Origin of the sequence: Pseudomonas trivialis (assembly GCF_036864995.1) — a bacterium.
Classification (GTDB): domain Bacteria; phylum Pseudomonadota; class Gammaproteobacteria; order Pseudomonadales; family Pseudomonadaceae; genus Aquipseudomonas; species Aquipseudomonas trivialis.
The window spans coordinates 3783412-3898754 of sequence record NZ_CP142151.1; the positions used below are offsets into that span (position 1 = coordinate 3783412).

At 61.4% G+C, this 115343-nt stretch carries 103 protein-coding genes, 2 pseudogenes and 1 riboswitch (1 of these 106 running past the window's edge); of the genes and pseudogenes, 29 read left to right on the forward strand and 76 right to left on the reverse strand.

What is annotated here, in order from left to right:
* Positions 1 to 261 precede the first annotated feature (261 nt).
* The 23 genes and pseudogenes from flhB to fliS form a co-directional block, all read right to left on the reverse strand.
* A complete protein-coding gene (gene flhB, locus VRB54_RS16480; protein ID WP_209983441.1) occupies positions 262 to 1398 on the reverse strand; it encodes a flagellar biosynthesis protein FlhB in 1137 nt (378 codons plus the stop codon).
* A gap of 3 nt (positions 1399 to 1401) precedes the next feature.
* Entirely contained in the window at positions 1402 to 2187 is a 786-nt protein-coding gene (gene fliR / locus VRB54_RS16485) for a flagellar biosynthetic protein FliR (RefSeq protein ID WP_003236874.1), read from the reverse strand.
* Positions 2188 to 2191: 4 nt separating this feature from the next.
* Positions 2192 to 2461 (reverse strand): flagellar biosynthesis protein FliQ, encoded by a 270-nt coding sequence (gene fliQ / locus VRB54_RS16490; protein WP_003214552.1) that lies wholly within the window; start codon positions 2459 to 2461, stop codon positions 2192 to 2194.
* Between the two features lie 4 nt (positions 2462 to 2465).
* Positions 2466 to 3209, reverse strand: coding sequence for a flagellar type III secretion system pore protein FliP (gene fliP / locus VRB54_RS16495; protein ID WP_338478027.1), 744 nt, complete (start codon positions 3207 to 3209; stop codon positions 2466 to 2468).
* A complete protein-coding gene (fliO, locus tag VRB54_RS16500) occupies positions 3209 to 3643 on the reverse strand; it encodes a flagellar biosynthetic protein FliO (protein ID WP_338478028.1) in 435 nt (144 codons plus the stop codon). The genes fliP and fliO overlap by 1 nt, the downstream gene beginning before the upstream one ends.
* Before the next feature lies 1 nt (position 3644).
* Positions 3645 to 4112: a flagellar motor switch protein FliN gene (gene fliN, locus VRB54_RS16505; protein ID WP_057008168.1), complete on the reverse strand. Its 468-nt coding sequence runs from the start codon at positions 4110 to 4112 to the stop codon at positions 3645 to 3647.
* A gap of 42 nt (positions 4113 to 4154) precedes the next feature.
* Entirely contained in the window at positions 4155 to 5123 is a 969-nt protein-coding gene (fliM, locus tag VRB54_RS16510; RefSeq protein ID WP_209983449.1) for a flagellar motor switch protein FliM, read from the reverse strand.
* A gap of 9 nt (positions 5124 to 5132) precedes the next feature.
* Entirely contained in the window at positions 5133 to 5645 is a 513-nt protein-coding gene (fliL, locus tag VRB54_RS16515; protein ID WP_338478029.1) for a flagellar basal body-associated protein FliL, read from the reverse strand.
* A gap of 207 nt (positions 5646 to 5852) precedes the next feature.
* On the reverse strand, positions 5853 to 7202 hold the full coding sequence (locus VRB54_RS16520; protein WP_338478030.1) for a flagellar hook-length control protein FliK: 1350 nt from the start codon (positions 7200 to 7202) through the stop codon (positions 5853 to 5855).
* 1858 nt (positions 7203 to 9060) lie between these two features.
* On the reverse strand, positions 9061 to 9399 hold the full coding sequence (locus tag VRB54_RS16525) for an Hpt domain-containing protein (RefSeq protein ID WP_338478031.1): 339 nt from the start codon (positions 9397 to 9399) through the stop codon (positions 9061 to 9063).
* Between the two features lie 30 nt (positions 9400 to 9429).
* A complete protein-coding gene (locus VRB54_RS16530) occupies positions 9430 to 11148 on the reverse strand; it encodes a fused response regulator/phosphatase (protein ID WP_338478032.1) in 1719 nt (572 codons plus the stop codon).
* Positions 11145 to 11468: an STAS domain-containing protein gene (locus VRB54_RS16535; RefSeq protein WP_338478033.1), complete on the reverse strand. Its 324-nt coding sequence runs from the start codon at positions 11466 to 11468 to the stop codon at positions 11145 to 11147. Before VRB54_RS16535 ends, VRB54_RS16530 begins: the two co-directional genes overlap by 4 nt.
* Before the next feature lie 85 nt (positions 11469 to 11553).
* Positions 11554 to 12003 (reverse strand): flagellar export protein FliJ, encoded by a 450-nt coding sequence (fliJ, locus tag VRB54_RS16540; RefSeq protein ID WP_338478034.1) that lies wholly within the window; start codon positions 12001 to 12003, stop codon positions 11554 to 11556.
* 3 nt (positions 12004 to 12006) lie between these two features.
* Positions 12007 to 13365, reverse strand: coding sequence for a flagellar protein export ATPase FliI (gene fliI, locus VRB54_RS16545; protein ID WP_231421585.1), 1359 nt, complete (start codon positions 13363 to 13365; stop codon positions 12007 to 12009).
* Entirely contained in the window at positions 13355 to 14119 is a 765-nt protein-coding gene (gene fliH, locus VRB54_RS16550; protein ID WP_338478035.1) for a flagellar assembly protein FliH, read from the reverse strand. The genes fliI and fliH overlap by 11 nt, the downstream gene beginning before the upstream one ends.
* Positions 14120 to 14129: 10 nt before the next feature.
* Positions 14130 to 15149 carry a flagellar motor switch protein FliG gene (fliG, locus tag VRB54_RS16555; RefSeq protein WP_003230967.1) on the reverse strand — a complete coding sequence of 340 codons (1020 nt, stop codon included), beginning with the start codon at positions 15147 to 15149 and terminating at the stop codon, positions 14130 to 14132.
* Entirely contained in the window at positions 15142 to 16917 is a 1776-nt protein-coding gene (gene fliF, locus VRB54_RS16560) for a flagellar basal-body MS-ring/collar protein FliF (protein WP_003230965.1), read from the reverse strand. Before fliF ends, fliG begins: the two co-directional genes overlap by 8 nt.
* A gap of 16 nt (positions 16918 to 16933) precedes the next feature.
* Positions 16934 to 17263 (reverse strand): flagellar hook-basal body complex protein FliE, encoded by a 330-nt coding sequence (gene fliE / locus VRB54_RS16565; RefSeq protein ID WP_003230964.1) that lies wholly within the window; start codon positions 17261 to 17263, stop codon positions 16934 to 16936.
* A gap of 317 nt (positions 17264 to 17580) precedes the next feature.
* Entirely contained in the window at positions 17581 to 18957 is a 1377-nt protein-coding gene (locus tag VRB54_RS16570) for a sigma-54 dependent transcriptional regulator (protein ID WP_338478036.1), read from the reverse strand.
* 4 nt (positions 18958 to 18961) lie between these two features.
* Positions 18962 to 20172 (reverse strand): annotated as a pseudogene (locus tag VRB54_RS16575) (sensor histidine kinase).
* A 109-nt stretch (positions 20173 to 20281) separates the two neighbouring features.
* Positions 20282 to 21757, reverse strand: coding sequence for a sigma-54 dependent transcriptional regulator (locus VRB54_RS16580; protein WP_338478037.1), 1476 nt, complete (start codon positions 21755 to 21757; stop codon positions 20282 to 20284).
* A 168-nt stretch (positions 21758 to 21925) separates the two neighbouring features.
* Complete coding sequence (locus VRB54_RS16585; RefSeq protein ID WP_003230955.1) at positions 21926 to 22222, reverse strand: hypothetical protein; 297 nt, start codon at positions 22220 to 22222, stop codon at positions 21926 to 21928.
* A gap of 26 nt (positions 22223 to 22248) precedes the next feature.
* Positions 22249 to 22653, reverse strand: a complete 405-nt coding sequence (fliS, locus tag VRB54_RS16590; RefSeq protein WP_338478038.1) for a flagellar export chaperone FliS — start codon at positions 22651 to 22653, stop codon at positions 22249 to 22251.
* 220 nt (positions 22654 to 22873) lie between these two features.
* Here fliS and VRB54_RS16595 point away from each other — a divergent pair, with 220 nt between their 5' ends.
* Positions 22874 to 23998 carry a DegT/DnrJ/EryC1/StrS family aminotransferase gene (locus tag VRB54_RS16595; RefSeq protein WP_338478039.1) on the forward strand — a complete coding sequence of 375 codons (1125 nt, stop codon included), beginning with the start codon at positions 22874 to 22876 and terminating at the stop codon, positions 23996 to 23998.
* Positions 23999 to 24053: 55 nt separating this feature from the next.
* A complete protein-coding gene (locus VRB54_RS16600) occupies positions 24054 to 28385 on the forward strand; it encodes a glycosyltransferase (protein WP_338478040.1) in 4332 nt (1443 codons plus the stop codon).
* Positions 28386 to 28643: 258 nt separating this feature from the next.
* Here the strand turns inward: VRB54_RS16600 and fliD are convergent, their stop codons facing one another.
* The 12 genes from fliD to VRB54_RS16660 form a co-directional block, all read right to left on the reverse strand.
* A complete protein-coding gene (gene fliD / locus VRB54_RS16605; protein WP_338478041.1) occupies positions 28644 to 30044 on the reverse strand; it encodes a flagellar filament capping protein FliD in 1401 nt (466 codons plus the stop codon).
* 81 nt (positions 30045 to 30125) lie between these two features.
* Positions 30126 to 30476: a flagellar protein FlaG gene (locus VRB54_RS16610; RefSeq protein WP_322214151.1), complete on the reverse strand. Its 351-nt coding sequence runs from the start codon at positions 30474 to 30476 to the stop codon at positions 30126 to 30128.
* 75 nt (positions 30477 to 30551) lie between these two features.
* Positions 30552 to 31973 (reverse strand): flagellin, encoded by a 1422-nt coding sequence (locus VRB54_RS16615; protein WP_338478042.1) that lies wholly within the window; start codon positions 31971 to 31973, stop codon positions 30552 to 30554.
* 265 nt (positions 31974 to 32238) lie between these two features.
* Complete coding sequence (locus VRB54_RS16620; protein WP_231421576.1) at positions 32239 to 33168, reverse strand: ketoacyl-ACP synthase III; 930 nt, start codon at positions 33166 to 33168, stop codon at positions 32239 to 32241.
* A gap of 279 nt (positions 33169 to 33447) precedes the next feature.
* The gene (locus tag VRB54_RS16625) at positions 33448 to 35052 is read right to left on the reverse strand and encodes a flagellar hook-associated protein 3 (protein WP_338478043.1); all 1605 of its coding nucleotides are present in this window, start codon (positions 35050 to 35052) and stop codon (positions 33448 to 33450) included.
* Positions 35053 to 35066: 14 nt separating this feature from the next.
* A complete protein-coding gene (gene flgK / locus VRB54_RS16630; RefSeq protein WP_338478044.1) occupies positions 35067 to 37112 on the reverse strand; it encodes a flagellar hook-associated protein FlgK in 2046 nt (681 codons plus the stop codon).
* A 10-nt stretch (positions 37113 to 37122) separates the two neighbouring features.
* Positions 37123 to 38391 (reverse strand): flagellar assembly peptidoglycan hydrolase FlgJ, encoded by a 1269-nt coding sequence (flgJ, locus tag VRB54_RS16635; RefSeq protein WP_209983493.1) that lies wholly within the window; start codon positions 38389 to 38391, stop codon positions 37123 to 37125.
* 4 nt (positions 38392 to 38395) lie between these two features.
* Positions 38396 to 39502 (reverse strand): flagellar basal body P-ring protein FlgI, encoded by a 1107-nt coding sequence (locus VRB54_RS16640; RefSeq protein ID WP_003230933.1) that lies wholly within the window; start codon positions 39500 to 39502, stop codon positions 38396 to 38398.
* Between the two features lie 21 nt (positions 39503 to 39523).
* Positions 39524 to 40219: a flagellar basal body L-ring protein FlgH gene (gene flgH, locus VRB54_RS16645; protein ID WP_057008190.1), complete on the reverse strand. Its 696-nt coding sequence runs from the start codon at positions 40217 to 40219 to the stop codon at positions 39524 to 39526.
* Positions 40220 to 40272: 53 nt separating this feature from the next.
* The gene (gene flgG / locus VRB54_RS16650; RefSeq protein ID WP_003230929.1) at positions 40273 to 41058 is read right to left on the reverse strand and encodes a flagellar basal-body rod protein FlgG; all 786 of its coding nucleotides are present in this window, start codon (positions 41056 to 41058) and stop codon (positions 40273 to 40275) included.
* 57 nt (positions 41059 to 41115) lie between these two features.
* Positions 41116 to 41856 (reverse strand): flagellar basal body rod protein FlgF, encoded by a 741-nt coding sequence (locus tag VRB54_RS16655; protein WP_338478045.1) that lies wholly within the window; start codon positions 41854 to 41856, stop codon positions 41116 to 41118.
* 619 nt (positions 41857 to 42475) lie between these two features.
* Complete coding sequence (locus tag VRB54_RS16660) at positions 42476 to 44035, reverse strand: sigma-54-dependent transcriptional regulator (protein ID WP_231421574.1); 1560 nt, start codon at positions 44033 to 44035, stop codon at positions 42476 to 42478.
* Between the two features lie 256 nt (positions 44036 to 44291).
* Here VRB54_RS16660 and phhA point away from each other — a divergent pair, with 256 nt between their 5' ends.
* From phhA to VRB54_RS16675, 3 genes are all read left to right on the forward strand, one after another.
* Positions 44292 to 45083 carry a phenylalanine 4-monooxygenase gene (gene phhA, locus VRB54_RS16665; protein ID WP_338478046.1) on the forward strand — a complete coding sequence of 264 codons (792 nt, stop codon included), beginning with the start codon at positions 44292 to 44294 and terminating at the stop codon, positions 45081 to 45083.
* 96 nt (positions 45084 to 45179) lie between these two features.
* Entirely contained in the window at positions 45180 to 45536 is a 357-nt protein-coding gene (locus VRB54_RS16670) for a 4a-hydroxytetrahydrobiopterin dehydratase (RefSeq protein WP_003238764.1), read from the forward strand.
* Positions 45536 to 46732 carry an amino acid aminotransferase gene (locus tag VRB54_RS16675; RefSeq protein WP_422396113.1) on the forward strand — a complete coding sequence of 399 codons (1197 nt, stop codon included), beginning with the start codon at positions 45536 to 45538 and terminating at the stop codon, positions 46730 to 46732. The genes VRB54_RS16670 and VRB54_RS16675 overlap by 1 nt, the downstream gene beginning before the upstream one ends.
* Here VRB54_RS16675 and VRB54_RS16680 read toward each other — a convergent pair.
* Complete coding sequence (locus tag VRB54_RS16680; protein WP_338478049.1) at positions 46729 to 47574, reverse strand: UDP-2,3-diacylglucosamine diphosphatase; 846 nt, start codon at positions 47572 to 47574, stop codon at positions 46729 to 46731. The genes VRB54_RS16675 and VRB54_RS16680 overlap by 4 nt on opposite strands.
* 221 nt (positions 47575 to 47795) lie before the next feature.
* On the opposite strand from VRB54_RS16680, the gene VRB54_RS16685 reads away from it, so the two are divergent.
* A complete protein-coding gene (locus VRB54_RS16685) occupies positions 47796 to 48680 on the forward strand; it encodes a DMT family transporter (RefSeq protein ID WP_338478050.1) in 885 nt (294 codons plus the stop codon).
* Between the two features lie 3 nt (positions 48681 to 48683).
* Here VRB54_RS16685 and VRB54_RS16690 read toward each other — a convergent pair whose 3' ends face one another.
* Complete coding sequence (locus tag VRB54_RS16690; RefSeq protein ID WP_338478051.1) at positions 48684 to 48971, reverse strand: SelT/SelW/SelH family protein; 288 nt, start codon at positions 48969 to 48971, stop codon at positions 48684 to 48686.
* An 84-nt stretch (positions 48972 to 49055) separates the two neighbouring features.
* On the opposite strand from VRB54_RS16690, the gene VRB54_RS16695 reads away from it, so the two are divergent.
* Positions 49056 to 51245 carry a patatin-like phospholipase family protein gene (locus tag VRB54_RS16695; protein WP_057010358.1) on the forward strand — a complete coding sequence of 730 codons (2190 nt, stop codon included), beginning with the start codon at positions 49056 to 49058 and terminating at the stop codon, positions 51243 to 51245.
* Positions 51246 to 51791: 546 nt separating this feature from the next.
* Here the strand turns inward: VRB54_RS16695 and VRB54_RS16700 are convergent.
* Positions 51792 to 52226, reverse strand: a complete 435-nt coding sequence (locus VRB54_RS16700; protein ID WP_057010357.1) for a MarR family transcriptional regulator — start codon at positions 52224 to 52226, stop codon at positions 51792 to 51794.
* A gap of 121 nt (positions 52227 to 52347) precedes the next feature.
* A complete protein-coding gene (recQ, locus tag VRB54_RS16705) occupies positions 52348 to 54477 on the reverse strand; it encodes a DNA helicase RecQ (RefSeq protein ID WP_338478052.1) in 2130 nt (709 codons plus the stop codon).
* 277 nt (positions 54478 to 54754) lie between these two features.
* Here recQ and VRB54_RS16710 point away from each other — a divergent pair, with 277 nt between their 5' ends.
* The 3 genes from VRB54_RS16710 (at position 54755) to VRB54_RS16720 (ending at position 59318) form a co-directional block, all read left to right on the forward strand.
* Positions 54755 to 55342, forward strand: a complete 588-nt coding sequence (locus VRB54_RS16710) for a YecA family protein (protein ID WP_338478053.1) — start codon at positions 54755 to 54757, stop codon at positions 55340 to 55342.
* Positions 55343 to 55362: 20 nt separating this feature from the next.
* Entirely contained in the window at positions 55363 to 55746 is a 384-nt protein-coding gene (locus VRB54_RS16715; RefSeq protein ID WP_338478054.1) for a YbaN family protein, read from the forward strand.
* 101 nt (positions 55747 to 55847) lie between these two features.
* A complete protein-coding gene (locus VRB54_RS16720) occupies positions 55848 to 59318 on the forward strand; it encodes a NahK/ErcS family hybrid sensor histidine kinase/response regulator (RefSeq protein ID WP_338478055.1) in 3471 nt (1156 codons plus the stop codon).
* Between the two features lie 124 nt (positions 59319 to 59442).
* On the opposite strand, the gene rmuC is transcribed toward VRB54_RS16720, so the two are convergent.
* Positions 59443 to 60807 carry a DNA recombination protein RmuC gene (gene rmuC / locus VRB54_RS16725; RefSeq protein ID WP_338481122.1) on the reverse strand — a complete coding sequence of 455 codons (1365 nt, stop codon included), beginning with the start codon at positions 60805 to 60807 and terminating at the stop codon, positions 59443 to 59445.
* A 175-nt stretch (positions 60808 to 60982) separates the two neighbouring features.
* A complete protein-coding gene (locus VRB54_RS16730) occupies positions 60983 to 61306 on the reverse strand; it encodes a sel1 repeat family protein (RefSeq protein WP_338478056.1) in 324 nt (107 codons plus the stop codon).
* 458 nt (positions 61307 to 61764) lie between these two features.
* Between VRB54_RS16730 and VRB54_RS16735 the strand changes: the two genes are divergently transcribed.
* The 3 genes from VRB54_RS16735 (at position 61765) to VRB54_RS16745 (ending at position 64563) form a co-directional block, all read left to right on the forward strand.
* Entirely contained in the window at positions 61765 to 62070 is a 306-nt protein-coding gene (locus VRB54_RS16735; RefSeq protein WP_338478057.1) for a hypothetical protein, read from the forward strand.
* Between the two features lie 442 nt (positions 62071 to 62512).
* Complete coding sequence (locus VRB54_RS16740; protein ID WP_003175353.1) at positions 62513 to 62737, forward strand: hypothetical protein; 225 nt, start codon at positions 62513 to 62515, stop codon at positions 62735 to 62737.
* A 548-nt stretch (positions 62738 to 63285) separates the two neighbouring features.
* The gene (locus VRB54_RS16745; RefSeq protein ID WP_057010350.1) at positions 63286 to 64563 is read left to right on the forward strand and encodes an OmpP1/FadL family transporter; all 1278 of its coding nucleotides are present in this window, start codon (positions 63286 to 63288) and stop codon (positions 64561 to 64563) included.
* A gap of 65 nt (positions 64564 to 64628) precedes the next feature.
* Here VRB54_RS16745 and VRB54_RS16750 read toward each other — a convergent pair whose 3' ends face one another.
* From VRB54_RS16750 to cobO, 13 genes are all read right to left on the reverse strand, one after another.
* Complete coding sequence (locus VRB54_RS16750) at positions 64629 to 65180, reverse strand: glutathione peroxidase (RefSeq protein ID WP_338478058.1); 552 nt, start codon at positions 65178 to 65180, stop codon at positions 64629 to 64631.
* A gap of 151 nt (positions 65181 to 65331) precedes the next feature.
* On the reverse strand, positions 65332 to 66540 hold the full coding sequence (locus VRB54_RS16755; protein ID WP_057010348.1) for an MFS transporter: 1209 nt from the start codon (positions 66538 to 66540) through the stop codon (positions 65332 to 65334).
* A gap of 54 nt (positions 66541 to 66594) precedes the next feature.
* Positions 66595 to 66999: a MarR family winged helix-turn-helix transcriptional regulator gene (locus VRB54_RS16760; RefSeq protein ID WP_338478059.1), complete on the reverse strand. Its 405-nt coding sequence runs from the start codon at positions 66997 to 66999 to the stop codon at positions 66595 to 66597.
* Between the two features lie 42 nt (positions 67000 to 67041).
* On the reverse strand, positions 67042 to 67770 hold the full coding sequence (locus VRB54_RS16765) for an adenosylcobinamide-GDP ribazoletransferase (RefSeq protein ID WP_338478060.1): 729 nt from the start codon (positions 67768 to 67770) through the stop codon (positions 67042 to 67044).
* A gap of 2 nt (positions 67771 to 67772) precedes the next feature.
* A complete protein-coding gene (gene cobC / locus VRB54_RS16770; protein WP_338478061.1) occupies positions 67773 to 68348 on the reverse strand; it encodes an alpha-ribazole phosphatase family protein in 576 nt (191 codons plus the stop codon).
* Positions 68345 to 69400 carry a nicotinate-nucleotide--dimethylbenzimidazole phosphoribosyltransferase gene (gene cobT, locus VRB54_RS16775; RefSeq protein ID WP_338478062.1) on the reverse strand — a complete coding sequence of 352 codons (1056 nt, stop codon included), beginning with the start codon at positions 69398 to 69400 and terminating at the stop codon, positions 68345 to 68347. Before cobT ends, cobC begins: the two co-directional genes overlap by 4 nt.
* The gene (cobU, locus tag VRB54_RS16780) at positions 69397 to 69918 is read right to left on the reverse strand and encodes a bifunctional adenosylcobinamide kinase/adenosylcobinamide-phosphate guanylyltransferase (RefSeq protein WP_338478063.1); all 522 of its coding nucleotides are present in this window, start codon (positions 69916 to 69918) and stop codon (positions 69397 to 69399) included. The genes cobT and cobU overlap by 4 nt, the downstream gene beginning before the upstream one ends.
* Positions 69919 to 70848: 930 nt before the next feature.
* The gene (locus tag VRB54_RS16785; protein WP_338478064.1) at positions 70849 to 72300 is read right to left on the reverse strand and encodes a cobyric acid synthase; all 1452 of its coding nucleotides are present in this window, start codon (positions 72298 to 72300) and stop codon (positions 70849 to 70851) included.
* A complete protein-coding gene (gene cobD / locus VRB54_RS16790) occupies positions 72297 to 73286 on the reverse strand; it encodes a threonine-phosphate decarboxylase CobD (protein WP_338478065.1) in 990 nt (329 codons plus the stop codon). Before cobD ends, VRB54_RS16785 begins: the two co-directional genes overlap by 4 nt.
* Positions 73279 to 74187: an adenosylcobinamide-phosphate synthase CbiB gene (cbiB, locus tag VRB54_RS16795; RefSeq protein WP_338478066.1), complete on the reverse strand. Its 909-nt coding sequence runs from the start codon at positions 74185 to 74187 to the stop codon at positions 73279 to 73281. Before cbiB ends, cobD begins: the two co-directional genes overlap by 8 nt.
* Positions 74184 to 74834 (reverse strand): 5,6-dimethylbenzimidazole synthase, encoded by a 651-nt coding sequence (gene bluB, locus VRB54_RS16800; RefSeq protein ID WP_338478067.1) that lies wholly within the window; start codon positions 74832 to 74834, stop codon positions 74184 to 74186. The genes cbiB and bluB overlap by 4 nt, the downstream gene beginning before the upstream one ends.
* Positions 74831 to 76186 carry a cobyrinate a,c-diamide synthase gene (locus tag VRB54_RS16805; protein ID WP_338478068.1) on the reverse strand — a complete coding sequence of 452 codons (1356 nt, stop codon included), beginning with the start codon at positions 76184 to 76186 and terminating at the stop codon, positions 74831 to 74833. The genes bluB and VRB54_RS16805 overlap by 4 nt, the downstream gene beginning before the upstream one ends.
* Positions 76183 to 76794, reverse strand: a complete 612-nt coding sequence (gene cobO, locus VRB54_RS16810) for a cob(I)yrinic acid a,c-diamide adenosyltransferase (protein ID WP_015372612.1) — start codon at positions 76792 to 76794, stop codon at positions 76183 to 76185. Before cobO ends, VRB54_RS16805 begins: the two co-directional genes overlap by 4 nt.
* 80 nt (positions 76795 to 76874) lie before the next feature.
* Positions 76875 to 77129: riboswitch (cobalamin riboswitch) on the reverse strand.
* A 99-nt stretch (positions 77130 to 77228) separates the two neighbouring features.
* Here cobO and VRB54_RS16815 point away from each other — a divergent pair.
* Complete coding sequence (locus tag VRB54_RS16815) at positions 77229 to 78542, forward strand: sorbosone dehydrogenase family protein (protein ID WP_338478069.1); 1314 nt, start codon at positions 77229 to 77231, stop codon at positions 78540 to 78542.
* 123 nt (positions 78543 to 78665) lie between these two features.
* On the opposite strand, the gene VRB54_RS16820 is transcribed toward VRB54_RS16815, so the two are convergent.
* The 5 genes from VRB54_RS16820 to VRB54_RS16840 all read right to left on the reverse strand — a co-directional run bounded on the left by VRB54_RS16820 (position 78666) and on the right by VRB54_RS16840 (position 83253).
* Positions 78666 to 79211 (reverse strand): C40 family peptidase, encoded by a 546-nt coding sequence (locus VRB54_RS16820; RefSeq protein WP_057010337.1) that lies wholly within the window; start codon positions 79209 to 79211, stop codon positions 78666 to 78668.
* A gap of 144 nt (positions 79212 to 79355) precedes the next feature.
* Positions 79356 to 79985 (reverse strand): C40 family peptidase, encoded by a 630-nt coding sequence (locus tag VRB54_RS16825; protein ID WP_060548805.1) that lies wholly within the window; start codon positions 79983 to 79985, stop codon positions 79356 to 79358.
* Positions 79986 to 80194: 209 nt separating this feature from the next.
* Positions 80195 to 80899: a DnaA regulatory inactivator Hda gene (gene hda / locus VRB54_RS16830; RefSeq protein ID WP_338478070.1), complete on the reverse strand. Its 705-nt coding sequence runs from the start codon at positions 80897 to 80899 to the stop codon at positions 80195 to 80197.
* 203 nt (positions 80900 to 81102) lie between these two features.
* Positions 81103 to 82176, reverse strand: coding sequence for an AI-2E family transporter (locus VRB54_RS16835; RefSeq protein ID WP_057010335.1), 1074 nt, complete (start codon positions 82174 to 82176; stop codon positions 81103 to 81105).
* 36 nt (positions 82177 to 82212) lie between these two features.
* Positions 82213 to 83253 (reverse strand): DUF2066 domain-containing protein, encoded by a 1041-nt coding sequence (locus tag VRB54_RS16840; protein ID WP_338478071.1) that lies wholly within the window; start codon positions 83251 to 83253, stop codon positions 82213 to 82215.
* Between the two features lie 357 nt (positions 83254 to 83610).
* Here VRB54_RS16840 and purM point away from each other — a divergent pair, with 357 nt between their 5' ends.
* From purM to VRB54_RS16860, 4 genes are all read left to right on the forward strand, one after another.
* Positions 83611 to 84669, forward strand: coding sequence for a phosphoribosylformylglycinamidine cyclo-ligase (gene purM / locus VRB54_RS16845; RefSeq protein ID WP_209983556.1), 1059 nt, complete (start codon positions 83611 to 83613; stop codon positions 84667 to 84669).
* Entirely contained in the window at positions 84669 to 85319 is a 651-nt protein-coding gene (gene purN, locus VRB54_RS16850) for a phosphoribosylglycinamide formyltransferase (RefSeq protein ID WP_338478072.1), read from the forward strand. The genes purM and purN overlap by 1 nt, the downstream gene beginning before the upstream one ends.
* A gap of 8 nt (positions 85320 to 85327) precedes the next feature.
* On the forward strand, positions 85328 to 86041 hold the full coding sequence (locus VRB54_RS16855; protein ID WP_338478073.1) for a DUF3108 domain-containing protein: 714 nt from the start codon (positions 85328 to 85330) through the stop codon (positions 86039 to 86041).
* Between the two features lie 355 nt (positions 86042 to 86396).
* Positions 86397 to 86585 carry a hypothetical protein gene (locus VRB54_RS16860; protein ID WP_209983560.1) on the forward strand — a complete coding sequence of 63 codons (189 nt, stop codon included), beginning with the start codon at positions 86397 to 86399 and terminating at the stop codon, positions 86583 to 86585.
* Between the two features lie 98 nt (positions 86586 to 86683).
* On the opposite strand, the gene VRB54_RS16865 is transcribed toward VRB54_RS16860, so the two are convergent.
* The 7 genes from VRB54_RS16865 to VRB54_RS16895 form a co-directional block, all read right to left on the reverse strand.
* Entirely contained in the window at positions 86684 to 87229 is a 546-nt protein-coding gene (locus VRB54_RS16865; protein WP_014719402.1) for a DUF2058 domain-containing protein, read from the reverse strand.
* 25 nt (positions 87230 to 87254) lie between these two features.
* Positions 87255 to 88088 (reverse strand): nucleoside triphosphate pyrophosphohydrolase, encoded by an 834-nt coding sequence (gene mazG / locus VRB54_RS16870; RefSeq protein ID WP_338478074.1) that lies wholly within the window; start codon positions 88086 to 88088, stop codon positions 87255 to 87257.
* A 139-nt stretch (positions 88089 to 88227) separates the two neighbouring features.
* The gene (relA, locus tag VRB54_RS16875) at positions 88228 to 90471 is read right to left on the reverse strand and encodes a GTP diphosphokinase (RefSeq protein ID WP_338478075.1); all 2244 of its coding nucleotides are present in this window, start codon (positions 90469 to 90471) and stop codon (positions 88228 to 88230) included.
* A gap of 121 nt (positions 90472 to 90592) precedes the next feature.
* Positions 90593 to 91945: a 23S rRNA (uracil(1939)-C(5))-methyltransferase RlmD gene (gene rlmD / locus VRB54_RS16880; RefSeq protein WP_338478076.1), complete on the reverse strand. Its 1353-nt coding sequence runs from the start codon at positions 91943 to 91945 to the stop codon at positions 90593 to 90595.
* Positions 91945 to 92847 carry a cysteine synthase CysM gene (gene cysM, locus VRB54_RS16885; RefSeq protein WP_338478077.1) on the reverse strand — a complete coding sequence of 301 codons (903 nt, stop codon included), beginning with the start codon at positions 92845 to 92847 and terminating at the stop codon, positions 91945 to 91947. Before cysM ends, rlmD begins: the two co-directional genes overlap by 1 nt.
* Positions 92848 to 93031: 184 nt before the next feature.
* The gene (locus tag VRB54_RS16890) at positions 93032 to 93628 is read right to left on the reverse strand and encodes a tRNA-uridine aminocarboxypropyltransferase (RefSeq protein ID WP_338478078.1); all 597 of its coding nucleotides are present in this window, start codon (positions 93626 to 93628) and stop codon (positions 93032 to 93034) included.
* Between the two features lie 2 nt (positions 93629 to 93630).
* Positions 93631 to 94527, reverse strand: coding sequence for a LysR family transcriptional regulator (locus tag VRB54_RS16895; RefSeq protein ID WP_338478079.1), 897 nt, complete (start codon positions 94525 to 94527; stop codon positions 93631 to 93633).
* Positions 94528 to 94680: 153 nt separating this feature from the next.
* Between VRB54_RS16895 and speB the strand changes: the two genes are divergently transcribed.
* Together speB and VRB54_RS16905 are read left to right on the forward strand one after the other, a co-directional pair.
* Positions 94681 to 95631, forward strand: a complete 951-nt coding sequence (gene speB, locus VRB54_RS16900) for an agmatinase (RefSeq protein WP_338478080.1) — start codon at positions 94681 to 94683, stop codon at positions 95629 to 95631.
* 148 nt (positions 95632 to 95779) lie between these two features.
* Positions 95780 to 97162 carry a sodium:solute symporter gene (locus tag VRB54_RS16905; protein WP_338478081.1) on the forward strand — a complete coding sequence of 461 codons (1383 nt, stop codon included), beginning with the start codon at positions 95780 to 95782 and terminating at the stop codon, positions 97160 to 97162.
* Positions 97163 to 97278: 116 nt separating this feature from the next.
* On the opposite strand, the gene VRB54_RS16910 is transcribed toward VRB54_RS16905, so the two are convergent.
* The 4 genes from VRB54_RS16910 to VRB54_RS16925 all read right to left on the reverse strand — a co-directional run bounded on the left by VRB54_RS16910 (position 97279) and on the right by VRB54_RS16925 (position 100493).
* Positions 97279 to 97401 carry a PA1414 family protein gene (locus tag VRB54_RS16910; RefSeq protein WP_015372621.1) on the reverse strand — a complete coding sequence of 41 codons (123 nt, stop codon included), beginning with the start codon at positions 97399 to 97401 and terminating at the stop codon, positions 97279 to 97281.
* Positions 97402 to 97563: 162 nt separating this feature from the next.
* Positions 97564 to 99006, reverse strand: a complete 1443-nt coding sequence (locus tag VRB54_RS16915) for an NCS1 family nucleobase:cation symporter-1 (RefSeq protein WP_338478082.1) — start codon at positions 99004 to 99006, stop codon at positions 97564 to 97566.
* Positions 99007 to 99204: 198 nt separating this feature from the next.
* Positions 99205 to 99603, reverse strand: coding sequence for a DUF2177 family protein (locus tag VRB54_RS16920; protein WP_338478083.1), 399 nt, complete (start codon positions 99601 to 99603; stop codon positions 99205 to 99207).
* A 53-nt stretch (positions 99604 to 99656) separates the two neighbouring features.
* Complete coding sequence (locus tag VRB54_RS16925; RefSeq protein WP_338478084.1) at positions 99657 to 100493, reverse strand: CvfB family protein; 837 nt, start codon at positions 100491 to 100493, stop codon at positions 99657 to 99659.
* Positions 100494 to 100817: 324 nt separating this feature from the next.
* Here VRB54_RS16925 and VRB54_RS16930 point away from each other — a divergent pair, with 324 nt between their 5' ends.
* The 3 genes from VRB54_RS16930 to VRB54_RS16940 all read left to right on the forward strand — a co-directional run bounded on the left by VRB54_RS16930 (position 100818) and on the right by VRB54_RS16940 (position 102856).
* Positions 100818 to 100997: a hypothetical protein gene (locus VRB54_RS16930; RefSeq protein ID WP_003193095.1), complete on the forward strand. Its 180-nt coding sequence runs from the start codon at positions 100818 to 100820 to the stop codon at positions 100995 to 100997.
* A 207-nt stretch (positions 100998 to 101204) separates the two neighbouring features.
* Positions 101205 to 101927: a TorF family putative porin gene (locus VRB54_RS16935; RefSeq protein WP_338478085.1), complete on the forward strand. Its 723-nt coding sequence runs from the start codon at positions 101205 to 101207 to the stop codon at positions 101925 to 101927.
* Positions 101928 to 101992: 65 nt separating this feature from the next.
* Complete coding sequence (locus tag VRB54_RS16940; RefSeq protein ID WP_338478086.1) at positions 101993 to 102856, forward strand: DUF6279 family lipoprotein; 864 nt, start codon at positions 101993 to 101995, stop codon at positions 102854 to 102856.
* A gap of 114 nt (positions 102857 to 102970) precedes the next feature.
* On the opposite strand, the gene VRB54_RS16945 is transcribed toward VRB54_RS16940, so the two are convergent.
* Together VRB54_RS16945 and VRB54_RS16950 are read right to left on the reverse strand one after the other, a co-directional pair.
* Positions 102971 to 103372: a transcriptional regulator gene (locus VRB54_RS16945; RefSeq protein WP_338478087.1), complete on the reverse strand. Its 402-nt coding sequence runs from the start codon at positions 103370 to 103372 to the stop codon at positions 102971 to 102973.
* 183 nt (positions 103373 to 103555) lie between these two features.
* Complete coding sequence (locus VRB54_RS16950; protein ID WP_338478088.1) at positions 103556 to 104902, reverse strand: DEAD/DEAH box helicase; 1347 nt, start codon at positions 104900 to 104902, stop codon at positions 103556 to 103558.
* A 194-nt stretch (positions 104903 to 105096) separates the two neighbouring features.
* On the opposite strand from VRB54_RS16950, the gene VRB54_RS16955 reads away from it, so the two are divergent.
* A complete protein-coding gene (locus VRB54_RS16955; protein ID WP_338478089.1) occupies positions 105097 to 106377 on the forward strand; it encodes a mechanosensitive ion channel family protein in 1281 nt (426 codons plus the stop codon).
* Between the two features lie 4 nt (positions 106378 to 106381).
* Here VRB54_RS16955 and VRB54_RS16960 read toward each other — a convergent pair whose 3' ends face one another.
* Both VRB54_RS16960 and VRB54_RS16965 read right to left on the reverse strand, forming a co-directional pair.
* A complete protein-coding gene (locus VRB54_RS16960) occupies positions 106382 to 107248 on the reverse strand; it encodes a carboxylate/amino acid/amine transporter (RefSeq protein ID WP_338478090.1) in 867 nt (288 codons plus the stop codon).
* 404 nt (positions 107249 to 107652) lie between these two features.
* Positions 107653 to 107967 (reverse strand): 3-phosphoglycerate kinase, encoded by a 315-nt coding sequence (locus VRB54_RS16965; RefSeq protein ID WP_338478091.1) that lies wholly within the window; start codon positions 107965 to 107967, stop codon positions 107653 to 107655.
* Between the two features lie 49 nt (positions 107968 to 108016).
* On the opposite strand from VRB54_RS16965, the gene VRB54_RS16970 reads away from it, so the two are divergent.
* From VRB54_RS16970 to aqpZ, 4 genes and pseudogenes are all read left to right on the forward strand, one after another.
* Entirely contained in the window at positions 108017 to 108940 is a 924-nt protein-coding gene (locus tag VRB54_RS16970; RefSeq protein WP_003230476.1) for a LysR family transcriptional regulator, read from the forward strand.
* Between the two features lie 178 nt (positions 108941 to 109118).
* Positions 109119 to 109681: pseudogene (locus VRB54_RS16975) on the forward strand (peptidylprolyl isomerase).
* A gap of 80 nt (positions 109682 to 109761) precedes the next feature.
* A complete protein-coding gene (locus tag VRB54_RS16980) occupies positions 109762 to 111594 on the forward strand; it encodes an ABC transporter ATP-binding protein (protein WP_338478092.1) in 1833 nt (610 codons plus the stop codon).
* A gap of 238 nt (positions 111595 to 111832) precedes the next feature.
* On the forward strand, positions 111833 to 112534 hold the full coding sequence (gene aqpZ, locus VRB54_RS16985; protein ID WP_338478093.1) for an aquaporin Z: 702 nt from the start codon (positions 111833 to 111835) through the stop codon (positions 112532 to 112534).
* A gap of 12 nt (positions 112535 to 112546) precedes the next feature.
* On the opposite strand, the gene VRB54_RS16990 is transcribed toward aqpZ, so the two are convergent.
* Complete coding sequence (locus tag VRB54_RS16990) at positions 112547 to 113671, reverse strand: GNAT family N-acetyltransferase (protein WP_338478094.1); 1125 nt, start codon at positions 113669 to 113671, stop codon at positions 112547 to 112549.
* Positions 113672 to 113959: 288 nt separating this feature from the next.
* Between VRB54_RS16990 and VRB54_RS16995 the strand changes: the two genes are divergently transcribed.
* Positions 113960 to 115282 carry a putative porin gene (locus tag VRB54_RS16995; RefSeq protein ID WP_338478095.1) on the forward strand — a complete coding sequence of 441 codons (1323 nt, stop codon included), beginning with the start codon at positions 113960 to 113962 and terminating at the stop codon, positions 115280 to 115282.
* 8 nt (positions 115283 to 115290) lie between these two features.
* Here the strand turns inward: VRB54_RS16995 and VRB54_RS17000 are convergent, their stop codons facing one another.
* Positions 115291 to 115343, reverse strand: the 3' portion of a protein-coding gene (locus VRB54_RS17000; RefSeq protein ID WP_338478096.1) for a zf-HC2 domain-containing protein. 181 nt of this gene lie beyond the right edge of the window; only the last 53 of its 234 coding nucleotides appear in the window; its start codon lies off the right edge, out of view; its stop codon occupies positions 115291 to 115293.

Consider the following 115343-nt stretch of genomic DNA (forward strand, 5'->3'; position numbering starts at 1 on the left):
CCTCTTGTCGACAAATACCTCATCTTTCCAATCATCAGACCAAATCACCCACTCGGCTCTGATCGGATCGTAGGATTTGACAGCACCGCTATACACCTTCAACACCGCTCTCCCTGTATATCCCTCACGACCTGCGTACAGTTTCTGGTGCAATGGAACCGCGCACAGGCGCGACTGGCTACTGTCAAAGTTGACAGGTAGACGCTGACCAACGACGAGTGATAGGGAAGGAGAAATGCAGCACTGTGAGGCCAGACGGCGTCAAGAATCGCGTCGCAGCTCCGGTGGAATCGGCAGATCCTTGAGCGGGTCCGGCCGTTTGCCCTTGCCCGCGCGGTATTGGCGGATCTGATAGACGTAGGCCAATACCTGCGCCACGGCCAGGTACAGGCCGGCGGGAATTTCCTGGTCCAGGTCGGTGGAATAGAAGATCGAGCGCGCGAGCGCCGCCGATTCCAGCAGCAGGATGTCGTTGGCCACGGCAATTTCACGGATCTTCAGCGCGGTAAAGTCGCTGCCCTTGGCCAGCAGCATCGGCGCGCCGCCTTTCTCCGGGTCGTACTTGAGGGCCACGGCGTAGTGAGTGGGGTTGGTGATGATCACGTCGGCGTCGGGCACCGAGGCCATCATCTTGCGCTGGGACATTTCACGCTGCAACTGGCGGATGCGCTGCTTGACCTCCGGCCGCCCTTCCTGGTCCTTGTGTTCGTCGCGCACTTCCTGCTTGGTCATCAGCAGTTTCTTGTGGCTCTCCCACAGCTGGATCGGCGCGTCCACCGCCGCAATGATGATCAACCCGGCGGACATCCACAGCGCGCTCCAGCCCACCAACTGCAAGCTGTGGATGATCGCCGACTCCAGCGGCTCGTGGGCGATGCGCAGCAGGTCGTCGATATCCGACGACAACACCGCCAGCGCCACGAACAGGATCAGGATGAATTTGGCCAGGGCCTTGAGCAGTTCCACCAGCGCCTTGGCGGAAAACATGCGCTTGAGCCCTGCCCCCGGGTTCATGCGGCTGAACTTGGGCGCCATGCTGCTGGCGGCGAACAGCCAGCCGCCCAGGGCCACTGGGCCAATCAGTGCGGCCAGCATCAAGGTGATCAGGATCGGCTGCACTGCCAGCAGCGCGATCTTGCCCGAGTGCATCAGGTATTGGCCCATGGCGTCGGGGTTGAGCAGCACCTCGCGCGGCAGGCTGAAGTTGTATTTCATCAGCTCCAGCAAATCCAGGGCCAGGCCGCCGCCATAGATCAGCAGGGCGCCGGAACCGGCCATCATGGTCGCGACGGTGTTGAGCTCCTTGGAGCGGGCGATCTCGCCCTTTTCCCGGGAGTCCTTTTTGCGTTTCTCCGTGGGGTCTTCTGTCTTGTCCTGACCACTCTCGCTCTCGGCCATGGCTCAGCGCGCCCGTGCCAGGTCACGTAAAAACTGCAAGGCATCGGTCGCCAGCGGTTGATACTGATTGAGAATGTCCGCCAGGCCGACCCAGAAAATCACCATGCCCATGACAAGGGTCAGCGGGAAGCCGATGGAGAAAATATTCAACTGCGGCGCCGCGCGCGTCATCACGCCGAACGCGATGTTCACCACCAGCAATGCGGTGATCGCCGGCAGCACCAGCAACAGCGAGGCGCCCAGCACCCAGCCGAGGCGCCCCACCACTTCCCAGAAATGATTGACCACCAGCCCCGACCCCACCGGCAAGGTGGTGAAACTTTCGGTCAGCACCTCGAACGCCACCAGATGGCCGTTCATGGCCAGAAACAGCAAGGTCACCAGCATCGTCAAAAACTGCCCGATCACCGCTGCCGAGACGCCGTTGGTAGGGTCGACCATGGACGCGAAGCCCATGCCCATCTGCACCGATATGATTTGCCCGGCGACCACGAAAGCCTGGAAGAACAGCGTCAGGGAAAAGCCCAGCATGGCGCCGATCAGCACCTGCTCGGCGATCAGCAGCAAGGCGCTGAGGTCGAGCGCGTTGACCGGCGGCATCGGCGGCAATCCGGGCACGATCACCACTGTGATGGCCACCGCGAAGTACAGTCGTACACGCCGGGGAACCAGAGTGGTGCCGAACACCGGCATCGCCATCAGCATCGCGGTGACGCGAAACAGCGGCAGGATGAACGAGGCCACCCAGGTACTGATCTGGGTGTCGGTCAACGCCAGCAGCGATTGCATGGGCTCAGCCGATCAACTGCGGAATACTGCCGTACAGCTGCAGAATGTATTCCATGAAGGTTTGTACCAGCCACGGGCCGGCGACGATCAGCGTGATCAGCATCACCAGCAGGCGCGGCAGGAAGCTCAGGGTCTGTTCGTTGATCTGGGTCGCGGCCTGGAACATCGCCACCAGCAGGCCCACCAGCAGGCTCGGCACCACCAGCACGGCGACCATCATGGTGGTCAGCCACAGCGCTTCACGGAACAGGTCGACCGCTACTTCTGGCGTCATGGCCTCATACCCCTCCGAAACTGCCGGCCAGGGTGCCGATTATCAGCGCCCAGCCATCCACCAGCACAAACAGCATGATTTTGAACGGCAACGAGATGATCAGCGGTGACAGCATCATCATGCCCATGGCCATCAGCACGCTCGCCACCACCAGGTCGATGATCAGGAACGGGATGAAGATCATGAAGCCGATCTGAAACGCGGTCTTCAGCTCCGAGGTGACGAACGCCGGTACCAGGATGGTCAGCGGTGCCTGATCCGGCGTGGCAATGTCGGTGCGCTTGGACAGGCGCACGAACAGCTCAAGGTCGCTGGAACGGGTCTGCGACAGCATGAAGTCCTTGATCGGGCCCTGGGCTCTGTCGATGGCGACCTGGGGCGTGATGGTCTCGGCCAGATAGGGTTGCAGGGCTTGCTGGTTCACCTTGTCGAACACCGGCGCCATGATGAACATGGTCAGGAACAGCGCCATGCCGGTGAGGATCTGGTTGGACGGCGTCTGCTGCAGGCCCAGGGCCTGGCGCAGAATGGAGAACACGATGATGATCCGCGTAAAGCTGGTCATCAGCATGACGAATGCCGGGATAAAACTCAGCGCGGTCATGATCAGCAAAATCTGCAGGCTGACCGAATACTCCTGCGCGCCGGCCGCGTTGGTGCCCAGAGTGATCGCCGGGATCGACAACGGGTCGGCGCCCAGCGCCAGTGGCGCGGCCAGCAACAGCATGAGCGTCAATAAAACGCGCATTACTTCTTATCCTTCTGATCCTTGCCCAGCAACTCCATCAGGCGCTGAGCGAATTCCGGCGTGGCTGGCGTGGACGTGTCCACGTTCACCGGGTTCTTGAGCACGTGCAGCGGGGTGATGCGGCCCGGCGTGATGCCCAGCAAAATCTGTTCGCCACCGACCTGCACCAGCACCAGCCGGTCACGCGGCCCGAGCGCACGTGCGCCGATCATCTCGATCACCTGGCCATTGCCCGGGCCGATGCGCTGCATACGGCGCATCACCCAGGCCAGCACAAAGATCAGCCCCACCACCAGCAGCAACCCCAGCACCAGCTGGGTCAGTTGCCCGCCGACGCTGCTGCCGACCACGGGCGCGGCCGCCTTTGCCACAGGTTCGGCCGCGAGGGCGCTCAATGGCAGCGCCAGGCACAGTCCCGCCAGTGAATACTTCATGTCAGCGCAACTTCTTGATGCGTTCGCTCGGGCTGATCACGTCCGTCAGGCGGATGCCGAACTTTTCGTTGACCACCACCACCTCGCCATGGGCGATCAGCGTGCCGTTGACCAGCACGTCCAGCGGTTCACCGGCCAGGCGGTCCAGCTCGATCACCGAACCCTGGTTGAGCTGCAGCAGGTTGCGGATGTTGATTTCGGTGCTGCCCACTTCCATGGAGATCGACACCGGAATATCGAGGATCACGTCCAGGTTGGGGCCGTCGAGGCTCACCGGGTCATTGTTCTTCGGCACGCTGCCAAATTCTTCCATCGGCAGGCGCTTGCCGGCCGGCGCGGTGGCGGCATCGGCGGCCAGCAGCGCGTCGATATCGTCCTGGCCAACATCGCCGGTTTCTTCCAGGGCTGCTGCCCATTCGTCAGCCAGGGCCTGGTCTTCGGCGGAAGTGTTTTCGTGTTCGGTAGCCATTACATGTCCTCGGCGAAGCAAACATTCATAAAAAGAGAGGGATCAGCGCCGGTTGATCGGCTCGATCACCTGCAGCGCCAGGTTGCCCTTGTGGGAACCGAGCTTGACCTTGAACGACGGCACGCCGTTGGCGCGCATGATCATTTCTTCCGGCAGCTCGACCGGAATCACGTCGCCGGGCTGCATGTGCAGAATATCGCGCAGGCGCAACTGGCGACGGGCCACGGTGGCGCTCAGGGGTACGTCGACGTCGAGCAAATCTTCGCGCAGGGCCTTGACCCAGCGTTCGTCCTGGTCGTCCACGTCGGACTGGAAGCCAGCGTCGAGCATCTCGCGCACCGGCTCGATCATCGCGTACGGCATGGTTACGTGCAGATCGCCGCCGCCGCCATCGAGTTCGATGTGGAACGTCGACACCACAATGGCCTCGCTCGGCCCGACGATGTTGGCCATGGCCGGGTTCACTTCCGAGTTGATGTACTCGAAATTGACCTCCATGACCGCCTGCCAGGCTTCCTTCAAGTCGATGAAGGCCTGCTCCAGCACCATGCGCACCACGCGCAATTCGGTAGGAGTGAATTCGCGGCCTTCGATCTTGGCGTGACGGCCGTCGCCACCGAAGAAGTTATCCACCAGCTTGAACACCAGCTTGGCATCAAGAATGAACAGCGCGGTGCCGCGCAACGGCTTGATCTTGACCAGGTTGAGGCTGGTGGGCACGTACAGCGAGTGCACGTACTCGCCGAACTTCATCACCTGCACGCCACCCACCGCCACGTCGGCCGAACGGCGCAGCATGTTGAACATGCTGATGCGGGTGTAGCGGGCGAAACGTTCGTTGATCATCTCCAGGGTCGGCATGCGCCCACGGACGATGCGATCCTGGCTGGTCAGGTCATAACTTTTGACGCTGCCGGGCTCGGCAGCCATTTCGGTCTGTACCAGACCATCGTCCACGCCATGCAGCAGCGCATCGATTTCATCCTGGGACAGCAGGTCCTGCACGGCCATGTCGTGATCCTACTGCAATACGAAATTGGTGAAGAGCACTTGCTCGACGGCGACTTTGCCGAGTTCCTTCTGGGACACTTCCTGCACGCTGGCGGTGATTTTCTGGCGCAGCATTTCCTGGCCAACCGGGGTCACCAGGCTGTCAAAGCTCTGTGCGGATAACAGCATCACCAGGTTGTTGCGGATCACCGGCATATGCACCTTGAGTGCATCCAGGTCCGCCTGGTTACGCGCAAGCAGCGTCATGCTCACCTGCAGGTAGCGTTGACGGCCGTTCTGATTGTAGTTGGCGACAAAGGCCGGCAGCATCGGCTCGAAGATAGCCGGTTGCTTGACGTTGGTGGCGGTCTCGGCGGCGGGGGCCGGTTTGCTGGCACTGCTGTGCATGATGTACCAGGTGCCGCCCACCGAAGCACCAATGGCCAGGAGCAGGCCCAGGACAATCATCAGGATAAGCTTGAGTTTGCCCTTGCCCTTGACCTTGCCTTCGGGTGCTTGTGCTGCGTCTTCGCTCTTCGCCATGCCAATAATCCGTCACTATTCGGGGATTCATAGATCTACGGAAAGGCAAGAGCAAGTGTTATGCCAGAATTGTCTGGTAGACAGGCACATATCCTTGTGAGCGGAGGCTTGCGCCCGATAGCGTTGGGTCATTGCCACATACAGTGACTGACACACAGCAATCGGGGGCAAGCCCCCTCCCATTATTCAAGCTGCATATGGCCGAAATCAGGCGTAGTAATCGACCGCGCTGGAGCCGATCACGCTGGTGGTTACGGGCGCGACAGCGGCGCTCACTTCAGTCTGCTCAGCCGCATCGCCACGACCACCCCGCCCACCGCCGCCACTCACGCCGCGCATCTGGCTTTGTTGCTGCTGTTGCTGCTCCTGGCCACGGGACTGGTCGGACACGTTCACGTCCACCTGGCCCATGCCCTGCTGGGCGAACATCTCGCGCAGCCGACCGGACTGGCTTTCCAGCGCTTCACGCACCACGGCGTGACCGCTCATGAACGTGACCTGAGCCTGCTGGTCCGGTGTCATGTTGACCTTGATGTCCAGGCGCCCCAGCTCGGCCGGTTGCAGTTGGATCTCGGCCGACTTGAGGTTGGCACTGGAGAGGTACATCACGCGATTGACCACTTCCTCGGTCCAGCCGCTCTGATGCATCGCCAGCGGTGCATTGGCTACCGGCGGCAGCGCATTGGCGGTTTTCGGTGTGGCGGCCTGGGTCAGCGCGGCCAGACGATCGGCGAAGTTATCGACCCGTGTATCGCTGCCGGCGTTTTTCAGGTCCTTGAGGCCGTCATCGATCAGCGCACCGAACGCCTTCTCGCCGCCCTGATGGGTGCTGTCCTTGGCGGCTTGCTGGTCCACCAGGGTGGCCATGCCGGCGGCGAAAGTCTGCGCGGCGGTAGGCTGATCCTGGGTGGTGGTCGGTGCGCCCTTCTGCGGCGCCTGGCTGGTGGCCGACACGTGACCGCCCTGCTCCATCGCCAGGCGCACGGCGGGCATGTCGTCCAGCGGGTCGGCGGCGGGGTCGAAGGCAGGCTTGGCTGCATCGGTTGCCGCGACAGGTGCAGCGACTGCGGGCTGCGTCTTGTCAGACTTGTCGGGCTTGGCCGCAACCGGGGCCGGGGTTTCCGGCGGCACCGGCACAGCCACCACTGGCGTGAGCGTGACCACCAGCGCCGGGTCGACCACCGGATCGGCCGCTGGCTGTTGTGCCAGGGCCGGGTCGGTGGGTTTGTCGTCATCGCTGCTGGCGCTGTCATCGGACTTGGCCGGCGGTGTGGCAGGCAAGGGTTTGCCGCTATCGGCAACCGCCGGCGTGTTGGCGGCAGGCTTGTCGCTATCGGCAACGGGCTTGGCCGGGTTCTCGGCGGGCTTGTCCCGCGTGGGTTTGGCCGGGCTGGCGTCGGGCTTGGCGACTGATTTTGGCGCCTGATTAGCGAACACTTGAGCGAAGCCAGGGCCTTTGTCCCGTGGGTCCGCCGTCACTGAAGGTGAAGGAGCGACGGGCGCTTGAGGCTTGGCCGCAGGGGCAGCCTGAAGAAGGGAGTTGGGGGCGACTGGCATAAGTAGGGTCTCCAACTGCATGGGGGTCGTGGGATGCAGTTATGGAGATATAGCAAGAGTTGGGCCAGGTTGAGTGGGTTGGGTGTATATCCGTTATTTGGGTGATGGCTGATATGGGTTCCGCCCTTACGGAGGCTCACCGCTGGAAAGGCCCAAAAGTAAGAAAAAGGCCTTCGCCCCACCAGGGCACCTTGCTTAGGCTCGGTGTGCCTGAGATCAAGAGCGAAAGCCAAAGCAAAGCAGATCAAAAGCGGTGTGATATCCATCGGACAAATGGAGATCCAAATGTGGGAGGTGGCTTGCTCCCGATGGCGGTGTGTCAGCTACAAATAAGCTGACAGACACTCAGCCATCGGGAGCAAGCCCCCTCCCACATTTTGTACTGTGTTCGGCAAACAATCCCGGTCGGCTCCAAGGCCGCCGCGCTCTTGCTTTTGATCTGGGGCGCGCCGTCAAACACGCTGGGGGTTCCGGCTCACCTTTGGAAAGGCCCAAAAGTAAGCAAAGGCCTTCGCCCCACCACTCGGCACCTTGCTTAGGCTCGGTGTGCCTGAGATCAAGAGCGAAAGCCAAAGCAAAGCAGATCAAAAGCGCTGTGATATCCATCAGACAAATGGAGATCCAAATGTGGGAGGGGGCTTGCTCCCGATAGTGGTGTGTCAGCTACAAATAAGCTGACTGACACTCAGCCATCGGGAGCAAGCCCCCACCACATTTTGTACAGTGTTCGGCAAACAATCCCGGTCGGCTCCAAGGCCGCCGCGCTCTTGCTTTTGATCTGGGGCGCGCCGTCAAACACGCTGGGGGTTCCGGCTCACCGTTGGAAAGGCCAAAAAGTAAGCAAAGGCCTTCGCCCCACCACTCGGCACTTTGCTTAGGCTCGGTGTGCCTGAGATCAAGAGCGAAAGCCAAAGCAAAGCAGATCAAAAGCGCTGTGATATCCATCAGACAAATGGAGATCCAAATGTGGGAGGGGCTTGCTCCCGATGGCGGTGTGTCAGCTACAAATAAGCTGACTGACACTCAGCCATCGGGAGCAAGCCCCTCCCACATTTTGTACTGTGTTCGGCAAACAATCCCGGTCGGCTCCAAGGCCGCCGCGCTCTTGCTTTTGATCTGGGGCGCGCCGTCAAACATGCTGGGGGTTCCGGCTCACCTTTGGAAAGGCCAAAAAGTAAGCAAAGGCCTTCGCCCCACCACTCGGCACCTTGCTTAGGCTCGGTGTGCCTGAGATCAAGAGCGAAAGCCAAAGCAAAGCAGATCAAAAGCGGTGTGATATCCATCGGACAAATGGAGATCCAAATGTGGGAGGGGCTTGCTCCCGGTGGCGGTGTGTCAGCTACAAATAAGCTGACTGACACTCAGCCATCGGGAGCAAGCCCCCCACATTTTGTACAGTGTTCGGCAAACAATCCCGGTCGGCTCCAGGGCCGCCGCGCTCTTGCTTTTGATCTGGGGCGCGCCGTCAAACACGCTGGGGGTTCCGGCTCACCTTTGGAAAGCCCAAAAAGTAAGCAAAGGCCTTCGTCCCACCACTCGGAACATTGCTTAGGCTCGGTGTGCCTGAGATCAAGAGCGAAAGCCAAAGCAAAGCAGATCAAAAGCACTGTGATATCCATCAGACAAATGGAGATCCAAATGTGGGAGGGGGCTTGCTCCCGATGGCGGTGTGTCAGCTACAAATAAGCTGACTGACACTCAGCCATCGGGAGCAAGCCCCCCACATTTTGTACAGTGTTCGGCAAACAATCCCGGTCGGCTCCAAGGCCGCCGCGCCCTTGCTTTTGATCTGGGGCGCGCCGTCAAACACGCAGGGGCCAGGGATGGTCCATCCGCGCCGTAAGGGCGCCCCCCCCAATCACCCCACAAAAACCCGCCGCAGCTCCCCCTCATACATCGCCCGAACCAAAGCAAACTCCCGGTCAATCTGATCCACCAACCCCCCGAGATCCCCCGCCGACGCCATCTCCAACCGCTGACACAGCAAGGCCAACCGCACCGCCCCCAGATTCCCGCTGCTTCCCTTGAAACTATGCGCAATCTGCCGCAACGCCTGCGCATCACCACGTGCCGTGCGCAACGCCTTCACCCGCTCTTCGGAGTCATGCAAAAAGGTATCCAGCAACCGCGGATACTCCCCCTCCATCACCTCCTGCAAACCCGCCAACACCTGCGGGTCCATATGAACATCAACCACTTGCTCGCTCCTTGATCAAGAATCGCCGGATTATGCCAGAGCCTCCCAGCAAAACTCCACGCAGACACTGCGCCCGCCATCGGACCAGCCTACAGCGCTGCACAATTGGCGCACCAGGCTGAGTCCACGGCCAGACAGACGGTCGATATCCAGCGGCCGCGCCAGTACCTGCTCCACGTCAAACCCCTGGCCACTGTCCTCGACGCGCAAGCTCAGGGTACCGCCGGTGTCGGTGGGCACTACCTGCACATGCACGCGCACAAACCCCGTGTTCAGTTGCGCCAAACGCTCGTTGCGCAGGCGGTAATACTGCGCAAACCCCTCGGCATCGCGCTTGAGCCGCGAGTCCAGCCCCAGCACGCCGTGTTCTAGGGCATTGGAATACAGCTCGGCCATCACGCTGTAGAGCGCCCCGCTCTGCTCGCGCAAACCGTGGATTTCCAGCAGCAGTTGCAGCAGGTAGGGCAACGGGTTGTAGCGTTTGAGGGTGTCGGCGCGAAACTCGAAGCTCACCGACCAGTCCAGCGGGCACGACTGGCCGCTGTCGGCATACAAAGGTCCGGTTGCACGCAGCGATTGGCCGGCCTGCAGGGTGATTTCCACCATGCTGATGTCATCGCGCACCTGGCCGCGAAAGGCTGCCAGCGCCTGCTCGATGTCTTCAAACAGGCGGTCCGGCTCGCGATTGGCGGCAAACACTTGCAGCAAGCGCTCGGCACCAAATAATTGTTCGTTGGCGTCGGCGGTGTCGAGCACGCCGTCGGACAGTAAAAACACGCGGTCGCCCAAGGCCATCGGCCAGACTTCGGTGCGGTCGTCAAACTGCTCCGCCGACAACACGCCCAAAGGCAAATGGCGTGACATCAACGACGTGCGCTTGCCCGTGGCGACCTCGTGCACATAGCCCTCGGGCATCCCGCCATTCCACACCTCCACCGCACGCCGCTGGGTGCTCAGGCACAGCAGCGTGGCGCAACAGAACATGTCCGCCGGCAGGATGCGCTTGAGCTTGGCGTTCATTTCGCGCAGGGTCTGGGCCAGGCCGTAGCCTTTGGCGGCCATGCCATAGAACACTTCCGCCAGCGGCATGGCGCCCACCGCCGCCGGCAGGCCATGACCGGTGAAGTCGCCGAGCAGCACGTGCATGTCACCCGACGGCGTGTAGGCCGCCAGCAGCAGGTCGCCGTTGAACAACGCATAGGGCGATTGCAGATAGCGAATGTTCGGCGCCGCGTTGATACAGCCGGAATGGGCCACCTTGTCGAACACCGCCTTGGCCACCCGCTGCTCGTGCAACAGGTACTCATGGTGTTTGGCGATCAGGTCGCGCTGCTGCAACACTGTGGCCTGCAGGCGACGCAGGCGGTCCATGGCGTTGATCTTGGCTGCGAGGATCACCGGGTTATAGGGCTTGGCCAAAAAGTCATCGCCGCCGGCGTCCAGACACTTGGCCAAGGCTTCGCTTTCGCGCAGGGAGGTGAGGAAGATCAGCGGCACCAGCGCTTCGCCCGCCAGTTGCTTGATGCGCCGCGCGGCCTCGAAACCGTCCATCACCGGCATCAGCGCGTCCATCAACACCAGGTGCGGGCGTTCACGGGTAAACACCTCCACCGCTTCAGCACCATTGGTGGCGGTGAGCACCTGATGGCCCTGACGGCGCACGATGGTCGACAGTAACAGCAGGTCGGCGGCGCTGTCTTCGGCGATCAGAATCGTCAGCGCCTCAAGGACAGGGGCCTGGACACTCATTCGATATCGAACAGTTTGTCGAAGTTGGAGATGGCGAGGATCTTGCGCACGTCCGAACTGCTGTTGACCACACGGATATACGCCTTGTCGCCCCCCGCATGGTCGCGCAGCAGCAGAAGCATGCCCAGCGCCGAGCTGTCCATGTAGGTGGTTTCCTTCAAGTCCACCACGAACGTCTCGGGCTTGGGATAAACGTCTTCATAGGCGTCGCGAAAATCCTGGTGGCTGCTGAAATCGAAGCGGCCCTTGATCGCAATCGCCAATGTTTTCCCATCCATGGATACTTTTTTTCGACTGGCATTTAAGTGCTTCCTTGTCATTGGCAATGTGACACAGGTTTAGCAGTTGAACGGAATCCGAGCAACACAGCAAATCAATTGCCGGAGGGTGCTGTCCCCTAATTATTCAGAACGGGGATTGGCGGGGAAGACGTTGCGACAGTTCATCGAGCAGCTTCTGCTCGCGTTTGTCTTCCAGCGCGCGCGCTTCGTCGATGTAGCGCTGCACCAGCTTGCGCAGGCCCTCGACCCGGGCATAGGCGGCCTGCCAACTTTCGCGCGCCTTGTCGAGGTTGTTCTGGTGCCAGGCCAGGCTTTGGCGCTGCTGGCCAACGGCGGTTTCCAGCTGGTTGAGAAAGCCCTGGTAACCCATCAGCCATTGGCCGGACACGCCCTTGCTGCCACGGTCGATCCACTGCTGCTGGTACTCTCCGCGAAAGCGTTCAAGGTCACCCAGCTTGCTTTCGACCAGGCGGACCTGACCCTGGAAATAACCCAGGCGCTGCACCGCGGCTTTTTCGGCCTTTTCGGCCATCTCCACCACTGGCGCAAGACGTGCAGAGCGCGAGTTGGCCATGGCTTAACCGCCTGGCGCGGGGGCGAAGATCGACTGCAAGTGAGCCTCGCTTTCGCCCATGCTGATGTTGTCGTTGAGGCCCTGGCGCAGGTAGGTCACCAGTTGCGGTTGCAGGGCAATCGCAAGGTCAGTCTCGCGGTCGCCGCCGGCCACGTAGGCACCCACGCTGATCAGGTCGCGGCTCTGTTGATAGCGCGACCACAGTTGCTTGAACTGCTGGGCGCGGGCCATATGCTCCGGCGTCACCACCGAGGGCATCACCCGGCTGATGGAGGCTTCGATATCAATCGCCGGGTAGTGCCCTTCCTCGGCCAGGCGCCGGGACAGCACGATGTGGCCGTCGAGCACGCCCCGCGCCGAGTCGGCAATCGGGTCCTGCTGGTCATCGCCTTCGGACAAAACCGTGTAGAACGCCGTGATCGAGCCTCCGCCCGCCTCGGCATTACCGGCGCGCTCCACCAGTTTGGGCAACTTGGCGAATACGGACGGCGGGTAACCCTTGGTCGCCGGCGGCTCGCCGATGGCCAGGGCGATTTCCCGCTGGGCCTGGGCAAAACGTGTGAGCGAGTCCATCAGCAACAGGACATTCTTGCCCTTGTCGCGAAAATATTCGGCGATGCGCGTGCAGTACATGGCGGCGCGCAAGCGCATCAGCGGCGCATCGTCGGCTGGCGATGCGACCACCACCGAGCGCTTGAGGCCTTCCGGGCCCAGGCTGTGCTCGATGAACTCCTTGACCTCGCGGCCACGCTCACCGATCAGCCCCACCACGATGATGTCGGCCTCGGTAAAGCGCGTCATCATGCCCAGCAGCACCGACTTACCCACGCCGGTACCGGCAAACAGGCCCAGACGCTGACCACGCCCGACCGTCAATAAACCGTTGATGCTGCGAATGCCCACATCGAGCGGCTGGCTGATGGGGTTGCGATTGAGCGGGTTGATCGTGGGCCCGTCCATCGGCACCCAGTCTTCGGCCTTCATGCCTCCCTTGCCGTCGAGCGCACGACCGGCGCCGTCGAGCACGCGGCCGAGCATGCTCATGCCCATCGGCAGGCGGCCGGTGTCGGCCAGCGGCACCACGCGGGCGCCAGGAGCAATGCCGGCGACACTGCCGACCGGCATCAGGAACACCTTGCTGCCCGAGAACCCCATCACTTCGGCTTCGACCTGCACCGGGTGGTAGCTGTCGTCGTTGATCACCAGACAACGGCTGCCCATGGCGGCGCGCAGGCCCTCGGCTTCGAGGGTCAGGCCGACCATGCGCAGCAGGCGCCCTTCAAGAATCGGCTGGCCGGGCAGCTGCGTGGCCTCGGCGTAGCTGCCCAGGCGCTTGGCGAAGCTGGTGCGGTCAAGGCGCATCCGGGCGGTCCAGGTCGACGCTGATATCGGGTTCAGCCGGGTTCATGGCCTGTTCGTGCTGCTGGTCGAGCAACTTGGCCATGATCTGGCTGATGCGGGTTTCCACCGTGGCATCGATGCGGCTGTGTTCGGTCTCGACCCGGCAGCCGCCGGGCTGCAACGCAGCGTCCTCGACGATGCGCCAGGTTTCTTCATGGCGCTCGCGCAAGGCTTTGACCTGCTCGAAATCCTGCGGATTGATGTACAACCGCACATTGCCGACGCCCAGGGGCAGCAATTTGAGCGCTTCGCGCATCACGCCTTCGATCTGGCTGGAGTCCAGCACCAGTTCGCGCTGGATCACCTGGCGCGTGATGTGCTGCACCAGTGCAACCATGGATTTCTCGATCTGCGCATCCTGCCCCGCAATCGGCTCGAACAGCCCGTCCATCAGGCGTTCCAGGCTGGCGAGCTGGACGCCCAGCGCCACCTCGGCCTCCTGGCGCACCTTGAGGGTGGTGCTGCGAAAGCCGTCCTTTTCGCCTGCGGCGAAGCCTTCGTTGTAGGCCTCCTGACGGATGGCTTCCAACTCTTCGAGGGTCAGCGGCTGGACTTCATCCAGCGGCACTTCTTCCATTTCCGCCGGAGTTTCCACCACCGGTGCGGGCTCGGGCTCGGGCACATGCGGGTCGAAGCTGGGCAACGACCAGATGTCGAACCCGCCCACGTCCCGCGCGCGAATCAGGTCGCTGGGCGTTTCATCTTTGCTCGACATGGACAGCGCCTTAGATCATTTCTTCGCCGCCCTTCCCGCCGAGAACGATTTCTCCGGCTTCGGCCATACGGCGGGCAATCGTGAGGATTTCCTTCTGCGCAGTTTCGACGTCGCTGACGCGTACCGGCCCCTTGGCTTCGAGGTCGTCGCGCAGCAGTTCGGACGCGCGCTTGGACATGTTCTTGAAGATCTTTTCCTTGACGTTCTCGTCGGAGCCCTTGAGCGCCAGCACCAGCACATCCGAAGACACCTCGCGCAGCAACGCCTGAATGCCACGGTCGTCGACATCGGAGAGGTTGTTGAACACGAACATCAGGTCTTCGATCTGGCCGGACAGGGTGTCGTCGATCTCGCGGATCGAGTCCATCAACTGGCCTTCGACCGAACTGTCGAGGAAGTTCATGATGTCGGCCGCGCGCTTGATGCCGCCCAGGGTGGTGCGCGAGGCATTCGAATTGCCGGAGAACTGCTTCTCCAGAATCGTGTTGAGTTCTTTCAGGGCCGCCGGCTGCACGGTGTTCAGCGACGACACGCGCAGGATGATGTCCAGGCGCACTTTATGGTCGAAGTGGCCGAGCACTTCACCGGCCTGGTCCGGGTCCAGGTACGCGACGACGATGGCCTGGATCTGCGGGTGTTCGTAGCGGATCACGTCGGCCACCGCGCGCGGTTCCATCCACTTGAGGCTGTCCAGGCCGCTGGTGTTGCCACCCAGCAGGATGCGGTCGATCAGGCCGTTGGCCTTGTCTTCGCCCAACGCCGAGGTGAGCATCTTGCGGATGTAACTGTCGGAGCCGACGCCCAGGCTGGTCTGGTCGCCGACAATCTCGACGAACTCGCTCATCACCTGTTCGACTTGCTCACGGTGCACATTGCGCATCTGCGCCATGGCCACGCCCACACGCTGGACCTCTTTGGGCCCCATGTGACGCAGCACCTGGGCGGCGTCGGTTTCCCCCAGCGACAGCAGCAGCACGGCGGCTTTGTCGACTCGGGAGAGCTTGGCAACAGCGGCTCGATTATCACTCATCTGCGTTGATCCACTCTTTCACGACCTGAGCCACACGGCCCGGGTCTTCTGCTACCAGACTCTTGATTGCGTTCAGCTGAGCGTCATAGCCTTCGCTCGGGCTGGGCAACAGGATGCTTTGCGGGCCGCCGAGGCTGACGCGGTCGTTGGCCAGTTCGCCGTCCAGGCCGCCCATGCCACCCAACTCCACATCGCCACCGGCCAGGGCCAGTTGTTTCTTGCCGTTGCCGGTGATGTTGTTGAGCACCGGACGCAGCACACCGAACACCAGCACCAGGATGAACAACACCCCCAGCACTTGCTTGACGATGTCCCAGAACCACGGCTGGGTGTAGAACGCCGCTTCAGCGATGACTTCGCCACGCTCGGCGGAGAACGGCATGTTGATCACGCTGACGCTGTCGCCACGGCTGGCGTCGAAACCGACGGCATCCTGCACCAGGCGGGTGAAGCGCGCCAATTCGTCGGCGGTCCACGGCGCACGGGTCACGGCACCATCGGCGGCGTTGACCTTGACCTGGTCATCGACCACCACCGACACCGACAGGCGATTGATGCGGCCCTGCTGCTGCTTGGTGTGGCTGATGGAACGGTCGAGCTCGAAGTTCTTGGTGGACTGGTTACGTTTGTCGGCCGGGTACGGCGCGAGCATCGGCTGGCCGGTGGCCGGGTCCATGATCTGCTGGCCGTTGGCATCGAGCAGCGGCTGCCCGGCGGCAATGGCGCCAGCGGTGGCAGCGGCGCCACCGGTGGTTTGCGGGGCGGTGGCCGGGGTCGGTGGCTGGTTGCTCAGGGCACCCGGCACACCTTGCGGGCCGCTGCTGGCAGTGCGCTGTTCGCTGGTGGATTGCTCGCTGCGCAGCGCCGGCTGGTCCGGGTTGAACTGCTCGGACGTCGACTCGACGGCGCTGAAGTCCACGTCGGCGGACACTTCGGCCTTGTAGCGGTCGTTGCCCAGCACCGGTTGCAGAATGTTGTGCACCCGCTGGGTGAGCATGCTTTCCATGCGGCGGCTGTAGTCGAACTGCTTGCCGGCCTGGGTCAGCGCGGAGTTTTCGGCCATGTCCGAGAGCAGGTTGCCCTTCTGGTCGACCACGGTGATTTGCGACTTGCTCAATTCGGGAACGCTGGTGGCTACCAGGTTGACGATCGCCAGTACCTGGCCAGGCTCGAGGGAGCGGCCGGAAAACAGCTCAACCAGTACCGAGGCGCTGGGCTTGCGCTCGTCACGCACGAACACCGAGCTTTTCGGAATCGCCAGGTGCACACGGGCGCCCTTGACGTTGTTGAGGCTGGAGATGGTGCGCGCCAGTTCGCCTTCAAGGCCACGACGGTAGCGCGTGGCTTCCATGAACTGGCTGGTGCCCAGGCCCTGGTCCTTGTCGAGGATTTCGAAACCGATGTTGCTGTCGGACGGCGTCACGCCGGCGGCGGCCAGCTTCATGCGGGCACGGGCTACGTCATCGGCCTTGACCAGCAAGGCGCCGGAGTTGGGTTCTACAGTGTAGGCGATGTCGGCGGCGGCGAGGGTTTCCATGATCTGCTTGGAATCCATGCCCGCGAGGCTGCCGTACAGCGGACGGTAATCGGGTTGCTGCGACCACAGCACCACGGCAAAACCAATCGCCACGCTCGCCGCCAGGCCGACCATCAGGCCGACCTGACGCAGCATGGTCATTTCCGAGAGGTTTTCCAGGAACGACAGGCCAAACAGCGGCGGCTTGCCACCTGCTTTGGCGGGTACGTTGTCGGTGACTGCTTCTGCCATGACTTAACTCTCGCCCTTAAACCGGCATCTGCATGATGTCTTGGTAAGCCTGAACCACTTTGTTACGCACTTGGGTCAAGGCTTGAAAGGAAACGCTGGCCTTTTGCGAAGCGACCATCACATCGGTGAGGTCCACGCCGCTTTTGCCGATTTCGAATGCGGTGGCCAACTGGCTGGAGGCTTGCTGGGTGTCGCTGACCTTGTTGATGGCCTGACCGAGCATGTCGGCAAAATTGCTTTGGCCCAATTCCGGCACGGGTGCGACGGATTTCGGCCGGGCCATGGCATCCATTTGCATGGAGCGCATATCCAACATCAACCGATTGAACTCAATACCCTGGCTCATGACCTTCTCTCTCCGACAACCCGCAAATTTTTGACACTACACAGCAGTTATCAGGGGTAGGTGCAACAAGGGTGCCAGCTCTGGAGCAACTCGTAAGAAAAGGCGACAAAGGCGGTCGGACTATATTTCACCCAGCCACTGACGACGACTCCCGTGGCGAGCGGGCTTGCCCCGCGTTGGGTTGCCAAGCGACCCCAATCAAAGGAAGGCACGGTGTACCTGATGCTGCTCAGGGCCTGGTTTGGGGGCTGCTGCGCAGCCCAACGCAGGGCAAGCCTGCTCGCCACAGGAGCTGAGCAAGCCTGTGAAGGGTTGAGTCAGGTGGCGAAGAGGTAGGCTTCGACATCCATGCCGGCGTCGCGCATCTGCGCCAGCTTGTAGCGCAGGGTGCGCGGGCTGATACCCAGGCGCTCGGCGGCTTCTTTGCGGCGGCCGCGCTCGGCACGCAGGGTGTCGATGATCATCTGGAATTCGCGGCGACGCAGGTCATCGCCCAGCGCGCCCGCCGATTCGGCTTCGGCGACCACGGGCGCGGGCGCCAGGCTCGGCAACGGCGCCGCGCCCGCGCCGGTGGCCAGGCAGAAATCCTGCGGCTGGATCAAGCCGCCCTGCTGCAGGATCAACGCGCGCTGGATCGCGTTGTCCAGTTCGCGCACGTTACCCGGCCACGGGTAGCCGATCAGGCACGCCTGGGCCTCGGCCGACAGCCGCGCCTGGGCGTGCTTCATTTTTTTGACGTGGTTGCGCAACAGGCGCTCGGCCAACGGGATGATGTCCGCCGGGCGCTCGCGCAACGGGCGCCAGGCCAGGGGGAATACCGACAGCCGGTAGAACAGGTCTTCACGAAAGCGCCCCGCCGCCACTTCACCCGCCAGGTCGCGGTTAGTGGTGGCGACCACGCGAATATCCAGCTGAATCGGCTTGCGCGCGCCCACCCGCTCCACTTCACGCTCCTGCAATACCCGCAGCAGCTTGGCTTGCAGGCCCAGGGGCATTTCCGAGATTTCATCGAGCAGGATAGTGCCGCCGTCTGCCTGCTCGAACTTGCCAGCCTGGGCCGCGATGGCACCGGTGAACGAGCCCTTTTCGTGGCCGAACAGGGTGGCTTCGAGCATGTTGTCGGGAATCGCTGCGCAGTTGATTGCGATAAACGGTTGTTTGGCACGGCTCGATTGCTGGTGGATATAGCGCGCCAGCACTTCCTTGCCGGTGCCGGACTCGCCCGAGATGAGCACGGTAGAATCGCTGCGCGCGACACGGGCGGCCAGCTCCAGCAATTGGGCACTGGCCGGCTCGAAGGCAATCGGGCCCTCGCCGTCGGGATTGGAAATAACGCCAAGGGCGTGCCGGGCAACCAGTTCGATCAGCGCTTTGGGTTCGAACGGCTTGACCAGATAGTCCGCCGCGCCCTGGCGCATGGCGTCCACCGCGCGCTCGACGGCGCCGTGGGCGGTCATCAGCAGCACCGGCAATTGCGGGTGGCGGGCGCGCAGCAGGCTGAGCAACTGATGGCCGTCCATGCCGGGCATGTTCACGTCGCTGACCACCAGGCTGAAGGTCTCCTGCTCCACGGCTGCCAAGGCTTCTTCGGCGCAACCGACCGCGCAATAGTCATGGCCCGCCAGCAGCAGCGTGTCAGCCAATGCTTCACGCAGAGCGCGATCGTCTTCCACCAACAGAACCTTGATAGCCATGTTCTTACTCCGCGCTTGCCGCGCTGGTAAACAGCGGCAAGGTCATCAATGCACAGGTGCCACGCCCCAGCCGGGAATGCAGGAGCAATTCCCCCTGATGGGCACGCGCCACCGCCTTGACCACGGTCAGGCCCAGGCCCGTTCCGTTGGTCTTGGTGGTAAAAAAGGTTCGCCCAGGCGTTGCAGCACCAGCGGGTCGATGCCGCTGCCACTGTCGCTGATGCACAGGCGCAGGGTTTGCTCGCGGCTGTACAAGTGAATCTTCAGGCGTGCGCCGGGGCCGCTGGCCTGGGTGGCGTTTTCGATCAGGTTGAGCAGCGCGCCCACCAGGGTGTCGCGGTTGCACAGCAGCTCACCCAGGTGGCTGTCGCACTGCCAGCGCACTTGCACGTCCTGGATATGAGTGGCAGCGGCGGACTGCAACGCCTGCATCAGCGCCGCCGGGGTGACGCGGTCGGTCAAAGGCAACTCGCCACGGGCAAACACCAGCATGTCGCGCACCTGGTGCTCCAGCTCATGCAGGCGCTCTTTGAGGCGCCCGGCAAAACGCTGATGGGTGGCGGCGGGCAGTTGCTCGTCAGTCAAATGACTGGCGTAGATCAGCGCGGCCGACAGCGGCGTGCGGATCTGATGCGCCAGAGAAGCGACCATCCGGCCCAGCGACGACAACCGTTCGTGGCGTGCCAACTGGTCCTGCAGGTGCCGGGTTTCCGTCAGGTCGTTGAGCAGCACCAGTTGACCGGGCTCGGCGTCCAAAGAGCGGGTGGCAATGGACAGGCGGCGGCCGTCCTTGAGGGAAATTTCATGGCCGTCGTCTTCACGGGGGGCAAAGCAGCGAGTGATGACTTCACGCCACAGTTCGCCTTCGAGCGGCAGGCCGAGCATGTCACAGGCGGCCGGGTTGGCCTCGCGCACGCGGCCTTGGTCGTCGATCACGATGACGCCACCAGGCAACAGCGACAGCAGGTTTTGCAGACGGTTGGCCAAACGCTCTTTCTCGGCCAGCTCTTGCATACGCTGGGCACTGACCACCGCCAACTCGCCCTTGAGCTCGGAAACCCGGGCTTCCAGCAGGCTGTAGGAGTCGGTCAGTTGGCTCGACATCTGGTTGAACTGCGAGAACGCCTGCTCAAGACCCTGGCGGATCGGCGACTCTACAGGCGGAACCAGCCCCTGGATGGCAGGGGCCGAAGATAGCTGGGCGGCGTGGGGCATGATGCTCTCTCGCTGGCTGACCGTCAGTTAAACGGAACGTTGCGAGAGCTATAGCAATACCCGTGCCTAAAAAAATAAGCTTATTTTTCAGGTAGTTGAAAAACAGGCGTCAATCATCTGCCTGTTCATCGCCTTCCCGACGGCTCATTCCGTACTTGCGCATCTTCTCCACCAGGGTGGTTCGACGGATGCGCAGACGTTCGGCGGCGCGGGCGACGATGCCGTTGGCATCGTCCAGGGCCTGCTGGATAAGGCCTTGTTCCAGATTGCCGAGGTAGTCCTTCAGGTCCAGGCCTTCGGGCGGGAGCATGGCGGTGGAAGCGAAGTCCGGGGTGTGGCCATTGATGGCCACCCGCTCCTCCATGTCACTGCGCAGGCTGTCGACCATCTGCTCGTCTTCATCGTCGACGTAGCGGAATTTTTTCGGCAACTCGACCACGCCGATCACGCCATAGGGATGCATGATCGCCATGCGCTCCACCAGGTTGGCCAGCTCACGGACGTTGCCCGGCCAGCCGTGACGGCACAGGGACATGATCGCGGCCGAGTTGAAGCGAATGGAGCCGCGCTTTTCGTGTTCCATGCGCGAGATCAGCTCGTTCATCAGCAACGGGATGTCTTCCACGCGCTCGCGCAGCGGAGCCATCTCGATGGGGAAAACGTTGAGGCGGTAGTACAGGTCTTCGCGGAAGCTGCCGACCTCGATCATGCTTTCGAGGTTTTTGTGGGTGGCAGCGATGATGCGCACGTCAACGCTCTGGGTCTTGTTGCTGCCCACACGTTCAAAGGTGCGTTCCTGCAACACGCGCAGCAGCTTGACTTGCATCGGCAGCGGCATGTCGCCGATTTCGTCGAGAAACAGGGTGCCACCGTTGGCCAGTTCGAAACGCCCGGCACGGCTGGTGATGGCGCCGGTGAAGGCGCCCTTCTCGTGGCCGAACAGTTCGCTTTCAAGCAGTTCTGCAGGGATCGCTCCACAATTGACCGGCACAAAGGGTCCGTCGCGACGCTTGGAGTGATAGTGCAGGTTGCGCGCGACCACTTCCTTGCCAGTACCGGACTCGCCGAGGATCAGCACGCTGGCGTCGGTGTCGGCCACTTGCTGCATCATCTGGCGCACGTGCTGTATGGCACGGCTAGTGCCGACCAGGCTGCGGAACAGATTGGGCTCGCGGTGACGGCCGCGCTCGCGGGCCTGGTCGTACATCTCGCGATAAACCTGGGCACGGTGCAGGGAGTCGAGCAATTTGCTATAGCTGGGCGGCATTTCCAGGGTGGACAGCACGCGGCGGCGCTGGTCTTCGGGCAACTCGACCGAAGAAATATCACCCATCAGCAACACCGGAAGGAACTCATCCCAGGTCGACAGTGTCTTTAACAGGCCCAAAACTGCGCCAGGAGCGTTTACGGTCCCGATCAGCACACAGATGACTTCACGGCTCGATGACAATGAGCTGACCGCCTGCTGCCAATCATGGCTGCCGCAGGGCAGATTTTCTTCGCCAAGAAAATTCAAAATCACCGCCAGGTCGCGGCGGCGAACGCTATCGTCATCAATCAGCAGAATTTTGGTTTCACGCCACATGCAATAGCAACTTCCCTAGTAAAACTTCCTGCCCCAGTGTGAGGGCAATCAAGACGCCTGTAGGACTTATTACCTTGTAGACGTCTGAAATCTGAAAACAACACTAGTTAAGTCAAAAAAACCTGCGCAGTCAAATTTATGACGCGCTTTGGGGTTAACCCAGTCTGTTCAACCAAACAGATGGTAGACCTTTGACGCATTCTTCGCCTGGTTGATCTGCGACATCTCTTCGAAAATCGCCTGCCTCTCCCCCGTCGTCACCTCGAGCAACTGCTGGTACACCGCCAACAGACTCTCCAGCTTTTCGCGCAACGCATCCTCGTTGACCGGCGCTTCGCTGAGCACCTGGTCGATGACATCGCGGCAGCCCAGGTCGAGTTCGCCGATGGCCTCCCAGTTACGGTCCGCCAGCGCGCCCACCAGCGCCTCACGGGTTTCATCAATGCGTTGCAGTGCATGGCTCATGACGTATTCCTCAAGGCCGTTGGCCCTTACTGTGCGGCGCCTTGTGGGGTAGCGATACCATCCCAGCCTTGCTTGACGGTAATCATCAAGCGCGCAACCTCGTCGATCATCTCGGGGTCGTTATGCAGGTTGGCTTCCATCAGACGGTTGGTCATGTAGGCATACAGACTTTCCAGTTGCTGGACATACGCCGGGTTTTCGCTCTTTTCAGCGTCCAGACCGTCGCGCAGGCCGATGACGATATCCACCGCCTTGCCGAGCATCAGGCCCTTCTGCGCAATGTCGCCACGCGCCAAAGCACCCTTGGCCTGAGCCATGCGGTCAAGCCCACCCTCCATCAGCATCTGCACCAGACGGTGCGGACTGGCTTCAGAGATCTGAGCATGGGAATTGACCTTCTGGTATTGGCGAAGGGCTCTCATGGGATTCATGGTTCTACCTCGTAACAGGCGACAGCGGAAAGATTTCAGTAACGTTTATGTCGACTCGATTACCCATAACTTTAATCCCGCGATTATCAAAAAAGCCAATGCACCCAGCATTGGCTTTTTGCGTTGCGCCGCGAGGGCGCCACAAATCCGCTTGGTACAGTTCCTGCTTTGCCCCTTTTCAATCGTAGGAAACGATATTTAATTGACAGTCGCGGGCACCATGAAAAATATCATCAAATTGTTAGTGCCAGAGATGCCGAAGGTCGAGCAGATTCTTCCGTACTGGCAGCAGATCGATGAAAACCGCTGGTACACCAACTTCGGCCCGCTGGTCTGCGAACTCGAAGAACGGCTGTCGCGCTCATTCAGTCGCGAGCCGACGAAGGTGCACGTGGTGTCCATGGCCAATGGCACCTGTGCGCTGCAGATCGCCCTCGAAGCGTTGAGGCTGCGCAAGGCTGGCCGAGTGCTCGTGCCAGGGCTGACTTTCGTCGCCACGGCCACCGCCATTATCCGTGCGGGGCTCACACCGCTGATCAGTGATGTAGATCCCGACAGCTGGCTGCTGACACCCGCGATAGCACGCGCAGCACTGGCTGAAACGCCGTTTGACGCAGTGATGCCGGTGGCGACTTATGGTTGCCCTCAGGACGTCGCCGGCTGGGACCTGTTCACCGCCGAAACCGGCATCCCGGTGGTGGTGGACGCCGCAGGCGCCTGGGGCAATCAACAGGTCGGCCTGACTACCAAGGTTGCCTTCAGCCTCCACGCCACCAAAGCACTGGGCGGCGGCGAAGGCGGTTTCGTCGCCGCCCGCCACCACGCTTACGGCCAGAGCATGCGCGCACTCAGCAACTTCGGCATCGATGCCCAGAGTGGCGGCCTGGTGTTCGATGCGGGTGAGAACGGCAAAATGAGCGAATACCACGCGGCCGTTGCGCTGGCCGCGCTGGACAACTGGCCGAGTGTTGCCGAAACACGGCGCAACCTGCACCGGCGCTATGCCGCACGCCTGCTGGCGCGGATTCCCGCGCTGAAACTTCAAGTCAAACCTGCGGACGGCGTGTACAGCCTGATGCTCGTGTTACTGCCGCCGGGTGTTCGCGGGGTCGACATTCAACTGCGCCTGCTCGGTGAAGACATCGAAACCCGTCGCTGGTACTGCCCTCCCCTGCACGGCCATCCGGCTTTCCAGGCGTGCGCACCCGGTCCGCTGCCGCAGGTCGACCTGCTGACCGAACGCCTGCTGGGTTTGCCCTTTCATCTTTCATTGACCGATGCAGACATCGAACGAGTGATCGACTGCCTGGCAGACCTGCTCACCGATCAAGCGGCAGCGACATGACCGCGCGCGCAGACATCCGGTTCAACCTTCGCCCCTTGTTCAAACTGGTGTGAGCATGACAACTACTCCTTCAGCCACACACGTGCCGCTTGTCAGCATTGCGATACCGGCCTACAGCCCTCGATTCTTCGAGGCGGCATTGAGCAGTGCGCTGAATCAGCGCTACACCAATATCGAAGTGGTGATCACCGATGATTGTCGCGACGACGGCGTTCGCCTGATTACCGAACGCCTGGCTGCACAGTCGGCTGTGCCGGTGCGCTACCTGCACAACGAACAGCAGTTGGGCGGCATGCTCAACCTCAACCGCTGCATGCAGGAGTCCCAGGGCGAATACATCAAGTTTCTCAACGACGATGACGTGCTGCTGCCCGACTGCGTTTCGCGCATGGCGGCGGTACTCCAGGCGCGCGACGATATCGCGCTGGTCACTTCGCGACGCACGATAATCGATGCCCAGGGTGACGCGCAGCCGGATATCCTCGAAACGTGCGGCGTGTTCAGCGAAGACACCTGCCTGCACGGCGAAGACATCATTTCGCTGCTCTGCGACTGGCCGGTGAATTTCATCGGCGAACCCAGCACCGTGATGTTTCGCCGCGCGCAGTTGAGCGACAAACTGCCGCACATCTGTGCCCTTGGCGGCGTGGTGATCCGCGCCATCAACGACCTGGCGATGTTCGTGAACCTGCTGCAGCACGGTCACCTGGCGTTTCTGCATGAGCCGCTGTCGCTGTTTCGTCGGCACGCCGACCAGCGTCAGAATCAGCCCGACATGCAAGCGCTGTTCAAGCAGAGCCGCGCCGACTTCGTCGAGCAGATTCATGCGCTGGGGTTGTATCGCCCGCAGTTCCAGGCGCAGGTGCGCCGCAGGCCCCTGCCTGGCCCTCAGGCCTTCAGACTGTTTGCGTTGCGCGACGCTTACGCGGCCTCCAGTGCCGACGCCGCAGTCTCGGAGGTCTCGGCGGTCAGCGCCGAAACATGCGAATTGCTCGAGGTGCGGCGACCCGCTCTACCGGACAGCGAGCCACCCGTGGCGGTGGTCATCCATGCCTTCCACCCGGATGTGCTTCCGGACATCCTGCAACACCTGATTCAACTGCATGAACGCCTGCATCTCTACGTTACCTGCATGGCGGGGCGCGAAAATGAAGTACGCGATCATTTGGCGGGCACCGGCCTGGGTTATTCACTGTTCCGCGTACCCAACCATGGCCGCGACGTCTTGCCCTTTTTGAGCGTACTGCCATTTTTACGCGCCGATAATATTCACACCCTGGTCAAGCTGCATACCAAGCGCTCGGTGCACTTGGGCGTGAACAATTCCTGGGCCAGCGAACTGTTCGATGACCTGCTCGCTCCGGTGCGGTTTCGCCAGTCTGTGGAGTACCTGGCCAACCCGACGCACCACCCGCTGCTGGGCACGGAGCGCTACCGCCAGGCAGTGACCACCCATCTGGCTGAAAAAAACCGTATTCATCTATTCGCCCTGGCCGAGCGTGCCGGCCTTGAACCGCAGCACATCGACGAGGCTGACTTTTTTGCCGGCACCATGTTCTTCGTGCGCCTTGAAGCGCTGGCCCCTCTGGAGCGCATGCACCTGACACGCGCCGACTTCGAAACCGAAGCCGGCCAGCTTGACGGCACCCTTGCCCACGCATTCGAACGTTTTTTCGGCGTGCTGGGACATCTCGGCAAACAGCAGCGCAATCTCCACCTGTATCAGCGCTGGCTGGAAACCCGGCAACTGGCGGCCAGCGAATTCGAAGGCTTGCCGGCGCGGCTGGCAAGCTGGCCGCAGCAACCGGGCGTATTGCTGGTGGTGACCGATACCAGCGGCGACATCGCCGCCTTGCGCGCCACCCTGGACAGCATCGACCGCCAGCTCTACCAGGCGGCAGCCATCGCCGTACTGTCCAATGCCGAGCCCACCGGGATAACCCCGGCCGACAATCTGGTGTGGCTGCCGCTGGCAGAGTCCTGGCCGAGCCAGCTCAATGAACTGCTGCAAGGCATCCAGGCCGACTGGTGCTACCTGCTGCGCGGCGGCGACCAACTCGACCCCCATGCCCTGCTGCTGCTGGCCGAGGGGATCGCGCTGAATCCCGGCATCAGTGCCTGTTACAGCGACGAGGATTCGATCACCGCCTCGGGCTGCCAGGACCCGGTCTTCAAGCCGGACCTCAACCTCGACCTGTTGCGCAGTTACCCGTATGTGGGCCGCGCCCTGGCGTTCAGCCGCGACGCCGCCTTGCAGGCCGATGGCTTCGACCCTGCCTTCACGGAACTTGCGCCCCACGACCTGCTCTTGCGGCTGATCGAGGCCCACGGGCTGGGCTGCGTCGGCCACATCGCCGAAGTGCTGGTGCACCAGGCCATCAACTTCGGCCAGTGGCTGGGTGAAGCCCAGGTTATCGCCCACTCCGCTGCGGTCGTCGAGTCGCACCTGCAGCGCCTGGGCGTGGCGCACGAATTGCGCACCGGGCCCCTGCCGATGGTGCACCGCGTGGTCTATCAGCACCCCGCAAAGCCGTTGGTGTCGATCATCATCCCCACCAAAGACCAGTTGCCTATGCTGATGCGCTGCATAGAAAGCCTGATGGAGAAAACCCGCTACACCCATTACGAACTGCTCATCGTCGATAACAACAGCCAAACCGCCGAAGCCCGCGAATGGTTCGCCGGCATGGAGCGCCTGAACGATGCCAAGGTGCGCATCCTGCGCTACCCACACCCGTTCAACTATTCGGCCATCAACAACTTCGCCGCCAGTCGCGCCCGTGGCGAGTACCTGGTGCTGCTCAACAACGACACCGCCGTCATCGACGGTGATTGGCTGGACGCCCTGCTCCATCACGCCCAGCGACCGGAAGTCGGCATCGTCGGCGCCAAACTGCTGTTCCCCAGCGGCACGGTGCAGCACGCAGGCGTGGTCCTCGGCTTGCGCGGCGTGGCCGATCACGGCTTCATCGACAGCCCGATGCTGTCCAACGGCTACCTGCACCGCCTGCAGATCGATCAGAACTACAGCGCCGTAACAGCAGCCTGCCTGATGATCCGCACCGAGCTGTATCGTCAGGTGAAAGGAATGGACGAGACCGGCCTGGGGGTTTCCTACAACGATGTGGACCTGTGCCTGAAAGTCGGCCAGGCCGGGCAACTGGTGGTCTGGACGCCTTACTCGATACTGATGCATGAAGCCAATGTGAGTCAGAACAAGGTCGACAAGACCAGCCAGGACGCCAAACGCGAGCGCTTCAAGCGCGAACAGGCGGTGATGTACCAGCGCTGGCTGCCGCAGCTGGCGAACGACCCTGCCTACAATCGCAACCTGACCCTGGAAGGCGGCGGCTTCGCTTACGAATGCAACAGCGATGTGGCCTGGCGGCCATTCGCCAGCCGCACGCTGCCTTATGCTCTGTGCTATCCCGGCGATTCCTTCGGCAGCGGGCATTATCGAGTGCGCCAACCCCTCGCTGCCCTGCAGGCCGCCAGACTGATCGACGGCGAAGTGAGCGACTTGCTGCTGCAACCGGTGGCGTTGGAGCGCCTGGCGCCGGACACGATCATCTTCCAGCGCCAGTTCACCAAAACCCAACTGGAAGTCATCCAGAATGCCCGTTCGCTGTCCAAAGCCTTCAAGGTGTACGAGCTGGACGACTACATCCTCGATGTGCCCAAGGGCAACCTGACCCGCTCGCTGTTTCCCAAAGACACCGCCAAGCGCCTGAAAAAGGCCGTTGCCCTGTGCGATCGACTGGTGGTGTCGACCCAACCGCTGGCCAATGCGCTCAAAGGCTACAACGCCGACATTCGCGTGATGGAGAACCGCCTGCCCGCCCAGTGGTGGAGCGGGCTGACGAGCCTGCGCCAGCAGGGGCGCAAGCCGCGGGTGGGCTGGGCCGGCGGTTCGAGTCACGGCGCCGACCTGCAGGTGATTGCCGAGGTGGTTCGCGAACTGGCCGGCGAGGTGGAATGGGTGTTCATGGGCATGTGCCCACCGGCACTGCGTCCCTACGTCCACGAGTTCCACGGTGGCGTGAATATCGACCAATACCCGGCACGCCTGGCTGCCCTGAACCTGGACCTGGCGCTGGCGCCGCTGGAAGACAATTTTTTCAACGCCTGCAAAAGCAACCTGCGGCTGCTGGAATACGGCGCCTGCGCCCTGCCGGTGATCTGCTCGGACATCCTGTGTTATCGCGGTGATCTTCCGGTGACGCGGGTCAAGAACCGCTCCAGGGACTGGATTGCCGCCATTCGCGAACACCTGGCCGAACCAGACGCCAGTGCCGCAGCTGGCGACGCCTTGCACAGCGTGATACTGGACAAGTGGATGCTCAGGGAAGACAACCTGCTGGCATGGCGAGAGGCGTGGCTGCCCTGACGTGTGCATGAGGACCGCTTAAACCCCAGCAGTGGAGCTTTTTGTGGCGAGCGGGCTTGCCCCGCGTTGGGGTGCGAAGCGCCCCCACTCAAGGAAAACGCGGTGTACCTGATACTCCGCAGCGTCTGGTCTTGGGGGCTGCTGCGCAGCCCAACGCGGGGCAAGCCCGCTCGCCACAAAAAGCCTGCTCGCCACAGGCAGTCTGCGCGGCATAAAAAAGCCCGGGTCAAAGACCCGGGCTTTTTGCCAATCAGTCAATCAGTCGTTTTTCTGGTTGTTCAGCGCGTTGAGCGTACCCAACACGTTGTTGCTCTGCTGGCGCAACTGGGCCACCAGGGAATCCATCGCCGCGTACTTGTTGGTCAGCGTGGTCTGGTAGGCATCGATCCGCTGGTCGAGTGCAGACTGTTGCTTGGCCAGGTCCTTTAGGCTATCGGACAACGAGGTGGAACGCGTCGCCAGGATACCGGTGGTCGGTTTGGCGTAGGAATCGGTCGCCGTGGTCAAGCGCGCCAGCAAGCCGTCCTTGCCCGTGAAGATGCTGCTGAGGTCCGCAGCATTGGTCTTCATCGCGTTGTCCCACTGCTTGTCGTCGATCGACAGCAGGCCGGTGGTCTGGTCGGTTTCGACGCCGAACTGGGCCAGGGATCTCAATGCACCGTTGCCCGACATCGTGTTGAACTCGTTGCGAATCGCCGATTGCAGCGTGCGCATGGTCGAGTCACCGGTCAATGTCGCCGCCACGGGGTCGCCCGCCGCACTTTTGGTCACCGCCGTTTCTGCGGTCATCGCCTTGAGCAGCGCGTTGTAGGTGTCGACGAAGCCCTTGACGCCGGATTTGAGTGCGGTGGTGCTGGTACTGACGGAGATGGTCAGGGCCGTACGCACAGGATTATCACTCTTGTCTCCCGCAGTCGCCAGCGGCGACACCGTCAGCAACTTGATGCTGACCCCACTCACCGCCTCGGTAATGTTGTTGGTCTTCGATTCGGCGGCAATGCCATCAATGGTGTACTTGGCATTCTGCGGCGGGTTGACCACGGTGTAGCCGGTGTCGACACCCGAGTTGCCGGACATGGTCAAGTCCGTGCCCACACCGCCATTGGTCGAGGTCAGGATCAACCGCGAACCGTTGGAGTCGGTGAGAATGTTGGCACTGAGGCCCGCGGTGCCGAACTGCGAGTTGATCGAGTCACGTACCTGCTGCAGGGTCGCGCCGGGCGCCACGCTAACGTCAAAGTTCTTGCCTGACTGCGAAATGGTCAGCGTGGTCGCCGTGGTGCCCTTGTTGATCACGCTCGATGCGCCACCGGCAAAGTTGGCGCTGCTTAGCTTCGAAGGCTGGGCCAGCTGCGACACCACCAGCGAAAACGAGCCGTTGGAAGCGCCTGTCCCTGCGGTCATGGTGGCGACTTTTTCATCCGAGGACGTACCGACCAGGCCACTGAAGCTGTTGTCGGTACCCTGGGTCTTGAGCGCGCCACGGAACGCATCCAAGGCTGCCTGAATCTTTCCGATGGACGAAAGTTGAGTGGTCGCTTTCTGCGATTGCGTGTTGATCTGAAGCTGTTTCGGTGCTTTTTCAGCATTTACCAGCGACGTAATGATCGAGCTGGTATCGATACCAGAACCCACACCACTAACTGTTGTACTCGCCATCATCTTGCTCCTAATTCGGTAGTTGCCGTTTTCTTGACGAGCAACCCATCAAGACATCACCGCAACAAGTTTCATGCCAGCTCAGACCTTTTCGTCGAACAGCACGTGACTCGCATTTGCCAGGTTTTGCGCCAGCTTCAAGGCTGTTTCCGAGGGAATCTGGCGAATCACCTCGCCACTGTCGGTGGCGATGACCTTGACCACAACCCGGTGGGTTGAATCGTCAATCGAAAAATCCAGTTTGCGCTGGGCCGCTTGTACGAATTCTCGAATATCGGTAACCGCTTGTTCCAGGTCAGCCCGTTCCGGCTTGCCGGCGATCGGCGCGATGGCCTCGACCTTGGTCTTGTCCTTGTCCGCAACGAGTGCGGTCGGTGCGCTTTGAGGTGCAACCGGTGGATAAGACGAGGCTAGCTTTACACTCATGTCCATGTCCAATCTCCTCTAAAACCGAAACGACGAAAGGGCACGTAAACGCACCCTTCCGTCAGTCACCAAGCGCGGTTATTACTGAAGCAGCTTCAGTACAGCGGATGGCAGTTGGTTGACCTGCGACAGGATCGCGGTAGCGGCCGATTGCAGAGTTTGTTGCTTGGTCAACTCGGCTGTTTCAGCAGCGAAGTCGGTGTCTTGTACAGTCGAACGTGCAGCGGTGGAGTTCTTCTGAATGTTGGTCAGGTTGTCTACGGTAGTGGTCAGACGGTTCTGAACAGCACCCAGGCCCGAACGTACGCTGTCGATGCCGCCGATAGCCTTGTCGATCACTGCCACTGCGGCCTGTGCGTTGAAGGCACTGGTCACGTCGGTTTGAGCGATGGTGGTTTTGGCGGACGCTGCGGCAGTACCGGTAGCAGCGAACAGACCGGTTACACCGGCACCGTTCAGTGCATAGCCCTTGGACGAGTCCAGGTTCACGGAACCGGTAGCGGTCAGGCCGTTAGCCAGGGCCGCGGCGGTGCCGTAGTTGCCGGAACCATCTTTGGTGGCGACGGTGATCGAGCCGGCTGCGGTGGCAGCGCTGAATGCCAGGTTTTCACCGGAGTCGGATTTGACCGACAGGGTGCCTTTGGTTTCGTCGAAGTTGACGCTGATGCCGAGCTTGGCGGAGTTGGACTTCAACTGGTCAGCCAGGCTGGCAGTATCGGTCACGCCGGTGAACGTTGTAGCTTGGCCACCGATGGTCAAGGTGAACGAAGCCGGAGTCGTTTTGGCAGCAGCGCCGACGACGAACTGAGCTTCAGTGCTGGCAGTAGCCGACAGGCCGCCTACAGCGCCGTTCAGTTGGCTGGCGATGGTTTTGGCCGAAGCACCTGCCGCAACTGTGACGCTGGCAGTCTGGCCGTTACCGGTGATGCCGATCGCACCGCCTGCTACGCCGCTGGTGCTAGGGGTGATACCAACGCTTTTAACCTGCTGCGAACCGATATTGTTGGCGGCTACGTTGTCCAGGCTCAGGTTGATGGTTTCGTTAGCGTTGGCGCCAACCTGAATGGCTTTGGTGCCGTACGAACCGTCGAGCAGCTTCTGGCCACCGAAAGTAGTGGTTTGCGAGATACGGGTCAGTTCCGAAGTCAGCGCCTGGTATTCTTCGTTGTTCGAAGTACGGTCAGCGTCGCTCAGGGAGCCGGTAGCCGAGGACAGAGCCAGGGTACGCATCTTTTGCAGAATGTCGGTCGAAGCCTGCATTGCGCCTTCAGCGGTCTGCGCGATGGAGATACCATCGTTGGCGTTCTTGACAGCTTGGCCCAGGCCATTGATCTGGCTGGTCAGACGGTTGGAGATCTGAAGGCCGGAAGCGTTGTCTTTAGCACTGTTGATGCTCAGACCAGTGGACAGACGCTGCATGGAGGTCTGCAGCGAGTTGGCTGCTTTGCCAAGGCCGTTCTGGGTAGTGATGGAAGCAATGTTGGTGTTTACTGTTAAAGCCATGACGAAATCCTCGATGGTGGTTTACTGCGGCTTCCGGCCCTGGCAACCGCCGGGTGTGCCTGAGAACCTTCGTAATAGTTATCGTCGTGTGAGCCGGTTGCTTGAGTGTTTTTTTGAATATTTTTAATAGCCCCGTGCCACCCCTTGCAATTCAAGGGTTTACGCGGGCCTGAAACCCCGTAATCGCGGGTTTTTCTGGCGCCAAATAAAAAACGCCGATGATCTCTCGATCATCGGCGTCTTGTGTGGCAGCTATATTAAGGTGTCACGGGCGATACAGAATCGCCGAACCCCACGACAGGCCCACACCGAACCCGCTGATTGCCACGCGTTTCCAGGTGGCGTCCATCACGTGTTTTTCCAGCAACAACGGGATACTAGACGACACGGTGTTGCCGGTCTCGACCATGTCCTTGATGAACTTGTCCACCGGTGCATCTTCAAAACGCCGCGCCACCGCGTCGACGATGGCCGCACTGCCCTGGTGGATGCAGAACGCGTCAATCTCATCGGCCTTGAGGTCTGATTCGTTGAGCAACTCGTGCAGATGGGCCGGCACCTTGAGCAAGGCAAAGTTGAAGACCTGACGGCCGTTCATGAAGAACACGCCGTCACTGACCTTGAGGTGCGGCGCGCCGGAACCGTCGGTGCCGAACTTCGACTTGCCGAGCAGCCACGGCGCGTCTTCGCCCATCCAGGTGGCAGTGGCGGCATCGCCGAACAGCATGGTGGTGTTGCGGTCTTCGGGGTCGACGATTTTCGAATACGGGTCGGCGGTGATCAGCAGGCCGTTTTTCAGGCCGGCGGCTTCCATGAAGCCTTTCATCGCGTAGATGCCGTAGACGTAGCCGGAGCAGCCCAGGGAAATATCGAAGGCGGCCACATGAGTCGGCAGGCCGAGTTTGTCCTGCACGATGGCAGCGGTATGGGGCAAACCCTCTTCGTCGCCGTTCTGGGTGACGACGATCAGCGCGTCGATCGACTCGCGCTTCAACTCCGGGTTGTTGGCAAACAACGCGTTGACCGCCTCGACACACAGATCGGAGGTTTCCTGCGTAGCTTCCTTGCGCGGCAGGAACGCCGACCCGATCTTGCCAATGATGAATTCTTCATCCTTGGCGAATTTGGCACCCTGGGCGTAGTTATCGATCCCGTCTGCGGGCACGTAACTGGCGATGCTTTTTATGCCAATCATTGTGGCTTCCCAATACCGAATAGCTGGAGAACACCCCCGGGACTGCGCCTGGAGTGCTGACAATAAGAGGGGGTAACCCCGTAAAATCTCGCTGAAAGCCGCGCCGCAGGGTGTGCTGGGCGACTTATCCTTTTCACACGATACAGTGAAGATGCGCCTTATGACTCACAGGTCACTCAATTTTCTGCGTTTTGTGCAAAACCCTTCAACAATTAAGCCGCGAAAACGACGACGGCCCACTCCGTTTTCGGAGTGAGCCGTCGGTTCGCAACGCAAGCCTTACATCTTGTTGAACAGGCTCAACTGCGAGATCTTCACGAACGCCAATTGCGAAGCCTGCAGCATGGTTTGCTGCAAGGTCAGGTTGATCGCCGCCTGCGCGGTGTCGATGTTGCCCAGATCGCTCATGGTGCTGGTGTTGGCCAGGCCAATGCTGGCGTTCTCACTGGCCTGGGTATCCAGGGCATTCTGCCGCGCGCCGATGGAGCCGCGCACCACATCGATCTGGGTACTGGAGTTGGTGAAGTTGCTGATCGCGGCAGACAGCGCGTCCTTGAGCTTGACCGTCGCCGCCGGGCTGCCGTCGGCCGGCAGCTCAAGCGCCTGGCGCAGTTGGCTCAGGGTATCGAGCGCGTTCTGGGTCTTCTGGGTAGCGGCGCCCACCGCAAACTGGTCACCGCTCTGCGGCGTGCCGCTGACGTCGAACGTCACCCCGGCCGCAACGACGGTGGTGCCGCCGCCGGTATCGCCGGTGGCGATGGATTTACTGTCGGCCGTGTACGGCTGGGCATACACCTGATACGCGGTGGCGCTGGTGAACTTGATCACCGCACCGCTGTTGGCCGGGAACGTGCTGGCATACGAGGCCTGGTTGGTCACGCGGGCATTGCTCAACTGCGCCGTCGAGGGGTTGCTGGCGGTGCGTGACACGCTGAAAGTGTCCGGCTTGGCTTCCAGGCTGAACGAGCGATCCTTGACCACGGCATCGGAGTTGGGCCCCGACGCGACGTCACCCAGGTTGAAGTTGATGTCGAATTTCACGCCACGCAAGTTGACGCTGGAGCTGCCTTCCTTGGTGGAATCGAACGTACCGTTACCGGGGATCTGCGAGGTGATGTCAACGCCGTTCTTGTCGACCACGGTGTACTGGGTACTGCTACTGAAGGTCAGCTTGTAGGGCTGGCCGTCGGCGAATTTATTGGTGTAGTCGATGCCATTGGTGACGAGCCCGGCCGACAACGCCACTTTATTGTCATTGGCTACCGGCTGGGTGGCCGGTGGCACCACGGCCGGCGCAATCCAGGTGGCCTGGGTGCGACTGGAGTTGACCGCGCCTTCCAGAATGTTCTTGCCGGTGTCACCGGCGCTGATGCTCAGGGTGTCGGACACCTGCAGGCTGAGCGGGGTTTCGTCGCCCTGATAGTTGTAGGTGCCGTCGCTGTTACGGCTGTAGGGCGGCGTATCGGTCTTGGAACCGGAAAACAGGTAGTTGCCCGACGAGTCCTTGCTGTTGAGCAGGCCCAGCACTTGATCTTCGATGGCACCGACTTCACTGGCCACCGAACGGCGGTCCGCATCGCTGAGGGAGCCGCCTGCACGCAGCGCCAGTTCACTGGCACGGCCCAAGGCCAGGTTGATCGACTGCAGCACGCTTTCTTCGTTGGTCAGGGAGTTTTTCAGGCTGGTGACGTTGGTGTTGAACTGGCCCAGCATGTCTTTCTGCTGCTGCAGCATCAACAGGCGCGCCGCCGCCACCGGGTCATCGGCGGCTGTCTGCACGCGTACGCCCGTGGAGGCCTGATCCTGAGCCTGTACCAGGCTTGAATAGTTGGTCTGGTACTTGGCGGCAGTGGTATCGAAATACTGCTGTGTGGAAATGCGCATTGTCCCAGGCTCCCTTAAAGACTATTGATCAGCGTACTGAAGGTTTCTTGCGCCGCCTTGATGATCTGCGACGACGCGGTGTAGTACTGCTGAAACTTGATCATGTCGCCCGCTTCTTCATCCAGGTTGACCTGGGATACCGAGTTGCGCGCGTCCTGGTTGGCCTTGAGCAGTGCGCCCGTGGCCGTGGTGTCGGTGTTGCCCGAGGCGGCCTTGGCCCCGACGGTGGACACCAGTCGACTGTTCGCGCCGACCAGGCTCACGCCGCCGCCGCTGCCGTCACTCAGCCCCACCGTGACTTTGGTCTGCAGGTCGAGCAGCGCCTGGGCGTTGCGGTTGTCGGACTTGCCCGTCGCATTGAACGAGAACGTGGTGCTGTCGCCATTGGCGGGCGAGCCGGCGACAGTGGTATCGAACTTGAAGCTCTTGACCGGCACCAGCACGGCACCACTGGCATCGCGCATCGGCACGTCAACCGTGATCTTGTTGGTCTGGCCCGGGATGATGGTGCCGGTGCCAATCGAATTGCCCTGGGCATCGTTGAGCGTGTAGCTCTGGGTGCCATCGGCGGCCGGCTTGCCGAACACCATTTTTACCGGCATCGAGCTTTCGATCCCTGTACGCAATTGAGCAGTGTCGGCGCCGCCGTGGATGTCAATCGGCACGGTCAGGGTCGGCGGAGTGAAGGTGCCGGTGCCCTGGTTGGTCTTGCTGCCCTCGCCCAGCAACGGCGCGGCGAACGCGACTTTATTGGCGTCGGTCAGCTGGGTGCCGATGGTGGTCGCGCCATTGGCGGTAGGGCTGACCTTGAAACTGTCACCGGCGGCCATGGGGCCCTTGCCATCCAGTGCCAGGGTGAAGCCGTCGATCACCGGCGGCGGCGTGGTGGTGGTGTCGAACGCACCCATCGCCTTGCCGTCGGAACGCAGCACGGTATAAGTGCTGCCGCTGGTGAAGCTGACCTTGTAGTCGTAGGTCGACAGCTTGCTGGTGTCCTTGATCGTGACATTCAGGTTGCCGGAGCCGGCACTGTTGCCCGCCGCCCCCTGGCTGCGCTGCGCAATGGCGGCGGCGCTGTTGATGTCCTTGAACAACGACGCACCAAAGTCACCGTTCAGGTCCAGGCCCTGGCCCAGCTGGCTGTTGACGGTGTCGGCGGTAGCCAGCGCGATACGCCCCAGGTCGTTGATGGTGGGCGTCAGCACATCGCTGCGGTAACGCAACAGGCCACCGATGCTGCCACCGCTGAGTACATTGCCCAGGTCGATGGCGGTACTGCCACCGGCATTGAGCTGGATGGTGTACTGGGTCGGGTCGCTTTTGCTCGGCACTGCCGAAATGCTGTTGGACTGGTCGCCCAGCACCAGGGACTGGCCACTGCCGGTACTGACGCTGAACACGCCGTTCTTCTCGCCGGTGGTGACGCCCACCAACTCATTGAGCGAACGCACCGCCTCGTTGCGCGCATCCAGCAGGTTGGCCGGCGCACTCATGTTGGAGCCCTGCGCCTGGGTGATCTGCTTGTTGAGCGAGGCGATGGAGGAGGTCAACTGGTTGACCTGATCACTCATGGTGCTCAGTTGACCGTTGATCGACTCTTTTTGCTGGGTCAACTGGCTGGAAATCGCATTGAAGCGGTTGCTCAGGGTCTGCGCGCTGGTCAGCAGCACCTGGCGGGCGGACACGTCGCTGGGGTTGGTCGCCGAGGTCTGCACAGCGGCAAAGAACCCACTCAGCACCGAAGACATGCCGGTGGTCTTGTCCGACAGGGTCTTGTCGATGGCGCTGGCCTGGCCCGAATAAGCCTTGGCGTCGTTATTGAGCGCCGTGCTGTTCTGGTAAGCCGCGTCGAGAAATTCGTTGTACACCCGGCGCACGTCGGCCAGGGTGGTGCCGGTACCGACGAACAGGCCACCGTAAGGGTTGGCCGCGCTGGCGTTCTGCGTGGTCTGCTGACGCGAATAGCCCGAGGTATTGGCGTTGGCGATGTTGTTACTCAAGACTGACAACGACCCTTGAGCGGCGTTGAGCCCCGACATCCCGATACTGAGCAAACTCATGGTTCAAACCTTATAAATGTGTGGTTGCGCCAGCGGCAGCGTAATTCTGGTAACTGCCCATCGTTTTTGCGATCTGCGAAATCTTGCTGGCGTAATCCGGGTCGGTTGCGTATCCGGCTTTTTGCAACTCGCGCACAAACTGCTCCGGGTTGTCGGCTGATTTCACAACATCTTTATAGCGATCATTGCTTTGCAGCAAAGTGACGAGGTCATGGAAGCTGTCCTGGTAGGACGTATAGGAACGGAACTGCGCCGTTTCCTTGACCATCGCCCCGTCACGAAACTCGCTGGTGATTGCACGGGCCTGTTCGCCCTGCCAGCTCTTGCCGGCCTTGATACCGAACAGGTTGTGGCTGCTGCTGCCATCCTGGGCGCGCATTACTGACTTGCCCCAGCCGGTTTCCAGAGCGGCCTGAGCCACCAGGTACTTCGGATCGATACCAATGCGCGCGGCGGCGGCCTTGGCCATCGGTAGCATGGTGGCGACAAATTCATCCTGGGAACTGAACGCTTTCTTCGCCGGCGCCAACGGTGGCTGGGCCACGGCGCGGGCGTACACCTGCATCTGCCCGCTCGGCGCGGCAAACGCTCGCGCGCTGCTGTTGACCACATTGTCGGCGGAGGCGCTGTTGCGCAGCGGCGCGCTTTTGGCGTCGATAGCCACCGGCGCGGTCGGCACGATGCCGGCGAGCAGACGGTCGGTCAGCTTGCTCGGCAAGGCGATGCGGCGCTGGTTCATCAGTGCCACGTCATTGCTGTGGGACGCCGCGCCGCCGGCCTGGGGCTCAGCCACACGGTACGCCCACAGCGGCCGCTGGCCATTGGAGCGGCCCAACGGGCCGGAAGCCTGGGTACCGGCCGCAATCTCGGTTGGCACATCGACTTTCTTCGCCGGCTCAGTCGCCCCAGGGCCTTGCAGGGTGGCCGCCTGGGCGTCCACCGGCTTGTTCTTCTGCATCTGGCGCATCAGCACGTCGGCCAGGCCGATGCCGCCACCCTCGCGGGACATCGACACCGCCAGTTGCTGGTCGTACATATCCTGGTATTGCTTGGCGGCATCGGTGTTCAGCGGGTTGTCTTCGCCCACGGCGTCGGTGGCCTTGCGCATCGACTTGAGCATTTCGCTGAGAAACAGCGACTCGAATTCCTGCGCCACTTTGCGCATGTTTCCGTCGCTGTTCTTGTCGCCGACCTTCAGCTGGTTAAGCCGGTTCAAGTCGGAGTAAGACCCCGAGTCCGCCGTGCTGCTGATGCCGCTCTTGCGCATATCCATGGCCATGGCCTCAGATCACGATCAGGTCGGCTTGCAAGGCGCCGGCCTGTTTCAGGGCTTCGAGGATCGCCATCAAGTCGCCTGGCGCCGCGCCCACCTGGTTCACCGCACGGACGATCTCGTCCAGGGTGGTGCCGGGGCCGAACTTGAACATCGGCTTGGCTTCCTGCTGGGCATTGACCCGCGAGCGTGGCACCACCGCCGTCTGGCCATTGGACAATGGCCCGGGCTGGCTGACGATCGGGTCTTCGGTGATGGTCACGGTCAGGCTGCCGTGGGTGACCGCCGCCGGCGAAACCTTGACGTTCTGGCCGATCACGATAGTGCCGGTACGCGAGTTGATGATGACCTTGGCCACCGCCTGGCCAGGATCGACCTCGAGGTTTTCCAGGATCGACAGATAATCGACACGCTGGCTTGGGTCCAGTGGCGCGGTGACGCGCACGGAGCCACCGTCGATGGCCTGGGCCACGCCTGGGCCGAGCATGTCGTTGATCTTGTCGACCACACGTTTGGCGGTGGTGAAGTCGGAGCGATTGAGGTTCAGGGTCAGGCTGTTGCCCTGGTTGAACCCGCTGGGCACGGTGCGTTCCACGGTGGCGCCGCCAGGGATGCGTCCGGCCGACGGAACGTTGACGGTAATCTTCGAACCGTCGCGGCCCTCGGCGTCAAAACCGCCCACTACCAGGTTGCCCTGGGCGATGGCGTAGACGTTGCCGTCGATACCCTTGAGTGGCGTCATCAGCAAGGTGCCGCCGCGCAGGCTCTTGGAGTTACCGATGGACGACACGGTGATATCCACCACCTGGCCCGGCTTGGAGAACGCCGGCAAATCGGCGCTGATCGACACCGCCGCGACGTTTTTCAGTTGCACGTTGCCCGAACCCGCCGGCACCTTGATGCCGAACTGCGAGAGCATGTTGTTGAAGGTCTGCAGGGTGAACGGGGTCTGGGTGGTCTGGTCACCCGTACCGCTGAGCCCCACCACCAGGCCGTAACCGATCAACTGGTTGGAGCGCACGCCGGAAATACTGGCGATGTCTTTCAGGCGCTCGGCCTGGGCGACAGCGCTCAGGCTCAGCAGGAGCGCCGCCGCCAGCAGTTGCTTGAGGTTCAAAGTTCTCACCTTAATGGGCACCTAGAAAGGAAACAGCGGGCTAAGGAAGAAACGGTCGAACCAGCCCGGCTGGCTCGCATCGGCAAACGCGCCGGTGCCGGAGTACGTGATGCGGGCATCGGCGATGCGGGTCGACGGCACGGTGTTGTCGGTGGAGATATCATCTGCACGCACCATGCCAGCAATGCGTACCAGCTCGTCGCCAGTGTTAAGGGTCATCCACTTTTCACCGCGTATCGCGATGATGCCGTTGGGCAATACATCGGCCACGGTCACAGTGATCGAACCGGTCAGGCTGTTGCCCTGCCCTGCCGCGCTCTTGCCATTGGTGGCACGGTCGCCGCTGTAACCGGCGCTCAAGCTCAGGTCGCCATCGCCCAACGGATTATTGACGTTGGGCACGGCACCGAACAGCGAGGTGAGGCCGATGCCGGCCTTGCTGGTCTTGCCCACCTGGGAGTTGGCGTTCTTGCTGGCCTGGGTGCGCTCGTTCAGGGTGATGGTAATGATGTCACCGACCCGGAACGCCTTGCGATCGCTGTACAGGTTCTGCTCGAAACCGGCCTGGTAAATCGAGCCATTGTTGGCGGCCGCCGGCAATGGCGTGCGCGGCAACACCGGCGCGTAGTACGGGTCATTGGGTTTCGGCGACGGCGCGACACACCCCGCCAGCACGCTGATCCCACTCAATGCCAAGACACAAACAAAGCGATTCATGACCCTAACCTCACGGTGTTGCAGACGCGCTCGCAAGCGCCCCATAGACTTGATTACAGATTCTGCGTGACGAACGAAAGCATCTTGTCGGCGGTGGAAATCACCTTGGAGTTCATCTCGTAGGCGCGTTGAGTGGTGATCATGTTGACCATCTCCTCAACCGTGCTGACGTTGGAAGTTTCCAGGGTGCTTTGCAGGGTGGTGCCGAAACCGTTGAGGCCTGGAGTGCCGATTTGCGGCGCGCCGCTGGAGGCGGTTTCCAGGAACAGGTTGCCGCCCATCGCCTGCAGGCCGGCCGGGTTGATGAAGTCGGCGGTCTGCAGGTTGCCGATCACTTGCGACGCCGGGTTGCCGGCGACGGTGATCGACACGGTGCCGTCGTTACCGACGGTGAAGGTCTGCGCATTCGCAGGCACCACAATCGCAGGTTCCAGGGCAAAACCATTGGCGGTGACGACCTGACCGTTGGCGTCCAGGTGGAATGTGCCGTCACGGGTGTAGGAAGTCGTGCCATCCGGTTGCAGGATCTGGAAGAACCCCTTGCCGTTAATCGCCATGTCCAGGGGTTGCCCGGTTTGCTGCAGGTTACCGGCGGTGAAGTTTTTCTGGGTGCCGACGATCTGCACACCGGTACCCAGTTGCAGGCCCGACGGCAGCTCACTGTCCTGGGTCGACTGCGCGCCCGGTTGTTTCTTGATCTGATAGAGCAAGTCCTGGAACTCGGCGCGATCACGCTTGAAGCCCGTGGTCGACACGTTCGCCAGGTTGTTGGAAATGGTGGTCAGGTTGGTGTCCTGGGCGGACAAACCGGTTTTGGCAACCCATAGAGCCGGAAGCATGCTGTTCTCCTTCGTGCGCCTGATCGTTGGCGCCGTGCTGCGAAATTAGTGGGTGACTTAGCTCATCTGCATGACGCGAGTCATGGCCTGATCGTCTTCCTTGGCGCTGTTCATCATCTTGATGTGCAGCTCGAACTGTTTGGAAAGCGCCAGCACTGCGGTCATTTCCTCCACCGCGTTGACGTTGCTCGCCTGCAGGAAACCCGAGTTCAGCGTGACCCGCGCATCGACCTGGGCCGGCTGGCCATCCTTGGTGTGGATGGTGCCGTCCAGCCCCTTGGTCATGTTCTTGAGGTCCGGCTGGACCAGCTTGATGCGGTCCACTTCAGCCATCACCCGCGGGCCTTCGCCCATGGCGCGGATGCTGATGGTGCCGTCGGTGCCCACTTCGATTTTCTGCTGGGGCGGCACGGCAATCGGGCCGCCGTTGCCCATGATCGGCATGCCGTTGGCGGCGCGCAGCACGCCCAGCGCGTCCACATTCATGCTGGCGCTGCGCACGTAGGCTTCGCCGCCATCCGGGGTTTGCACGGCCATCCAGCCGTCGCCGCTGACGGCCACATCGAGGTCACGACCGGTTTCGATCATGGCACCCGGCGAGAAGTCAGTGCCTGGCCGCTCGGTCAGGGCAAACGCCCGCGCCGGAAAGCTGTCACCGAACACCGGCATCGAACGCGCCTGCTCCAGGTCGCGCTGGAAGCCGTTGGTGGAAATGTTCGCCAGATTGTTGGCATGGGCCTTCTGCGCCAGAGCATTCTGGCTGGCGCCGGTCATTGCCACGTAAAGGTATTTGTCCACGCTCTATCCTCTTTCTGACGGACGCTTGCCGCCCACCGCTGTACTGATGAGGCTTAAGCAATTTGCGGTCCAACTTTTCGGAATGCACGCAAGTACAGGTGGGCCGGGGGTTTGGGGGGAGCTGAGGTGGGCGGATGGGTGGGGGATAGTCGAAAAAACGGCGGACTACTGCCGCGGGCGGCAAGTATCGGTCTTGAAACTGACGCGGGTTGGTTTTTTTGGGGGCTACCTGGGTTTTTGTGTGCATATCCGTTATTTGGGTAACGGGGGCGCCCAAGATCAAAAGCCAGAGCAAGGCAGATCTAAAGCAGTCTGATACCTTCAGAAATGGAGATCCAAATGTGGGAGGGGGCTTGCTCCCGATGGCTGAGTGTCAGTCAGGTTATGGGTAGCTGACCCCCTGCTATCGGGAGCAAGCCCCCTCCCACATTTTGAACAGCGCCAGGCAGGAGAAACCCGGTCGGTTCTAAGGCCGCCGCGCTTTTGCTTTTAATCTGGAAGCGCCCCGTCAAACATGTGTCCGGACTATACAGTTCCTCCCAGAAGTGAGCCGCTGTAAGAGCGGAGCCGATATCAGCCGTTATCTGAATAACGGATATGTACCCACCCCCAGACGCACTCAAGCCCCCTTCACCACCCCATAATCGCGCAACTTATTAGCAATAGTCGTATGCGAAACTCCCAACCGCTTCCCCAACTGCCGGCTACTGGAATGCTCCACATACAACGCCTCCAACACCGCCTTCTCAAACCGCCCGACAATCGCCTCCAATCCCCCTTCCAGCGAAAAATCCCCCAGCGGCTGACGCACCCCATAATCCGGCAGTCGAATATGCTCCACCTTGACCACCCCGCCCTCACACAACGAAACCGCCTGAAACAACACATTCTCCAACTGCCGCACATTCCCCGGCCAATGGTAATGAGCAAGCCGGTCCATGGCCGCCGGTGCCAGTGTTGGCAGCGGGCAGCCGATCTGCCGGCTGGCCTGGTCGAGAAAGTGCTCCACCAACGGCGCCAAGCCATCCAGGCACTCGCGCAACGGCGGGATATGCAACGACAACACATTCAGCCGGTGATACAAATCCTGACGAAACTCCCCCCGCGCGCAGAGTTCGGACAAATCCACCTGGGTCGCACAAATCACCCGCACATCCAGGTACACCTCTTCATCGCTGCCCACTCGACGAAAGCAACCGTCCTGCAGAAACCGCAGCAATTTCACCTGCAACCGGGCGCTCATTTCCCCTACGCCATCAAGAAACAGGGTTCCGCCCGCCGTCAGTTCCAGCAGCCCGAGCTTGCCCTCGGCGCGGGCCCCTTCGAATGCGCCGGGGCCGTAACCGAACAGTTCGGTCTCGGCCATCGACTCCGGCAACCCCGCGCAGTTGAGCGCCATCAACGGTGATTGCCCACGCGGGCTGGCCAGGTGACAGGCGCGGGCCAGCAATTCCTTGCCGGTGCCGGTTTCACCTTCTATTAATAGCGGCGCATCCAACGGCGCCATCCGCCGCGCCTCGCGAACCACGGCGGCCATGACCCGCGAGCTCTGGAAAATGCTGTCGAAGCCGCGCAACTCCTGCTTGCGCACGTTGTAGATGCGCTCGCCGACGCGGTCGGCACGGTGCAGGGTCAGTACGGCGCCAGCCATGGCTTCGCTGTCATCGTGCTCGGACGATTGCAACGGCGCGATATCGGCCAGGAACACGTCGCCCTTGACCTTGACCCGCAAGCCGTTGATACGCGACTTGCTGGCGCGCACCAGTTCCGGCAAGTCGAAATCCTCGGCGTAGCGCGACAGCGGAATTCCCGGCACCTCGTCCACCCGCACCCCGAGCAACTGCGCGGCCGAGCGGTTGGCGGCAACGATGGAGCCGCCCATATCGATCGACAGCACCGGAAACTCCAGGGCGCCCAGCAAGGCGTTGAGTTCCATGTGCCGGCGCTCGCTGGGCATCAGCCCTACCCGTTTTACGCCGAACACCCCGCCAATTGCCTCGAACTTCGGGCGCAAGGCCTGGAACTGCATGTTCACCAGGTTTGGGCAGTACAGGTAAATGGCGTTGCCATGCTCACCGCCGACCTCGCCTTTGGCGACGTTGACGCCGTACTCCACCAGCAGGTTGAGAATATCCCGCAGGATGCCGATGCGGTTCTGGCAATGCACTTTGATACGCATGAAGAGACCCGAAGAGTGGGAAGACGCCGCGTGTTTTTGTCGCTGAGCGCAGATTATCGTCAAGATTATGTTACAGCCAGTGTCCTTTTCCCAGCCCAATGCCGTGACGAGCGCAGATTCGTAACGAATTCTTTACGAACGGTAGTGGCTTTTCCTGCAACTGACTCTGGAAACCGGATGGAATCCTGCCCGGCAGGGCGTATCAATACCGGTATCGCAGGACATAACAATAACGAACGCCTAGCAGGAGAGCCGTATGAAGCAGACGCAATACGTGGCCCGCGAGCCCGATGCGCAAGGTTTTATCCATTACTCGCCGGAAGAACACGCGGTGTGGAACACCCTGATCACGCGCCAACTGAAGGTGATCGAGGGTCGCGCCTGCCAGGAATACCTGGACGGTATCGACAAGCTGGCCCTGCCACTGGACCGCATCCCGCAACTGGACGAAATCAATCAAGTGCTGGCCGACACCACCGGCTGGCAAGTGGCTCGCGTTCCGGCGCTGATCCCCTTCCAGACCTTTTTCGAGCTGCTCGCCAGCAAGCAGTTTCCGGTGGCGACGTTTATTCGCACCCGCGAGGAACTGGACTATCTGCAAGAGCCGGATATCTTTCACGAGATCTTCGGCCACTGCCCGCTGCTGACCAACCCCTGGTTCGCTGAATTCACCCACACCTACGGCAAGCTCGGCCTGGCGGCCACCAAGGAGCAACGGGTGTACCTGGCGCGGCTGTACTGGATGACCATCGAGTTCGGCCTGGTGGACACCCCCGGCGGCCTGCGCATCTACGGTGGCGGCATTCTGTCGTCGCCCAGGGAGACGGTGTACAGCTTGTCTGCGCAGCCCGAACATCAAGCCTTCGACCCACTGGAAGCCATGCGCACGCCGTACCGCATCGACATCCTGCAACCGCTGTATTTCGTCCTGCCCGAGCTCAAGCGCCTGTTCGACGTGGCGCAGGAAGACATCATGGGCATGGTCGAGCGCGGCATGCAGCTGGGTCTTCACGCGCCCAAGTTTCCCCCCAAGCCCAAGGCTGCGTGAACCGTGTATTTTGACGCCAGGTGAGTCTGTTCCCTGGCCGCGCGTTGCTTTAGGGTGACGCCACTGACCTTCACCTTTCGAATTCAGGACATCTCCATGACCACGTTGAACCAAGCCCACTGTGAAGCCTGCCGCGCCGACGCCCCGCAAGTCAGCGATGAAGAGTTGCCGGTACTGCTCAAGCAGATCCCTGACTGGAACATCGAAGTGCGCGACGGCGTGATGCAGCTGGAAAAGGTATTCCTGTTCAAGAACTTCAAGTTCGCCCTGGCTTTCACCAACGCTGTGGGTGAGATCGCCGAAGCCGAGGGCCATCACCCTGGCCTGCTCACTGAATGGGGCAAGGTCACCGTGACCTGGTGGAGCCACTCGATCAAGGGCCTGCACCGCAACGACTTCATCATGGCCGCGCGCACCGACGAAGTGGCCACCGGCGCCGAGGGCCGCAAGTGATGCATTTCGATGCCATTGGCCGCGTGCCCGGCGACCCGATCCTGGGCCTGATGGAGCTGTACGCCCAGGACGCCAGCCCGCACAAGTTCGACCTCGGCGTGGGCGTGTACAAGGACGATCAGGGCCTGACGCCGATCCCCTATGCGGTGAAACTCGCCGAGCAGCGCCTGGTGGACACGCAGACCACCAAGACCTACATCGGCGGCCACGGCAATGCGGCCTTCGGCACCCTGCTCTGCGAACTGGTACTGGGCGCCGATTCAACGGTGCTCGGTGAACGCCGCGCCAGCGCCACCCAAACCCCGGGCGGCACCGGTGCCCTGCGCCTGAGCGCCGACTTTATCGCCCAGAGTTTGCCCGGCCGTGGTGTCTGGCTGAGCGACCCGACCTGGCCGATCCACGAAAGTATCTTCGCCAGGGCCGGGCTCAAGGTCAGCCATTACCCCTACGTGGGGGCTGACAATCGCCTGGACGTGGCGGCAATGCTGGCGACGCTGACCACGGTGCCGGAGGGCGACGTGGTGCTGCTGCACGCCTGCTGCCACAACCCGACCGGCTTCGATCTGTCCCGGGATGACTGGCGCCAGGTGCTGCAGATTGTGCGCGAGCGCCAGTTATTGCCGCTGATCGACTTCGCTTATCAGGGCTTTGGCGACGGTCTGGAACAGGACGCCTGGGCCGTGCGCTTGTTTGCCGCCGAGTTGCCCGAAGTGCTGGTGACCAGCTCGTGCTCGAAGAACTTCGGCCTCTACAGCGACCGCGTGGGCGCGCTGATCGTGTGTGCGGCCGATGCCGAGAAGCTGACGGATGTGCGCAGCCAATTGGCCAATACCGCGCGCAACCTGTGGTCGACACCGCCGGATCATGGCGCGGCGGTGGTCGCCACCATCCTCGGCGACATTGAACTGCGCGCCCTGTGGAGCGGCGAGGTCGAAGCCATGCGCGCGCGCATCGCCCAATTGCGTGCCGGGCTGGTGGACGCCCTGGCCCCCCATGGGTTGGCTGAGCGGTTTGCACATATCGGGACGCAGCGCGGAATGTTTTCCTACACCGGCCTGAGTGCCGAGCAGGTCCAACAACTGCGTGAGAAGCACAGCGTGTACATGGTGAGTTCGGGACGAGCCAACGTCGCAGGCATAGATGCAACGCGCCTGAACAGGCTGGCCCAGGCCATCGCCGACGTGTCACCCAACTAAAGGAGGGAGGGGCTTGCGCCCTCCCACACCTTCAGCCTGCGACCATTTCGGCCTTGAGGCTGCGCTTCTTTCGCCTGCGCATCCGCCAGGCGATACAACTCGATCTGCCCATCCCAGTGCTCGATCAGCGCGGTGCAGGATTCAACCCAATCCCCGCAGTTGAGGTAGTCCACCTCGCCCACCTTGCGAATCTCTGCATGGTGAATATGCCCGCACACCACTCCATGCAGCTCGCGCTTGGTCACTTCGTGGGCGATGGCTTCTTCGAAATCGCTGATAAAACTCACTGCGGTCTTCACCTTGTGCTTCAAATACGCCGACAGCGACCAGTAGCCATAGCCATAGCGCGCCCGCCAATGGTTGAGCCAGCGGTTCAAGGTGAGGGTAAATTCGTAGGCCGAGTCGCCAAGAAACGCCAGCCAGCGGTGATAGCGGGTGATCACGTCAAACTGGTCGCCGTGAATCACCAGCAGGTGACGACCATCGGCGGTGACGTGCACCGCTTCGTCCACCAGCTGGATATTGCCCAGGATCAGCTTGGAATATCGGCGCAAAAATTCGTCATGGTTACCGGTGACATAAATCACCTCGGTACCACGTTTGGCCATGGTCAGCAGACGGCGTATCACGTTGGTGTGAGCCTGAGGCCAATACATGCCGCCGCGCATTTTCCAGCCATCGATGATGTCGCCCACCAGGTACACCTTGTCGGCGTGGTAGCCCTTGAGAAATTGCGACAGGTGTTCAGCCTGGCAATCCCGGGTGCCCAGGTGCACGTCGGAAATCCACAGGGTACGCACCCTTTGCTTGCGGCTGGGCTTGATGGACTCTGCACTGGTCATGGGCTTGCCTCGGCGGTGTTTTCGCGAGCTTGCGCCCTGGCGATTAATAGCCCATGACAACGGTGCGTCAGTCTGATGACAGCGACCTGGCTGCGATCATCCCGACGCAGCGTGCGTTGCAGGAATAGTCATGCGATAAAAATCGCGAGGCGGACGACAGACGCCGACCTGCGCAACCCTCTAGACTGCGCCTCTGTCACCTCGTTGGTTCAAGGATCGCAATGACTCCCCGCTCAGCCCTCGGCGCCCTGCATATCGGCGCACTGATGTTTGGCCTCACCGGCGTATTCGGCAAACTGGCGGCCGCCTCACCTGCCATTATCGTGTTTGGTCGCGCCGCGTTTGCCGTGCTGGCACTGGCGGTATTTGCCCGGTTCGCCAGCAATGCTCCCTGGAAGCCACTGCAGATGCGCGACTGGCGCCGACTGGTGATCAGCGGCGTACTGCTGGCGGCGCACTGGGTGACGTTCTTTATTGCGGTCAAAGTGGCCGGTGTGGCGGTTGCCACGCTGGGGTTCACTGCGTTCCCGGCGTTTACCGTGATCCTTGAAGGGCTGATTTTTCGCGAACGCATTCGCGCCAACGAAGTGCTGCTGGTGGCGCTGGTCACGGTCGGCCTGGTGCTGGTGACGCCGGACTTCAATCTTGCCAGCGAAGCTACCGGCGGCCTGTTGTGGGGGATTGTCTCGGGGTTGCTGTTCTCGTTGCTGTCGCTGAACAACCGCGCCGGCTCCGGGCGAATTCCGGCGGTGCAGGCGGCGTTGTGCCAGAACGTGGTGGTCGCGATGTGCCTGTTGCCCGTGGCGGCACCGGGGCTGGCGCAGGTGCGTGCGATTGACTGGCTGTGGATCGGCCTGCTCGGGGTGTTCTGCACGGGCCTGGCCCATAGCCTGTTTGTTGCCAGCCTGGCAGTGATCAAGGCACGCACCGCGTCGGTGGTGTTCGCCATGGAGCCGGTCTATGGCATTACCGTGGCCTGGCTGCTGTTCGCTGAAACGCCAACCCTGCGCATGCTGCTGGGCGGCGCGCTGATCATCGTCGCCATTGTGCTGTCCGGCCTGATGGGCAGCGCCGCTCAGGCCAAGCAGCCGGCTGGGGCGAACTGACCCTTACGCGGTACGGTCGTTGTGGCCCAGATCACGCTGCGGGTCGATCTGGTCGCGCACCCGTTGCTTGAGCACCTTGGCCTCGGGGAAGCCGCCGTCGGCCTTGCGCTCCCACAGTTGCACGCCGTCGCAGGTAATCCGAAATGCCCCGCCGGTCGCAGGCTCCAGCGCGACCCGGGCCAGATCCTCGGCAAAGGTGCTTAACAGCTCCTGCGCCAGCCACGCCGCGCGAAGCAGCCATTGGCACTGGGTGCAGTAGGTGATGACGATTTCGGGTTTGTTCGCGGACATAATTTGACAGGCTCCTGGCGTAACGGCCTCAGCGGATCGAGTGGCTATAATACCGGCCATTATCGCCCAGCCTTGAGATTCATGATGCGCCGCCTGTTGTCCTGCCTGTTCCTGTGCCTGTTTCCCCTTCTTGCCGATGCCGTTGAACCGCCACGCCCGAAAATCGGCCTGGTGCTGTCCGGCGGCGCCGCGCGTGGCCTGGCCCACATCGGCGTGCTCAAGGCGCTTGAGGAGCAAGGCATCCACATCGATGCCATCGCCGGCACCAGCATGGGCGCGGTGATCGGCGGGCTGTACGCATCGGGCTACAAGATCGACGAACTGGAAAAACTCGCGCTGGGCATCGACTGGCAGCAAGCCCTGTCCGATGCGCCACCGCGCGAAGACGTACCGTTTCGCCGCAAGCAGGATGACCGGGATTTCCTGGTCAAGCAGAAACTCAGCTTCCGCGACGACGGCAGCCTCGGCCTGCCGCTGGGCGTGATCCAGGGCCAGAACCTCGCACTGCTGCTGGAGAGCATGTTCGCCCACAGCAGCAACACGCGTAATTTCGACAAACTGCCTATCCCGTTTCGGGCGGTGGCCACCGACATCACCACGGGCGAAAAAGTGGTGTTCAGCAAAGGCCATCTGCCCCAGGTGATTCGCGCCAGCATGTCGATCCCTGCCGTGTTCGCCCCGGTGGAACTGGACGGCCGATTGCTGGTGGACGGTGGCATGACCGATAACATTCCCGTGGATGTGGCGCGTGAGATGGGCGTCGACATTGCCATCGTGGTCGACATCGGCACCCCGCTACGCTCGCGCAAGCAACTGGCTACGGTGGTAGATGTACTCAACCAGTCCATCACCCTGATGACCCGGCGCAACTCCGAAGAACAACTCAAGGCCCTGCACCCCAAGGACGTGCTGATCCAGCCGCCGCTGAGCGCCTACGGCGTCACCGATTTCGGCCGCGCCAGGGACATGATCGACGCCGGCTACCGCGCCACCCGCGCCCTCGACCAGCGCCTGGCCCACCTGCGTCCCGCCGAACAGATCGATGCCGAACTGGTGGCCGCGCGAGCCCCTGGCGAGCGCACACCAGTGATTACCGCCATCAACGTGGAGAACGACTCGAAAGTCAGCGACGACGTGATCCGCTACTACATCCGCCAACCCCTGGGCGAGCCCCTCAACCTGGGCCGCCTGCAATCGGACATGGGCACCCTGTATGGCCTGGATTACTTCGAACAGGTGCAATACCGCGTGGTGAAAAAAGGCCGGGACAACACCCTGGTGATCAGTGCGCGGGGCAAGCGTAGCGGCACCGACTACCTGCGGCTGGGGCTGAACCTGTCGGACGACATGCGCGGCGACAGTGCCTTCAACCTGGGCGCCAGTTACCGCGTCAACGGCATCAACCGCCTCGGTGCCGAATGGCTGACGCGTGTGCAGATCGGTGATCGGCAGGAGTTGTACAGCGAGTTCTACCAACCGATGGACGCCGGCTCGCGTTACTTCGTTGCGCCCTATCTAACCGCCAGGGCGCAAAACGTCGAACTGGTGCTGGACAACGACCCGATTGCCGAATACCGCGTGGAGCGCTATGGGTTTGGCCTGAATGTCGGACGGCAGATCGGCAACAGCGGCGAGATTCGCTTCGGCGTCGGAGAGGCCTGGGGCAAGGCGGACGTGCGCATCGGCGAACGCGACCTGCCGAGCGCGAGCTTCAGCGAAGGCTTCTACGAACTCAAATACTCCTTCGATTCTCTGGACAATGTGTACTTCCCCCACACGGGCGAAGATATCGGCCTGGCTTTCCGCGAATTTGAACCGGGACTGGGCTCCGACCAGCGCTACCGGCAATGGGAGTTCAAGCTGGACAAGGCCATGAGCCATGGCCCGGACACGCTGGTGCTGGGGGGCCGTTACGGGCGCACGCTGGACAACTCGGAGGTGGTGGTTTCCAGCTTTCTGCTGGGCGGCGCGCGGCAGTTGTCGGGGTTTCGTCAGGATGCGATTTCGGGGCAGAACATTAGCCTGATGCGGGCGGTTTACTATCGCCGACTGACGCCGCGCTCGTACCTGCCACTGGATTTCCCGCTGTACCTGGGGGCTTCTCTGGAGCGGGGTCGAGCGTGGAACAATGATAATGAGTTCGACAGCGGGTATATCAATGCTGCGAGTGTGTTTTTGGGGTTTGATACGCCCCTGGGGCCGTTGAATTTCAGTTATGGGTTTAATGATGAGCGGCAGAAGGCGGTTTATTTGAATTTGGGGCAGACGTTTTAGGAGGGGTGTTTTTGGGTGGGGTATATCCGTTACTTAGGTAATGGTTACGCCCTTACGGCGGGTCACTTTTGGAAAGAGCCGGAATGCCGGCCCAGCCAAAAGGCTCTTGCCCCACCACTCGGTACTTCGCCTGCGTTCGGCCAGCGTGTTTGACGGGGCGCCCAAGATCAAAAGCAGGATCAAAAGCCAAGCCAAGCAGATCAAAAGCAGTGTGATATCCATCAAACAAATGGAGATCAAAATGTGGGAGGGGCTTGCTCCCGATAGCAATGGGTCAGCTACCAATAAGCAGACTGACACTCAGCCATCGGGAGCAAGCCCCCTCCCACATTTTGTACAGTGTTCAGCAGAGAATTCCGGTCGGCTCTAAGGCCGCCGCGCTCTTGCTCTTGATCTGAGGCGCCCCGTCAAACACGCTGGCCGAACGCAGGCGAGATGCCGAGTGTTGGGCGAAGCGTTTTGGGTTAGTTTTTGTGCTCTTCAAAAAGTGACACGCTGTAAGAGCGGAACCGCCAGTAGCCATTACCCAAATAACGGATCACTTAATCAAGACTTCTCCAAATTTTGCAAAATATGCCCATGCACCCGCATGCACACCTTCAAATCCGCCTCGTCCACCCCCACAAACAACTCATGGCGCAAGGCAGTGGCAATCGTCTCAATCTGATCAATCAACGGCCGAGCCGTGTCACACAACAAAATCCGCTTGGCCCGGCGATCCTCCACCACGGCCTGGCGCTGCACCAACCCCTGCCCTTCGAGGCTATCAAGCAACCGCGCAAGGGTAGGCCCTTCCACACCAACGCTCTGCGCCAGCTCCCGCTGAGTCGGGGCATCTTCGAAGCGCGCCAGGTGCAGCAGCACCAGCCAGCGCGCCTGGGACAAGCCCAGCCCCGCGAGGCGTCGGTCCAGCTCGGCGCGCCAACCTCGGGACATTTGCGCCAGTTGCATGCCAAATCGGTGTTGATCGGTTAACGGCATAAAAAACTCGTGTTTTAGACTGAAAATAAAGTTTGGCTAATTATTAGTCAGCTAAGCATGAGCCATGCCCATAGGCAATAGTGGCTATGTACTGATTCGTTACATTGTCGAAATTGGCCCATTAAATCTCGAATTCAGACTGCAACGCCGCACGTACACAGTACAGGACGCCTTCCGGCACACGTCCGGTGAACAGCGGTGCGATCTGCGCAACGGGTGGCAGTTCGCCCTCTCCGTCAAGGAAGGCATCCTGAATTTCGCCGAGCAGATCCTCCGGTAAATCAAGGGCCTGCTCAAGTGACAATTGCTGCTTGCCGATGGATTCGGCGAGCAGGGTGTAGACGTTTTTTTCCGAACATTGCAGTTGGCCGGCGATCTGGATCGGCGTCATGCCGGCCCGCGCCAGGCTGATCAATTCGTGGCGGATATCGGCGACTTCCTTTGGCGCTTCGACCTGCCCGCCCAGCACTTCGAGGAAGGCCTGGCCGTAGCGTTCCAGCTTGCGCGCGCCCACACCGCTGACTCTGGCCATCTCCGCCATGGTGGTGGGCTGCTCGCGCAGCATCTCCAGCAAGGTGGAGTCGGGGAAGATGACGTAAGGCGGCACGCTGTGTTCCTGCGCCAGTTTGCGGCGCAGGGTGCGCAAGGCTTCCCACTGTTCGCGTTCTTCGCCACGCACCAACTGACTGGCCTGGCTGGTGCTGCTGCTCTTGGCGGTGGTCTGCGGCTTGAGGTCGCGGCGCAGCTCCAGGGTTACCTCGCCCTTGAGCAGCGGCCGGCAACTGTCGTTAAGGCGCAGGCCGCCGTAGCCTTCGATGTCGATGTCCACCAGGTTGCGCGCGACCATCTGCCGGAACAACGAACGCCATTCGCCCTCGGCGCGGGCCTTGCCGACGCCATAGACCGAGAGCTTTTCGTGGCCGAAGCTGCGCACTTTCTCGTTGTCCTTGCCCAGCAATACATCCACCAAATGGCCCACGCCGTAGCGCTGGCCGGTACGGTAGATGGTCGACAACGCCTGACGCGCCGGCTCGGTGGCGTCCCAGGTCTGCACGCCATCGGTGCAGTTGTCGCAATGGCCACAGGGCTCGGGCATGTCTTCGTCAAAGTAGGCGAGCAAGGTCTGGCGGCGGCAACGGGTTTCTTCGCACAGCGACAGCATGGCGTCGAGCTTGTGCTGCTCCAGGCGCTTGTGACGCTCGTCGCCTTCGGAGTTCTGCAACATCTGCTTGAGCATCACCACGTCCTGCAGGCCGTAGACCATCCAGGCATCCGCCGGCAGGCCATCGCGGCCGGCGCGGCCGGTTTCCTGGTAGTAAGCCTCGAGGGATTTGGGCAGGTCCATGTGGGCGACGAAGCGCACGTTGGATTTGTCGATGCCCATGCCGAACGCAATGGTTGCCACCATGATCAGGCCTTCCTCGTTGAGGAAGCGCCTCTGGTGGGCCGAGCGCGTCTCATTGGGCAGGCCCGCGTGGTACGGCAGCGCCGGGTAGCCCTGCTCGCAGAGGAACGCCGCCACTTCGTCGACCTTTTTACGCGACAGGCAGTAGACAATGCCGGCATCGCTGCGCCGCTCGGACAGGAACGCCAGCAACTGCTTGCGCGGCTGCTCCTTGGGGACGATGCGGTAGAAGATATTCGGCCGGTCAAAACTCGACAGGAAACGCTCGGCGTTCTGCAGATGCAGGCGCTCGACGATTTCCTCGCGGGTACGCTTGTCGGCGGTGGCGGTCAGGGCGATACGCGGCACGTCGGGGAACAGCTCGGCCAACTGGCCCAACTGCAAATATTCGCGACGAAAATCATGCCCCCACTGCGACACGCAGTGGGCTTCGTCGATGGCGAACAGCGCGATTTCGAGGCTCTGCAGAAACGCCAGCATGCGCGGCTGCACCAGGCGCTCGGGGGCCAGATAAAGCATTTTCACTTCGCCGCGCTTGATGCGTGTGGCCAGGTCGCGCTGCTGCTCGGCGCTGAGGGTGGAGTTCAGCGAAGCCGCAGCGACGCCGAGTTCTTCCAGGGTGGCCACTTGGTCGTCCATCAATGCGATCAACGGCGAAACCACCACCGCCAGGCCATTGCGCAGCAAGGCCGGCACCTGGAAGCACAAGGATTTGCCACCACCGGTGGGCATCAACACCAGGGCATCACCACCGTTGGCCACGCGCTCAATGATCGCACCCTGGCGGCCACGAAAACTGTCGTAGCCGAAGATGTCCTTGAGGACGCGTTGAGCCTGCTCGAGCATGTAAAACTCCAAAATGGTGCCGAAATCCCTCTGTACAGGCTGGCCGAAAAACTGCGCGGGCACGGAAAATAATCCGTAAGCGAAGTTTTCCCGGAGCGCCGCCCGGCCTGCATGGGGCATCACAAAACGCGGCAGTATACCCGAGCGTCATCCGGCAAAGGGCGCGACTGACGAATAGACCTCTCTCGCTAAAACCTGGCAAATCTGCAGTGCGGCTGGCCTGGGCGCTCAAGAAAGCCTAGAATTCAGCATCGTTTATTCCCAAGGTAGTCCTTCAATGTCCTTCGCTGAGCAACTAACCCGCCTGCAAGCCTTCCTCGACGCCGATGAGCTGCATGACGAGGCGCTGGACTACGTGGCCGCCCACGGCTACCTGACCGCCCTGTCGATTTGCGCCGACGTTGTCCCCGATCGTGAATGGATCGACGCGCTGTTTGCTGAAGAGCCTCACTACACCGACGATGCCCACCGCGAGGAAATCGAATCCACCCTGGTGGCCCTCAAGGCACACATCGGTCGCCAACTGGCCTCCGACGAGGAATTCGAGCTGCCGTGCGAGCTGGACCTGGGCGAAGATCCGGATGATTCCGACCTGCGCGGCTGGTGCATCGGTTTCATGGAAGGCGTGTTCCTGCGTGAAGCCACCTGGTTCGAATCGGCCGAAGAAGAAGTCAGCGAGATGCTGCTGCCTATCATGGTTGGTTCGGGCCTGTTTGAAGAAGAAGCTGAATTCTCCGACATAGCCGCCGACGCCAATCTGATGGACGACATGATCGTACAGATCCCGGAAGCCCTCACCGCGCTGTACCTGCTGTGCAACGCGCCCGACGAAAAACCGGCGATTCTCAAGCCTCGCCACCACTGAGTGGTTTGCCCGTGACACCCATGGGCAATCGCTCGCTGCTCCTGCGCTATACGCTGCTGGCCATCGGCTGGCTCAGCGTGGCGCTGGGGGTGATCGGCATCTTCCTGCCGGTGCTGCCCACCACGCCCTTCCTCCTTCTCGCCGCCGCCTGCTTCGCACGCAGCTCTCCGCGCTTCTACCACTGGCTGGTGGAACACCCGCAACTGGGCCCGTGGATTCGGGGCTATCTGGACGGCAATGGCATCCCGCTCAAGGGCAAGGTCTATGCCATCGGCCTGATGTGGCTGAGTATCGGCGTGTCCTGCTATCTGGTGCCTTCGCCCTGGGCACGCGGGTTCATGCTGACCAGCGCCATGCTGGTGACGGGTTACATCCTGCGTCAGAAAACCCTGCCAACGAGGTGATCGAGGAGGCGACCTTGGTCGACACTGACTAACCCTCTGCATCATGCGAGACTGTCCCGCCGGGCCGGGTCTGCCTGGGTGTTCCTGTGCTCGGAGTTAACATGACGCTGTCCAGCGGGCTGATCGCCGCCGTTGCCCTGGCCTATATGGCCATTATGTTTGCCATCGCCTTCTACGGTGACCGCCGCCGCGCGCCATTGCCACCACGTGTGCGCGCCTGGGTGTACAGCCTGTCGCTGGCGGTGTATTGCACCAGCTGGACGTTCTTCGGCGCCGTCGGCCAGGCGGCCGAACAGCTGTGGGCATTCATCCCGATCTACCTGGGCCCGGTGCTGTTGCTGGTACTGGCACCCTGGGTGCTGCAAAAGATGGTGCTGATCAGCAAGCAGGAAAACATCACCTCCATCGCCGACTTTATCGCCGCCCGTTATGGCAAATCCCAGTCGCTGGCCGTGGTGGTTGCGTTGATCTGCCTGGTCGGCGTGCTGCCGTATATCGCGCTGCAACTCAAAGGCATCGTGCTCGGGGTCAACCTGTTGATCGGCTCTGGCGCCGACACCACCGGCACCCGCGCCCAGGACACGGCGCTGGTGGTTTCACTGGTGCTGGCGCTGTTCACCATCGTCTTCGGCACCCGCAACCTCGACGCCACCGAACACCACCGAGGGATGGTGCTGGCGATTGCATTCGAGTCGCTGGTCAAGTTGTTCGCGTTTCTTGCGGTCGGCGCGTTTGTGACCTACGGCTTATATGACGGTTTCGACGACCTGTTCAGCCAGGCGATGCTCGCGCCCCGGCTGGAGGAATACTGGAAAGAGACCATCAATTGGCCGTCGATGGTGGTGCAGACGGGTGTGGCCATGATGGCGATCATCTGCCTGCCGCGGCAGTTCCACGTCACGGTGGTCGAGAACATCGACCCGCAGGACCTGCGCCTGGCCAAGTGGGTGTTCCCGGCGTACCTGATCCTCGCCGCACTGTTTGTGGTGCCGATTGCCCTGGGCGGCAAAATGCTGCTGCCCGGCTCGGTGTTGCCCGACTCCTACGTGATCAGCCTGCCCCTGGCCGAAGCTCATCCGGCGCTGGCGGTATTGGCGTTCATCGGCGGCGCCTCGGCCGCCACCGGCATGGTGATCGTGGCCAGCATCGCGCTGTCGACCATGGTTTCCAACGACATGCTGCTGCCCTGGCTGCTGCGCCGCTCCAGCGCCGAGCGGCCGTTCGAAGTGTTCCGCCACTGGATGCTCTCGGTGCGCCGGGTCAGCATTGTGATCATCCTGCTGCTGGCCTATGTCAGCTATCGGCTGCTGGGCTCCACCGCCAGTCTGGCCACCATCGGTCAGATCGCCTTTGCCGCCGTGACCCAACTGGCGCCTGCCATGCTCGGCGCGTTGTACTGGAAGCAGGCCAATCGGCGTGGCGTGTTTGCAGGCCTCGCGGCGGGCACGTTCCTGTGGTTCTACACCCTGGTCCTACCGGTGACCGCGAAAAGTCTCGGTTGGTCCTTCAGTATTTTCCCCGGCATGACCTGGCTGCATTCGCACCCGCTGGGGTTGTCCGTCACCTCGCTGACCCTCGGCACGGTGTTTTCCCTGGCAGGCAACTTCACTCTTTTCGTGTGGGTGTCGATGTTGTCGCGCACCCGGGTTTCCGAGCATTGGCAGGCCGGCCGCTTTATCGGCCAGGAGACCAGCCAGCGCGCCAGCGCGCGCTCCATGCTGTCGGTGCAGATCAGCGACCTGCTCAGCCTGGCGGCGCGTTTTGTCGGTGAGGAACGCGCGCAGCAAAGCTTCATCCGCTTCGCCTATCGCCAGGGCAAGGGCTTCAACCCCAATCAGAATGCCGACAATGACTGGATCGCCCACACCGAACGCCTGCTGGCCGGGGTACTCGGCGCCTCGTCGACGCGGGCAGTGGTAAAAGCGGCCATTGAAGGTCGGGACATGCAGCTTGAGGACGTCGTCCGCATCGCCGACGAAGCCTCGGAAGTGCTGCAGTTCAACCGGGCTCTGTTGCAAGGCGCCATCGAGAACATCACCCAGGGCATCAGCGTGGTCGACCAGTCGCTCAAGCTGGTGGCCTGGAACCGCCGTTACCTGGAGCTGTTCAATTACCCGGACGGGCTGATCAGCGTGGGCCGGCCGATTGCCGACATCATTCGCTACAACGCCGAACGCGGCCTGTGCGGCCCGGGCGAGGCCGAGGTACATGTGGCGCGACGCCTGCACTGGATGCGCCAGGGTCGTGCGCACACCTCCGAGCGTCTGTTTCCCAATGGCCGGGTGATCGAGCTGATCGGCAATCCGATGCCGGGCGGCGGCTTTGTCATGAGTTTCACCGATATCACCGCTTTCCGCGAAGCGGAGCAGGCACTCACCGAAGCCAATGAAGGCCTCGAACAACGGGTGACCGAGCGCACCCATGAACTGTCGCAGCTCAACCTGGCACTCACCGACGCCAAGGGCGTGGCCGAGTCTGCCAGCCAGTCGAAAACCCGCTTTCTCGCGGCGGTGAGCCATGACTTGATGCAGCCCTTGAACGCCGCACGCCTGTTCTCCGCAGCCCTCTCCCATCAGCACGACGGCCTGTCGAGCGACGCCCGGCAACTGGTGCAGCACCTGGACAGTTCGCTGCGTTCGGCTGAAGACCTGATCAGCGACCTGCTGGATATTTCGCGTCTGGAAAACGGCAAGATCAACCCGCAGCGTCAGCCGTTTTTGCTGAACGAACTGTTCGACACCCTCGGCGCCGAGTTCAAGGCGTTGGCTCAGGAGCAAGGCTTGCGCTTTCGTCTGCGCGGCAGCCGTCTGCGGGTCGACAGTGACATCAAGCTGCTGCGGCGGATTTTGCAGAATTTTCTGACCAACGCGTTCCGTTATGCCGAAGGCCCGGTGCTGCTGGGCGTACGACGGCGTCGTGGGGAATTGTGCCTGGAGGTGTGGGACCGTGGCCCGGGCATTCCGCTGGATAAACAGAAGGTCATTTTCGAGGAGTTCAAGCGCCTGGACAGCCACCAGACCCGCGCCGAGAAAGGCCTGGGTCTGGGCCTGGCGATTGCCGATGGCTTGTGCCGGGTGCTGGGCCACCGCCTGAGCGTGCGCTCCTGGCCGGGCAAAGGCAGCGTGTTCAGCGTGCGCGTGCAATTGGCGCGCAATCAAGCCAGCCCGCCGCTCAAGGCGCCGCAGGAAACCGGCCAACCGCTGAGCGGCGCGCGCGTGCTGTGCGTGGACAACGAAGACAGCATCCTGATCGGTATGCGCAGCCTGCTGACCCGGTGGGGCTGCGAAGTATGGACCGCCGCCGACCGGGCGCAATGCGCCGTCTTGCTCGCCGACGGCGTACGCCCGCAACTGGTGCTGGTGGACTATCACCTGGACCACGGCGAAACCGGCACCGAGCTGATGGGCTGGTTGCGTGCGCAGCTGGCCGAGCCGATTCCCGGCGTGGTAATCAGCGCCGATGGTCGTGCAGAGACAGTGGCCGAAGTTCACGCAGCGGGGCTGGACTACCTGGCCAAACCAGTTAAGCCGGCTGCGTTGCGGGCCCTGCTGAGCCGGCACCTGCCGCTGTAAGCCTGCTCCAATCGGTCAAAATGTGGGAGGGGGCTTGCTCCCGATTGCAGTCGCTCAGCCAACCAAAACGTAGCTGACCCGCCGCTATCGGGAGCAAGTCCCTCCTACATTGAGTGCTGCGTTTTTATTCGGGAACGTGCGCCACGCCATCAGAGTCGGTCATCGCACGTTCGAGCAAATCGGCCGGCAGGCTTTTGCTGGCGCGGGCGCCGAGCAGCCTTAATTGCTCGGTGCGGCTGACCAGATTTCCGCGTCCATCCGTGAGCTTGTTGCGCGCTGCGCTGTAAGCCTTATCCAACTGCTGCAGCCGGTTGCCCACTTCATCCAGGTCCTGGATAAACAGCACGAACTTGTCGTACAGCCACCCGGCCCGTTCGGCGATCTCCCGCGCGTTCTGGCTTTGGCGCTCCTGCTTCCACAGGCTGTCGATCACCCGCAATGTGGCGAGCAAGGTGGTGGGGCTGACGATCACGATGTGGCGGTCGAACGCTTCCTGGAACAGGTTGGGCTCGGCCTGCAAGGCCGCCGAAAAAGCCGCCTCAATCGGCACGAACAGCAGCACGAAGTCCAGGCTGTGCAAGCCCTCCAGGCGTTTGTAATCCTTACCGGCCAAGCCTTTGACGTGATTGCGCAGCGACAGCACATGCTGCTTCAACGCCGCCTGGCCGATCACCTCGTCATCCGCCGCCACATACTGCTGATAGGCGGTCAGGCTGACCTTCGAGTCGACCACCACCTGCTTGTCGCCGGGCAACATGATCAGCACATCCGGCTGGAAGCGCTCGCCGTCCGGGCCCTTGAGGCTGACTTGTGTCTGGTACTCGCGGCCCTTCTCCAGGCCTGCATGCTCCAGCACGCGCTCAAGGATCAACTCGCCCCAGTTGCCCTGGGTTTTCTGGCCCTTGAGGGCGCGGGTCAGGTTGGTGGCTTCGTCCGACAGGCGCAGGTTCAATTGCTGCAGGCGTTCAAGCTCCTTGGCCAGGGAGAAACGTTCACGGGCTTCATTCTGGTAGCTTTCTTCAACGCGCTTTTCAAAGGACTGGATGCGCTCCTTGAGCGGATCGAGCAGCTGACCGAGGCGTTCCTGGCTGGTTTCGGCGAAACGCTGCTCACGCTCGTCGAAGATCTTCCCGGCCAGCTCAGCGAATTGCGCACGCAGCTCATCCCGGGAACCTTGCAGGTCGGTGAGGCGTTGCTGATGGCTGTCCTGTTGCTCGCGCAGCTCGGCGCGCAAGGCGGCCGCCAGGGCGTCGAGGCGGCGCAGTTCGGTTTCCTTGGCGCTGCGGTCGAGATTCCAGGCGTGGGCGGCATCGCGGGCATTATCGCGGTCGATCTGCAGCAGTTCGACCTCGCGACGCACGGCCGCCAGATCCGCCTGCTTGGCCGCGTTGGCGTGGCTCAAGTCGCTGATCTCATCGCGGCTGGCATCCAACTGGGCGGCAAGCCCTTCCTGGGCCAGTTGCGCGGTGGCCAGTCGTTCTTCGAGCAGCTCCCAGCCGGTGGTGCGCGCAGTCAGGCGCCGCTGAAGCTGCCAACACAGCGCCAATAACGGCACCGCAGCGCCCGCGAGGCCCAGCGCGAGGCTGGTCCAGTCAAAAGCCATAACCATGTTTGCCGTCACCGAAAAAGACCAAGGTTAACCAAGCGCAGGGCAGGAGGACAGCTCAGTCTTCGACCTGGCCCAATTCGCGCAGGGCACGGCGATCGCCGGCGCGGGCGGCCAGGCGCAGCAGGTCGTGGCCGATGCGACGGTCGCGGGCATTCCCGCATTCCCGGCACATGAGCTGGCCCAGGCGACTCTGCGCGGCCACCACCCCTTCGCGGGCCGGCTGCTTGAGCAAGCGCCCGGCGAAGTGCTTGACGTTGGTGTGATGCCCCAGGCGCGGACTGTCGAGTAGCCACAAGGCGACCTTCAGGGAGAAGCGCCTGGGTGCGGTAACAGTCTGGGAGGTATCGGTAACAGAAGATGATACTGAGCGAAACTTCATAAAGCACTGTGGGACAGATCGGAAGGCGCGCCACTCTACTCTTTTTTTCGTTCAGGTAAAGCTGAAATAAACCTGCACGCCCGAGCTAGAGCAAGCGCCTGGGACAATCCACAGAAGCTGTGGATAACTCAGTGGACAACCGTGCTTTAACTTGCGCAAAGCCCCATGGAACGGGGGCTGCAGTCAAACTGACGATTTTTTCACCAATAAAAAAAAGCGATGTTTTTCATTGACTTAAATTTTCATTGCAGGCAAATGGCGGCCCCGGAGTGCAAGTGCTGGCAGCACGACACAAGCTGCAACCAATGTGCACAAGTTGCAATCTTCCGGCTATATGAGCGTGGTCTTCTGATTCGTCAACCTGCGCAAATGTTACCGCAGGTGAAAAAGCGGGACTTTTCAAATGCCGTTCCGGTCGCCACACTGCCCCACCTGGCAGCGCATCGGTATACGGATACATGAAAGGAATGCTGTTATTCGCCCTGTTGTTATTGGCCATCTGCGCGACGTCCCTGGGCATCAATGCGGCGCTACCCTCCCCCGACGGCGCACTGTTCGCCATCGCCATTCTGGTGTCCGCAGCGTTCACGGCAGTGAGCCTGTGCATCGAACTGGGTGAAGGCCGGATCAACGACATGGGGGATGTGATGAAGGTGGTCGAAACAGGCCAGTCACTGCGACTGACCCTGGCCACCTACGCACTGGGCTGCTCGCTGGCGGCGGCGATCACGGTGCTGGTGTATCGCGGACTGCTTGGCGGCTGAATGAAGTTTTTTGCCAACGCGCTTTCCTTTCGTGTTTCGATCCATTACTATCCGCGGCGTTAGTACCAAGCTGAAAGTCAATTCTGGTCGAACAAATCCCCTGAACAACGCGGGATCGACCACCTCGATGGTTTCCAGGTATCGCTTGCGACGACACAGCCTTTGAACAAGCAAAGGGTGTCGCGAAGTCTCAATACTCTGACCGAACCAACCTGCAGATTGATCAGGATCTTCACCCCGGGCCCAGAACCTTTGCCCTTGTTGTGTTGCCTGCCCTCCTAAGTACCTACCTGCCAGCCCAAGCGCGCCTAATTATCAGCGCTTCAAACTGGCGGCTTTGTTCCAGTCAGGTTCTTCGTTTGATCAATGGTGATCAACGTTACTGGAACGTTTTAACGTTGCACGGTTCTTAAACCGTGTCATTTGTAGGAACACCCATAATATGAACGCTCAAATCCACACTCAGGATGCCATCCGCACCCTCACCAACGCTTTTGCCCCAATGAACTGCCTGATCATGGCCGCTCGCAAAGGCTGCTTCAGCTTCACCCTGGTCAACGAACACGGCATCGCGCGTCACAGCGAACGCCTGTACCCCGATCAATACTCCAGCGCAGAACCGCTGCAGGCCGTGATCGAGCGTACCCGTCAGGCACTGGTTGCCTGATCGACCCGAGTCGCTGAAACGCAAAAACCCTGTCTGAAAAACAGGGTTTTTTATTGCCCGCGATTTGTACTCAGCGATTTCCACCTCAGTTCGAATAGATATAACCGTTATAACTGAATGAAGAAGATGTTTTAAAAACAGCCTTTTACATCACGAATATCACACTACACTTCAACTCGAGCGGAATGATCCGCTTTCGGCGAGCCTGGGCTTCGATTCATTGCTGCCAAGCCCTCCCCGCTCAGGCTTCGTCGACCATCCCCGCAGATTGAAGCGTGAGTGAAGCTCATCGACGGGTGACACGTATCTGAAAATAAATATTTCATGCTCAAAATGGATTACGCATGTTGAGCAAAGCCCGGTAAACCGGTGTTTCGCCAATGAATCATGAGCCCCCATCGACCGGGGAATTTGCAAGATTCGTCAAATAACGGGAATTATGGTCGGATTGTCCTACAAAACCCCTCTATCTCCTGCATTACAGCCTATAGCGCGATGTTAAATTTATTGATACTTTCCGCAACGGTGATCACCACGGAGTTCTAATAATGAAAAAAGTAATGCTCAAGACCACACTTAGCTTCGCCGTTGCCATGGCCTCCTCCCAACTGTTCGCAAGCGGTTTCGCGCTGAACGAACAGAGCGTCAGCGGGATGGGTACGGGTTTCGCCGGTCGTTCCTCTTCTGCCGATGATGCAAGCACTGTCTACGGCAACCCTGCCGGTATGGCACGCCTGCAAGGCCAGCAGGTCACGGGTGGCGCTGCAGCCATCGACGCCTCCACCGACATCAGCGACGTGAGTGGCCGCTCGCGCGGCAGCAACAAAGGCGATATGGTGCCTTTCACTGGCGTTCCTTTCGGTTTCTACACCAATAAACTCAACGATCAATGGGCGGTCGGCTTCGGCGTCTATGCACCGTTCGGTCTGGTGACCGATTACGAAAGCGGCTTCCAGGGCCGTGGCTTTGGCAGCAAAAGCGAAGTAAAAGTCATCACCTTGCAGCCTACCGTCAGCTACGCCTTCAATGATCGCGTTTCCGTAGGTTTTGGCCCGACCATCAACCGCATCGCCGGCACCCTGGAATCGGACCTGACGCTGAACCCTGCCGCGCCGGACACCAATATCAAGATCAAGGGTGACGACACCGCACTGGGCTTCAACGTCGGCGTGCTGGTTCAAGCCACCGACACCACCCGTGTCGGCCTGACCTATCACTCCAAGGTCAGCTACAAGCTCGATGGCCATACCGAAGTCACCGCACCGACTGCGACCTCGCCGTTCCTGCGCAGCAATCGCTACGATGCGTCGCTGAAGATCGACACCCCTGAGTCCTACGACCTGTCGGTCACCCAGGACCTGACCGACGCGTGGAAACTCTACGCGGGCGCGACCTGGACCCGTTGGAGCCGTCTGAAAGACATCACCGTCGAAAACAAAGGTGTGAGCGGCGCTACCGGCGGTGCACTGGCACCAGCCCTGGTGAGCACCATCAAGGAAGACCAGAACTGGCACGATACCTGGGCCTACGCCCTGGGTACTTCGTACCAGCTGACCAAACAGGTGGTATTGCGTACCGGCCTGACGTTCGACCAATCGCCGACCAACAACACGGATCGCTCGCCGCGCATCCCGACCGGCGACCGCACCATCTTCAGCCTGGGCCTGGGCTACGAAGTGATGCCGAACATGACCGTCGACGTGGCCTACTCCTACCTGAAGGAAGAGGACGTCAAGGTTGCACGCTCCAACCAATTGGCCAGCTACAACGCCAAGTATGAAAACAGTGCCAATGGTTTCGGCCTGGGCATGACCTACCGCTTCTGATTCACGGCGGTATAAAAAAGCCCCGCTCTCCTGCAAGGGAGGCGGGGCTTTTCAATGGGCGCCGATCAGGGTTTGGAGGCGATTGCCTTTTCCACCGCGTCTATCAGCTCCGGGCTGTCGGGCTTGGTGAGGCTGGAAAAGTCGGCGATGACGTTGCCCTGGCGGTCCACCACATACTTGTAGAAATTCCATTTGGGCGCGTTGCTTTGCTGCGCCAGCACCTTGAACAGGTGCACCGCGTCTGCGCCCCTGACCGGCTGCGGCTCGGTCATGGTGAACGTGACGCCGTAATTCACATAGCAGACCTTGGCGGTCTCCTCGCCGGTCTTGGCTTCCTGCTTGAAGTCGTCGGACGGCACGCCGATCACTTCCAATCCCTGACCCTTGTAGCGTTGGTACAAGGCTTCGAGACCTTTGAATTGCGGCGCGAACCCGCAGAAGCTCGCGGTATTGACGATCACCAGCGGTTTACCGGCAAAACGCTGGCACAGATCGATGGATTCTTTCGCACGCAACTTGGGCAGTTGCCCTTCGAGCAACGGCGGACACTCGGCAGCCATCGCCGCCCCGCCAAAAGCCGCCATCAACACGGGAACTGCAAGCCAGCGCATGTGCATGTGGAAATGTCCTATAAAAAATTCAGAGCCCGAACTTAACAGATCGACATACCCAGTTGCATCAACGCCAGTCCTCCACGTTGCCAGCCCCACCAGGCCATCAGCAACAGGACGATGCCTGCGACGATCACCAACGACCTTGCTGTCCCGCTCATGCTGCCTCCATCTGCGCCTGCAGCCTGGCCACCGGCCGCTCGCGCACCGGCCAGTTCAGGCCTGCAGCGATCAGGCTCAGCACAATTGCCACCTGCCAGATCAAATCGTAGTTGCCGGTATGATCATAGACCACCCCGCCCAACCAGCCGCCGAGGAACGAGCCGAGCTGGTGAAACAGGAACACGATCCCACCGAGCATGGAGAGGTTTCGCACACCGAACAGCGTCGCGACCGTGCCATTGGTCAGCGGCACGGTGGACAGCCACAGGAACCCCATGGCCATGCCGAACAGGTACGCGCTGACCTGGGTCACCGGCGCCCACAGGAACAGCGCGATCACCACCGCACGCAACAGATACAACCCCGTGAGCAGGCGCGGCTTGGACATGCGCCCGCCGAGCCAACCGGCGGTGTAGGTGCCGAAGATATTGAACAGGCCGATCAACGCCAGCACGGTGGTGCCGACCGTGGCCGGCAGATGCTGGTCCACAAGATAAGCGGGCAAATGCACGCCGATGAAGACCACTTGAAAACCGCAGACAAAGAAGCCAAAGGCCAGCAACCAGAAACCGGAGTGGGAACAGGCTTCCCGCAACGCTTCACGCAGGGTCTGCTGGCCTGCCAGTACCGGCAGCGGCCTGTCCTTGAGCATGCTGACCAGCGGCAGAATCAGCGCCACCATCAAGCCCAGTGCCAACAACGCGGCCGACCACCCCAGCCAACTGATCAGACCCAGCGTGCCCGGCACCATGGCGAATTGGCCAAAAGACCCGGCGGCGCTGGCAATGCCCATGGCCATGCTGCGTTTTTCCGGGGCCACCGCACGCCCGACCACACCGAGGATCACAGAAAACGAAGTGCCGGACAGACCGATGCCGATCAACAGACCCGCGCTCAACGACAGCGACCACGCCGAATCGGACAAGCCCATCAACACCAGGCCCACGGCGTAAAGAACGCCGCCGACAAACACGGTTTTGGTCGCTCCGAAACGGTCAGCCAGGGCCCCGGTGAACGGCTGTGCCAGACCCCAGATCAGGTTTTGCAGGGCTATGGCGAAGGCAAAGGTTTCACGACCCCAGCCGAATTCGGCGCTCATCGGCGACAAAAACAGACCAAAGCCATGACGCACGCCCAAAGACAACGCCAGGATCAGCGCACTCCCCACAAGAACCCAGCCACTGGTGCGCCACATCGAGGTCATTTCTTATTCTCCGCTCGCGGGTATATACCCGCTTGTCATCGAACGAACCCGCCCTCAGGCGAGTTCGTCCAGCAAGGCCAACAGGGTTTCGCGCTTGTCGGCGCCCAGTCGGTCAATCAGTTTCTGCTGTGCCGCTTCCCAGGCCGGCAACGCGGCAGCCAGCCTTTGTGCACCGGCTTCGGTCAACATCACCAGACGGTTTCGCAGGTCGCTACCCTCGACCAACTGCACCAGGCCTTCGCATTCCAGCACCCGCAGATTGCGCCCCAGGGTGCTGCGATCCAGACCCATGGCATCGGCCAGGCTGGAAATGCTCGGCTGATCCAGCCGCTGCAGGTTGCACAGCAGTGAATACTGGGCAACGTTGATCCCGAAGCCGTCGAGGGCGCCGTCGTAGTGCCTGCTGACGCCACGAGCGGCGCGACGCAGGTTGATACATAAACATTGGGAGGCAAGCATGGAGCGTGTATATACCCGCGATTGAGCAAATGCAAGAAAGTGTTACAAAGCCAGCCCGACCAGCACCGCCACTTCCAGCAGTTCCAGCATGGCGCCGGCCGTATCGCCGGTGGTGCCGCCGAGCCGCTTGACCATCAGCCGGCGCAGGCCGATAAAGCACGGCGCTGCGAGCAGCACGGCGATGCCGCCACTGAAACCACCGATCAGCAGGCAGGCCAAACCGCTGAGGATCAGCACCTGCTGGCCCACCACGCGCGGTAAATGATCTGACAAGGCCTGGCCCAAACCCCCTGCCCGCACATAGCGCGTGGTGAGAAACAGCGCCAGCATCGAGGCGCGTCCGATCAGCGGCGCCAGGATCAAGGCCGCACCGTTGTGCTGCTCGATCAGGGCGACCAACGCCGCGAACTTGAGCAGCAACACCAGGCCCAGGGTTACCACGGCAATCGGCCCGCTGCGCGGGTCTTTCATAATGCTGAGCGTACGCTCGCGGTCGCCGAAGCCACCGAGCCAGGCATCCGCACTGTCTGCCAGGCCGTCCAGGTGCAGGCCGCCACTGAGCAATACCCACGCAGTCAACAGCAGCGCGGCGTGCAGCAACAGCGGTGCGCCCATCAACAGACTGTTCAAGCCCCACAGCAGCAACCCGAACAGCAAACCCACCAGTGGATAAAACAGCAACGACCGCCCCAGCTCCTGGGGTTGCGGCATGCCCGGCAAGCGAATCGGCAGGCTGCTCAGAAATTGCAGGGCGATCCAGAACGGCAACATGATCAGATGTCTTCCTTCAATACACCGTCTGCGCCGACCCGCAGGCTGAACAGCCCGCCGTGGCCGACTTCGACGTTCAGCAACTGCTCGCGGGGCAGGCCGCGCGCGCGGGCCAGCAGTAAACGCATCACCCCGCCGTGGCTAATCAACAGCACACGCTCACCGGCATAGGCCTGGTGCAGGCGTGAGATGGCGCCAAGTACGCGGTCGGAAAAATCGCTGACCGGCTCTCCCTCGGGTGGGGTGAAGTTATACGGATCGGCCCAGAACAGGCCCAGGCCTTCGGCATCGGTTTGCATCAGTGCCGCCGCGCTCTGCCCCTCCCAGGCACCGAAGTGCAGCTCCTGCAGGTCTTTTTCCAGGCTCACCGGCAGGTCGAGGCGTGCACCCAACTCCTCGGCAAAACGCGCACACCGTTGCAGCGGCGAACTGATTACGCGGTCCCAGGGCCCCTGCTCGACCACGGCGGCGCGCATCTGCGCCCAGCCGTTGGCGGTGAGCGCGTCATCCAGACTGCCGCGCAGGCCGCCGCCCAATTCGGTTTCACCGTGACGCAGCAAGTCCAGGTGCAAGGTCATGCAGGACGGTCCGCCACGGCCGCTTCGGCGAAGGTCGCCATCTGCCCGTGCAGCGCGCAGGCCAGGCGCAACAGCGGCACCGCCGTTGCCGCGCCACTGCCTTCGCCCAGGCGCAGGCCAAGGTCCAGCAATGGCTGGGCGTCGAGGCTTTGCAGCACGTGGCGATGCCCTGGCTCGGCGCCACGATGGCCAAACAGCAGCCAGTCGCGGCACGCCGGGGTCAGATGCGTGGCAACCAGCGCCGCGACGGTGCAGATAAACCCGTCCACCAGCACCGCGACGCCCTCCTGGGCACAGGCCAGATATGCGCCGACCAGCGCCGCGATCTCAAACCCGCCAAGGTTGAACAGCGTCTGCAGCGCATCACCGCGTTGCCCGGCGTGCAGCGCCAGCGCGCGCTCGATAACGGCCACTTTGTGGCTGACACCCTGGGCATTGAGCCCCGTGCCCGGGCCGGTCAGGTCTGTCACCGGGCAATCGAGCAAGGCACACGCCAACGCACTGGCGGCGGTGGTGTTGCCGATGCCCATCTCGCCGCCGATAAACAATTGCGCGCCGCTCTCCAAGGCGCGCAGCACGCTGTCGCGGCCAGCTTGCAACGCTTGCCTGCCCTGGACGGCAGTCATCGCCGGGCCACTAACGAAATTCGCCGTGCCTGCGCCGAGATTCAAATGACGCACGCCGGGCAGTTTCAACGCGGGCGTGACGGTGCCGAGGTCGACCACTTCCAGCTGTGCATGCAACTGGCGCGCCAACACACTGATGGCCGCGCCGCCGCTGACAAAGTTATGCAGCATCTGCCCGGTCACTTCCTGGGGAAAAGCCGATACACCTTCGGCGACCACGCCATGATCCCCGGCGAAGATCGCGATCCACAGCCGATCGACCGACGGTTTGACCCGTCCCTGCAACCCCGCCAATTGCACCGCCAGCGCTTCCAGCTGGCCAAGGGAACCGGCCGGCTTGGTCAATTGCTGCTGGCGTGCCAGGGCTTGTTCGTACGCCGAGGCGTCAATCGCCTTACATGGGTTGAGCCACCAGGTGTCACTCATAACGCAGTACCTTTCAAAGTCAGGGGCAGGCCGGCGACGGTCAGGACAACACGCTGACAACGCTCGGCCAGGGCTTGATGCAGCCAACCGGCTTCATCCACATAGCGGCGAGTCAATTCGCCCAGCGGCACGACACCCAGACCGGTCTCGTTGCTGACAAAAATGATCTGCCCCGGCAGCGAGGCCAGGGTGTCCAGCAGTTGTTCGCGCTCGAACGCCAGGCGCCCTGCGTCCTCGAGCATCAACAGGTTGGTCAGCCATAGGGTCAGGCAGTCCACCAGCAGGCAGCGATCCACTGCCGCGTTATCGCGCAGGACACGCGCCAGCTCAATGGGCTCTTCGATCAAACCCCAATGCTTGGGTCGACGCTGGCGATGCAAGGCAACCCGCTCATTCATTTCACCGTCCAGCGGCTGGCTGGTGGCGATGTAAATGACCGGCAAGCCACTGTCGCTGGCAAGCTTTTCGGCAAGACGGCTTTTGCCGGAGCGGGCGCCACCGAGAATCAGTTCAAGCATGGATGGCACCTTCGGTTGGCTGAAATTGTCTGGCTGTCAGGCCGCCATCGCGGGCAAGCCCGCGCCCACAGAAAAGCACATCAGCTTTTGAGCTGGCTTTTGATTTTGCTTTTGATCTCAGGCGCCCCGTAAAACCACGCTGGCCGAACGCAGGTTTGAATCCGTGGGCAACCCGGCAGGACGCCGGGTTAGCCGCGCTGGGCCATGGATGGCCCATCGTGGCGGCCCCCGGATTCAAGCCTGTGTTCGGGCACACCGAGCCTAAGCGAGGTGCCGAGTGGTGGGGCGAGAGCCTTTTGGTTACTTTTGGGCTCTTCCAAAAGTGACCCGCTGTAAGAGCGGAACCATAAGCAGCCGTTACCGCAGCAACGGATATGTACACTGAAAAACCGCCATCGGGAGCAAGCCCCCTCCCACATTTGGAACGCGGCGCTTCAGTTGAATAGTGACCGGCTGTCAGGCCGCCATCGCGGTCAAGCCGGCAGCCACAGAAAAGCACATCAGCTTTTGAGCTGGCTTTTGATTTTGCTTTTGATCTCAGGCGCCCCGTAAAACCACGCTGGCCGAACGCAGGTTTGAATCCGTGGGCAACCCGGCAGGACGCCGGGTTAGCCGCGCTGGGCCATGGATGGCCCATCGTGGCGGCCCACGGATTCAAGCCTGTGTTCGGGCACACCGAGCCTAAGCGAGGTGCCGAGTGGTGGGGCGAGAGCCTTTTGGTTACTTTTGGGCTCTTCCAAAAGTGACCCGCTGTAAGAGCGGAACCATAAGCAGCCGTTACCGCAGCAACGGATATGTACACTGAAAAACCGCCATCGGGAGCAAGCCTCCTCCCACATTTGGAACGCGGCGCTTCAGTTGAATAGTGACCGACTGTCAGGCCGCCATCGCGGTCAAGCCCGCTGCCACAGAGAGGCCGTATGTACACCGTCAGATTCCACACAGTTTGCGTAACAACTCGGTGTCCAGATGGTTCTCGACCAAATCCGCCAACCGCTCGATATCGCGCTCACGTAACGCGTGGTAATCCACCTCCTGCACATCCAGCAACCCGGCCCAACGCAGCAAGGCGCTGCACGCGGCGGGAGTTTCGAACAATCCGTGCAAGTAGGTGCCAAGAATTTGCCCGTCAGCACTGAGCGCGCCATCACTGCGCCCATCATCCAGCAGCACCGCAGCACGCGACAGCCCGTCGCCCGACGTCACCCCCGCATGAATCTCATAGCCACTGACCTCAGCGTCCTCCAACAACAGGCGCCCACGCACATTGCGCAACTGCTTTTCTTCTTCAAGCGTGGTGGTGAACCCCAACAACCCCAGCCCATCACTGGACCCCGCCGCCCCTTCCAGCCCAAGCGGGTCATGCACCTGCTCGCCCAGCATCTGCAAACCACCGCAAATCCCCAGCACCTTGCCGCCATAGCGCAAGTGCCGCGCCACGGCGCTGTCCCAGCCATTGGCGCGCAGGTACGCCAAATCATTGCGCACACTTTTCGAGCCCGGCAGGATGATCAGGTCGGCGGCCGGGATCGGCTGGCCCGGCCCCACGAACTGCAGATCCACCTGGGGATGCAGGCGCAACGGGTCGAAATCCGTATGGTTGCTGATGCGCGGCAACACCGGCACCACCACTTTGAGCACCTGCGCAGCCTTGTCGATCTGGCGCCGGTCGATGCCGTCCTCGGCTTCCAGGTGCAGGTCCATCACATAGGGCAACACGCCCACCACCGGCTTGCCGGTGCGCGTCTGCAGCCAATCCAGCCCCGGTTGCAGCAGCGCGATGTCGCCGCGAAAGCGGTTGATGATGAAGCCCCTGACCCGCGCCTGTTCGCTGGGCGAGAGCAATTCCAGGGTGCCCACCAGGTGGGCGAACACGCCGCCACGGTTGATATCGGCGATCAGCAGCACCGGGCAATCCACCGCCTCGGCAAAGCCCATGTTGGCGATGTCGTTGGCGCGCAGGTTGATCTCTGCCGGCGAACCAGCGCCTTCCACCATCACCACCGGGTAGGCTGCGCTCAGGCGCGCGTGGGAGGCCAGCACCGCCTGCATCGCGATGGCTTTGTAATCGTGATAGGCCACCGCGTTCATGCTGGTGACGGCGCGGCCATGGATGATGACCTGGGAGCCGGTATCGCTGTTGGGTTTGAGCAACACCGGGTTCATGTCGGTGTGGGGCGCCAGGCGCGCGGCCTGGGCCTGCACGGCCTGGGCACGGCCGATCTCGCCGCCTTCGGCGGTCACGGCGCTGTTGAGAGCCATGTTCTGCGGCTTGAACGGCGCCACCGCCACACCCTGGCGCACCAGCCAGCGGCACAGCGCGGTCACCAGGGTACTTTTGCCGGCATCGGAGGTGGTGCCCTGCACCATCAGCGTACTCATGCAGTCTCCCGGTAAGCGGCCAGTGCCGTATCGAGGCGCAGCCAGTCGACCTCGGTGTCTGGCAGGCCGAAGCGCAGGCTGCTGTTGTGGGCAAACAGGCGCAGCAGGATGCCGCGCTGGGCCATGAATTCGTGCAGCCGTTCGGCGTGCGTGGTGATCAACCATTGGAACAGAGCGCAGCCGCCCTGAGGTTGAAAGCCGTGGCGCTCGAGCAGGGCAAACAAACGCTGAGCGGCTTCGACACACCGCGCACGCTGGCGCGTATGCCCGTCGCTGTCACGCAGACATGCCTGACCCAGCACGCGCGTCGGCCCGCTGACGGCCCAGGGACCGACCTGCTCGGCGAGCAACTTGAGCAACCGGCGCTCGGCCAGGACAAAGCCCAGCCGCACACCGGCCAGGCCGAAGAACTTGCCGAATGAACGCAGCACGATCAACCCGACCTGATGGGCATGGCCCGCCAGGCTCAGGTGCGGGGTGACGTCCATGAACGCTTCGTCCACCACCAGCCAGCCACCGCGCTGCGCCAGGCGGGCGTGCCAATCGAGCAGGCGTTGCGGGCTCAGGCTCAACCCGGTGGGGTTGTTCGGGTTGACCACCACCAGCACATCGAGGCTGTCGATAAAGAAGTCGACTTCCTGCTCCTGCACTTCGCGCACCACATACCCGGCACGACGCCAGGCCTCGGCGTGTTCGGCATAACACGGCGACAAGACGCCGACCTTGCCGGAGCGACGCAGGCGCGGCAGTAGCTGGATGGCCATCTGGGAACCGGCCACCGGCAACACATGCGCCGCGCCGTAATACTCGCTGGCGGCCAACTCCAGGCCATCGTCGGTTTCCGGCAGGCGCGCCCAGGCCCGCAGCGGGATCTCGGGGATCGGCCATGGCCACGGCGCCAGGCCGCTGGACAGGTCGAGCCACTGATCTTCGGCAATACCGTATTGAATGGCCGCCTTGCGCAGCCGTCCGCCGTGCTCAAGCATAAAATTGCGCCCCCGCGCACAGGATCAGCAGCCACAACCATACGCCGCGCTGCACCAGTTGCCAGCCCCGCTCGATGGCATCGGCATCCGCCGGCGGGCCTTCGCCCAGCGGTGGACGCTGGTGCAGCTCGCCGTGATAAATCGCCGCACCGCCAAGCGCCACGCCCAGCGCGCCCGCGCCGGCCGCCATCACCGGCCCGGCGTTGGGGCTGTCCCAGGTCGGGCCCTGGGTGCGCCAGCACTTGAGCGCCAGGCGGGTCTTGCCCAGCACGGCGTAGGTCAAGGCCACCAGCCGTGCGGGAATATAGTTGAGCACATCGTCAATCCTGGCCGCCGCCCAGCCGAAGCGCTCGAAACGTTCAGTGCGGTAGCCCCACATCGCGTCCAGCGTATTGCTCAGACGATAGAGCACCACGCCCGGCACGCCGGCAACCACAAACCAGAACAGTGCGGCAAATACCGCGTCGCTGCCGTTTTCCAGCACCGATTCGGTGGCGGCGCGGGCGACGTCGGTGGCGTCCAGTTCGGCGGTCTCGCGGCTGACGAGGTAGCTCACCCGTGCGCGCGCCTCAACCAGATCATCACTGCGCAGGGCCTGGGCCACGGGCATCACATGTTCGCCCAGGCTGCGCATGCCCAGGGCGCAGTACAACGCGAGGACCTCCAGCGCCCAGCCAATGTAGGGCGCCCATGACAACGCGGTGGCCAGCAGGGTCAACGGCACCACCGTGATCACCCAGGCGGTCACGCCATGGCTGCGCCAGCCGCGTCCACCGCTGTTGAAGCGTTGCTCGATACGCCCGGCGAAATTGCCAAACGCCACCAGCGGATGCCAGCGCCGGGGCTCACCCAGCAGCGCGTCCAGCGCCACCGCAGCGACGCACAGCAAGGCCACACTCATTGACTCACTCCCCACGCATTTTCATACAGCATGTCACTCAAGGGTTGCGGCTCGCGCCAGCCTTCAAGCTGCAGCATCGGCGCCGGATAAAACTCGGCGACCGGGCCCAGGCACAACACGGCCAGGGGTTTGGCGCCTGGCGGCAAGCCCAGCAGGTCGGCCAGGGCCTGGGGCTCGAACAGCGACACCCAGCCCATGCCCAGCCCTTCCACCCGTGCTGCCAGCCACAGGTTCTGGATCGCGCAGGACAGCGAGGCCATGTCCATTTCCGGCAAGGTGCGACGGCCGAAGATATGCCGCTCACGGTCATCCATCAGCGCCGCCACCAGCACTTCAGCACAGTCATGGATGCCTTCGACCTTGAGCTTCATGAACTGGTCGGAGCACTCCCCCAGGGCCTGGGCGGTGCGCACGCGCTCCTCTTCCACCAGTTGCTGAATCCGCCCGCGCAACGAGCGGTCGCTGATACGGATAAACCGCCACGGCTGCATCAGGCCGACACTGGGGGCCTGGTGTGCGGCCTGGAGCAGGCGCTGCAGTAATTCGGGTGTGACCGTGCCACCGCTGAAGTGACGCATGTCACGGCGTTCGGCGATGGCGCGGTAGACGGCGTCGCGCTCGGCCTGGGGGAATGCGTGGTCGGTCATGGCCCTGTCGCGGGCAAGCCCGCTCCCACCGTTTGATCTGTGAACGCTGTCTTGAGGTCCGGCGCAAAAAGCGCGGCCACCGCCGCCGGATTCGACGGAAAGTAAAAGTGCACATAGGAAGCGGTCATGCGTCCCTGCCGATACACCGCCTCGGCGCCGCGCCCGCCATTGGGGCTCAGGCCACGGGCGATCGGCTGCCACTCGGTGCTGGTCAAGGAGTGGTGATAGGTATGCCCGCGCAACGTGCCCTCCGGCAGCTCGACACTCTGCAGCGCCAGCGCTGCCAGTTTTTTCTGCATCACCGCATCGCCCTGCAACAGGCCCACCAGTTCGGCGCGGGTGCCGTCGACGTCGGTGAGCGAGTCGAGCAGGTACAACATGCCCCCACACTCGGCGAGCAAGGGTTTGTTCGCCGCGTGATGGGCGCGAATGGACGCGAGCATCGAGGTATTGTGCGACAGCGCCTGGTGGTGCAGCTCCGGGTAACCACCGGGCAGGTAGAGGCTGTCGGCCTCAGGCAGCTGGCTATCGTGGAGCGGAGAAAAGAACGTCAGCTCGGCGCCCATCGCCCGCAACAGGTCCAGGCTGGCGCCATAGGTGAAGGCAAACGCTTCGTCCCGAGCAATGGCAATGCGCACGCCGGCGAGCAGCGGCTCGGCCTCGATCATTTCAGGCACGGCAAAGGTCACCGGCGGCGGCACCGCCACTTCGCAACTGCTGCCCAAGGCCTGGGCGGCGGCGTCCAGGCGCGCGTCGAGGTCATTGAGTTCACTGGCCTGCACCAGGCCCAGGTGGCGGCTGGGCAGTTCGATACCGGTCTCGCGGGACAGCGCGCCGTACCAGCGCAGGCCTTCGGTGAGGCTGCCTTCGAGCAGTTGCGCATGGCGCAGGGTACCGACCCGGTTGGCCAGTACGCCAGCGAACGGTAGATCCGGCTGGTAGCGCGCCAGGCCCAGAGCCAGTGCGCCGAAAGTCTGCGCCATGGCGGTGCCGTCGATCACGCCGAGCACCGGCACGCCGAAATGTCGCGCCAGGTCGGCGCTGGAGGGCGTGCCGTCGAACAGGCCCATGACGCCTTCAATCAGAATAAGGTCGGCCTCGCCCGCCGCTTCCCACAACAGGCGACGACTTTCCTGCTCGCCCACCATCCACATGTCCAACTGATACACCGGCGCACCACTGGCGCGCTCGTGGATCATCGGGTCGAGGAAGTCCGGGCCGCACTTGAACACGCGCACCTTGCGCCCAAGGTTGCGGTGCAAGCGTGCCAGGGCGGCAGTCACAGTGGTTTTGCCCTGGCCGGACGCCGGTGCGGCGATCAGAACGGCCGGGCAATGACGGGGCTGATTCAAAGTTCGACGCCCTTCTGAGCCTTGATACCGGCCTGGAATGCGTGCTTGAGCATGCCCATTTCGGTGACGGTATCGCCCATTTCAATCAGCTCGGGCTTGGCGCCACGGCCGGTGACCACCACGTGTTGCATCGGCGGGCGGGCCTGCAGGTCGCTGAGGACCTGATCGAGGTTGAGGTAGCCGTGCTTGAGGGCGATGTTCAGTTCGTCCAGCACCACCAGGCCGATGGAGGGGTCTTGCAGCATCGCCCGGGACACCGCCCAGGCGGCCTCGGCGGCGGCGATGTCGCGCTGGCGGTCCTGGGTTTCCCAGGTGAAGCCTTCGCCCATCACGTGAAAGCGCACCTGCTCGGGGAAACGGCGGAAGAACATCTCTTCGCCGGTGCTGAAACGCCCCTTGATGAACTGCACCACGCCGCACTGCATGCCATGGCCCATGGCGCGGGCCAGCATGCCGAAGGCCGAGCTGCTCTTGCCTTTGCCGTTGCCGGTGAGCACCAGCAGCAAGCCGCACTCATTCGGCGAATTGGCGATGCGCTCGTCGATCACGGCTTTTTTGCGCAGCATGCGCGCCAGATGGCGCTCGTCGCGTTCGGGGGAATCGGTCATGGCAGCTCTCCGTTGGGGCTGGACAAAAACGGCGGGCAGGAAACAAGCGCATACAGACAGCCAAGCATCGCCCACCGTGATGCTGTTGAATGTTCAAGGCCGGTCTCCGGACTCATGAGCGGCGCCTGCACGTATCAAGCGCAGGCAGGCCGGCGGCGCGCCTTCCCATATCGCGCACGATACAGTGGCAAACAGCACCGTTTTGACTCATTTACCGTTGCGGGGGCAGCGCCGGGATCGCGGCAGCACTGTGTACAAGTGCGCTCACTCACCGGCTTCCCTGTTTCACTCTGTCGACGCACGCGCCACGGAGCACCTGGAACAAGCGGCGAAGGTTAGTGGGTTGGGGGTGGAGCGTCAATTAAAGCTGGCCTGGCACTTGAACCATCCCGCGCAGGCAATCCTCTACCCTTACAGGCATTCAGGAGAAAATCATGCATAAAACAAGACTCGCCCTACTCATCATGCTCGCCGGCACCCTCGCCGCCTGCGGTGAAAGCTCGACGTTGCAGGTCTCGGATGGCACCGGGCCGTCGCCCAAATTGCCGCAGCCGAACAAGACGCTGATCCCCACCGTGAACATCGCACCGGCCATCGGCTGGCCTGAAGGCGCCAAGCCGACGGCCGCCGCCGGCACTCAGGTGGCCGCGTTCGCCGAAGGCCTGGACCACCCGCGCTGGCTGTATGTGTTGCCCAATGGCGACGTGCTGGTGGCCGAAACCAACGCGCCGCCCATGCCGGATGATGCCAAGGGTATTCGCGGCTGGGTGATGGAAAAAGTCATGGGCCGCGCCGGCGCTGGCGTGCCGAGCCCGAACCGCATCACTCTGCTGCGCGATGCCGACCATGACGGTGTGGCCGAGACACGCACAGTGTTCCTGGAAAATCTCAACTCGCCATTCGGCATGACCCTGGTGGGCAACGACCTCTACGTGACCGACTCGGACAAACTGCTGCGCTTTGCCTATCAGCCGGGCGAAACCGCGATCAAAACCCAGGGCACAACGGTCGTCGATTTGCCGGGCGGCCCGCTGAACCACCACTGGACAAAAAACGTGGTGGCGAGCAAGGACGGCAGCAAGCTGTACGTGAGTGTCGGCTCCAACAGTAACGTCGGCGAAAACGGCCTGGAAGCCGAACAAGGCCGCGCAGCGATCTGGGAAGTTGACCGCGCCACCGGCCAGCACCGGATTTTCGCCTCAGGCTTGCGCAACCCCAACGGCATGGCCTGGGAACCGCAAAGCGGCAAACTGTGGACGGCAGTCAACGAGCGCGACGAAATCGGCAGCGACCTGGTGCCGGACTACATCACTTCGGTCAAGGATGGCGGCTTTTATGGCTGGCCGTTCAGTTACTACGGTCAGCATGTGGATGTGCGCGTGACGCCGCAGCACCCGGAGCTTGTCGCCAAGGCCATTGCGCCGGACTACGCCGTGGGCCCGCATACCGCTTCACTGGGCCTGACCTTTGCCGAAGGCAGTAAACTCCCGGCGCCATTCAGCAACGGCGCGTTCATCGGCCAGCACGGCTCGTGGAACCGCAAGCCGCACAGTGGCTACAAGGTGATCTTCGTGCCGTTCGAAGGCGGGCAACCCAAGGGGCAGCCGGTGGACGTGCTGACCGGCTTCCTCGACAAGGACGAGAAAGCCATGGGCCGGCCGGTGGGCGTGGTGATCGATCAGCAGGGGGATCTGCTGGTGGCTGATGATGTGGGGAATAAGGTGTGGCGAGTTTCAGCAGCTAAATAAACGCCACAAAAAAGGTGAGAGGGGGTTTGCTCCCGATAGCAGTGGGTCAGTCAATAAGTTCCTGGACTGAAGCACCGTCATCGGGAGCAAGCCCCCTCCCACATGTGGATCCTGGTTTCAGCGTTAAGGATTGCGCGCCAGATGCTCGGCCGGCAATACGCGCTTGGCGCTCAGGTACGCATTCTGCCAATACGCCTTGGACAGGGTATCCAGCTTCACTGTGCCGCCGGTTTGTGGCGCGTGCACGAAACGACCTTCACCCACGTAGATGCCCGCATGGCTGACGCGGGAACCGCCGCCGGTGGCGAAGAACAGCAAATCACCGGTCTGCAGGTTCTGCTCACTCACATCCTGGGCGCGCATCACGATCAGTTCGCGGGTAGTACGCGGCAGGGAAATACCGGCCGCATCACGATAGACGAACCCGATCAGGCCACTGCAATCGAATCCCGAGTCCGGCGTATTACCGCCCCAGCGATAGGGTGTGCCAACCAGGCCGAGTGCACGGAAAAGCACGTCTTCGGCCGCAGGCGAGAAACTCTGGGTGGCAGCGTAGTTGAACACCGGCTTGGGCTTGACGGCGACAGGCGCCGGCGGCGGTGGACGGCTTGCGCAGGCGCTGAGCAGCGCGGCGCAAACAAGAAGCATGAGGCGGGCCGAGGTCGACATGGGCAGAACAATCCTGGTCTGGATGCGGCTTTCGCTGCCGTACGCTGAAAACCAGAACGCGCAAGCAAAGCTCGCGCGAACGGATTACAACAATGTCCAGGGATTCTAGCGCTTACGCGTCAAACTTCAAGTATCACTTTAACTTTACTTACTGGCGGTCACTGTGGACGGGGCCATGGCCAGTGCGCGCTTGGCTTCAATGAAGGTCTTGCTCCAGTAGCTGTCGCCCAGGCTGTCGACTCGAACACCGCCACTGCGACGGCTGCTGGAGTGGATAAACTGGTTATCGCCCAGGTAGATACCGGCGTGGCTGACACGACCACGGCCCGCTGTACTGAAGAAAAGCAGATCGCCAGGCTTGAGGTTGTTGCGTGCGACCAACGGTGCTTTCACGTTGATCATTTCGCGCGTCGAGCGTGGCAGATTCATGCCCGCCTCTTCACGAAACAGATAACCGATGAAACCGCTGCAATCGAAGCCGGCTTCAGAGGTACCGCCGAAACGGTAACGGGTACCGATCAGCGACATGCCGCGTTCCAGGATGCTGTCGGCCAGCACCGGAAGCTGGTAAGGCTTGCTGCCGGAGAAATCGGTCAGCTCTTTTTCGGTTGCCAGCTCTTCTTCGTAAACAGAAGCAGACTGAGCAGCAACGAATTTTGCCTGGCTTTGAACCTGTGGTTTTTGCTGGACAGCCACTTGCTGGGGCTGGGAGGCGCAACCAAACAACAGGGTGACAAGTGCGAGAGGCACGAGGGGTGCGAAGCGATTTAGCATGGGCACGACCGTGGCTGGTATGTAAAGAAGCCGAGACTATGCCCGCTATCGGATCGATTTGCAAATTCAATCGAGGTCTATGTGACTTGGCGATTGGACTGCGCCATCTAAGCCGTAATTCCATTTAATGAGCAAAATGCGTAGCCGGCGAGGCTAAAACGCAGGATTTCTGGCGCCTGAAAAATGCCGAACCGTTGCGAATCAACCGGTTACCAGCCCAACGTCTCTTTGAGAAAAGGGATCGTCAATTTTCTTTGTGCCTGCAGGGAGGCCTGGTCAAGTTGTTCGAGCAAATCGAACAACGCGCTCATGCTGCGGGTGCCACGGGTGAGAATAAAATGCCCGACTTCGTCGGTAAGGTGCAGGCCGCGACGGGATGCGCGTAATTGCAGGGCCCGCAATTTGTCTTCGTCGGACAAGGGACGCATCTGAAAGATCAGCGCCAGGGTGAGGCGTGACTTGAGGTCGGCCAGTTTGACCGGCAATTCCCGGGGCGAGGTGGAGGCGGCAATCAACAGGCGCCTGCCGCTGTCACGCAGGCGGTTGAACAGATGGAACAAGGCTTCTTCCCACTGCGCCTTGCCGGCGATGACCTGCAGGTCATCCAGGCACACCAGTTCGTATTGCTCGAGGTTGTCGAAGATGCCGATGCCACGGTCCATCAGCTCGGCCAGCGGCAGATACACCGCCGGCTCGCCCATCTGCTCGAAGCGCAGGCACGCGGCCTGCAACAGGTGGGTACGTCCCACGCCATGCTTGCCCCACAGATAGATCAGGCTTTCGGTCCACCCGGCGTCGGCTTCGCATAGCCGCTCGACATAGCCGAGTGCTGCGGCATTGGCGCCTGGGTAGTAATTGATAAAGGTTGCGTCATCACGCAGACGCACACCTAGGGGCAGCTGAATCGGTTTCATGCTGACTGAACGGCTCCCATCGAACCGCTAGTGGCCTCTGTGTAAAGTTGGCAAAGTCTATACCCGTGACGCCGGGCGCACAATGCAGCAGACCACAAGCAAAATCAAAGGTTTGCGCTAACCTGCCGGTTTGCACGGAGTGTTTGACGCGCCCACCTCATAAACAACAAACCCGGCCATGAGCCGGGTTTGTCGCACTGCGATTACAGCTCGGGGTCTTCGACACCCGTGTACACATCCGAATCCTTGTACAGCACGTGCACATGACGCACCAACACCATAATCACCGCCGCCACAGGCAAAGCCAGCAGGATGCCGGTAAAACCGAACAGCTCACCGCCCGCCAGGATCGCAAAGATCACCGCCACCGGGTGCAGGCCGATCCGATCACCCACCAGCAGGGGCGTCAGCACCATGCCTTCAAGGGCCTGGCCGACCATGAACACCGCGACAATCCCCAGCATCGGGTACAGGTCGCCGCCGAACTGGAACAATCCGGCCACCAGCGCCGCGCCGATCCCGATCACAAAGCCCATGTACGGCACAATGGCAGCCAGACCCGCGATCAGGCCGATCAACAGGCCCAGCTCCAGGCCGATGGCCATTAGCCCGGCCGCGTAGATGATGCCCAGTGCCAGCATCACCAACAACTGGCCACGCACGAATGCACCCAGCACTTCATGGCACTCTGCCGCCAGTGATACCACGCGCTCCTCGCTGTCTCGCGGCAGCAGGCCGCGAATCTTGGCCATCATGATGTCCCAGTCGCGCAGCAGGTAGAACGCCACCACCGGAATCAGTACCAGATTCGTCAGCCAGCCGATCAGCGCCAGGCTGGAAGCCGTGGCCTGGCTGAGCACCACACCGACGATGTCGGTGGTTTGGCCCATATGCTCGCTGATCGCGGCCTTGACCTTGTCGAACTTCCAGAACCCTTCCGACAGACCGAGTTTGGTCTGAGCCCACGGCATCGCCGTGTGTTGCAGCCAGTCGAGCATCTGCGGCGCCAGCTCGTACAAGCGAAACAGCTGCTTGGCCAGCATCGGCACCAGCACCAGCACCAGCGCGGTGATGATCAACGTGAACAGCGCGAACACCGTCACTACGCCAAGGGTCCGCGACAGGCCGAGCTTTTCCAGGCGATCCACGACCGGATCGAACAGATAGGCGAGCAACAACGCGACCAGGAACGGCGTCAGGATCGAATGCAGCAGGAACACAAAAACGCACAGCAGGACAATCCCGCCAAGCCACACCCAACGACGCGTATCCGCCATACACCACTCCAATTGCTTCTATATAAGGAAGAACATTTACCAACGAAAACGCAGTTGCACCTGAGGTTCAGGTGCCGCTGCGGGTTGCGTGCCATCGACGACGGGTTGCTGGGCCGGCGCTTCACCTGCGGGAACCTCCTGCAATTTGGCCAGGCTCAACTGGGTGCGCAACTGATCGGCGCTGCCGTTGACCCGATACACAATACGATTGCCATCGACTAATTTGGGCTGGACACCAAAGGGTTCCAGCAGGTGAGCGAGGGCGGCGTAGCGCTCCAGGGTCATGCCCTGCACTTCCAGCAATTGTTCGGTGGTCACGCCAGGCTTGACGGCAAAGCGCGGCGCGAGTTTTTCGCTCACGGCCAGCAGCACTGCGTCGGCAACCGCAGCGGTGTCGGCGCCTTGCGCGGTGCCCTGCTCGCTTTTATCGCCCAGCCACAGCCGCCATTTGGCCTGCCACTGGCTGCCTTCCTGGCGCGCATGCACCGCGAGCAACGCGTCGGCGCCATAACGCTCGGAAGCGGCGCGCAACGGCGTGGCGTCGGCGCTTTCCAGATTCGGTGCAGTGGCCACCACCTGCTCATCCAGATCACCCAACGGCAAGCGCAGTGGCAAGCCCCGGTGCTGGGCCGCGCGGCGCAGCGCCTGGGCGACGGGCTGTCCATCACCGACCAGGCTGCTGCCTTCGGTGGAATCGTTCAGCCACCAGCCAAGGATCGACGGGCGATTGCTGCCCCATATCGACAGGCCCGCGTCACGCAGCGCGCGGTCAGTACTGACCGGGTCGAAATCCACCTGCAGGCTTTCCGGCGGGCCGGCGTCATAACCGTATTGCGTGATGATTTGCTGCGGGTCCTTGCGGATCGCCGCCAGGCCCGGGCCTTCGGCGGCCCTGGCGTCGCCGGTCAGGCGAATCACCAGGGTCTGCAGCGCGCGCTGGGTGGCCTGATCGCGCTCCTGAGGCGACTGACTGCTGACTGGTTCCAGCACTTGATAGAGACCATTGAGGGTTTCGGCTTGACTCGCCAGGCTGACCAACGACAAACAGCCTACAAAAAAGAATTTACACAAACGCATGGAAGATTCCCGAACGACAAATTTAGCGGGTGGAACAGACCGCGTGCACCCGGTTCAGCCAGGCTGTGACCACAGTGATTGGTAAAACATTCACAGGGTGGCGGTAAGTTTTCGTACTGTCACAACGATAGCTTGCTCAAGGCTATACCTTAATACGCACCACGGCAGGGCCGGTTAGCATTTTTTTAATCGGCCTTTTTTAGCCTATATCGCCCTGCCCGTCGGCCCGAGGATGGCCGCTGCCCCTCAAGCCTGATAAAATCGCGCGCCTTCGCAGACCGTCAACGTCGAGGCCTTTTCACAAACGCCGCCGTCGGCTCGGTCGTTACCCAGAAATCCCCCCTAAAGGCCTGGATCATGAGCAAGCAACCCTCCCTGAGCTACAAGGACGCCGGTGTAGACATCGACGCCGGTGAAGCATTGGTCGAACGCATCAAGAGCGTCGCCAAGCGCACTGCGCGCCCCGAAGTCATGGGCGGCCTGGGCGGTTTTGGCGCCCTCTGCGAAATCCCGGCCGGCTACAAGCAGCCTGTGCTGGTGTCCGGCACCGACGGCGTGGGCACCAAGTTGCGTCTGGCACTGAACCTGAACAAGCACGACACCATCGGCATCGACCTGGTCGCCATGTGCGTCAACGACCTGGTAGTGTGCGGCGCCGAGCCGCTGTTCTTCCTCGACTACTATGCCACCGGCAAGCTGAACGTAGACACAGCGGCACAGGTGGTGACCGGTATCGGCGCCGGCTGCGAATTGTCGGGTTGCTCCCTGGTCGGCGGCGAAACCGCTGAAATGCCAGGCATGTACGAAGGCGAAGACTACGACCTGGCCGGTTTCTGCGTGGGCGTGGTGGAAAAAGCCGAGATCATCGACGGCTCCAAAGTCGCTGCCGGCGACGCCCTGCTCGCCCTGCCATCCTCCGGCCCGCACTCCAACGGCTACTCGCTGATCCGCAAGATCATCGAAGTGTCCGGCGCCGACATCGAAAACACCCAGCTCGACGGCAAGCCGCTGACCGACCTGCTGATGGCCCCGACCCGCATCTACGTCAAGCCACTGCTCAAGTTGATCAAGGACACCGGCGCGGTAAAAGCCATGGCCCACATCACCGGCGGCGGCCTGCTGGACAACATTCCGCGCGTGCTGCCAAAAGGCGCCCAGGCGATTGTCGACGTGGCCAGCTGGCAGCGCCCGGCAGTCTTTGACTGGCTGCAGGAGCAGGGCAACGTGGACGAGACCGAGATGCACCGCGTACTCAACTGCGGCGTGGGCATGGTCATCTGCGTGGCACAGGAACACGTTGAAACGGCGCTGAACGTCTTGCGTGAAGCCGGCGAGCAGCCTTGGGTGATCGGCCAGATCGCCACCGCCGCGCAAGGCGCAGCCCAGGTCGAACTGAAGAACCTCAAGGCTCACTGATGCCTCGGACCTGTAATGTCGTGGTGCTGCTTTCCGGCACCGGCAGCAACTTGCAGGCCTTGATCGACAGCACGCGCGCCGGCGACAGCCCGGTGCGCATCGCTGCGGTGATTTCCAATCGCAGCGATGCCTACGGCCTGCAACGCGCCAGGGACGCCGGCATCGACACCCGCTCGCTGGATCACCAGTCATTCGATGGTCGCGAGGCCTTCGACGCGGCCTTGATCGAACTGATCGACGCCTTCAAACCCCAACTCGTGGTCCTGGCCGGTTTCATGCGCATCCTCAGCGCTGACTTCGTGCGGCACTACGCTGGGCGCCTGCTCAATATCCACCCTTCCCTGCTGCCCAAATACAAAGGCATGCACACCCATCAGCGCGCGCTTGACGCCGGCGACGGCGAGCACGGTTGCAGCGTGCACTTTGTCACCGAGGAACTCGATGGCGGACCTCTGGTCGTACAGGCAGTGGTTCCGGTAGAGTCGGGTGACTCGGCGCAGAGCCTTGCGCAACGGGTTCATGCCCAGGAACACAGAATTTACCCACTGGCTGTTCGCTGGTTTGCCGAGGGTCGGTTGATTCTCGGTGAACAGGGTGCATTATTGGACGGTCAGTTACTCGCGGCCAGCGGCCACTTGATTCGAACTTAGGAGATTTTATGCGTCGCGCCCTGCTCTTCGCTTTTGCGCTGTTCGCCTTGCCTGCCGTGCAGGCAGCAGACCTTCACCCTTTCTCCGCCAGCTACACCGCCGACTGGAAACAGTTGCCCATGAGCGGTTCGGCCGAACGCAGCCTTACCAGGAATGACAACGGCTCCTGGACCTTGAACTTCAAGGCTTCCATGATGATCGCCAGCCTCACCGAAACCAGCGTGATCCGTTTCGACAAGGACGCCCTGCAGCCGGTCAGCTACAGCTTCGAACGTGGCGGCCTGGGCAAATCGAAGAAGGTCAATCTGGACTTCGACCAGAGCGCCAAGAAAGTCACCGGCTTTGAAAACAAGGACCCGGTGAACGTCACCCTGGAAAGCGGCATGCTCGACAAGTCGACTTACCAGTTGGCCCTTCAACGTGACGTGGCCGCCGGCAAGAAAAGCATGAGCTACCGCGTCGTCGAAGGCACGGACGTCGACACTTATGACTTCCGCGTGATTGGCCCGGAAAAGGTCCAGACCAAGGTAGGCGCCATCGACGCGATCAAGGTCGAGCGCGTGCGTGACCCGTCACAGAGCAAGCGCATCACCCAGATGTGGTTTGCCAAGGATCTGGGCGGCGTGCTGGTGGCGTTGCGTCAGGTTGAGACGGACGGCAAGGAATACAACATCATGCTTCAGGATGGCACTGTTGATGGCCAGGCCATCAAAGGCAGCTGATCGGCAGATTGAACAAAGAGCCCCGCTGAATGCGGGGCTTTTTTTTGCCTGGCATTTGGGTGCTGAAGCTTATATCGCTATCGGGAGCAAGCCCCCTCCCACACGTGGAATGCACTCCACATGTGGGAGGGGGCTTGCTCCCGATGGCCATGACAGGCCCAACGCAAAATGAAACTTTTGTCATAAAACCCGTTTGCCTACGACCAAGCACCACGGATTACGCGGCTTCCAGCACTGTTGCGTCTTGTGCAATAAATTGTTGCGCGCAAAGACTGTTTACTTAGCAAGCTAACAAAACATATAACAAAGGCCTGCGACGACTTGCCGCAGATCCACCCGAGATTGGAGCAAGCAGATGACTGTAAAAGTGACTGAACGCGACGACGAACATATGTCCCACGAAGCTCTGGGCCACGGGATTCATATCTGGGATGTCCATCAACAAGACCTGTTGGTCGGCATGTTTCACAATGAAAGCGACGCTCATAACTATAAGAACGAGCTGGAAACGCTTGAACTGAAACGCCAGGCACAGAGTTCCTGAAACACTGAAATCTCGCAGGCACCCGGCCCCACACAGCAGCTGGCGTGCCTGCAAAGAAAAACCCCGCCTTGTGAGCGGGGTTTTTCGTGTCTACAGCCTTACCACATCAGATCGTCCGGGATCTGGTAGGCGGCGTACGGATCATCCTCGTCCGGCACCTGGCTTTCGGTGAGGATATTGAGCTGCACGATACGCTCCGGTGCGCGCTCCTGGATCTTCAGCGCCGCTTCGCGCGGGATCACCTCGTAGCCGCCGCCGTGGTGCACGATGGCCAGGGAGCCGTTGCTCAGCTTGTTGCGCATCAACGTGTTGACCGACAGGCGCTTGACCTTCTTGTCGTCCACGAAGTTGTAGTAGTCCTCGGTGGTCAGCTTGGGCAGGCGCGAGGTCTCGATCAGTTGCTTGACCTGCGCCGTGCGGGCCTTGGCCTCGGCTTTTTCCTGCTGCTGCCGGTTCAGTTCCTGATCACGCTTGACCTTCTCGGCATGCGCCTCGGCCGCCAGGCGGGCCTGGGTGTCATCCACCTCGGCCTGTCCCTTGTGGACCAGGCGCTGCTGCTTCTGTTTCTCTTTGCCGACCTGCTTGGCCTGCTTTTGGTTGACCAGACCTGCTTTGAGCAACTGGTCGCGAAGGGAAAGGCTCATGGTGCTTACTCACTTAGGCAACTGCTCAACCGCAGCTGGACACATTCTTTTCCTGACGCTTGGCTTCGCCCCACAGGGCGTCCAAGGTTTCGAGGGTGCAATCTTCTATGGGTTGGTGCGTATCGCGCAATGCCTGTTCGATAAATCGGAAACGTCGTTCGAACTTGGCATTGGCACCGCGCAGGGCGGTTTCCGGGTCGATCTTGAGGTGACGGGCCAGGTTGACTGCGGCAAACAGCAGGTCACCGACCTCATCGGCGATTGCAGCCTGGTCGTTGGCGGCCATGGCTTCGAGCACTTCATCGAGTTCTTCGCGCACGTTGTCCACCACCGGCAAGGCGGAGGGCCAGTCGAAACCGACCTGGCTGGCGCGCTTTTGCAATTTGGCCGCACGGGACAGCGACGGCAGCGCTGTGGGCACATCATCGAGCAGGGACAGCTGCTGCGGCGCGTCGGACTTCTCTGCACGTTCCTCAGCCTTGATCTGCTCCCAGCGCACCTTGACCTGATCTTCACTCAGTTGCGGCACGTCCAGCGGCGCGTAGAGGTCCCCGGTGGGGAACACATGGGGATGGCGACGGATCAGCTTGCGGGTGATGCTGTCGACCACACCGGCAAATTCGAAACGCCCGTCTTCGCGCGCCAGCTGGCTGTAATACACCACCTGGAACAACAGGTCGCCCAGTTCGCCCTGCAGGTGATCGAAGTCGCCGCGCTCGATGGCGTCGGCCACTTCGTAGGCCTCCTCCAGGGTGTGCGGCACGATCGTGGCGTAGGTTTGCTTGATGTCCCACGGGCAGCCATATTGCGGATCACGCAGGCGGTTCATCAGGTGCAGCAGGTCTTCAAGTGAATACATCGGTCTCTTTCCGCTGAAGAACAAATGTGGGAGGGGGCTTGCTCCCGATGACGGTGGGTCATTGCCAAATATATTTTCTGGCCCACCGCTATCGGGAGCAAGCCCCTCCCACAGGTTTGGTCCGCGTCCATTCAGTTGCTTATGGCGTGCGGTTGCGCCGGGTTTCGATGATGTTCGGCAACTGGGAGATCCGTCCCAGCAAACGCCCCAGCGCGTCCAACCCCGGAATCTCGATGGTCAGGGACATCAACGCGGTGTTGTCCTCCTTGTTCGAGCGGGTGTTGACCGCCAGCACGTTGATGCGCTCATTGAGCAGCACTTGCGACACGTCGCGCAGCAGGCCGGAACGGTCGTAGGCACGAATGATGATATCCACCGGATAAGTGAGCACCGGCACCGGGCCCCAGCTGACCTGGATGATCCGCTCCGGCTCGCGCCCGCCCAGTTGCAGCACCGAGGCGCAATCCTGACGGTGAATGCTCACGCCACGGCCCTGGGTGATATAGCCGACAATCGCATCGCCCGGCAGCGGCTGGCAGCAACCGGCGATTTGCGTCATCAGGTTGCCCACACCCTGGATCTGGATATCGCCGCGCTTGCCGGGCTTGTAACCGGTGGCCTTGCGCGGGATCAGTTCCAGTTGTTCGTTGCCGCGCTCCGGCTCCACCAACTGCTGGGCCAGGTTGACCAATTGCGCCAGGCGCAAGTCGCCGGCGCCGAGGGCGGCGTACATGTCTTCGGCGATCTTCATGTTGGCCTTTTCGGCCAGCTTGTCGAAGTCCACCTGGGGCAGGCCCAGGCGCGCCAGTTCGCGTTCGAGCAGGGTCTTGCCGGCGGCGACGTTCTGATCGCGTGCTTGCAACTTGAACCAATGGACGATCTTCGCCCGCGCCCGTGAGGTGGTGATGTAGCCCAGGTTCGGGTTCAGCCAGTCACGGCTCGGCGTACCGTGCTTGCTGGTGATGATCTCGACCTGCTCACCGGTCTGCAGGCTGTAGTTGAGCGGCACGATGCGCCCGTTGATCTTGGCGCCCCGGCAGTTGTGGCCGATTTCGGTGTGCACGCGGTAGGCAAAATCCAGCGGAGTGGCGCCCTTGGGCAAGTCGATGGCATGCCCGTCCGGGGTGAAGATATAGACACGGTCGGGCTCGATATCCACGCGCAGCTGTTCAGCCAGGCCGCCGATATCGCCGAGTTCTTCGTGCCATTCGAGCACCTGGCGCAACCAGGAAATCTTCTCTTCGTACTGATTGGACCCGGCCTTGACGTCGGTGCCCTTGTAGCGCCAGTGCGCGCACACGCCCAGTTCCGCCTCTTCGTGCATGGCATGGGTGCGGATCTGCACTTCGAGCACCTTGCCCTCAGGACCGATCACCGCCGTGTGCAGTGAGCGATAGCCGTTTTCCTTGGGGTTGGCGATGTAGTCGTCGAATTCCTTGGGGATGTGCCGCCACAGCGTGTGGACGATACCCAGCGCGGTGTAGCAGTCGCGCATTTCCGGCACCAGCACGCGCACCGCCCGCACATCATAGATCTGACTAAAGGCCAGGCCCTTGCGCTGCATTTTGCGCCAGATCGAATAGATATGTTTGGCGCGGCCGCTGATGTCGGCATCGACGCCGGTGGCCTGCAATTCGGTACGCAACTGGCCCATCACGTCGCTGATAAAGCGCTCACGGTCCAGGCGCCGCTCGTGCAGCAGCGTGGCGATCTGTTTGTACTGATCGGGTTCAAGGTAGCGAAAGGACAAGTCCTCCAGCTCCCACTTGATATGGCCGATGCCCAGGCGGTGCGCCAGCGGCGCATAGATGTCGAAGACTTCGCGGGCGACGCGGTTGCGCTTTTCGTCGTCGGCGGTCTTCACCGCACGAATCGCGCAGGTGCGTTCGGCCAGCTTGATCAGGGCGACGCGTACGTCGTCGACCATCGCCACCAGCATCTTGCGCAGGTTTTCCACCTGGCCCTGGGTGCCCAGCACCATGGACTGGCGCGGGCTGAGGCTGGCACTGATGGCCGCCATGCGCAGCACGCCGTCGATCAGCTTGGCCACCACCGAGCCAAAGCGCTGGCCGACGGTGGCCAGCTCAATGTGCCCTTCGCGCACGCCGCGATAGAGCACGGCGGCGATCAGCGAATCCTGGTCGAGCTTGAGATCGGCAAGGATCTCGGCGATTTCCAACCCGGTACGAAAGCTTGAGGTGCCTTCGGCCCACAGGTTCTTGGCCGCATTGTCCTGCTGCTCGGACTCACGAGCGAACTCGCAGGCCGCCTTCAAGGCCTCACGGTCCAGTGCCGGATCGACACTGATGGCATGGTCGAGCCATGCCTCCAGATTGATACTGCCGTCGGTGTTGATCGGCTGGTGTGCTCTCACCTGTACCATCTTTCTTACCTTCCCTACGACGCACCTTGGATGCGCCGGAATCATCGCCGACCTTGACTGCGAACTCCGTGGCAGCTCATGGGCCCTGGAGAACGCAGGCCGGTCGGATTAAACGGGCATCCTAGCCCGCTTCAAATAACGCCATGGCCTCGACATGCGCCGTCTGCGGAAACATGTCGAGGATCCCGGCACGTTTTAGCCGGTAGCCCTGCCTGATCAACTCAACCGTGTCCCGCGCCAGCGTGGCCGGGTTGCAGGACACATACACCACGCGCCTGGCACCAAGGCTGGCGAGTTTGCGCACAACCTCCTGGGCACCGTCACGGGGTGGGTCCAAGAGTACCGCAGAAAAGCCCTGTTTGGCCCACTCTGCGTCAGTCAACGGCTGGGATAAATCGGCCTGAAAAAACTGCGCATTATGCAAATTGTTGCTGACAGCGTTGAGTGCGGCACGGTCCACCATGGTCTGCACGCCTTCCACGGCGACCACTTCACGCACCTGCCCGGCCAGCGGCAGGGCGAAATTACCCAGGCCGCAAAACAGGTCCAGCACCCGCTCATCGGCCTGCGGCGCCAGCCATTGCAGCGCCTGGGCGACCATCGCCTCGTTGACCGCAGCATTGACCTGAACGAAGTCTCCCGGCCGGTAGGCCAGCTCCAGGTCCCATGCATCCAGGCGAAACCCCAGGGGTTGATCAGGCTCTACAGGTTCCGGCTTGCCCTCGCCATGCAGCCACAACTGGGCGTCATGAAACGCGCAAAATTCCTTGAGCACCAGCAGGTCCGCCTCGGACAGCGGCGCCATATGCCGCAGCAACACGGCAATCGATGACCCGCTGAACAACTCCACATGCCCAAGCGCCTGAGGCTTGCTCAAGCGGCGCAGCATGTTCGGCAGACGCTGCATGATCGGTTGCAAGGCCTGTACCAGCACCGGGCATTCATCAATGCCGACAATGTCCTGGCTGGCCACGGCACGAAAACCCACCTCGAGCTTTTTCGCCCTGGCATCCCAGCGCACTGCAACCCGCGCGCGCCGTCGATAGCCGAACTCCGGCCCGCTCAAGGGCGCTGCCCACTCCTGCGGTTCAACACCCGCCACGCGGGACAGTTGCTCGGCAAGCATGCGCTGCTTCAGGGCAAGCTGTTCGTCGTGGGGCAAGTGCTGCACGCTGCAACCGCCGCAGCGACCGAAGTGCGCGCAGGGTGCCGGGCGACGCAGTTCGCTGGCGGTGAACACACGTTCAGTACGCGCCTCGACCACCTTGCCGTGAGCGCCCAGCACTCGTGCCTCCACGTCCTCGCCAGCCAGTGCACCGTTGACGAACCAGGTGCGGCCTTCAAAGAACACGATGCCACGGCCATCGTTGGCCAGGCGCTCGATGGTCAGGCGTTGCTTTTTGCCCACGGGAATCTGTGGCGCCCGGCTGCCGCCTGTAGGTTGGAAGCGCAGGCCTCTCTCATGCTTGGCCATCAGTTGGGTTCGTCGAAGATGCCGGTCGACAGATAGCGGTCGCCTCGGTCACAGATGATCGCGACGATCACCGCGTTTTCCACTTCCTTGGACAAGCGCAACATGCCGGCCACCGAACCGCCGGAAGACACGCCGCAGAAGATGCCTTCTTCACGGGCCAGGCGGCGGGTAGTGTCTTCGGCTTCGCGCTGGGCCATGTCGATGATGCGGTCCACCCGTGTCGCGTTGTAAATTTTGGGCAGGTACTCTTGCGGCCAGCGACGGATACCCGGAATCGCCGCGCCTTCCATCGGTTGCAGGCCGACGATCTGGATCGCCGGGTTCTGCTCCTTGAGGTAGCGCGAGTTGCCCATGATGGTGCCGGTGGTACCCATGGAACTGACGAAATGGGTGATGGTGCCGCCAGTCTGGCGCCAGATTTCCGGGCCGGTGGTGGTGTAGTGCGCCTCGGGATTGTCGCCGTTGGCGAACTGGTCCAGCACCTGGCCACGGCCTTCGGACGCCATGCGATCGGCCAGGTCACGGGCGCCTTCCATGCCCTGCTCCTGGGTCACCAGAATCAGCTCGGCACCGTAAGCCGTCATCGCAGCCTTGCGCTCGGCGCTGGAGTTGTCGGGCATGATCAGGATCATCCTGTAGCCCTTGATCGCCGCAGCCATGGCCAGGGCGATCCCGGTGTTGCCCGAGGTGGCTTCGATCAGGGTGTCGCCTGGCTTGATCTGCCCGCGCAACTCGGCACGGGTGATCATCGACAGCGCCGGGCGATCCTTGACCGAGCCGGCGGGGTTGTTCCCTTCGAGCTTGAGCAACAGGGTATTGCTGGTTTCACCCGCCATGCGTTGCAAGCGAACCAGGGGCGTATTGCCGACGCAGTCGGCGATTGTAGGGTACTGCAAGGTCATGGCGTATTCGCAATCCAGACTGCGGGGGCGAACATCATACCGGGAAAGGTCGGCGCGCCATATCACGCAAAGTACGGTGCTTATGCCTCAAAGATATAAGCGCCGAGTGAGCCGAACACTAAGTCCGTACACGAGCGGCCGCTCGGCTCGACCGTCAAAGTGTTTTCGGTGCATCATCGGGTAGCTATATATCGCTGTGATTTCTTTCGAAAACCGCTGAACCCATCGCCGCAATCTGTCCTTCGATCAGTGCCTCGAAGGGTTTGAGCAATGGCTCGAACGACTGCGGTGCTTCCAGCACCTGCAGCGCCTGCACAATCGCCTCCACCGTCGACAACGCCCCCGGCCCCGGTGCCTTGCGCAACCGATAGCGCGACACGCCGCCCTTGGCCAGGGTGACCCGAGGCAATGCAGCCAGCAGCGGGTTGAGGTGCAACAGCTTGCGCGCCTTGCGCCAGGTGCCATCGGGCACCACCAGCAACAGCGGCTGATCGCTCGGCGCGCAGGCCTGCAACGGCTGGGCATCGTCGCCCGGAAACAATAGCCGCGCCTGATAACCGGGCGGGTTCAACAAGGTCGCCAAGTCATCAAACACCTCGCCCACCCGCAACTGCGCGTTATTCAGACCCAATGCCGCGAGACGCGCGGTATTGAGCGCATGGTTGACCTCGCTCGGGTGCTGCAACAGCAACACGCGGGTGCGACTGTCCAGGCTGGGGATCAGCGCGCACAGGCAATGGGTGGCAGGCCTGAGGCAACGGGAACATTGAGGTCTGGACATAGTTATCGGGCCTGGTTGAGCTGCGCCTTGAGCAGGTCGCGGAAGGTTTGGATCAGCGGCTCGCGACTGCGGCCACGGCGCATGATCATCGAAAACGGCGCCTGGTAGCCGAAGGTCGCCGGCAACAGCACGCGCAGGTCGCCCTTGTCGACCCAGGCCTGGGCATAGTGTTCGGGCAAGTAACCGATATAGGCACCGGACAGCACCAGGATCAACTGCGCTTCCATGCTTTCCACGGTAGCGGCGCTGTGCTTGAAACCGTGGCGCGCCAGCTCCGCCTGGCTCCAGTAACCGCGTCCGACCATGCGCTGCTGGGTGATCACCTGTTCGGGGATACGCCGCTCGCTGAACAGGGGATGACGCGTACTGCAATACAACCAGTGCTGCTCGCGGTACAGCGGCATGTAGATCAGCCCGCTCATACGATTGGAAAAGGCGCCAATGGCCAGGTCCAGGCGGTTGTCCTGCACACCGAGCTGCAGTTCATAGGGGCTCATCACCGACAAGTGCAGGTGCACCGCTGGGTGTTCGAGGCTGTAGGCGCCGATCACTTCTGCGAACGGCAGGGCCTTATCGCTGACCGTGGAGTCGAGCACGCCGAGCCTGAGAGTGCCCCGCAATTCACCCTTCAGCGCGGCGGCGTATTGTTCGAAGCCTTCCAGCTCGCCAAGCAGGCGCAGGGTTTCCTGATGAAACAGTTCGCCTTTGCTGGTGAGGCTGAACCCGCCCCGACCACGATGGCACAGCACCAGGCCCAACGCCGCTTCCAGCTGGCTCATATAGGTGGAAATGGCCGAGGTGGACAGGTTGAGTTCTTGCTGGGCAGTGGCGAACCCCTGGTGCCGCACGACGCTGACGAAGATGCGCAGGAGTTTCAGGTCGGGCAAGGCGCTGGCCATGGGGTCTCCAGAGGCACACACAATCGAAGCGAGTTTAACCTCCGGCATCAGTTTAGAAAAATCTGAACTAAGTATTTGCCGCTGCCGATTCTTCCCCTCGTTCGCTTTTCGCAGAATCGGCCCCCTGACAAACAAAAACGATGAGGCACTCCCGTGGACAAGATTTTCCATCAACCACTGGGCGGCAACGAAATGCCGCGCTTCGCCGGCATCGCCACCATGATGCGTCTGCCGCACCTGCCAACGGCCAGAGGCCTGGACGCGGCTTTTGTCGGCGTGCCGCTGGATATCGGCACCTCGCTGCGCGCCGGCACCCGCTTCGGGCCCCGTGAAATACGCGCCGAGTCGGTGATGATCCGCCCCTATAACATGGCGACCGGCGCTGCACCGTTCGATTCGCTGTCGGTGGCGGATATCGGCGACGTGGCGATCAACACCTTCAACCTGCTGGACGCCGTGCGCATCATCGAACAAGCCTACGATGAAATTCTCGAACACAACGTGATTCCCCTGACCCTCGGCGGCGATCACACCATCACGCTGCCGATCCTGCGGGCAATCCACAAGAAACACGGCAAGGTCGGGCTGGTGCACATCGATGCCCACGCCGACGTCAACGACCATATGTTCGGCGAGAAAATCGCCCACGGCACCACCTTCCGCCGTGCTGTCGAGGAAGGCCTGCTCGACTGCGACCGCGTGGTGCAGATCGGCCTGCGCGCCCAGGGCTATACCGCCGAAGACTTCAACTGGAGCCGCAAGCAAGGCTTTCGCGTGGTGCAGGCCGAAGAATGCTGGCATCAGTCTCTTGTGCCTTTGATGGCTGAAGTGCGCGAGAAAGTTGGCGGCGGCCCGGTGTACCTGAGTTTCGACATTGACGGCATCGACCCGGCCTGGGCGCCCGGCACCGGCACCCCGGAAATCGGCGGGCTAACCACCATCCAGGCAATCGAGATCATCCGCGGCTGCCAGGGCCTCGACCTGATTGGTTGTGATTTGGTAGAAGTTTCACCGCCCTACGACACCACCGGCAACACCTCGTTGCTGGGTGCCAACCTGCTGTACGAGATGCTCTGCGTGCTGCCCGGCGTGACACACCGTTGATGAGCACGCTTACACAATAAAAACGGTATTCACGCACTAACCGCCAACAGGATCACAGATCCCCAGGCACCTGATTCTTGCTACGCGTATTTGCGCAGCCGTCTGCCGCCAGCTCGCCTACAAAAAATATAATCGGAGAACCGCCGCCATGGCTTTGGATTTATTCGTCGTACTCATCTACGCCGCCGGCATGCTCGTGCTCGGCTATTACGGCATGCGACGCGCCAGGACCCATGAAGATTACCTGGTAGCCGGGCGCAACCTGGGCCCGTCGTTGTACATGGGCACCATGGCCGCCACGGTATTGGGCGGCGCATCCACTGTCGGTACCGTGCGCCTGGGTTATGTGCATGGCATTTCCGGCTTCTGGCTATGCGCGGCACTGGGCATGGGGATCATTGCGCTTAACCTGTTCCTGGCCAAGCCGCTGCTCAAGCTGAAGATCTTTACCGTTACCCAGGTTCTGGAAAAGCGCTACAACCCAATGGCGCGTCAGGCCAGCGCGGTGATCATGCTGGCCTACGCAGTGATGCTGGGCGTGACGTCGGTGCTGGGGATCTGCACCGTGCTGCAAGTGCTGTTCGGCCTGCCCTTCTGGAGCTCATTGTTGCTGGGCGGTGGTGTAGTCGTGGCGTACTCGACCATAGGCGGCATGTGGTCGCTGACGCTGACCGACATCGTGCAGTTCGTGATCAAGACTGTCGGCCTGATGTTCATCCTGCTGCCGATCTGCCTGTACCGCGTCGGCGGCTGGGATGAACTGGTGAACCGGTTGCCTGCGTCGAGCTTCAGCTTCACGGCAATCGGCTGGGATACGATCATCACCTACTTCATGATCTACTTCTTCGGCATCCTGATCGGCCAGGATATCTGGCAGCGGGTTTTCACCGCGCGTGACGCGAAGGTCGCCCAATACGCCGGCACATTCGCCGGTTTCTACTGCGTCCTCTACGGCCTGACCTGCGCCCTGATCGGCATGGCGGCGCATGTGCTGATCCCGGACCTGGATAACGTCAACAACGCATTTGCCGCCATCGTCAAACTGTCGCTGCCGGACGGCATTCGCGGTTTGGTGATCGCCGCCGCCCTGGCGGCGATGATGTCGACCGCCAGCGCCAGCCTGCTCGCAGCCTCCACTGTCCTCACCGAAGACCTGCTGCCACGCCTGCGCGGCGGCAGGCAGTCGAGCCTGGGCATTAACCGTTTGTTCACCTTGCTGACCGGGGCTGCCGTGCTGGGTATCGCGTTGGTGGTCAGCGACGTGATCAGCGCCCTGACGCTCGCCTATAACCTGCTGGTGGGCGGCATGCTGATACCGCTGATGGGTGCGATTTTCTGGAAACGTGCGACCACATCGGCGGCCATTGCCTCCATGGCGTTGGGCTTTTTGACTGCATTGGTGTTCATGTTCAAGGATGGGCTGGATGCGAACACGCCGATCTACTACAGCCTTGCGGTGGGGCTGGTGACTTTTGTGTCGGTGAGTGTGTTGTCGCGTAAACCGGAGGCGGCTGCGGTTCGCGTGATTTAACCACGACCACAAAGTAAATGTGGGAGCGGGCTTGCTCGCGAAAGCTGTGTATCGGTCAACCTTTCAGCGACTGACGCACTGCTTTCGCGAGCAAGCCCGCTCCCACACATTAATGCCTAGCGGCGACGCGGACGACGCTGCTCGTCGTCGGTGCGGATCGGCACCGGTTGCAGGGGTGGCTCGATCAGGCCGAGTGCCACGCCAAGGTCATGGAGCCAGTTGTGGATTTTCTCTTTCATGGTTGCCCCCCTTGAGGGTGTGCGAGTCGGCGGATGTATGTCGCCGTTTCCTACACTGATAGTAGCCCTAAGTCCTACTCAATGCTTGAACGAAACCACAACTAACTATTACTGAATGGATCCGAATCCTGACGCTTCGTTCAAGCTATCACGCGCTGCAGGTCAGCCGGCAACTATCGGGGCGCCAACGCGTACCTGCTCACGGCGCGCCAGCACCCAAAAAAACAGTCCGCCCAGGAAGCACCCGGTAAACCAGGCAAAGTTGGCCATCCCCTGCAATGCCGGCGTGAAGGTGATCGCCACACCCACCAGCGTCGCTGGCACCAGCGCTTTTACCGCCGTCCAGTTCACCCCGCCGTCGAAGTAATAGCGCCCGCTCGGGCTGTCATCGAACAGGGCGTCCACGTCGATCTTCTGTTTTTTGATCAGGTAGAAGTCCACCAGCAGAATCCCGAACAGTGGTCCGATGAATGCCGCGAGGATATCCAGGGTGTAGTGGATCATCAGCGGGTTGTTGAACAGGTTCCAGGGCGTGATGAAGATCGACGCCACTGCGGCGATCATTCCGCCGGCACGCCAGCTGATTTTGCTCGGCGCGACATTGGCGAAATCGAATGCCGGGGACACGAAATTGGCGACGATATTGATGCCGATGGTCGCGGTCACGAACGCAAAGGCGCCCAGCAGCACGGCCATGTCGTTGTCGATGCGCGAGACGGTGGCGATCGGGTCATGCAGCATCTCGCCAAACACCGGCAACGTGCCCGAGACGATCACTACGGTCACCAGGGAGAACGCCAGGAAGTTTACCGGCAGCCCCCAGAAGTTGCCGCGCCGCACATCCTGCATGCTGCGGCAGTAACGGCTGAAATCGCCAAAGTTCAGCGTCGGCCCGGAGAAGTAAGACACCACCAGCGCGGTCGCCACGATCACCTGACCAAATGCCTGCCAGCCCGATAGGGACTTTTCGGCCAGGGTGAAGCTGATGTTGCTCCAGCCCGCGTTCCACACGATCCAACCAGCCAGGGCGAACATCACCGCATACACCACCGGCCCCGCCCAATCGATAAAACGACGGATCGACTCCATTCCGGCCCAGAACACTGCCGCCTGCAGCACCCACAACGTCAGGAAACCAAACCAGCCAAGGTAAGACAGTCCTGCGAAGTGTGGCTCTGCATACACCGCCATCTGTGGGAAAAAGCGCAGCACCACAATGATCAAGGCACTGGACGCCAGGTACGTCTGAATGCCGTACCACGCCACCGCAATCAGGCCGCGAATCACTGCGGGAATATTCGCCCCAAATACACCGAACGCCAGCCGGCAGATCACCGGATACGGCACTGCGGCCTGCTGGCTCGGCCTGGCCACCAGGTTAGCGATCAACTGCACGATGCAAATGCCGGCCAGCAACGCGATCAGCACTTGCCAACTGGCCAGGCCCAGCGCAAACAGGCTGGCGGCGAACACGTAGCCGCCGACGCTGTGCACATCGCTCATCCAGAAGGCGAAGATGTTGTACCAGGTCCATTTCTGCGGCAGCGGGCCCAGGTCCTGGTTGTACAGGCGCGGGCTATAGCCTTTGGGCAATTGTTCGGTCATCGCTTGGCTCCTCGAAATACCGGCCTGCGCATCCGTAACAGGGTGCATACGGGAGGCGGCATGGTTTGTATACGAGATAGTCAGCAGATTGCGTGCCAATAGCACACAATCCCTCTGGAACGGCGCTCCAAAGGGATACATGGCGCTTTAACTGCGGGAGCCGCGCTCAACAACGGTGCAGATCAATCCTGTACACAATCACCGATGCACTCGTTGTGCACACAGGTAACCTACCGTGCAACAGGTTGCCGTCAGGAAGGTGCCCCAGGCCATGTCCATGACCGCAAGCCCGGCGGACCACCCCTGCAAGGTGGCCCAGTTGCTAAGGTCGTACGTGCCGTAGGCCACCAGTCCGAGCAAGGCGCCCATGCGCGCGGCGCGCTGCCAGCTCGCGCTGGGCAGCACCACGAACACCACGCAACCAATGACGTAGAGCACGTAGAACAGCACAGCGGGCAGCACGCGCGGCTGATCAAGCATCAGCGAACCCAGCAGGGATTTGTAGGTAGGGCCCATGAACACGCCAAGCCACAGGCCGTCGAGAATCAGAAAGGCAACGAGGGTGCCGAGGCAGGCAAACAGCGTTTTCTTGGACATCACGAAGGACCTTGTAGGAGCGAGTTTGCTCCTACAGCTAGAGCAAACCGCACTCAGCTTAGTTCAATGCGATCCGCGTGAATCACGATCTGGCCCTGCTTGTAGAGCGCTCCAATCGCCTTCTTGAAGTTGCCCTTGCTCACGCCGAACAAGTTGCTGATAACCGCAGGATCACTTTTATCGCTGACCGGCAAGGTGCCGTTGTTGTCACGCAACTTGGCGAGGATCTTCGAGTTGAGGCTCGACGCCGCTTCCTGGCCGACCGGCTGCAGGCTCAGGCTGATATTGCCATCGGCGCGAATTTCCTTGATGAAGCCTTTCTCTTCCTTGCCCGGGCGCAGGAACTTGAACACCTCATTCTTGTGAATGAGGCCCCAGTGCTTGTTGTTGATGATCGCCTTGAAGCCCATGTCGGTCGCTTCGGCCACCAGCAGGTCGACCTCCTGGCCCACCTGGTAATTGGCGGGCGTCTTGTCGAGGTAACGGTCAAGGCGCGCGGTGGCGGTAATGCGCCGGGTGTGTTTGTCGAGGTAGACGTGCACCACGCAGTATTCACCCGCGGTCAACTGACGCTTTTCTTCCGAATACGGCAGCAACAGATCCTTGGGCAGCCCCCAATCGAGAAACACGCCAATACTGTTGACTTCAGCGACTTTCAAACTGGCGAATTCGCCAACCTGAACTTTGGGCTTTTCCGTCGTGGCGATAAGTTTGTCATCACTGTCCAGATAAATGAAAACGTTAAGCCAGTCTTCATCTTCACTGGGAATATCCTTGGGGATATACCGATTGGGCAAGAGGATTTCGCCATCCTGCGCACCGTCCAGGTACAAACCGAAGTTAGTGTGTTTAACCACTTGCAAGCTGTTGTAGCGCCCGACTAAAGCCATTTCCAAATACCCTCATTACGTGGGCGGCATTCTACCCGAGTTGAGACCGGCACGCGCGTGACCCTCGAAAATCACAGGCAGGCATGGCGTTCTACTGGCGCAGCCCGCTCGTCTGATCACTTCGCCGGATGCTGGCGCGCTACCTGGCACCCGTCCAGCCTGTGGATTCTATTTAAAACAGTAAGTTAGCCGTTTAATTCAGGGATTAACGGGCGTTCATTACCAGCGTGAAACTCAGCCTTTGGAGGATATTTGCCAAGCAATTGTCAAGTATTTCCTGTACGATGCCTGGCCAAGTTAATTCTCTACAGGTTAGTGGCCGCCATGCGTGTAAAAGCATCCAACAGCAAAGCAAAGCCAGCTCCCGCCGTTGAAACCAGCGAATCGATCAACAGCCAGATTGCTGCTTTCCTCAAGTCCGGCGGTGAAATCCAGCAAATTGCCAAGGGCGTGAGCGGCCAGACTTTCGGCCCGTCCAAGCAGATCAGCCTGGGCAAGAAGTAACACCCGCGCAGCACATCTGGTCCCTATGCGTCTTGTCCTCGAAGGCGCTAGGACTGGAATTCGAAACACCCCCCTGCTTTACCTCAAACTGCGCTAATCGACGAACGGGCCTCACCGCCGATCATTCGCCGTTATGCTTGCACACGTCTAGCACGGGCATCTGCCCGATTTCTTCCGTCCTGCTCCTCGCTTTTCATGGAGTGAAGCGTGTTCAAACCCTGCATTTTTCTGATCAGCGCCCTGGTTGCCAGCCCGCTCGCCGAAGCGCAGATATTTCAGCGCGAATGGGGTGACTTCGACCTCAAGTTGGGCACCACGCCCAGCCGCTCCATGGCCCAGGGCCTGGTCAAGCCCACCTCGCCGGGCAGCGACTCATTCCACGGTGGCCTGGATCTGAGCCACAACAGCGGCCTGTACTTTGGTCAATTTTCGCCGAATATGGGGCTGTCGTCTTCCCGCGACCTCGAAGTCGATTCGTACATGGGCTTCAAACACCCTTTCGATCAGACCCTGGGCTACGAAGTCGGCCTGATCCACTACAGCTACCCCACGCTCAGTCCCCTCGACAGCCAGGAGTTCTACGGCGGCCTCAACCTGCTCGGCAACCGTTTCGGCGCCTCCTTCAGCAACGACCCCGACCGTCAGGACAGCACGCTGTTTGCCGACCTCACCGGCACCCAGCCCTTCGGCATCGGTGTCAGCATGAAATACACCACCCATCAACTGGGCGCCCCGGTCGCGGTGGACAACGGCTCGATCCGCAGCTTCAGCGACTGGTCGGTACAGTTTTCCAGGGCATGGAAAGGCATCGATCTGGACCTGATCTACAGCGACTCCAGCCTCAGCGGCGGCGACTGCTCGGCCTACTCTGGACACAACTCGCAATGCGATGGCCTATTGACCTTGAAGGCCGCCCGCTCGTTTTATTAACGGGCTGAACTGTCGCGCCTCGCGCAGGTTCAGATACGTGAACCCCTCTGCGCAAGGACCCGCCCATGCTACGCCGGCTCAAACTTCTGGTGGTACTGCTGACGCTCAGCCTGGTGCTCGCCGGCTGCAATCGCGTGGGCCTGGCCTACCGCAATCTCGACGTGATCATCCCCTGGACCCTCAACGACTACCTGGACATGAATGCCGGGCAGAAGAGCTGGTTCAACGACACCCTCAAGCAGCATCTTGCCTGGCATTGCACCACGCAGTTGCCGGGTTATCTGGACTGGCTGGATCGCCTGCAGCAGATGGTCGATGACAATCAGGTCACCGATGCAGCGCTGCAAGCGCGCACTGTCGAAGCCAAACAGGCGATCGCCGACGTCGCGCGGGAGATCACGCCATCGGCGATTCAACTGCTGCAAGGGCTGGATGATCAACAGGTCAAGGAGATGAACGACGCCCTGGCCAAGGACCTGCGCAAACGCCAGGACGAATACCTGAAGCCGCCACTGACCCAGCAGATCAAGGAGCGCGCCGAGCGAATGAACAAACGCCTGGATGCCTGGATGGGACCGCTCAGCGCCAGCCAGCAAAACCGCGTGATGGAATGGTCAACCGCACTGGGTGATCAGAACACTGCCTGGATCGGCAACCGTGCCCATTGGCAGGCCCAGTTCATTGACGCCGTCAAGCAACGCCAGAGTGCCGATTTCCCACAGAAGGTGCAGCAATTGCTGGTGGACCGTGAAAGCTTGTGGACGCCGGAATACCGCGCAGCCTATGCCCAGACGGAAGCAGCGGCGCGCAGCTTGATCGTGGATTTGATGGCACAGAGTTCAGCACAACAGCGAATCAAGCTCACGCAAAAAATCGACGGTGTGCGGGGTGACTTCAAAGCATTGAAGTGCCTGAAGGCTGCCAACTGATAGCCACGTGCGGGATGGGCCTTGCTAACGATTGCGGGGTGTCAGTCAGCCTATTTACGACTGACCTACCGCTATCGGGAGCAAGCCCCCTCCCACATGGGTCAGGCATGACCTTCAGATCGCACCACCAGCAATCGCGGCTTGAGAAGCCACTTTTTCGAAGGTTGCCTCATCCAGGGCATCTACCTGTTCGTCCAGGACCTGGCGCGTATCGCGTTCGCCGGGAATGGCACTGTCGATCAGCGACAGCAGGCTCGAACCCCGTGGCGTCAAAATAAAATTCTCACCATTGCCGCCCTCTGCCTCCGGGCGCGACTCGATAAACCCGCGTTTGAGCAACAGTGCTTCATAACCCGCAGCGGTTTCTTTCAGCGCATCGAGGTTGCCGACCGATTCGCCCGCCATGGCCTTGCCGGCGGCTTCCTGCGCGGCGTATTTGCGCGGTGAGAAGCTGCCTTCGCCGTTTTGCACTTCGTGCAGTAAACGTTCGATCAAATCCCAGTTGTAAGTCGTCATCCTGATTCCTCCTGCAGGCCGTTGAAAGGTAGCCCGTAAAAGGTGTGACCCGCAGCATCACTCTGCGTTCAGCTCAATGGACGGACGCCAATTTCCTGAATTTTCCAGACGTTCCCTGCGAAAACCCACATCATCGCCCATAAAAAAACCGGACATTGTCCGGTTTTTTGTTGCCAGAGAGCGTTACTCCGCAGCCGGCGCTTCCGGCTTGCGACGCTTGAGTGGGGCCATGCCATCCTTGCTGACGAGTGACAGGTTGTCAGTCTTCGGGCGATTGGCAATCTTGCGCTTGGTCGGCGACTTGGCGCCGACTTTCTTTTTGTCGCCCTTGGCGTCGGTCTTTTTCTTCTTCACGCCAACAGCCTTGCCCGATGCCTTGACCTTCTTCGGCCCAGTGTAAGTGCCTTTGACTTCCTTGATGGTGCGGCGCTCGAACGACTGCTTGAGGTAGCGCTCGATGCTCGACATCAGGTTCCAATCGCCGTGGCAGATCAGCGAGATCGCCAGGCCATCGTTGCCGGCACGCCCGGTGCGGCCGATACGGTGCACGTATTCGTCGCCGCTGCGGGGCATGTCAAAGTTGATGACCATATCCAGGCCATCCACGTCCAGGCCGCGCGCGGCGACGTCAGTGGCGACCAGGATCTTCACGCCGCCCGCCTTCAGGCGGTCAATGGCCAGTTTACGGTCCTTCTGGTCTTTTTCGCCGTGCAGCACGAACGCCTTGTATTCCTGGGCCACCAGACGACCGTAGATGCGGTCGGCAGCGGCGCGGGTGTTGGTGAACACAATGGCCTTCTGATACGTCTCGTTGGCCAGCAACCAGTTGAGGATCTGTTCCTTGTGCACATTGTGGTCAGCCATGACGATCTGCTGACGCGTGGTCGCGTTCAGGTCGCTGACGTTGTTGACCTGCAAGTGCTCAGGGTTGTTCAGGACCTTGGCGACCATGTCGCGCAGGGTCGAGCCGCCGGTGGTGGCGGAGAAGAGCATGGTCTGCTGACGGTTGACGCACTCACTGACCAGACGCTGCACGTCGTCGGCAAAGCCCATGTCGAGCATGCGGTCGGCTTCGTCGAGCACCAGCACTTCGACTTCCTTGAGGTCGAGGTTACCAGCGTTGAGCTGCTCGATCATGCGGCCCGGCGTGCCGATCAGGATGTCCGGCACCTTGCGCAGCATCGCGGCCTGGACCTTGAAGTCTTCGCCGCCGGTGATCAGGCCGGACTTGATGAAGGTGAACTGCGAAAAGCGCTCCACTTCCTTCAAGGTCTGCTGGGCCAGCTCGCGGGTGGGCAGCAGGATCAGCGTCTTGATGCTGACACGCACTTTGGCCGGGCCGATCAGGCGGTTGAGAATCGGCAGGACGAAAGCGGCGGTCTTGCCACTGCCGGTTTGAGCCGTCACCCGCAGGTCACGCCCTTCGAGCGCGAGCGGAATGGCCGCTGCCTGCACAGGCGTTGGCTCGACAAATTTAAGCTCGGCCACGGCTTTGAGCAGGCGTTCGTGCAGGGCGAATTGGGAAAACACGGGTGCTACCTCGAAGAAATACAAAATATCAGCTGCATAGGGTAACGGTTTCGGGCGTCCAAACCGAGTTTCTTTACGCGAACAGTGCTAATCGGCAGCTTTTTTGTGAGTGTATTTGTCCATAGCGTCAACTTCAGCGCACTTAAATGCTCTAATCGGCCCCGTCTTGTCTTACAGAGGAATCGGCTTTACCCATGGATATCAAACAGCTGTGGCGCAACGTGCAAGATCTCTGGGGCACTCTCGACGAGCATCCGTTGCTGCACTCCAGCCTCGGCCTGCTGGTATTGCTGGTGGTTGCCCTGCTGCTCGGGCGCGTGGCACGGTACCTGATCCTGCACGCGGTCAAGCTGCTCGGCCGGCAACCGGCCCTGCACTGGCTCAACGACCTGCGGCACAACAAAGTGTTTCATCGCCTGGCGCAGATGACGCCGTCCCTGGTGATCCAGTTCGGCCTGTACCTGGTGCCGGACCTGAGCAAGACCGCCATCCTGTTCATCGGCAACGTAGCCCTGGCAATCACCATCCTGTTCATGACGCTGGCCGTGAGCGCCCTGCTCAACGCGCTGCTGGACATCTACGCGCGCACCGAACACGCCCGCACCCGCTCGATCAAGGGCTATGTGCAGTTGACGAAAATGGTGTTGTTCGTGTTTGCCGCGATCATCATCGTCGCCACCTTGATCGACCGTTCGCCGCTGTTGCTGCTGTCCGACCTGGGTGCCATGTCGGCGGTCATCCTGTTGGTGTACAAGGACACCCTGCTGTCGTTCGTCGCCAGCGTGCAGCTCACCAGCAACGACATGCTGCGCGTGGGCGACTGGATCGAGATGCCTCAGGTGGGCGCCGACGGCGATGTGGTGGACATCACCCTGCACACGGTCAAGGTGCAGAATTTCGACAAGACCATCGTCTCCATCCCCACCTGGCGCCTGATGTCCGAGTCGTTCAAGAACTGGCGCGGCATGCAGGCCTCGGGCGGGCGCCGCATCAAGCGCAGCCTCTCTATCGATGCCAGCGGCGTGCGCTTTCTGCGTGATGACGAAGAAGTGCGCATGACCCAGGTTCACCTGCTCACCGACTACATCAGCCGCAAGCAGGCCGAACTCAAGGCCTGGAACGAGGCCCAGGGCAACAGCGCGCAACTGTCGGCCAACCGGCGCCGCATGACCAACCTCGGCACCTTCCGCGCCTACGCCCTGGCCTATCTGAAAAGCCATCCGGACATTCAGCCGAACATGACCTGCATGGTGCGCCAGATGCAAACCACCGCCCAGGGCGTGCCACTGGAAATCTACTGCTTTACCCGCACCACCGCGTGGGCGGATTACGAACGGATCCAGGGGGATATTTTTGATTACCTGTTGGCGGTGTTGCCGGAATTCGGCTTGAGCCTGTATCAGCAGCCAAGCGGCAATGACCTGCGGGCAGGCGTGTTCAGCCCACTGCCCGCGCAGGAAAACAGCGCCATCTGACGCTTCAGGGGTGAGCCGGCTCTTTGCGAATACCAAGCCGGCTGATCCACACCGCCGCCAGAATCACCAGTCCACCCAACGCCAGGCGCCCCAGCGGCTCATGCTGGTTCCAGATCAGCAGGTTCAGCAACAGCCCCACCGGCACATGCAGGTTATTGACCACCGCCAGGGTGCCGCCATTGACCAGGCACGCGCCCTTGTTCCACCAGTACATGCCCAGCGCGGTGCTGACCAGGCCCAGGAACAGCAACACGCCCCACTGCAACGGCGCCTGCGGAAGAAAGTCCGCCTTGCCGAACAGCAGGAACGCCGGCAACACCACCAGCAACGCTCCTAGATAGAAATACCCGAAGCGCCGGTAGTGCGGCTGATCGCTCGGATAGCGCGCCACCAGATGCTTGTACATGACCTGCCCGGCGGCGTAGGTGAAGTTGGCCAGTTGCAGCAGCAGAAAACCCATCAGGAAGTTCGGGGTGATCTGGTCGAAGCGAATCACCGCTGCGCCCGCCACCGCCACCAGTGCCGCCACCAGCGCCCACGGGTTGAAGCGCCGGTTGAGAGCATCTTCGATCAGCGTCACATGCAACGGCGTGAGGATGGTGAACAGCAGCACTTCCGGCACCGTCAATACGCGAAAGCTCAGGTACAGGCAGACGTAGGTCACGCCAAACTGCAGCGCGCCGATCACCAGCATGCTGCGCATGAAGGCCGGCTCCACCGAGCGCCAGCGGGTCAGCGGGAGAAAGATCAAGCCGGCCAGCACCACGCGCACCAGCACTGCGAAGTAGCTGTCGACGTGACCGGCGAGGTATTCGCCGATCAAGCTGAAGGAAAATGCCTGAATCAGGGTGACAACCAGTAAATAGCCCATGCGCGCCTCGTTTCGAATGGGCGGGACATTAAAGGTTTTCGACGGTTGAAGAAACTCGGGGCAAAAAAACCCGACCTCGCTAAAGCGGCAGTCGGGCAGGAGCACTCAGGAGCAACAAGTGCAAAGGGAGGTTCGTACGCGTACTTGAAGGGTTTGCGTGGGGCCATGTAAACAGCGCGCGATTATCTGACGATTAAAGGATCAGGCGGCCCGAGCAAACCGCGCCCTGATGGCCGCAGCTTTCAGTGATCAGAACGTGGCATGTGCGCTTGTAGGCTCCATCTGCAAATGCTGTCAGATGATGAAATTGAGATTAACCAGGGACAACTCGATAAAAAAGCGCAAAAAACTGCTATAACCCATCTATAAAGTTGTTTATAAGCGGAGTAAGCGCAGCGGACGCTCTATTTCGGGCTGCACGCCAGGGCAATGCGCATCTTGATGATCGCGCGGTTGAACTTGACCGTGGTGTTGGTGTTTTTACCGGCCGGTACCGTGACCGATCGGCGACGCGGCGATTCAGGACCGTTGGTGAAGATGACCGAACACACCGCGTCGTTGCTGCCGTAGTTGCTCAACTGGATCGAGCTGATGTCGGCGTCCACGTCCGAAGCCGTGTAATCGATGCTTACGCCTTCGATTTTCTTGCTCACATCGATAGGGTAGGCAAACGCACTGATCGGCAGCAGCGCCAGCAGCACACAACACAATTTTCTCATTCGGCAGTCTCCAATAAGGACTGTCAGCTTAGGACAAGAGGAACCCATCTTGAAAGCGCCCCGCGTTACCCTTGATCAATGGCGCACGCTGCAGGCCGTGGTCGACCACGGCGGCTTCGCCCAGGCCGCCGAAGCGCTGCACCGATCGCAGTCCTCGGTGAGCTACACCGTGGCGCGCATGCAGGACCAGCTCGGCGTGCCGCTGTTGCGTATCGACGGGCGCAAGGCCGTACTCACCGACGCCGGTGAAGTACTGCTGCGCCGCTCCCGCCAACTGGTCAAGAACGCCAGCCAACTGGAAGACCTCGCCCACCACATGGAACAAGGCTGGGAAGCCGAAGTGCGCCTGGTGGTGGATGCCGCCTACCCCAACACAAGGCTGGTGCGCGCGCTGACCGCGTTCATGCCGCAAAGCCGTGGCTGCCGCGTGCGTCTGCGTGAAGAGGTGCTGTCGGGCGTCGAAGAGCTGTTGATTGAAGGCGTGGCCGACCTCGCGATCTGCAGCTTCAGCATTGCCGGTTACCTGGGCACCGAACTGAGCGATGTGGAATTCATTGCCGTTGCCCACCCCGATCACCCCCTGCACCGCATGAATCGCGAGCTGAGCTTCCAGGACCTGGAAAGCCAGATGCAAGTGGTGATTCGCGACTCCGGGCGCCAGCAGCCGCGCGACGTGGGCTGGCTCGGCGCCGAACAGCGCTGGACCGTCGGCAGCCTGGCCACCGCCGCCTCCTTCGTGGGCAGCGGCCTGGGCTTTGCGTGGCTGCCGCGCCACCTGATCGAACGCGAAATCGCCGAGGGCGTGCTCAAGCAGCTACCCTTGGAACAGGGAGCCAGCCGCCACCCCACGTTTTATCTGTACTCGAATAAGGACAAACCCCTGGGGCCGGCCACGCAAATCCTGGTTGAATTGCTGCGCAGCTTTGACACGGCGCCGCTGGACGCGCCTTTTGCCGCACCCAGGCAAAGCTGAAAAGGCGTTCACCCAGGGCCCGAGGCTGGGCAAACAATCACAAACATGCTTATCTCGCCCGCTTCGACGCCATTGCGCGCCGGGATCGGCAGGAACAACGCGCCAGGATGACCGGTCCTAACCCTGTCCCAGCGCCGAACACGACCACTCGAAACCATCACTCAGGATCACTGACCCCATGCTGAAAAAAATTGCCTTCTTTGCCGGTTCCGTACTGTTTGCCGCCAACCTGATGGCGGCCCAGCCGGCCAAGCCCCCCACGTGTTGATCTCCACTACCAACGGCGACATTGAAATCGAACTGGACCCGGTCAAAGCGCCGATCAGCACCAAAAACTTCCTGGCCTATGTGGACAAGGGTTTCTACACCAACACGATTTTCCACCGTGTGATCCCGGGCTTCATGGTCCAGGGCGGCGGGTTCACCCAGCAGATGTCGCAAAAGCCGACCGAAGCGCCGATCAAGAACGAAGCCAGCAACGGCCTGCATAACGTACGCGGCACGCTGTCGATGGCGCGCACCTCCAACCCGGACTCAGCCACCAGCCAGTTCTTTATCAACGTGGCCGACAACGCCTTCCTCGACCCGGGTCGCGATGCCGGCTACGCGGTATTCGCCAAAGTGGTCAAGGGCATGGACGTAGTCGACGTTATCGTCAACTCCCAGACCACCACCAAGCAAGGCATGCAGAACGTGCCAATCGACCCTGTCCTGATCAAGTCGGCCAAGCGCATCGACTAAGGTTTGCAGGGAGTTCCGTGCGCGGCCCACAAGGCCGCGCGCGCATTTGAAAGGAGAGCCCGCCCGGCGGGTGTCAACCCATGCTCTATCGTCGTTTTGAACAACTGATCGACATCTTCCGCGACGCGCCCAGCGCCGCCCCACCCGATAAAGTCCTGCCTTTTTACCTCTACTACCTGCGTCAGGTTTGGCCGCACTTCGCCGCCTTGCTGGTGGTGGGCCTGATCGGGGCATTGATCGAAGTCGCGCTGTTCAGCTACCTGAGCCGCATCATCGACCTGGCCCAGGGCACGCCGCCCGCCGACTTCTTCCAGGTGCACAGCACCGAGCTGATCTGGATGGCCGTGGTCGCCCTGCTGCTGCGCCCGATTTTCGGCGCACTGCACGACCTGCTGGTGCACCAGACCATCAGCCCCGGCATGACCAGCCTGATTCGCTGGCAAAACCACAGCTATGTGCTCAAGCAGAGCCTGAATTTCTTCCAGAACGATTTTGCCGGGCGTATCGCCCAGCGCATCATGCAGACCGGCAACTCCCTGCGCGATTCAGCCGTGGCGGCCGTGGACGCGATCTGGCACGTGGCGATCTACGCCATCAGCGCCCTGGTGCTGTTTGCCGAGGCCGACTGGCGGCTGATGATTCCGCTGGTGACCTGGATCTTCTGCTACAGCCTGGCGCTGCGCTACTTCGTGCCACGGGTAAAGGAACGCTCGGTGATTTCCTCCGAGGCGCGCTCCAAACTGATGGGGCGCATCGTCGACGGCTATACCAACATCACCACCCTGAAGCTGTTCGCCCACACCCAGTCCGAACAGGAATACGCCAAGGAAGCGATCATCGAGCAGACCGAAAAAACCCAACTGGCCAGCCGCGTGGTGACCAGCATGGACGTGGTGATCACCACCATGAACGGCCTGCTGATCGTCACCACCACCGGCCTTGCGCTGTGGCTGTGGACGCACTCGCTCATCTCGGTGGGCGCGATTGCCCTGGCCACCGGCCTGGTAATCCGCATCGTCAACATGTCCGGCTGGATCATGTGGGTGGTCAACGGCATTTTCGAAAACATCGGCATGGTGCAGGACGGCCTCAAAACCATCGCACAACCCCTGGCGGTGATCGACCGCGACAACGCCCAGCGCCTGCAAGTCCCCCATGGCGAGGTGCGCTTCGAGCAGGTGGATTTCCACTATGGCAAGCAGAGCGGGATCATTGGCGGCCTGAACCTGGAGATCAAGGCCGGGGAAAAGATCGGCCTGATCGGCCCATCGGGCGCGGGCAAGTCAACCCTGGTCAACCTGCTGCTGCGCCTCTACGACCTGCAAGGCGGACGCATCCTGATCGACGGCCAGAACATCGCCGAAGTCGCCCAGGAAACCCTGCGCGAGCAGATCGGCATGATCACCCAGGACACGTCGCTGCTGCATCGCTCGATCCGCGACAATCTGCTGTACGGCAAACCCGACGCCACCGACGAAGAACTCTGGGCAGCGATCCACAAGGCGCGCGCCGATGAGTTCATCCCGCTGCTCTCGGACGCCGAGGGCCGCACCGGGCTCGACGCCCATGTGGGCGAGCGCGGCGTCAAACTCTCCGGCGGGCAGCGTCAGCGCATCGCCATCGCCCGCGTGCTGCTCAAGGACGCGCCGATTCTGATCATGGACGAAGCCACGTCAGCGCTTGACTCGGAAGTGGAAGCGGCGATTCAGGAAAGTCTGGAAACCCTGATGCAAGGCAAGACCGTTATTGCGATTGCGCACCGATTGTCGACCATCGCACGCATGGACCGCCTGGTGGTGCTGGAGAAGGGCCGGATTGCCGAAAGCGGCAGCCATGCACAGCTGCTGGCACACGGCGGCCTGTATGCACGGCTGTGGCAGCACCAGACGGGTGGATTTGTCGGAATCGACTGAAGTAAACATCTCTTAAAATACGTGAGGGGGTTCGCCTCCCTCCCATATTTGATCGACTTCATCCAACAGCGTCTGCATCAAAACCCAGCATCCACAGGCTTCTGGTCATTATTCATGCCCTGGACTTGTATCAAAACCGTGCTGTAATCAGTGCAGTGCCCAGAAGGGCGCTGAAGTAAATCTGCAGGGAGCATCATTGATTTACTGATTAGATAGAGATCTATCAAGGACGGGCTGCATGTCTTTGTTCAAACGTTCAGTCACAGAGGGGTTGGGTACGTTTTGGCTGGTGTTGGGCGGTTGCGGGAGTGCGGTATTGGCCGCAGCGTTTCCTGCAGTTGGTATTGGCCTGTTGGGCGTTGCCCTGGCGTTCGGGCTGACGGTACTGACCATGGCGGTCGCAATCGGCCCTATCAGTGGTTGTCACCTCAACCCGGCGGTATCGGTGGGGCTGGTGGTGGGCGGAAGGTTTCCGGCGCGGGAGTTGCCGACCTATGTTGTCGCCCAGGTCGTCGGCGCAGCAGTCGCGGCCGCATTGTTGTACTTCATTGCCAGCGGCAAGCCAGGGTTCGAACTGGCGGGCGGTCTGGCCTCCAATGGTTATGGCGAGCATTCAACGGGCGGTTATTCGCTGGTGGCAGGGTTTGTCTGTGAGCTGGTGATGACCGCGATGTTCGTTGTGATCATCCTCGGCGCCACCGACAGCCGTGCGCCCAAGGGCCTGGCGCCCATTGCCATCGGCTTGGCCCTGACGCTGATCCACCTGATCTCCATCCCCGTAACCAACACCTCGGTCAACCCGGCACGCAGTACCGGGCCGGCCCTGCTGGTGGGCGGCTGGGCGATCCAGCAGTTGTGGTTGTTCTGGCTCGCGCCGATCCTGGGTGCGGTGATCGGTGGCGTGATGTATCGATGGCTTGGCAAGGGGGAGCCAGGCTGAAACCGGGTGTGGTCAGCCCTGCCTATACGGCAGGGCTGCCCTCGCCTCTTCGGCATACGCCAGAATCCCCACGCGCTCCCTTTCCAGAAAATCCTCCACGGCATTCTTCAACCCCGGATGGCGCAGGTAATGCCAGGAGCGGGTGATCACCGGCTCGAACCCGCGAATCAGTTTGTGCTCGCCCTGGGCGCCGGCGTCGAAGCGTTGCAGACCTTCGGCGATGGCGTAGTCCATGCCCTGATAGAAACAGGTCTCGAAATGCAGGCGGTCGAATTCGGCCAGGCAGCCCCAGTAACGGCCGTAGAAACTGTCGCCGCCGATCAGGCTGAACGCCATCGCCACCGGGCGCGAACCCTGTTTGGCCAGCACCACACGGATCATCTCGGGCATGCGTTCGGCCAACAGGCTGAAAAAAGCGCGGGTCAGGTAAGGAGCCTGGCGGCGTACCGCGTAGGTGTTGGCGTAACAGGCGTAGACGAAATCCCACTGCGCTTCCGTCAGTTGATGCCCGTGCAGCCACTCGAACTCGATGCCCTGCCCCGCCACCTGTTCGCGTTCCTTGCGCATCTGTTTGCGCTTGCGTGAGCTCAAGGCGTCGAGGAAGTCCTGGAAATCGCGGTAGCCACGGTTCTGCCAGTGAAATTGGCAACCCAGGCGCTGCAACCAACCCGGCTGCAGGGTCAAGGCTTCATCAGCCAACGCGTCGGTGAAGTTGATATGTGCACTGGAAAGCCCTTCGATTTCCAGGTAACCCGGCAGGCTGTTGAGCAGCTCGAAACCGTCCTCGGCACTCGCCGCCAGCAGGCGCGGCCCGCTTACCGGGCTGAACGGCACCGCCGTGAGCAGCTTGGGGTAGTAGTCGATGCCGGCACGCGCACAGGCATCGGCCCAGCCATGGTCGAACACATATTCGCCGTAGGAATGCCACTTGCGATAACCGGGCAGCGCCGCTACCAGTCGATCACCCTCCCAGTGCAGCAGATGCTCGGGCCGCCAGCCCGATTGCGGGCCCAGGCTGGCGCTGTCTTCCAGCGCACTCAAGAAGGCATGCCGCACAAACGGCTGAGCCTGCGGCACCAGCGCATCCCACACCGACGGGGCGATTTCGGACAGGTTGTCCAGACGTTGCAACGGCATCGGCATCCTCACTGGCGGTTGGCGTAGAAGCCTGGCGAGTATCGCTCATCACGGCACTGTTCACACCTCGAAAAGAGGCGGACAGGGCTCTAGGCCAATAGTTCCACGCACCATGCATTTGTCATCAAGACGAAATCACTTAGCCACTGCTCCGTCATAAACGACAGTAATACTGGCCGTGTTTTTTTAGAGCATCTGGTTCTAACCAAATAGCCATTTTCCCCGTCCGTCATCGGGCGTTCGTGTCCTGGAGGGTCTATTCCCTCCTCCTCACTTTTGGAGATTGATATGCGCCTTGCTTCCACCAAAACTGCGGCGGCCCTGTGCGGCGGCCTGTTACTGGCCCTGAGCGTGCCGGCCAGCGCTGCAGTCGACGCTAAATTGCTCGACATGCTCAAGGCCAACGGCCAGATCACTGCGGCGCAGTACACCGAACTGCAAATCGAACTCGCCAAGGACCAGAAAGAACAGCAGATCGCACGGCAAGCTCAGCAAGAGAGTAACGAACAGATCGCCGCCACCGCGAAAAAGACCAACGACCTGAGCACGTTCGACCAGAAACTCGCCTGGGCCGCCAAGACCCAGTTCAAAGGCGACGTGCGGATCCGCCAGGAAACCATCAAGATCGACGGCGAACCCAACAACGGCGGGCGTGACAAGGACCGTCAACGTATCCGTGCACGCCTGGGTGCCTACACTGAAATCAACCCGCAAGTGGACACCGGCATCCGTATCGCCACCGGCGGTGGCGACGATGCGCGCTCCACCAACCAGGACCTTGACGGTTATTTCGACAAGAAATCGATCTGGCTGGACCTTGGCTACATCGACTACCACCCGGACCAGATCAAGAACCTGCACGTGATCGGCGGCAAGATGCTGCAACCGTGGGTGAGCATGGGCGACGTGATCTGGGACAGCGACATCAACCCCGAAGGCCTGGCAGTCACCTACAAATACCCCCTGGGCAGCAGCGCCGAGCTGTTCGGCAGCCTGGGCAACTACAGCCTCAAGGACAACGTCGACGGCGACGGTGTGCAGTTTCGCCACGACCTGCGCCTGACGTCCGGCCAGTTGGGTACGCGCTTCTCGATCACCGACAACCTGAAAATGACCCTGGGCGGCAGCGTCTACGCTTACCAGAACGACCGCGACAGCCGCTGCACAACCACCACTACGCCTTGCGCACTGGCGGTCAACGGTAACTCGGCCGACAACGAATTCCGTCTGTACGAAGGCTTCGCCCAGGCAGACATCGGCGGCCTGGCCGTGCCATTGGCGTTCTATGGTCAGTACGTGAAAAACAACGATGCCGTGACCGATCAGGACACAGCGTGGCTGGTAGGTGCCAAGTCCAAGGTGTTCGGTTTCAACCTGGACTACAACTACCGCGATGTTCAACGTAACGCAGTGGTCGGCGCCTTTACCGACTCGGACTTCGCCAACGGCACCACCGGCTCGCGCGGTCACAAGATGAAGGTCAGCTACGACATCGACAAAAACTTCGCCCTCGGCGCCACGTACTTCCTGACCAAGGCCGACTTCGCCAGCCGTACGCAGCGTGATGCCAACACCAACACCCTGCAACTGGATGCTGAAGCCAAGTTCTGATCACTCCGCTACCCGCCCTTGCGCCGCTCGGCAGCCAGCCGTTCGGCCAGGGCATCCACCC

Coding starts and splice junctions, on each gene's coding strand:
- flhB (WP_209983441.1), bottom strand. CDS start 1,398: ATGGCCGAGAGCGAGAGTGGTCAGGACAAGACAGAAGACCCCACGGAG.
- fliR (WP_003236874.1), bottom strand. CDS start 2,187: ATGCAATCGCTGCTGGCGTTGACCGACACCCAGATCAGTACCTGGGTG.
- fliQ (WP_003214552.1), bottom strand. CDS start 2,461: ATGACGCCAGAAGTAGCGGTCGACCTGTTCCGTGAAGCGCTGTGGCTG.
- fliP (WP_338478027.1), bottom strand. CDS start 3,209: ATGCGCGTTTTATTGACGCTCATGCTGTTGCTGGCCGCGCCACTGGCG.
- fliO (WP_338478028.1), bottom strand. CDS start 3,643: ATGAAGTATTCACTGGCGGGACTGTGCCTGGCGCTGCCATTGAGCGCC.
- fliN (WP_057008168.1), bottom strand. CDS start 4,112: ATGGCTACCGAACACGAAAACACTTCCGCCGAAGACCAGGCCCTGGCT.
- fliM (WP_209983449.1), bottom strand. CDS start 5,123: ATGGCCGTGCAGGACCTGCTGTCCCAGGATGAAATCGATGCGCTGCTG.
- fliL (WP_338478029.1), bottom strand. CDS start 5,645: ATGGCGAAGAGCGAAGACGCAGCACAAGCACCCGAAGGCAAGGTCAAG.
- VRB54_RS16520 (WP_338478030.1), bottom strand. CDS start 7,202: ATGCCAGTCGCCCCCAACTCCCTTCTTCAGGCTGCCCCTGCGGCCAAG.
- VRB54_RS16530 (WP_338478032.1), bottom strand. CDS start 11,148: ATGAGTGTCCAGGCCCCTGTCCTTGAGGCGCTGACGATTCTGATCGCC.
- VRB54_RS16535 (WP_338478033.1), bottom strand. CDS start 11,468: ATGACAAGGAAGCACTTAAATGCCAGTCGAAAAAAAGTATCCATGGAT.
- fliJ (WP_338478034.1), bottom strand. CDS start 12,003: ATGGCCAACTCGCGCTCTGCACGTCTTGCGCCAGTGGTGGAGATGGCC.
- fliI (WP_231421585.1), bottom strand. CDS start 13,365: ATGCGCCTTGACCGCACCAGCTTCGCCAAGCGCCTGGGCAGCTACGCC.
- fliH (WP_338478035.1), bottom strand. CDS start 14,119: ATGTCGAGCAAAGATGAAACGCCCAGCGACCTGATTCGCGCGCGGGAC.
- fliG (WP_003230967.1), bottom strand. CDS start 15,149: ATGAGTGATAATCGAGCCGCTGTTGCCAAGCTCTCCCGAGTCGACAAA.
- fliF (WP_003230965.1), bottom strand. CDS start 16,917: ATGGCAGAAGCAGTCACCGACAACGTACCCGCCAAAGCAGGTGGCAAG.
- fliE (WP_003230964.1), bottom strand. CDS start 17,263: ATGAGCCAGGGTATTGAGTTCAATCGGTTGATGTTGGATATGCGCTCC.
- VRB54_RS16570 (WP_338478036.1), bottom strand. CDS start 18,957: ATGGCTATCAAGGTTCTGTTGGTGGAAGACGATCGCGCTCTGCGTGAA.
- VRB54_RS16580 (WP_338478037.1), bottom strand. CDS start 21,757: ATGTGGCGTGAAACCAAAATTCTGCTGATTGATGACGATAGCGTTCGC.
- VRB54_RS16585 (WP_003230955.1), bottom strand. CDS start 22,222: ATGAGCCATGCACTGCAACGCATTGATGAAACCCGTGAGGCGCTGGTG.
- fliS (WP_338478038.1), bottom strand. CDS start 22,653: ATGAATCCCATGAGAGCCCTTCGCCAATACCAGAAGGTCAATTCCCAT.
- VRB54_RS16595 (WP_338478039.1), top strand. CDS start 22,874: ATGAAAAATATCATCAAATTGTTAGTGCCAGAGATGCCGAAGGTCGAG.
- VRB54_RS16600 (WP_338478040.1), top strand. CDS start 24,054: ATGACAACTACTCCTTCAGCCACACACGTGCCGCTTGTCAGCATTGCG.
- fliD (WP_338478041.1), bottom strand. CDS start 30,044: ATGGCGAGTACAACAGTTAGTGGTGTGGGTTCTGGTATCGATACCAGC.
- VRB54_RS16610 (WP_322214151.1), bottom strand. CDS start 30,476: ATGGACATGAGTGTAAAGCTAGCCTCGTCTTATCCACCGGTTGCACCT.
- VRB54_RS16615 (WP_338478042.1), bottom strand. CDS start 31,973: ATGGCTTTAACAGTAAACACCAACATTGCTTCCATCACTACCCAGAAC.
- VRB54_RS16620 (WP_231421576.1), bottom strand. CDS start 33,168: ATGATTGGCATAAAAAGCATCGCCAGTTACGTGCCCGCAGACGGGATC.
- VRB54_RS16625 (WP_338478043.1), bottom strand. CDS start 35,052: ATGCGCATTTCCACACAGCAGTATTTCGATACCACTGCCGCCAAGTAC.
- flgK (WP_338478044.1), bottom strand. CDS start 37,112: ATGAGTTTGCTCAGTATCGGGATGTCGGGGCTCAACGCCGCTCAAGGG.
- flgJ (WP_209983493.1), bottom strand. CDS start 38,391: ATGGCCATGGATATGCGCAAGAGCGGCATCAGCAGCACGGCGGACTCG.
- flgH (WP_057008190.1), bottom strand. CDS start 40,219: ATGAATCGCTTTGTTTGTGTCTTGGCATTGAGTGGGATCAGCGTGCTG.
- flgG (WP_003230929.1), bottom strand. CDS start 41,058: ATGCTTCCGGCTCTATGGGTTGCCAAAACCGGTTTGTCCGCCCAGGAC.
- VRB54_RS16660 (WP_231421574.1), bottom strand. CDS start 44,035: ATGCGTATCAAAGTGCATTGCCAGAACCGCATCGGCATCCTGCGGGAT.
- phhA (WP_338478046.1), top strand. CDS start 44,292: ATGAAGCAGACGCAATACGTGGCCCGCGAGCCCGATGCGCAAGGTTTT.
- VRB54_RS16670 (WP_003238764.1), top strand. CDS start 45,180: ATGACCACGTTGAACCAAGCCCACTGTGAAGCCTGCCGCGCCGACGCC.
- VRB54_RS16675 (WP_422396113.1), top strand. CDS start 45,536: ATGCATTTCGATGCCATTGGCCGCGTGCCCGGCGACCCGATCCTGGGC.
- VRB54_RS16680 (WP_338478049.1), bottom strand. CDS start 47,574: ATGACCAGTGCAGAGTCCATCAAGCCCAGCCGCAAGCAAAGGGTGCGT.
- VRB54_RS16685 (WP_338478050.1), top strand. CDS start 47,796: ATGACTCCCCGCTCAGCCCTCGGCGCCCTGCATATCGGCGCACTGATG.
- VRB54_RS16690 (WP_338478051.1), bottom strand. CDS start 48,971: ATGTCCGCGAACAAACCCGAAATCGTCATCACCTACTGCACCCAGTGC.
- VRB54_RS16695 (WP_057010358.1), top strand. CDS start 49,056: ATGCGCCGCCTGTTGTCCTGCCTGTTCCTGTGCCTGTTTCCCCTTCTT.
- VRB54_RS16700 (WP_057010357.1), bottom strand. CDS start 52,226: ATGCCGTTAACCGATCAACACCGATTTGGCATGCAACTGGCGCAAATG.
- recQ (WP_338478052.1), bottom strand. CDS start 54,477: ATGCTCGAGCAGGCTCAACGCGTCCTCAAGGACATCTTCGGCTACGAC.
- VRB54_RS16710 (WP_338478053.1), top strand. CDS start 54,755: ATGTCCTTCGCTGAGCAACTAACCCGCCTGCAAGCCTTCCTCGACGCC.
- VRB54_RS16715 (WP_338478054.1), top strand. CDS start 55,363: ATGGGCAATCGCTCGCTGCTCCTGCGCTATACGCTGCTGGCCATCGGC.
- VRB54_RS16720 (WP_338478055.1), top strand. CDS start 55,848: ATGACGCTGTCCAGCGGGCTGATCGCCGCCGTTGCCCTGGCCTATATG.
- VRB54_RS16730 (WP_338478056.1), bottom strand. CDS start 61,306: ATGAAGTTTCGCTCAGTATCATCTTCTGTTACCGATACCTCCCAGACT.
- VRB54_RS16735 (WP_338478057.1), top strand. CDS start 61,765: ATGAAAGGAATGCTGTTATTCGCCCTGTTGTTATTGGCCATCTGCGCG.
- VRB54_RS16740 (WP_003175353.1), top strand. CDS start 62,513: ATGAACGCTCAAATCCACACTCAGGATGCCATCCGCACCCTCACCAAC.
- VRB54_RS16745 (WP_057010350.1), top strand. CDS start 63,286: ATGAAAAAAGTAATGCTCAAGACCACACTTAGCTTCGCCGTTGCCATG.
- VRB54_RS16750 (WP_338478058.1), bottom strand. CDS start 65,180: ATGCACATGCGCTGGCTTGCAGTTCCCGTGTTGATGGCGGCTTTTGGC.
- VRB54_RS16755 (WP_057010348.1), bottom strand. CDS start 66,540: ATGACCTCGATGTGGCGCACCAGTGGCTGGGTTCTTGTGGGGAGTGCG.
- VRB54_RS16760 (WP_338478059.1), bottom strand. CDS start 66,999: ATGCTTGCCTCCCAATGTTTATGTATCAACCTGCGTCGCGCCGCTCGT.
- VRB54_RS16765 (WP_338478060.1), bottom strand. CDS start 67,770: ATGTTGCCGTTCTGGATCGCCCTGCAATTTCTGAGCAGCCTGCCGATT.
- cobC (WP_338478061.1), bottom strand. CDS start 68,348: ATGACCTTGCACCTGGACTTGCTGCGTCACGGTGAAACCGAATTGGGC.
- cobT (WP_338478062.1), bottom strand. CDS start 69,400: ATGAGTGACACCTGGTGGCTCAACCCATGTAAGGCGATTGACGCCTCG.
- cobU (WP_338478063.1), bottom strand. CDS start 69,918: ATGCTTGAACTGATTCTCGGTGGCGCCCGCTCCGGCAAAAGCCGTCTT.
- VRB54_RS16785 (WP_338478064.1), bottom strand. CDS start 72,300: ATGAGTACGCTGATGGTGCAGGGCACCACCTCCGATGCCGGCAAAAGT.
- cobD (WP_338478065.1), bottom strand. CDS start 73,286: ATGCTTGAGCACGGCGGACGGCTGCGCAAGGCGGCCATTCAATACGGT.
- cbiB (WP_338478066.1), bottom strand. CDS start 74,187: ATGAGTGTGGCCTTGCTGTGCGTCGCTGCGGTGGCGCTGGACGCGCTG.
- bluB (WP_338478067.1), bottom strand. CDS start 74,834: ATGACCGACCACGCATTCCCCCAGGCCGAGCGCGACGCCGTCTACCGC.
- cobO (WP_015372612.1), bottom strand. CDS start 76,794: ATGACCGATTCCCCCGAACGCGACGAGCGCCATCTGGCGCGCATGCTG.
- VRB54_RS16815 (WP_338478069.1), top strand. CDS start 77,229: ATGCATAAAACAAGACTCGCCCTACTCATCATGCTCGCCGGCACCCTC.
- VRB54_RS16820 (WP_057010337.1), bottom strand. CDS start 79,211: ATGTCGACCTCGGCCCGCCTCATGCTTCTTGTTTGCGCCGCGCTGCTC.
- VRB54_RS16825 (WP_060548805.1), bottom strand. CDS start 79,985: ATGCTAAATCGCTTCGCACCCCTCGTGCCTCTCGCACTTGTCACCCTG.
- hda (WP_338478070.1), bottom strand. CDS start 80,899: ATGAAACCGATTCAGCTGCCCCTAGGTGTGCGTCTGCGTGATGACGCA.
- VRB54_RS16835 (WP_057010335.1), bottom strand. CDS start 82,176: ATGGCGGATACGCGTCGTTGGGTGTGGCTTGGCGGGATTGTCCTGCTG.
- VRB54_RS16840 (WP_338478071.1), bottom strand. CDS start 83,253: ATGCGTTTGTGTAAATTCTTTTTTGTAGGCTGTTTGTCGTTGGTCAGC.
- purM (WP_209983556.1), top strand. CDS start 83,611: ATGAGCAAGCAACCCTCCCTGAGCTACAAGGACGCCGGTGTAGACATC.
- purN (WP_338478072.1), top strand. CDS start 84,669: ATGCCTCGGACCTGTAATGTCGTGGTGCTGCTTTCCGGCACCGGCAGC.
- VRB54_RS16855 (WP_338478073.1), top strand. CDS start 85,328: ATGCGTCGCGCCCTGCTCTTCGCTTTTGCGCTGTTCGCCTTGCCTGCC.
- VRB54_RS16860 (WP_209983560.1), top strand. CDS start 86,397: ATGACTGTAAAAGTGACTGAACGCGACGACGAACATATGTCCCACGAA.
- VRB54_RS16865 (WP_014719402.1), bottom strand. CDS start 87,229: ATGAGCCTTTCCCTTCGCGACCAGTTGCTCAAAGCAGGTCTGGTCAAC.
- mazG (WP_338478074.1), bottom strand. CDS start 88,088: ATGTATTCACTTGAAGACCTGCTGCACCTGATGAACCGCCTGCGTGAT.
- relA (WP_338478075.1), bottom strand. CDS start 90,471: ATGGTACAGGTGAGAGCACACCAGCCGATCAACACCGACGGCAGTATC.
- rlmD (WP_338478076.1), bottom strand. CDS start 91,945: ATGGCCAAGCATGAGAGAGGCCTGCGCTTCCAACCTACAGGCGGCAGC.
- cysM (WP_338478077.1), bottom strand. CDS start 92,847: ATGACCTTGCAGTACCCTACAATCGCCGACTGCGTCGGCAATACGCCC.
- VRB54_RS16890 (WP_338478078.1), bottom strand. CDS start 93,628: ATGTCCAGACCTCAATGTTCCCGTTGCCTCAGGCCTGCCACCCATTGC.
- VRB54_RS16895 (WP_338478079.1), bottom strand. CDS start 94,527: ATGGCCAGCGCCTTGCCCGACCTGAAACTCCTGCGCATCTTCGTCAGC.
- VRB54_RS16905 (WP_338478081.1), top strand. CDS start 95,780: ATGGCTTTGGATTTATTCGTCGTACTCATCTACGCCGCCGGCATGCTC.
- VRB54_RS16910 (WP_015372621.1), bottom strand. CDS start 97,401: ATGAAAGAGAAAATCCACAACTGGCTCCATGACCTTGGCGTGGCACTC.
- VRB54_RS16915 (WP_338478082.1), bottom strand. CDS start 99,006: ATGACCGAACAATTGCCCAAAGGCTATAGCCCGCGCCTGTACAACCAG.
- VRB54_RS16920 (WP_338478083.1), bottom strand. CDS start 99,603: ATGTCCAAGAAAACGCTGTTTGCCTGCCTCGGCACCCTCGTTGCCTTT.
- VRB54_RS16925 (WP_338478084.1), bottom strand. CDS start 100,493: ATGGCTTTAGTCGGGCGCTACAACAGCTTGCAAGTGGTTAAACACACT.
- VRB54_RS16930 (WP_003193095.1), top strand. CDS start 100,818: ATGCGTGTAAAAGCATCCAACAGCAAAGCAAAGCCAGCTCCCGCCGTT.
- VRB54_RS16940 (WP_338478086.1), top strand. CDS start 101,993: ATGCTACGCCGGCTCAAACTTCTGGTGGTACTGCTGACGCTCAGCCTG.
- VRB54_RS16945 (WP_338478087.1), bottom strand. CDS start 103,372: ATGACGACTTACAACTGGGATTTGATCGAACGTTTACTGCACGAAGTG.
- VRB54_RS16955 (WP_338478089.1), top strand. CDS start 105,097: ATGGATATCAAACAGCTGTGGCGCAACGTGCAAGATCTCTGGGGCACT.
- VRB54_RS16960 (WP_338478090.1), bottom strand. CDS start 107,248: ATGGGCTATTTACTGGTTGTCACCCTGATTCAGGCATTTTCCTTCAGC.
- VRB54_RS16965 (WP_338478091.1), bottom strand. CDS start 107,967: ATGAGAAAATTGTGTTGTGTGCTGCTGGCGCTGCTGCCGATCAGTGCG.
- VRB54_RS16980 (WP_338478092.1), top strand. CDS start 109,762: ATGCTCTATCGTCGTTTTGAACAACTGATCGACATCTTCCGCGACGCG.
- aqpZ (WP_338478093.1), top strand. CDS start 111,833: ATGTCTTTGTTCAAACGTTCAGTCACAGAGGGGTTGGGTACGTTTTGG.
- VRB54_RS16990 (WP_338478094.1), bottom strand. CDS start 113,671: ATGCCGTTGCAACGTCTGGACAACCTGTCCGAAATCGCCCCGTCGGTG.
- VRB54_RS16995 (WP_338478095.1), top strand. CDS start 113,960: ATGCGCCTTGCTTCCACCAAAACTGCGGCGGCCCTGTGCGGCGGCCTG.